Source organism: Bacillus sp. FSL K6-2841 (assembly GCF_037976435.1).
Classification (GTDB): domain Bacteria; phylum Bacillota; class Bacilli; order Bacillales; family Bacillaceae; genus Bacillus; species Bacillus pumilus.
Window position 1 is genome coordinate 2,356,153 of record NZ_CP150266.1, and the last position, 115,343, is coordinate 2,471,495.

Below are 115,343 nucleotides of genomic sequence, written 5' to 3' on the forward strand. Positions count from 1 at the left end.
TAAGTACCGTTCACTGCTGTCAGGAAAAATGGTGACGATGACTGTCCCAGGTGCTGCCTTCTTCGCTTCTTCTAAAGCGGCAAACAACGCTGCACCCGAAGAACTCCCGATGAGAACGCCTTCTTTTTCAGCAGCTTCTTTCACCATTTTAAAAGCATCATCATCACTGACGGTATATATCTCATCGAATAAAGCAGATTCCATATAATCTGGGATAAATTCAAGGCCGATTCCTTCCGTTCTATGCGGACCCGGATCTCCTCCATTTAAAATCGATCCTTCAGGTTCGACAACAACTGTTTTTAACGCCGGATGCTGCTCTTTTAAATAGGCAGCACACCCTTGAAAAGTTCCGCCAGAACCCGCTCCTGAAACGAATATATCGATGTTTCCTTGCAAATCGGACCATAACTCTGGACCAAGCGTTTTATAGTAAGTCAATGGATTTACTTGGTTTTTAAATTGTAAAACGCAATAGGCATTGCCAAGGCTTGCCTCTAGTTCAAGGGCTCGATCAATCGCACCCTTCATGCCCTCTTTTCTTGGTGTATGAATGATCTCTGCACCGAGCGCCTTCATGAGCTGTTGTTTTTCTTGACTAAAATGTTCTGGTACGCAAAAAATGGTACGCAATTGATGCTTTCTTGCACTGAGGGCAAGCCCAATGCCTGTGTTTCCAGCAGTTGCTTCAATGATGGTTCCGCCAGGGCGCAATTTACCAGATGCCAATGCTTCTCTTATGAGCATATCACCTAAACGATCTTTAATACTTCCACCCGGATTCATCATTTCAAGCTTTGCATATACCTCTACACCTTCCGGGATGCCAACCCCTGACAGTTTTAAAAGCGGTGTGCGGCCAATTAATTCTGTAATATCCTTTATGACAGCCATATGATTCCCTTCCTTTGTATGGAAAAGAAGGGGGAATCCCCTTCTTTTATTGAGTTTGCTTTATCATACGCAAGACAAGGTCGGTTGAGTGAATCGCTGCTTGCTCAAGAAATTGATCAAAGGAGACATTGGATTCTTTCCCTGCAATATCAGATAGCGCTCGAACAACAACAAATGGCGTTCCAAAGAGCTGGCAAACTTGTGCAACAGCTGCAGCTTCCATTTCCACCGCATATAACTCTGGAAACTTCTCTCTCACAAACGCTACACGATCCGGATCATTCATAAATGAATCTCCGGTTGCAATCGTTCCTTTTGCCACTTGAATATGATCGATCTCTAAAGCCGACTCCTCAGCCAGCTTCACAAGCTTTTCGTCTGCAGCAAAAGCAGCTGGCAACCCTGGTACTTGTCCGTATTCATAATCAAAAATCGTGACATCCACATCATGATGCCTAACATCAGTAGAGATGACAATATCCCCTACATTTAATGTGTGATGGAAACCGCCAGCTGATCCTGTATTGATCACATAATCCGGCTGAAAGCGGTCAAGCAGAAGTGTTGTGCTGACCGCTGCATTCACTTTTCCAATCCCTGATTTTAATAAAATCACTTCTTTATCTTCATAAACACCTGTTGTGAATTCACACCCAGCGATGTTTTCTTGTGTAGCATTCTTTAGTTGATCTCTTAATATCGTCACTTCTTCTTCCATTGCACCTATGACTGCGATTTTCAAATCAAAAACATCCTTTCATTCCCTTTTCTTCGCTTCTACGATCCAAACAAAATCATTCATTTGATGAAAGGACGTACTAAAACCTTCTTCTTCAAAGATTTGCTTTAGCACATCGATGGATGGATAATATTCCGTTTCTAAATCCTCAGCAAGCTGATCGAATCCTGCCGCTTTCGCTTTGTTGATTTCAGCTTGATGTGCTGCTTGATTTTGAAACATTGTATCAGCAAAGACTATTTTACCACCTGAGTGAAGGATGTTGCTATAGGTGTGAATGGCTTGTTTTTTTTCTTCGTCCGTTAAATGGTGGAAAGCATATGAACTGACAATTGTATCCGGCTCAAATGGCGGCGCTGGAAATGATAAAAAATCCCCATCATGAAACACATCGGGTATTCCCTTTTGAAGAGCCGCTTTCTTCATAGCGTCTGATGGTTCAACGCCAAATACGTTCTTATCAGCTGTGAGCAGTGCCGCTGTTAAATTCCCAGTGCCGCTTCCAAACTCAAGAACATCTTGACCTGCACGGCGAACTATTTCTTTTAAAATAACCGGATACCGGCGAAACACTTCTTCATACTGCTCATCATGACCACTTACCGTGTCATCATAAGAGTCAGCCCAATGATCAAATAAAGAAAGAAACTCACGTCCCATTTTCTTTCCCTCCACTTTATCTATTTATTCCTATGCGTATAGTATGCTTTAATCCGTCAAACAGTTCCTATCCTACCACATCTTCAGTTTCTTTCCTACTAAAAAATACTGGTAGGGGTAGAAAAATATTTGCTCTTTTAGAGGAGAGAGATTAAGATGAATGAAGAGTATGGTGAAGTGGATCAAATGGATTTTCAGTTGGATTTTCTAAAGGATAAAATTGAATTCTTTGAAGCATCGTCTTTAAAAGAACTTGAACAAAAGATCCAAAAACAAATTGAATATAATCAGGCAATTCTGCTGACCGTTCATTCTGTCAGTCATCAAACGACTGTGATCGATGACCGGATTTTGTATACAGCGGTTGTTCATTTTAAGGCGAATATCTAAAAAAAGATAGCATGACTGCTATCTTTTTTTCATGTTTATTTTAATTTCTCAACCTTTACAGGTTTCCAGCCTTTTTCATCTACCCATGTGATTTCCACGCGGTAGCGTTCGCCTGTTGATTTATCACGGATGGTTCCCTTTGCATCTTGAGGACCTCCGTTATTTCCTAACCAAAGAACTGTCATTTGATCTTCTGAAATTCCCGTCGCATAGGACATGGCTTTCATCATTTCTTTCCAGTCTTTTGAGTTAGAATCATAAGTTGCTGTATGTGAACCGGATTGCTCTGTTCCTACAGGCTCCCAGTCATCGCTTTCGTATGTTTTGTCTACGTCACTCGTTGAGCCACCATCTGTTTCTTTGGCGTCTTTTAACGCATCTTTATGAGGCTCTTTTTCATCATCTGACTTCTTCGTATCGTCGTCTTGATCAGATGAGTCATCTTTTTTTGCATCTGAATCATCGGATGTGTCTTTCTTTTGATCTTTCACATCTTCATCTGATTTTTGTTTATTTTCACTTGTTGCAGGCGCCGTTTTAGAAGGTGCATCCGCTACATCTGTGTCTTTCGGTTTATTAAAAATTAACAAACTCGTTGCGACCACCAAAATAAGCACCACAACGATACCAATTAATATGTTAAGCACCATATTCGCCTTTCTGCGCTTATCACGATGTTCAAATCGAGAATTTCTACTCAAAATCTCTGCACTCCTTTGCCTCTGTTCCCTAAGTCGTTACTATTCTAACATGACATGAAGGGATGTTCTATGTCTGTTTCTTTTCAATTTCGTTGACCTTTTTTACAATATCATAAAACGCATCATTTGTCTTAGCCTGGCCACTTGCCTCGTCAAGGTGAACAACGACTAGTGCGTATTTTGGTTTTTCCACCGGAAAGTATCCAGCAAACCATTTATGATAAAGCGGATTCCCCTTTTTATCTTTACTGCCGGTTTGGGCAGTGCCTGATTTCCCTGCCACATCGAATGGAAGGTCTTGAAACCTTCTTCCTGTTCCTTTGTCAGACGTCACCACCTGCCTTAAGTACTTTTGCAGCTTTTGAGCTGTATAGCGGTCAATACTGCCTCCTTCTGGTCGTTTGTTTTGAAAGGTTAGCATCGTTGTTCCGTTTTGATACAACACTTTTTCAGCGATTTTCACTTCTTTTCGTTCTCCGCCTCTTGCAATCGACGCCATCATATTGGCCATTTGCAAAGGAGTCGTTTTGACATTTTTTTGCCCTATTGCAGTTTGAGCAATGGCTTTTTTGACATGCTTGTCTCTTTTATCCCCCCACACATTGCCGGTTTCTTCACGATCAAACTGTTTGAAATGCTGCTTATGATAAACATCCCCTTCCCAGCCAGCTCGATCAATGAGTCCAAGCTTTGCAGCCGTCTTTTCGATGATTTGATCATCTGTTTGGATCAGCTTGCCAGCAAGTGTTGCAAAGGTATAATTACAGCTCTGCGAAAAGCTCTCAGACAGATTGAGCACTTCCTGCGTTCCTTCTGGCTCTCCATATAAATTCTTTCGACAGTCATACATCGTTTGTGGCTGGTCCAGGTTTTTTTCAATTGCTGCGGCAAGGACAGCGGTTTTAAAAACAGAGCCTGGTGCCATGGCAGTCAGCATGTAATTTCTTGCTTCATGCCGGTTTTTGCTTGTGACGTTTGGCGTACTTGCCATTGCCAGCACACTGCTGCTTTCAATGTCGAGCAGAACAGCCCCGCCCTTTTCGACGCCTTTGTCTTTCAAAACCTTCTCCATTTCAGCTTGCATGTTTTCATCAATTGTTGTTTGAACTTGAAGAGGATAAAACGAATGAGCCTCTGCTGTATATTTGACGTCCATCCCAAACAAAGGGTTTCCTCTTCCGTCCACATGATATAACAATTTTGTGTCTTGCTCAGGTAATAGAAATTCGTCAAAGGTGCTTTCCAGCCCAAAAGTACCGATTTCTGTACGGATGGAAAGCTCTTTTTTATCAGGATAACGCTTTCTGAGCAATTCTGGATTCTCACTCGTGAAGCCTAATGTGTGGAGGGCAAGTCTTTTTTTGTCCTTCTCTTTCATATATACGCCGTACACACCTGAATATTTCATATCATTGATGTCTTTCAGCTTTTTTTTCGTGATGTCATCTTTGAGAATCAGAGGTTTTTTGGTTTCTGTCAGCTGTTTTTTGAGTGCATCTTCTTCCATCTCAAGAATAGAGGCGGTTTGTTTTAAATGAGGAAGATCATATTGCAGGAAAGGAAATAAGATCACCGCAGGCTGTTCTTTTGTGAGAAGCGCCTCGCCGTTTCGATCTAAAAATTCACCGCGGCCATCTGAAATGACCACTTCTTCTGTACGCTGTTTGACACTTTCTTGTATTAAATTGATATCAAGCTTTGAAAAAGATTCTGTGAAAAACAGTTGAATTTCTGCCAGTCTCATGAGAAGACCGAGCAGCAGCATAAAAATAATAGCACCTGTCCATTGAATTCTACGTTTTTTGCGCATAAAAACACCTCGTCCCTATTGTGGACGAGGTGTTTATCGTATAAACGTTATTATGAAATTTTTACAATTTGGACGAACATTTCTCCGCCAGGTGTTTGAACGGTTACTTTGTCGTCTACTTGTTTGCCTAACAGGCTTTTTGCAATTGGTGAATCGTTTGAAATCTTTCCTTCAAACGGATCAGCTTCTGCACTTCCAACGATGGTGTAAGACTCTTCTTCTCCGTCTGGTAATTCAACGAAAGTGACTGTTTTACCAAGTGAGACAATATTTGAGTTTCCTTCATCTTCGATAATTTTGGCATTGCGAATCATATTATCAAGCGTAGTGATACGCCCTTCTACAAACGCTTGCTCTTCTTTAGCAGAATCATATTCCGAGTTCTCAGAGAGGTCTCCAAAGCTTCTCGCAATTTTAATACGCTCTACAACCTCTTTACGTTTAACCGTTTTCAAATATTCAAGCTCTTCTTCTAACTTAAGTTTTCCTTCTTCTGTCATTGGAAATACTTTCTCTTGTGCCATGAATCATTCACTCCTTCTATTAATCCTCATCATACATATTTTCTGCACGTGAGTGACGACTGAAATATACAAGAATGAGGACTTTTTCAGGCCCTCATTCCTTCTGTCCCATATTTGTAAAAGTCCATCTTACATGGCGTCCCTTTTAGATGCAACTATTATGCCTTTTTTTCAGACAGAACCATTATCAGTGGTCCAAAGATGATCTATCTCCATCGCACAAACTGTGGAAAGGCACAGGAAGCTCCTGTACCTCGTTCGCCATTTCGATCATATGTAGAAGAATAGCTTATCCATTCTCCATCTTCCAATACATAATATGGTCAGTGTACGATATGTCTATGCTATATTATTACAAAATTGCTTTTTGATCAAGAATTGTTTGAAAATTTGTGATGATTTGTTTGTCGTTTTTTTAATATACTTTTTTAACTTCATTCTTTCGCTATGTGGTAGTGATTTCTCCATCTCTTCTTTTCTTCATTGTTTTATTATCATATCAAACCCTTAAGATTCTTTCTGAGAATGCTGCTTTAATAAAAGTTCACACATAATCAACAAATATTAACAAGGAAATATTTGGTTTTTGTTGAATTCTATCAATGCAAGACCAAATACATGCTAGGGAGTGTTTTAAATGAACATGAAGAAAACAATTGTTTCTGTTCTATCCATCTCTACATTATCTTTTTCACTAATGGGCATGGCTTCGGCCAAAGAAACAGCGGATGTCACAGTCAATAGCAGTTCTTCTGGATTTCAAACTTTAGATGTGATTTCGATTCAAAATTACAGTTTACCTTTAAGAGTTGGTGAGCGCTACTCTGTCTATGATTCTGCAGCTACACGTTATTGGACAGATAACCAGAGTGTAGCTTCTGTTAGCTCTAGTGGACTAGTGACCGCTCATTCAACTGGTAAAGCCACTATCACTCTTTATAAAGGATCATCTGTCTTAGGACAAGTTTTCGTGACTGTTTATTAATATGATGTTGAAAAGACCTTTACAATGTAAAGGTCTTTTTCTTCTCCACCATTTACTCTGCTCGGTTTTGAAGAATCGTTTGAATTTTTGTCACCATTAAGTCGATCGCCACATGATTTTGGCCGCCTTCTGGGATGATGATATCGGCGTATCGCTTAGTCGGTTCAATGAATTGATTATGCATCGGTCTGACAACAGATACATACTGTTCAATGACAGAATCGATTGAACGGCCTCTTTCTTTCGTATCGCGTAAAATGCGGCGAATGATGCGCAGATCTGCATCTGTATCAACATACAGTTTAATATCCATTAAATCTCTTAGGCGTTCGTCTTCTAGTGCAAAGATGCCTTCTACGATGATAACATCCTTTGGTTCAACATGGACAGTCTCTTCTGAACGTGTGTTGAGCTTGAAATCATATATTGGTTTTTCAATGGATTCGTACCTTAAGAGCTGTTCCAAATGCTCAAACATCAGGTCATTGTCGAATGCGAGCGGATGATCATAGTTCGTAAGCAGGCGCTCTTCAAATGGCATATGACTTTGATTTTTGTAATATAAATCTTGCTGAAGCATGAGGATGGAATGTCCTTTAAATTTTTCATAAATTGAATTGGTGACGCTCGTTTTACCTGAACCCGAGCCGCCAGCAATTCCAATGACAACTGGTTTACTCCTCATGTGCCTGTTATTTCCCCTTTCTCATCATGTTGCTAGGGTATACTTTTTGATCGAGCTTGAATTTGACGATTTGCAGCGGATGACGAGCGGCATCTAGTTCATTTCCTTTTTCATCCCAAATCGTCTCAATTTTGCATGTGAAATTCTCAATTTCTGGCCCGAAAAATTCGACTTCGTCCCCTGCTTTAAAGAAGTTACGCTGCTGCAATGTGACGATTTGTTCTTTTTCATCATAATGAAGAACGAGACCTGCGAAATCAAAAGTCGTTTTCTTTCCATGAATGCCAAACATTTGCTCATCCGTTCCCGGTACACCTTCGAAAAAGGCTGGTGCTGTGTCACGGTTTGCACATTTATCTAATTCATCTAACCATTCCTGCTCAATGACAAAATTGTCCGGGTCCGCACAATAGGCGTCGATGACTTTGCGATACACACTCACGACAGTTGCTACGTAATGAATTGATTTCATTCGTCCTTCGATTTTCAAGCTGTCAATTCCCATTTCAATCATTTGAGGAATGGATTCGACAAGCTTTAAGTCTTTTGGACTCATCGCAAATGGTGCGTCTTCCTCTCCAAATAATGGCGCTTCCTCAGAACCTTCTAGTTTATAAAGATCATAATCCCAGCGGCAGGATTGGCAGCAGCCCCCGCGGTTAGAATCTCTTGCCGTCATATGGTTACTGAGCACGCAGCGGCCAGAGTAAGCAATACACATCGCACCGTGAATGAACGTCTCAATTTCAATATCGACCTTTTCTTTCATTTCTCTAATTTCCAGCGCACTTGTCTCGCGAGCAAGCACCACACGCTCAAGCCCTTCTTCTTTCCAAAACTGAACAGCCTTCCAGTTCGAAAGAGATTGCTGTGTGCTTAAATGAACTTCAAGCTTAGGTGCGACACGTTTACACGTTTCAATAATCAGCGGGTCAGCCACAATAATGCCCGCTACTCCAGCGCCTTCAATCCCTTGAAGGTATTCCTCCAGCCCGTCCATGTTTTCGTTGTGGGCAAAGATATTCGTTGTCACATAGATTCGTGTACCATATTTATTTGCAAATGCGACACCTTCAGCCATTTCTTCAATTGAAAAGTTATCGGCATTTGAACGAAGTCCAAATTCTTTTCCGCCTATAAAGACAGCGTCTGCTCCGTAATGTACAGCAATTTTCAGCTTTTCCAAATTTCCTGCTGGTGCAAGCAGTTCTGGTTTTTTTGTAATGACACGTTTCCCGTCAATCATTTCAGAAATACCATCTTTCAATAGTGCCATTTCCTCTGCCTCCTCTTATATTAATAAACCGTTTCTTTAAAGAAGAACCCTGTATCAATTGAACGATTCACTGGCTGAATCTCTTCAATCCGCTTCACCCAGTCCTCTTTCTGATCTTCATACGCGTCTTTGTCAGTCGCTAATAAATCAATTGCTTTTCTATATAAAGACGTCACCTCTGTCATATAAGAAAGTGACTTTAAAATTCCGTCAATTTTAAATGAGTCGATGCCTGCATCAACAAATTCCTCTAATTCGTCAATCATACACACATCATTTGGACTCATAATATGAGTGCCGTTTGCATCCTCGAAAATAGGGTATTTGTTTTGACGCTCTTGGTCATGAAGGAATAGTCCTTCCTCCATATTTCTGCCTTCGACGTCCATTTGTTTGCCCTGGTATTCAAAGTAGTTGCCAATGAGCGTACGTTTTGATTGGAACATACATGTCATGCCATGGACTTGAATTTCGATTTCCACCTCGGCATTTTCTTTGATGTCGATGACACTGTCCATGTTCAGTTCTTTGGCAAGAACAGCACGCGTTGCACCTTTTCTGCCCCAGTAGTTACAAGTGTAATAGTTTGTCCCAGTCGTTTCTGTACTCCAGTGGAGATTCAGGCTTACCCCTGTTTCTTTAGCGGCCATGATCACAGCTGGGTCTCCAAAGACGACGCCATCTACGTTTAATGCATCGAGAAAGGTTAAGTAATCTCCAAGCAGCTGCACACGATCATTATGAAAAATCGCATTCATCGCCACATACACTTTTTTGTGATGCTTATGTGCAAGCTCAACCGTCTGTTTCACATCTTCTCTTGAAAACTCGCCTGCAAGACGAATACCGTATGTTTGTTCGCCTATTAAGAATGCATCAGCTCCCGCCTCAATTAATGGCAGTACATCTGACACCTTGCTTGGCGTCACAAGCAATTCTGGTTTTTTCATGATTGGTCACCTCTTTTAGTACTAATGGCGATCCCGTCTCCAACTGGAATAATACACGTTTGGAAATCGGGGTTTGACATAAGCCATTGATTGTATCGATCAATTTTTCCAATTAATTGTTTTTTTCTTTTATCTTCTATTTCTTCTTCATAGTTCGTTGCCACTAAACCTTTAAATAATACGTTGTCTGTAATAATCATTCCGTCATGAGCAAGCATCGGTTCAAACAGCTCAAAAAAACGTTTGTACTGCCCTTTTGCGGCATCAATAAAGATCACATCATAGGGCGCCATCGTTTGGACTGTTTTAGCCGATTCTATGGCATCACCAAAGAACACGTGTATTCTTTCTTTTAACTTTAATTCCTCAATGTTCCGTGTCGCTTCTTCATAGCGTTTTGCATTTCGCTCAATCGTAAAAATTTCAGCATCTGGTAGAGCTGTCGCCATTCGAATGGCGGAGTAGCCTATCGCTGTCCCAACCTCAAGAATTTTCTTCGGCTTTTTCATCGACAGCAGCTGCAGTAAAAGTTCAATGCTCACCTTTTCCATAATTGGCACATGATGCTCTTTTGCATATGCCTCTAATTGAGCGATTGCATCAGGACTTGGGTGAATTAAATGTTCAATATAATCATTCATTTGATCATCTTCGATAGTCATTATTTGTCTAGCTCCTTCATGACCTGAAAAAGAAGAGTCCTGCCTGTTGCAGCTCTCTTTCTCGTCAATCTTTCGTTCATCTAAGTAAAACAACCCGATATATTTTACCACAAAGAAGTGGACATTGCGAACCTATAAAATGGATATTTCAACGAAAAAAACTGCAGGCAATCTTGAATTGTCTACAGTCTTTTTCGATTCACATGTACATTAATTGCTGCCTGTGATGTATTTGGCTTTCGCTTTGTTGTGCTCATTTAACGTTTTTGTAAAGACGACTTCTCCATTTTTCTTCGCAAGGAAGTACACATAATCCGTTTTATCTGGGTGCAGTGCGGCTTTCCATGAAGATTCGCCAGCATTTGCAATAGGTCCAGGCGGCAGCCCCTTGTTGTTATACGTATTATAAGGAGATTTCACCTTGAGATCTTTGTAATAAACACGGGATTTATGTTCACCCAGTGCATAAAGAACGGTTGGATCGGTTTGAAGCGGCATGTCCTTTTTCAACCGGTTATAAAAAACACTGGAGATTTTTGCGCGATCCGTCTTTTCCGTTGCTTCCATTTCAATCAGTGATGCCATCGTTAACACATCATGTATGGACATGTTTCTCTTTTTCATGTCTTTTTCATACGTTCTCACGTATTGATCTGTTTGTTTAATCATCGTTTCAATGATCGTTTCGAGTGATTCATCCTCACGATAAAATGGATACGTCGCAGGGAATAAATAACCTTCTAACGGATGTTTCACCTGTTTGCCATTTACCTGTGATGTCACCGTTTTCGGATATTTTTTCATTAGCGTTTGAATAAACGCAGGATCATCCAGCTTCGCTTGCACTTCTTTCGCTGAAAAATTCGTCTGGTTTGCAATCACTGCCGCAATATCAGACAGCTGTTTTCCTTCTGGAATCACAAGCTGAAAGGCATAGTCTGTCCCTCCAGATGTCAGCTTTTGAATCAGCGTGTCTGCGTCCATCGTTTGTTTCAAATGAAAGTATCCCGCTTTAAAGCCGGACGCATTTTTGTATTTTGCATAATAAGTGAAAATCGTGTCATTCGAAATGAGCCCATTTTCTTTTAAAATGCCCGCAATCTCACGGACAGATGTCCCATTAGGAATATGAATATTAATCGTTTGTTTGCTTTTTTGATCGACCGGTCCAAGTGCTGATTTAACATATAAAAAGCCTGATAATGCTGCAATGATGATGACAGCAAGGACAGATAACAGGACGATCCCCATTTTTCTTTTGAAAAATGGTCGTTTCTTTTGTTCTGAAAACATGCATGGCCCTCCTCACATCTAGCTTTTATAGTACATGATTCGACGGAGTTCGGCAATTACTTGCTCATGCATGTCTTGACAGAACTTGACATAATACGGCTAAACCAACGCCGCCACCACTCCCAATAGCAGCCATGACATAGCTTCCATTCGGTAAGGCGCGCGCTTCGTAAAACAGTCTCACCATCATCGCAGCCCCTGATGCGCTATATGGATGACCAAGACAGAGTGCACCGCCTCTTTTATTGATTCGGTCATAAGGAATATCCAGCGTACGAGCAATCAGCGCTATTTTCAGAGCAAAAGCTTCATTGATTTCAAACAGTGCAACATCCTCTGCCTTGATTTTCTCTTGATGTAGAAGTTTCTTCATCGCATCAATCGGTGCAGCAGCTGGAAAATTGGGATGCATCGCCGTCACAGCACTTCCGGCATATCGCAGCATTGGCTGAAACCCATTTGCCTCCGCTAGCGCTTTTTCCATCACAACGACCGCTGCTGCACCATCTGCTTCTTTGCAGCTATTGGCGGCAGTTACTGATCCATTCCCCGGTGAAAATACAGGCTTTGCCCGCTGGATCAGTTTTGCCATCGGTCTTATTTTAGCGGCCGCTTCATCTATACTCAGTCCGTCAATTGAAACGATCTCTTCTGAATATGTACCACGTTTGATTGCATCTATACTTCTTTCCCAGCTTAATTGCGCATAGTCATCTTGTTCTTTTCTTGTCACAGAGAATCTCGTAGCGGTCAGCTCTGCTGCTTCTCCCATAGCCGGATCTCCTATCCATTCCGGTGAAAAGCGGGCTCTTTCTTTCATTGGTGATCTTGAAATGCTCTCAGTCCCGCCAGCGATATACATTGAGCCTTCTCCTGATTGAACCATGGCGCAAGCTGTTCGGATTGCTTCTAGACCTGAGGCACACTGCCTATCAACCGTCATCCCGGGTACCAAGAAAGAAAGCCCTGCTTCTAATGAGGACAGACGGGCCATATTCCCGCCGCCTCCTACAACATTTCCTAATATGATGTCGTCCGGCGTCATCCCTTTAGACAAATACTGAATAAGAGGCGCGGCTAATTGCTCTGGACGATAATCCTTCAGCATCCCATTTTTATCACCGAAGGGTGTCCGTTTTGCTTGTACAATTACTGCTTGCATGACAATTGTCCCTCCGCCCACTTTTTCATACTGGCACGTGCTATTTTTCCTCCGGATGTTTCAATTATTTGATCCATGACAAGCCATTTTTTAGGCACCTTGTAGGCCGCCAGTTTTTCTTTGACAACTTGCCGAATCCTCTTTGTGTGCTGTCCTTGTTCAATAATAGCAACAGGGATTTCACCCCAATATGGGTCAGGAACGCCAACTACAACCGATCGCTTCACTTCTGGCAGTTCATTTAGCACACGCTCAATTTCCTCTGGGAAAATATTCAGCCCTCCATAGACGATCATGCCATTTTCACGGCCGCTCATATGCAAATAGCCGTCTTCATCCAGCCAGCCCATATCATAAACTGTCAGCCACTCCTTCGGCTGTTTCTCCTCATGTAAGTAGCCTGCAAAAGACATCGGGCTCTTCACATAAATTCTTCCTGTCTCATTTGGTCGGCAGACTGTTTGATCAGCTCGCCTCACTTCAATTTGAATGGGAGAAAAAGGCCGTCCGACAGATGAAGGCTTTTGCAAAAAGTCATTTGAAGATAAGTAGGAAACAAAGCTTAACTCTGATGTGCCGTAAAAATCAAAAAATGTCACATGCGGATAGTTGGTCACGAGTTGTTTCTTTGAAGGAGTGCCCCAATCTGCTCCAGATGATATGACAAGAAGCGGATTGTCTCTCTCAAAAGCGTCTATTTTCAGCAACGATTCTGTCATCGTAGGGACAGTATACATCACAGTAATGTCTCCTGCCTGTAAGGCTTTTTTCGCTTTCACTGGCGTAAATTTTTCTAAAATCGTCACTGTGCCGCCAAAGTATAATGTACAGATGGCACCATATAAAAAGTGAGAGGATAAGAGTGTACCAGCTATAAGAACATGATCTTGATGAGTGATTCCAAATGTATCGGCTGTTGTTTGAAAGCTTTTGATCCATGACTGCTGGCGCCTGATAAATGCTTTAGGTGAACCAGTTGATCCTGACGTAAATCCCATATAAAAGATAGGGTCGATCTCGCTGTCGCATTTGTTAGATGGACCTTGTGTGATGAGGCTCATTTTTTCCTTCCATTCAGATAAAGAAAGAACCTGCAAATCTTCGCTGTACTTTTCAAATCTATTTAAATATCGATCCTCGATAATGACGAGAGCTGCCTCACTTAACAAAAGCTTTTTAGCACATTCCTCACGGCTCCATCTCGGGTCAAGCGGGATAGCTGTCCACCCTGCACAAGCAGCGCCAGCAAATATTTGGAGAAAAGAAGCACCATTTGATAATAAAAAGGCAACTCTTTTTTGCTCATGAGCCGTTTGTTGTAACCATTGCGCTGATAGCCGGACACGCTCATACCAATCTTGATAAGTGATCCTTTCTTGTCCATCAATGATGGCGATATGATCTGGGTTCATTTCTGCATGTGATGCATAGCTTTCCGTTATTCTGTTCAAACTGCACGCCTCCCTTTATGCACATCCCTTTTTCGATATGACATAGCCGCAATGATTTTCACCGTGAGAACAGCACATATGCCCGCTTTGATGAGATCACCTGGAATATAAATCAGACTTAGGAGAGCAGCCTGAGTGACCTTGATATCCATCATCATCGCTTGAAAAGGAATGCCGCATAGATACAAAATTCCGATACTGCATACCGTAAAGATCATAAAAAGGTGCAAAGTGGTCACTTTTTTCAGACGGTTGATCCACAAACTAATCATGAGGGCAGCCACTGGATAAGCAAGTAAAAATCCACCGCTTGGTCCAAAAAAGACCCCTATTCCGCCTCTGCCACCTGACAAAAGAGGTGCGCCTGATGCCACAACCAAGAGAAACAGAAGTAAACTGATCAGTGCCTGTTTTGGCTTTAACAGCCCACCAGCAAGCAAAAGACCTGCCGTTTGCATTGTGATGGGTACAGGTGTAAATGTAAGTAAAATCGGCGGGATCAATCCTAACATCCCGATCACCGCAGTCATTAGCGCCATTTGCATCATATCTTGAATTTTCAATTTCCATACCCCTCACTCAATTCATTGTTAAAAATAGAGTAAAAGGTACAGCCTATTATGTCAACACGAAATAAAGTAAAGTTAACATATAAACCATAAAAAAAGACCTGTGAAGAAAGATCACGAAGATCCGTTCACAGGCCTTTTATTCGTTCTATTCTTCGTCTTCTTCTTGATCTAAGAACGTATTTAACGTTTCTTCAATCATGTCCCACTCTTCATCCGTTTCAATAGGCTCTAGCTCGCCATCTTCACCGTTTTCATTCGGTGTAAAGCTTGATGCATGAATTTCAATTTCTTCATTGTCTTGCTCAGAAATTGGGTAGTAAAGAACATATGATTTGTTAAAATGGTCGCTTTCAAAAGTAAATAGTACTTCGCAAAGCTGTTCATTTCCATTATCATCAACGATTGTAATTTGCTTTTCTCCGTGTTCCATTTGATTCACCTCATTTTAATTTAAGCTGTCTAAGTACCCTTGCAGGATCATAACAGCCGCCATTTTATCAATGACTTTTTTACGCTTTTGTCTGCTCACATCTGCAGAGATGAGCATTTTTTCCGCTGCCATTGTCGACAGGCGCTCGTCCCAAAGCACAACAGGAACATTGTACGTGTTTTCTAGCACTTTCGCAAATGATTGGCTGGCTTCACCTCTAGGACCGACCGTACCATTCATATTTTTTGGAAAACCAAGTACAATTTTATCCGTTCCATATTGCGAGACGATTTCAGACAGGCGGCTGAGACCGAAGTCTCCGCCTGCTTCATCAATTTTAATTGTTTCAATCCCCTGCGCTGTCCAGCCCATTTCATCACTGATCGCAACACCAAGGGTTTTCGTGCCTAAATCTAAGCCTAAAATTCTCATGTTTTACGCCTCTTTATGTGTCTCTAAGTACGATTTAACCAATTCCTCAATTAATTCGTCTCGTTCTATTTTACGAATTAGGTTGCGAGCATCCTGATGTCTTGGAATATAAGCAGGGTCGCCTGACAGCAAGTATCCGACAATTTGATTGATCGGGTTGTATCCTTTTTCTTGGAGTGCGTCATGTACTGTAATGAGCACTTCATTCACATTGGTTTCAGCTGAATCATCAGAGAAGTTAAACTTCATTGTCTTATCAAATGAACTCACTGCTTCTTGCACCTCTCTTCCAACATTCTACTAGCAAGCTTTTTTCTAAACGCTCATCTAATACCATTATTCTACACTACATCGCCTGATTATAAAACGGATTTAACAGATTCTTCGACAGTTGCCAGTGCTTCTTCTAGCTTTTCTGGTTGTTTTCCGCCTGCTTGTGCCATGTCTGGGCGTCCGCCTCCGCCTCCGCCGCAGATTTCAGCTGCCTGTTTCACAAGTTTCCCTGCATGCAGACCTTTTTCGATGACGTCTTTTGTCACTCCTGCTGAAATGTTTACTTTTCCGTTTTGAACGGCTCCGAGCACAATGACAGCTGAGCCTAATTTGGCTTTTAAGTCATCAACCATTGTTCTTAAATGGTTCATGTCTTTCGCGTTTACTTTTTCAGTTAACACTTTCACTCCGCCGATTTCTGTCACTTTCTCTAAAATAGAGCCTGCTTCAGCCTGGCTTAATTTTGCAAGAAGAGATTCGTTTTCTCTTTGAACCTCTTTTAAATCTGCCTGCAATGAAGCGATACGTTTTGGTACATCCTTCGTATTTGACTTCAGCTCACTCGCTGCCTGCTCTAAAATCGCCAGCTGGTCATTTAATTCTTCGTATGCCCCTTTACCAGTCACCGCCTCAATCCGGCGTGTTCCAGCACCAATACCCGATTCAGAGGCAATTTTAAACAACCCGATTTCCGCAGTATTTTGAACGTGACAGCCGCCGCATAGCTCGATGCTGTAATCGCCTACTTGGACAACTCGGACAATATCGCCATACTTCTCGCCGAAGAGCGCCATTGCACCCATTTCTTTTGCTTCCGCAATCGGCTTCAGGTCAATAGCAACAGAGATGCCTTCCCAGATCTTTTCGTTCACAATTTTTTCTATCTGAGACAATTCCTCTTTTGTGACTTGTCCAAAGTGAGAGAAGTCAAAGCGAAGTCTATTTTCATTCACCAATGATCCTGCTTGGTTCACATGGCTGCCCAAAACGTCTTTTAGCGCCTGGTGCAAAAGATGTGTCGCTGTGTGGTTTTTCACAATGCCTTTTCGAAGAGCTGATTCCACTTCCGCAGTGACTTCAAGTCCTTTTTTGGCTGTACCGCTTACGACGATACCCTCATGAACATGCTGACCATTTGGCGCCTTTTTCACGTCTTTGATGTCGATAATCACTTCAGCGCTTTTCAATGTCCCTTTATCAGCCACTTGTCCGCCGCTTTCCGCATAGAAAGGTGTTTCATCTAACAAAATTTGTACTGTATCGCCTTCATGTGCTTCTGTGACAATTTCACCATTTTGAAGCAATTCGACAATATGGGCATCTGCCGTTAGATTTTCGTAGCCAACAAATGTGCTTTCTACTTTAATATCTCCTAGAGCACCGCCTTGAACCTGCATACTGCCGACATCTTGTCTCGCATTTCTTGCACGTTCACGTTGCTTTTCCATCTCAGCCTGGAAGCCTTCTCGATCCACTGTCATGTTTTCATCTTCTGCGTATTCTTCTGTGAGCTCGACAGGGAATCCATACGTGTCATACAGCTTAAATACATCTTCACCTGAAATCTGTGTGCTGCCTTTGTCTCTTTCTTTTTTGATGACTTCTGACAAAATAGCTAAGCCTTCGTTCAGTGTTTCATGGAAGCGTTCTTCTTCATTCTTGATGACTTTTGCAATAAATTCTTCTTTCGCTTGTACATCTGGGTAGAAATCCTTCATGATTTCCGCCACTACTGGAACTAGGTCAAACATAAACGGGCGATGGATGTGAATGGTTTTTGCATAACGCACGGCACGGCGAAGCAAACGTCTTAGCACATACCCGCGCCCTTCATTGGAAGGAAGCGCTCCATCACTTACAGCAAAGGCAACCGTTCTAATGTGGTCAGCAATGACTTTGAATGCTGTATCTTTTTCCTTTGTCTCGCCATAGCTTTCTCCAGAAATGGTTTCAACGGCACGAATAATTGGCATGAATAGATCAGTATCAAAGTTCGTAGGCACGTTTTGAATGACAGATACCATTCGTTCAAGACCCATCCCTGTATCTATGTTTTTCTTCGGAAGCGGCGTGTATGACCCATCTGGATTATGGTTAAATTCAGAGAACACTAGGTTCCACACTTCTAGATATCGCTCATTTTCTCCGCCAGGATATAATTCTGGATCGTTCATATCGTTACCGTATGATTCACCGCGGTCATAGAAAATTTCTGTATTCGGTCCACTTGGGCCCTCTCCAATATCCCAGAAGTTCCCTTCAAGGCGAATAATACGTTCTTCAGGTACACCGATTTTATCTCTCCATAGAACATACGCTTCTTCGTCCTCTGGATGGACAGTAACAGATAACAAATTCGGGTCAAAGCCAATCCATTCGTCACTTGTGAGGAATTCCCACGCCCATTCGATCGCTTCTTCTTTAAAATAATCTCCAATCGAGAAGTTGCCGAGCATTTCAAAGAACGTATGATGACGTGCTGTTTTCCCTACGTTTTCAATATCATTTGTACGAATTGATTTTTGCGCGTTGCAAATACGTGGATTGTCAGGTACGACGCGGCCATCAAAGTATTTCTTTAATGTTGCCACGCCGCTGTTGATCCACAAAAGTGTCGGATCATCATGCGGTACGAGTGATGCACTCGGTTCTACAGCATGTCCTTTTTCTTTAAAAAAGTCTAAAAACATTTGGCGTACTTGAGCTGAAGTTAAAGTTTTCATTCAAAAATCCTCCCTTTTCATTCATCAATCTCCACACAAACGAAAAAACATCCCGCCCTATGCAAGCACAAAACGACTTACACAGGGACGAGATGTTCTCGCGGTACCACCCTGATTATAGACAAATTCGTCTATCACCTTCACATCCGATAACGCCGGAAGAGAGCGGCAGTGTTTATCTGCACTCGGGACTAGCTTCCGTTAAAGGTCTGATAAGGCTTTTCTCAGCAAAATAAAGCCTCTCTCTGAAACAGCTTTTTAACGTACTCGGGTCCGTCATTGAATTCAGTATGTAGTATGAATCGAAATTATTATAGACAACTCGACTCCTCTTGTCAATGAACGCTTCGCCTCATAAGGATATATTGCACAATGATCACCCTGATTATAGCGGCAGTTGGTACGGCTAAAATCATGCCTATTAAACCAAATAACTCTCCACCAGCAAGCAAGACTAGCATAATGACGACAGGATGCATATGAAGACTTCTCCCTACGATAATCGGGCTGAGGACGTTACTTTCTAAAAATTGCAGCACGGCAACTGTAATCAGCACAATAATAACCGATTTCACTGAGATGGTAAACGCAATAAAAACAGCGGGAATCGCGCCAATAATCGGTCCAAAATACGGAATAACATTCGTTGCGCCAATTAGCATACCAAGGACAAGCGGGTACGGGATATGAAACAGCCAGAGCACAATGGCTGCTGCACCCCCAATGAATGAACAGACAAGCAGCTGTCCTCTAATATAATTACCAAGTGATTCATCAACTGCCTTTACAAACGCATGTCCCCTCTTCCGAAATGAGGGCGGCGTCAAATACCATGCAGCCCGCTTCATCGTATTCATATCCTTCACCATATAAAAAACAAGAAAAGGGATGAGCGCTGCAACTAATGCGTAATCAAGTATTACTTTACAGCTAAGAATCATCCGCTCCGCGCCGTTCGCTGCATATGTCTCCGATTGAACAATTAAGCGGTCCAAGCGGTCGTGAAGTCCGTCTGGCCAATGGCTTGTATGATGATGAATATGTGATAAAGCGCCATTATACGTTTCCGCAAGCACAGGAATTTGTTCTGACAGCTCATTTAACTGCTTGATCATGACAGGCGCCCCTTTATAAACCGCAAGCCCAATCCCTCCAAAAAACAGGACATAAATCAATAAGAGACTTAGAGTCCTTGGTAAGCCCCTCGAGTGCAGTTTTTCCACTATCGGATAAAGCAGATAAGAAATAAAAATAGCAATGAGCAGCGGAATCAGAACTGCCTTTAACAACAAAAAAATAGGCATCCATAACTCGTCGAGCTGCAATAAAATGAGCAAGGATGCAAGGACAAGCAGAACCCCTGCAGCATATATCAGAAATTGGATCGGACGTTTCTTCACCTTTTTCACCTCTTTTCTTATTGTTTAACCATCTTCTGCAATTATCCATGTAAATAAAATTTGTCCTAACTTTGTTAAAAATGAATACACATGAAACATACAGCACCATCCAAAGTTACTAAAATGTCTCCACTGAATTCCACCATGTACAAGAGGAGGTTCTTCATGATCACATTCGAAGAAGTCAATAAGCATTATGGCCAGTTCCATGTACTGAAAGACATTAACCTACATATTCAAAAAGGTGAGGTCGTCGTGATCATCGGTCCTTCAGGATCAGGTAAAAGCACGATGCTCAGATGCATCAATCGTCTTGAAAGCATTGATGAGGGAAAGGTGCTTGTCAACGAAGTGCCTGTTCAGCATCCGAAAACCAATATCAATCTTGTCAGGCAAAATATCGGGATGGTATTTCAGCATTTTCATCTCTATCCGCATAAGACGGTGCTTGAAAACATTATGCTTGCGCCAATGAAGGTGAAAAAGGTGAGCAAGGAAGAAGCGAGGGAAACAGCCGAATTTTATTTACATAAAGTCGGTATTCCTGATAAAGCTGACGCCTACCCTTCAAAACTCTCAGGCGGACAGCAGCAGCGTGTTGCCATTGCAAGAGGGCTTGCGATGAAACCGGAGGTCATGCTGTTCGACGAACCGACATCAGCTCTTGACCCAGAGATGATCGGTGAGGTACTAGATGTGATGAAGCAGCTCGCACGAGAAGGAATGACCATGGTTGTCGTCACACATGAGATGGGATTTGCAAGAGAAGTGGCTGACCGTATTGTCTTTATTGATGAAGGCAGAGTTCTTGAAGAATCAACACCGGCTGCATTTTATGAGAAACCGCGTGAGAAACGCGCTCAGCTCTTTCTAAGCCGTATTTTAAATCACTAGGGGGAATGATTTTAATGAAAAAAATGAAACGCTTTGGCCTACTACTCTTTATGACTTGCTGTATTGGCGCATTAGCAGCTTGCGGATCTGCTGAAAAAGGCTCGACTGATGCAAAAAAAGGAAGCTCTTTAGAAACCATTCAGAAAGACAAAAAAATCATATTCGGGGTCAAGAATGATACACGTCTCTTCGGTCTAAAAAATCCTAGCAGCGGAGATATTGAGGGGTTTGATATCGATATTGCAAAAGCCATCGCAAAGGAAATGCTCGGTGATGAAGGAAAAGCAGAATTCAAAGAAGTGACATCAAAAACGAGAATTCCTCTACTGCAAAAAGGAGATATTCATGCAATCGTCGCAACCATGACGATTACCGAAGAGCGTAAAAAAGAAGTCAATTTCTCAGATGTTTATTTTGAAGCAGGACAATCACTGCTTGTGAAAAAAGGAAGCGACATTCAATCAATTGATGATTTGAAGAAAGGGACGAAAGTGCTTGCAGTGAAAGGGTCTACTTCTTCTCAAAATATCCGCGAAAAAGCACCTGAAGCGTCTGTATTAGAATTTGAGAACTATCAGGAAGCTTTTACAGCTTTAAAATCAAACCAAGGGCAAGTGCTGACAACTGATAATGCGATCTTATTTGGTATGGCAGATGAGGATTCAAATTACGAAGTCGTCGGCGGCACCTTTACAGATGAGCCTTATGGCATTGCTGTCAAGAAAGGGGATAAGGAATTAACAACGGCCATTAATAAAGCCCTAAAGACATTAAAAGACAATGGGGAGTATGACAAGATTCATCAAAAATGGATCAAAGAATAATGGGTTGACTTGTTAAGAATGATTTTCTCAGGGTGAGCCGCTCATTGGCTCCCCTGTTGATCAGGAAGGAAGTGAACTGATTGCTGCGGTTTTCCATTCTCACTGAAAACTTCAATCTTTATGTAGAAGGCTTTAAATATACCATTGGCGCAAGTGTCATCGCTTTGATTGGAAGCTTTTTGATCGGTACACTCATCGCCATTATGAGAATTGCGCCACTCAGGCCGCTCAACTGGTTAGGAACGGCTTACGTGGAATTTATTCGGAATATTCCGTTATTATTGATTACATTTGTCTTTTTCTTTGGGTTACCCGTGCTAGGTATTGTAGCAGATGGCTTCACCGCTGGCACAATTGCTCTTGCCATTTATACTTCTGCCTTTATTGCTGAAGCCATTCGCGCAGGGATACAAGCTGTACCGCTTGGACAAATGGAAGCAGCCCGTGCTTCAGGTCTATCCTATAGCGGGACAATGCGGTATATCATTCTGCCGCAAGCGATTAAAATTGTCATTCCCCCTCTTGGGAATCAATTTATTAACCTTGTCAAAAACTCCTCTATTTTAGGAGTCATTGCAGGGTTTGACCTCATGTATCAAGGAGACCTCATCGCTTCTAGAACATTTGTGACATTTGATGTCTACATCTTTGTTGCCATGTTCTATCTGCTATTAACGATTCCGCTCAGTTTAGGCGTTGGTTATTTGGAAAAAAGATTAGCAAGAAGCCACTGAAAGGAGGACACATTATGGATTTTCTTGGTGCCTACCAGCCTGATCATCTCGCCTTTTTACTTGAAGGATTTGCTGTCACCTTAAAAGTGGCTTTTATCTCCATCATTTTGAGCTTTCTCATTGGATTAGTCATTGGCACATTGCGGTTCGCTCAAATTCCGGTTTTATCAAAGATACTTGCAGTCGTCGTCGAAACCATTCGAAACTTGCCGCTCTTATTGATCATCTTTTTCACCTATTTTGCACTGCCCGAAATTGGCATTAAACTGAGCATTACAGCCTCGGCTATCGCAGCTTTAACCGTATTTGAATCAGCAATGCTGTCAGAAATTATTCGAAGCGGTTTAAAATCAATTGATAAAGGGCAGATTGAAGCAGCCAGATCTTCTGGTTTAACCTATATCCAAACGTTAAAAATGATTATTATGCCGCAGGCTTTACGCCGAATGGTGCCGCCAATTGTCAGTCAATTCATCTCTCTTTTAAAAGATACGTCACTAGCTGTTGTCATTGCTCTTCCAGAACTACTGCACCACGCTCAAATATTAAACGGTCAGAGCCAATCTTACTTACTGCCCATTTTCCTATTAGCGGCAATGATGTATTTTGTCGTCAATTTCAGCCTATCATTACTGGCGCGCCGATTAGAATATAGGCAGGCATAAAAAAGGACATCCGCTTTTGGCACTTAGCGGATGTCTTTTTGTTTACATCATTCTCATAACGCGTTTTCTTAGCTTTTTCATATCCCGCTTTGATGGCATATCATATCGGCTTGCAAAGTGATATGCGAGTGCGCCTGCACCAAGCGTTAATAGTGAAGAAGTCATTTTACCCATTCGAAATTCCCCCTTAACACTTATAGTTGAATTGAACGTTCATCATCACTAAACAGATCATCTAAGCTGCTTAGTGTTCCGTCTTCTTCCACTTGGTGTGTAGATATTTTGCCTTTTGACAGCGTCAATTCAATAAAACAGCCCCAGCAATAATATTGATTGACCCCAATTTTTCCGATGTCTTTACATTTGCAATTTGGGCAAATGAGCATAATCAGCACCTCTTTACGTTCGGTTTAGAACAAGTGCTTCCTTTTGAACGTTGATCAAGGTTCCGGCAGCCTGAAGCTGTTTTCGAATCCCTGATAGCTCTGTAAAGAAGCCGTCCGAGAGTTCATATGCTACGATTGTGCCCGAATTTGTGCAAAAGTATACATCTTCCAAAATGCCTAAATTTTCACCGTCAGGCGACTGCATCATTTTCTTTTTTAATTTCGAAAATAAGAGGGATGGGGCGGAGGAATCCATGCCTACTCCCTCATGGCAGCTCACATATAAGCCTTTGTCTGTCAGCTGATCCCCAGCCGAGAATGGAATGAGTGCACAGTCTTTCTTTTTCCCATCTAACACATATCCTCCGCAGCTGCCTCCGGCTAATAAGCAAATATCTTTTATGGAACCAAGTGAATGAGACGTTTCACCAGTATAGATTGACATTCCTTCAAGCTCTCGACATGTTCTCAAAATGTGCTCAACCACCTTTTGCGGAACAGTCTTATCGTGTGCGTTTGCTTCAAGACTCATACGAAGAAATGGCTTCCATGAACGAAATATGCGAATTTCTTTTCATGCTAAAAAAGGCTTCCATCTGGAAGCCTTTTATTCATGCATAAAATCAAATGGAGTGATTCCCTCCATACCGATATTTGCATCATGTACGCTAAACGGCAGTTCTTTTTGAAGTGCTGCAAGCTCCGCATCCATGACCTCTCCTGTTTGCACGAGCCGCATCGTTAAGGACGTTTGTCTGAGCGAATCCTCATTGTTTTTCACGCCCCACTCCAGTGCTGATTCCTCGCCGCACAGGATTAAAAACTTTTTACTTCGTGTAATGGCTGTGTACAGCAGATTTCGCCGAAGCATTCTGTAGTAGCTTCTCAAGACTGGCAGTACAACAATGGGAAATTCACTACCTTGTGATTTATGGATGGAGCAGCAATAGGCATGTGTAAATTGATGGAAATCCTTTTTAGTAAAAGTGATTTCATTCCCATCAAAGGAGATCACAGCCATATCTTCTTTTTCCGTGTTTTCTTTCGCATAAAAAATCGAGACAATTTCTCCAATATCACCGTTAAAAATATTGTTCTCCGGCTGATTCACAAGCTGAAGCACTTTATCACCGGTCCGGTACACCACATCACCAAACGGGATTTCTCTGCCCTTTGGTTTTTTAGGATTCAAAATGTGCTGCAGCATTTTATTGAGCTCATTAATGCCTGCTTTTCCTTTATACATGGGCGCAAGCACCTGAATGTCTTTAGCTGAATAGCCTTTTTGAGCAGCATTGCTGACGACTTTCTCAATGACTTCTTTCATTTGATCAGCTGAGCATTTTATGAAGGAACGATCCTTTGAACGTGCGGTAATATCCTTTGGCAGGACACCATTTTTCATATCATGTGCAAGTTCAACAATGCTGGAGCCGTCTGCCTGCCGGTAAATATCTGTGAGGGTAACAGCTGGTACGGCTTGTGATGCAATCAAGTCTCTTAACACTTGGCCTGGTCCGACAGACGGAAGCTGATGTTCATCTCCCACCATGATCACTTGGGTATGGTCAGGAATGGCCTTAAACAAGTGATTCGCAAGCCAAATATCTAGCATACTTGATTCATCAATGATGACAAGCTTTCCTTCAATCGGCTGTTCTTCATCATGCGAGAAGCCCTCAGATCCGTTCCAACCAAGCAGACGGTGAATCGTCACAGCTGGAAGCCCTGTTGATTCTGTCATTCGTTTAGCTGCTCGTCCAGTTGGCGCCGCAAGCACAAATGGAAAGGATTCATCTTTTTTGTAATCACTCGGATCAAGAGATACACCGTGAAGGTCGCTGTAAAGCTCAACAATCCCTTTAATGACAGTTGTTTTCCCAGTCCCAGGTCCGCCTGTTAAAAGCAGCATTGGGGACATGAGTGCCTTTTGAATCGCTTCCTTTTGTGTTGGCGCATACTGGACGCCCAGCCGTTCCTCGAGCTCACCAAGGGCTAGAAGGAATTCTGATTCAGGAAATTGATCTGCATATTCCGTTTGGGAGACGATTTTTTGTATACGTTTGGCGACACTTTGCTCGGCATAAAATAAGGACGGATGATAGCAGCGCTCATCTTCAATGATCATCTCTTTCCCTTCGCCAAGTGCAATGATCTGATTGGCGACGTCCATTTCCGTCACTTTGTACTCATTGCCTGTCTGATTGAGTAGCTTGCGGGTTTCGACGATCAAATCCTTTGTTTGTATGTACGTGTGACCGTCCTGAAGACTGGCTGTCTCCACTGTATAAAGCAAGGCTGCACGGATTCGCTCTGGGTCACTTCCTGAGATGCCAGTTCTAGCGCCAAGTTCATCTGCCTTAATAAAACCGATCCCTTCGACATCCTTGACAAGCTGATACGGGTTTTCTTCAATCTTCTGCAGCGTCTCACTCTCGTACACTTGATAAATCTTCATGCTGAGCTGCGGACCAAAGCCGTATTGATTGAGGCTGATCATAATTTGTTCCAATCCTTGATGCTCCTGAAGCGCTGCGGCCAGCTTATCTGCCTTCTTTTTTGATAAGCGCGGAACGTCATACAAAACCGCTGGGTCACGCATAATTTTATGAAGCGTCTGACTGCCAAGCTGTCCTACAATTTCTTCCGCCGTCTTTTTGCCTATCCCCTCAAATAAATCACTTGAGAGATAATGAATAATTCCTTGCTTTGTTGTCGGTACTTCTTTTTGAAAATGAGTTGCCTGAAACTGTTCACCAAACTTCGGGTGGCTTGTGACTTTGCCATAGAAGGTGTAAGTTTCTTCCTCATGAAGTGCTGGGAAGTAGCCTGTGACAGATGCTGTTTTTTCCTCTAAGTTTTCCGATGTTTCAATGACTTTCACCTTTAACACCGAGTATAAATTACTTTCATTATGGAAAATAACGGCTTGAACTGTCCCCTTTAAAAACGGTTCGTCCTCAAGCTTCATTTGATCTGGATGTTCCTGCACAGGTCTTCCCTCCTTCCGTCTATTCTGCTTCTTGAATCAACTTTTGCGCATGCAGTGCCAGCATATGGTCAGGCTGCACATCAATCGCTTTTCCTAACATCTCAAGTGCTTCGTCTTTTTTCTCTAAGTATGCATACGCAACCCCTAAATTATAAAAGGCATCTGCATGCTCCGGATCACGCGCAATCACCTCAGTAAAGGTTGTCACCGCTTCTTCCAGCAATTGTTCATTGGCTAAGCACATGCCAAATTGGAATCTTGCTTCATTATCATCTTCATTCAGTTCGATGGCACGCTGAAGATAAGGCATCGCAAGCTTCGGCTGCTCTAATTTGATGAGCGTCTGCCCCAGCATATAAAACAAATCACTATTTTCCATGCCCGCTTTTAGTGCTTTTTCAAAATAGTCTTTTGCTCTCATAAAGTCTTCTTTTAATGTGTATACATTTCCTGCCCCGTAATAGGCTGCAGCTGCAGCTTGATCAAGCTCAATTGCTTTTTGAAAGAAATTTAACGCACGTTCAATTTCATTGATGCTTGACAGCAAGTTCGCAAAGTTAATATATGGAACCGGGTCTTTCGGGCTTTCTTCAATGGCTTTCGTAAAAGCTTCCGCTGCTTTTTCGATGTTCCCCTGATTTAAGGCTTCTATGCCGATTTCATTATGATTCATTCGCTCTCTCATCCTTTCATTAAAAAACCTCAACAGCGACGTTGAGGTTTTGAAAACATGTTACACATACGACAGTTTTTGGCCGTCCTTAAAGACATCGTCAATTGTTCCGCCGCCCAGACATTCATCGCCATCATAAAAGACAACCGCTTGTCCTGGTGTCACAGCACGAACAGGTTCATCAAAGATGACCATCGCTTCTTGCTCACCTGTCATTTTAACCTTTACATGGTGATCTTCTTGACGATATCTGAATTTAGCTGTGCATGTTAATTCACCGTTTTCACCGACAATATGAGGACGAGTCCAGCTGATATTGACGGCTGAAATGCTTTCAGAATATAAAAGTGGATTGTGGAAACCTTGTTCGACAAACAGGATATTTTGTTCCAAGTCTTTTCCAACGACAAACCAAGGATCACCGCTGCCGCCAATGCCTAGACCTTGGCGCTGCCCGATCGTGTAATACATCAGTCCATCGTGCTCCCCTTTGACTTCTCCGTCCATCGTCTGCATCACGCCAGGCTGTGCAGGCAAATATTGACTGAGGAACGTTTTAAAGTTTCTTTCCCCAATAAAGCAAATACCCGTTGAATCTTTTTTCGTTGCTGTTGCGAGCTCTGCTTCTTTTGCCAATTCACGAACCCTTTTTTTCTCTAAATCACCGATTGGGAACATGACTTTATCAAGCTGTTCCTGAGTCAGCTGATTTAAGAAATACGTCTGGTCTTTGTTGGCATCAAGACCTCTTAGCATTTTGACTTCATCGCCAGTTCTGTCGACGCGCGCATAGTGCCCTGTTGCTAAATAATCCGCACCGAGTGACAATGCATGCTCAAGGAACGCTTTGAACTTAATTTCTTTGTTACACATGACATCTGGGTTTGGCGTTCTGCCGGCTTTATATTCATCAAGGAAGTATTGAAACACTTTGTCCCAATATTGCTTCTCGAAATTCACTGCATAATAAGGGATTCCAATTTGGTTACACACGCGGATGACATCCTCATAATCCTCCGTTGCTGTACATACACCATTTTCATCTGTGTCATCCCAGTTTTTCATAAATATGCCGATTACATCATAGCCTTGCTCTTTTAGCATAAGAGCGGCAACTGATGAATCGACTCCTCCGGACATACCGACCACAACTCTTGTGTCTTCTGGTCTTTTTGTCATCTTCATCAACTCCATTTTCAATGAAACAGCATGTGCGTTTCGTTCTTCAGGTGCTTGGCTGTTTCATTTTTCACACACGAACAAAAGAGGGACGTTTATTTGGCTAAGCGTTTGACAACAGCTGCTATCTTGCGCGCCGCCTGCTTCACATGATCCTCTTCATTCCCAAGACCGAAGCTTATTCTGACTGAGGACGTCAGCTTGTCTGCTTCTTCGCCATACATGGCGCTTAACACGTGCGAAGGAAGGACGGATCCAGCCGTACATGCAGATCCACTTGAAACAGCAATTCCTTCCATATCCAAATTCACAAGTAACGATTCGATGGAAACGCCCGGGAAATGAACATTTAAAATATGAGGCAATGTCTCTTTCGGGTGTCCATTGATAGAGAAAGTAAGTGATTCCTCTTCGAGTACTTGCAGCATGATTTCTTTGAGCTTACCATAATGCATGGCTTTTTCTCTTCTATTTTGCTTCGTTAATTGAACAGCTTCTGCAAGTCCCACGATCCCTGCCACATTCTCAGTGCCAGCACGGCGTTTTCTTTCTTGTTCTCCTCCGAAAATTTGCGGAGAAAGTTTCACGCCTTCGTTTACATATAAAAAGCCGGTTCCCATTGGACCATTTAGCTTATGGCCAGAAGCAGATAAAAGATCAATATGAAGGTCTGCTACATCGATCGGCATTGTTCCAAACGCCTGCACGGCGTCAGTATGAAAATGAGCAGTGTGATGGTGTAAAAGCTCGCCAATGTCTTTGATGGGCTGAATCACACCTGTTTCATTGTTGCCGTACATGATGGTGACAAGAATCGTATCATCTCTTAGTGCTTGCTTTAGTTGTTCAAGATGAATCAATCCCGTTTCATCCACATCTAAATATGTCACATCAAATCCTAGCTTCTCTAGGCGTTCACATGTATGCAGCACTGCATGATGCTCTGTTTTTGCTGTGATGATATGTTTTCCTTCATGCTGCCTTGCCATCGCCACACCTGTAATGGCCAAGTTGTCTGCCTCTGTTCCTCCGCTTGTGAGGATGATCTCCTGCGGCTTACAGTGTAATTCTCCTGCAATGACTTCCCTTGCTTCATCGAGCCACTTTCTTGCCTCGCGCCCGTATGAATGAATACTAGAGGGATTGCCAAATATCTCTGTAAAGTAAGGCATCATCTTGTCCACAATCCGCTGATCCATAGGCGTTGTCGCTGCATGATCTAAATAGATACGTTCCATTTCCGGTACACCTCTGATCTAAATATAGAACATATACGCCTCTTGATCCTCGTCACCTTTATAGCTTGCCAAGTCTTCAAGAGTTGTATTGTCTAGTACGTCTTTTACTGCATCACGAATACGAATCCAAAGTGCACGTTTTGCTGGTTCTTCGTTTTCGATGACTTCGACAGGACTAATCGGTCCTTCTAATACACGAATAATATCACCCGCTGTAATCTCGCTTGGCTCATGGGCAAGCACATAACCGCCATATGCTCCGCGGATACTTTTCACAAGACGAGCATTGCGAAGTGGTGATACAAGCTGCTCTAAATAATGCTCAGACAAATTATTGTTTTGAGCAATTGATTTTAATGATGTAGGGCCTTCGCCATGTTTTTTGGCTAATTCGATCATGATCGTCAGACCATATCTGCCTTTAGTAGAAATTTTCAAGTTAAACACCTCTGCGTTTTCTATTTCTATGTCATCAATTATTTTTCTGATTTCATATACGCTTATATAGACCAAAAGCAATTATATCATACTTTTAGCCAACTTTCATTTGCGGGTTCTAAGCTCAAAATGAGGACGCATCCCTTTTCTATTTGAAGAAATTTCGGTACTCTATACAAACAAGACATTGCTTTAGGAGAGATAATCATGAAACCTTTAGCGTACCGGATGCGCCCAAGTCATATTGAAGACATCATTGGGCAGGAGCATCTCGTTGGAGAAGGTCAAATTATTAGACGAATGGTCGAGGCAAAACATTTATCCTCGTTGATTTTATACGGACCGCCGGGCATCGGCAAAACATCGATTGCGACGGCGATCGCTGGCAGTACAAGCATTGCGTTTCGGACGTTGAATGCGGTCATTCATAACAAAAAGGATATGGAAGCTGTCGCCGCTGAAGCGAAAATGAGCGGCCAGGTCATCCTCATTTTAGACGAGGTTCACAGGCTTGATAAAGGAAAGCAGGATTTCCTTCTTCCTTATTTAGAAAATGGCATGATCATTTTAATTGGTGCAACGACGGCTAACCCCTATCATGCGATCAACCCCGCCATCCGAAGCCGAACACAAATATTTGAGCTGAAACCGCTTGAAACGGAGCAAATCAAAGCTGCGCTAACAAGAGCGTTACAGGATGAACATCGCGGACTTGGCGGTTATGAGGTGACAGTGGACGATGAAGCGATGAATCATTTTGCCAATGGATGCGGCGGAGACGTACGCTCTGCTTTAAATGCGTTAGAACTAGCTGTCTTATCGACAAAAGCAGATGGGGCTGGGCATATAATGATCACTCTTGCCGCAGCAGAAGAATGTTTACAAAAAAAGAGCTTCTCACATGATAAGAATGGTGATGCTCATTATGATGTCCTCTCGGCTTTTCAAAAATCCATTAGAGGATCTGACGCAGATGCGGCGCTGCATTACCTTGCCAGACTGATTGAAGCAGGAGACCTTGAAAGCATTTCAAGGAGATTACTCGTAATGGCTTACGAAGATATTGGCTTAGCTAGTCCGCAGGCAGGCCCTCGTGTGTTAAGTGCAGTTCAAACAGCAGAAAGAGTCGGCTTCCCGGAAGCACGAATTCCGCTGGCTAATGCAGTCATTGAACTGTGTCTTTCTCCTAAATCCAACTCAGCATATAAGGCGATCGATGCGGCACTAGGTGACATTCGTTCAGGGAAAATTGGTGAAATCCCTGTTCATTTAAAGGATGCTCACTATAAAGGAGCTACCGCTCTCGGCAGAGGTGTGGATTACTTATACCCTCACGATTATGAAAACGGCTGGGTGAAGCAGCAGTACTTACCTGATCCGCTGAAAAACAAGCAATACTATGAACCGAAGCAAACAGGTAAATTTGAAGGCGCACTAAAACAAGTATATGAGAATTTAAAACGCCAAAAATAAAAAAAGCCCCCTGCGTTATAGCAGGTGGGCTGTCAGATTGTTGACAAAGGGCTAAAATGATCTTGATTTTAGCCCTTTGTCTTCTTTTCAGCGTGATAGAAAACCTTTGCAGTCTAGGAAGGACGAGCATCGGAGCGGAGCGAATTTAACATTCGTGAGCACCGAAGCGCAGATCTGACACCGAATGCGAGGGTTTGTCTACACGCTGGCCCCTGCGTAATAGCAGGTGGGCTGTTTATTTATCCTTCACACGTGTAATTGGAATATCTTTCAAAAGCTGCATAATGACATGACCACCCATGATCAGTCCTGCAACAGACGGGACGAAGGCATTGGATGATGGCGGCATTTGTGCCTTGCGAATCTTCGCTTCATCATTTCCAACTTCTTTTCTAACATCTTCGCGAATCACAATCGGACTTTCATCAGAGAAAATGACTTCAATTCCTTTACGAATCCCTTCTTTGCGCAGACGCGTTCTTACGACTTTTGCAATTGGATCGGTATGTGTTTTTGAAATGTCATCAATTTTGAAGCGGGTCGGATCTGTTTTGTTTGCAGCTCCCATACTCGAAATGATGTTCACGTTGCGTTTTAGACACTCTTTCATTAAATGAATTTTATAGTGAATCGTATCTGACGCATCGATGACATAATCAAGTGGATATTCAAAAAATTGCTCATAGGTTTCCTCTGTATAAAATATCTTGAGCGCAACAACTTCACATTCTGGATTAATATCAGCGATTCTCGCCTGCATTAAGTCAACCTTTGGTTGTCCAACTGTTGAAAGCAATGCTGGCAGCTGACGGTTTACATTTGTAATATCAATATCATCTTTATCAACAAGAACAATACGGCCAACGCCTGAACGAGCGAGTGCCTCAACTGCAAATGAACCAACGCCGCCCACACCAAGCACTGCAACTGTACTGTTTTTTAATATATCTAAGCCTTCCTTGCCAATGGCAAGCTCGTTTCTTGAAAACTGATGTAACAAGTGCCTCACTCCACCTTTATTTAAAATGAATCGAAAGAATCATATCATATTCAACCTTCTTCGTCATCCTTCTGAAAAAGAAAAAAACACAAAAAAGTCCCGACAACGCCGCCAGCTTTTCCTTCGTTTTGAACCCCGCACCATGCAGGTGGGTGCTTTCTTCCTGACTTTATAAGTCCTCAAAAGAGGCATTTATGCAGAAAGGAAAGGCAAGCTCCCGTATAAAAAAATGTTCGGTCAAAACTAGGTAACCACCGTACGTATCAGGACTTTATTTATTGATTGAAGAAAGCATATCATAGGCATGCCGCTTTTTCAAGCGTTTACATGCCTATATCCATGCGTCTATTTTACTGTTTTACTTTTGTTTTAATGGCTAAACTTAACTCATCCAGCTGCGCCTCGCTCACATGACCTGGTGCATCTGTTAGCACGCAGCTCGCACTTGCTGTTTTCGGAAATGCAATCGTGTCTCTTAAGTTAGAGCGGCCGGCAAGCAGCATCACTAAGCGGTCAAGACCAAGTGCGATTCCGCCGTGCGGAGGAACACCATGCTCAAAAGCATCTAGAAGGAAGCCGAATTGTTCATAAGCCTCTTCTTTTGAAAACCCAAGTAAGCTAAACATTTTTTCTTGAATATCCTTTTCGAAAATACGAATCGAACCTCCGCCAAGCTCATAGCCATTTAGGACAAGATCGTAAGCCTGTGCTTTCATGTCTTCTGGGCTTGTCTCAATTAATTCAAGATCGTCGCGCACTGGCATTGTGAAAGGATGATGGGCAGCATAGAAGCGGCCTTCTTCTTCATCTTTTTCAAGCAGCGGCCAATCAACAACCCATAAGAAGTTGAAAAGAGACTCATCGATGAGCCCAAGCTCTTTACCGAGTTTTAGGCGAAGGGCACCAAGTGCGTCATGGACAACAGACGTCTTATCTGCAACAAAAAGTAGAAGGTCGCCTTCTTCAACTTGCAGCTCTTCTTTTAATTCTGCTTGCTTTGTTTCGTCAAAGAATTTAGCAATCGGTCCTTTTAATTCTGTCTCTTCTGCTTTAAGCCAAGCTAGACCTTTTGCACCGTAGTTCGCTGCAAATGCACCAAGGGCATCAATGTCTTTTCTTGAGTAGTTCGCTGCTGCTCCTTTGACATTGATGGCTTTCACAGCTCCACCATTTTTCACAGCTCCGCTAAAGACTTTGAAATCAGAGTCTTTTACCGTGTCTGAGATGTTAACAAGCTTCATCTCAAAACGTGTATCTGGTTTATCAGAACCATAAGAATTCATCGCTTCATCATATGTCATACGAGGTAATGGCAATGTCAGATCTACACCTTTGACATCTTTCATCACCTTTGCCATCATCTCTTCAGCAAGCGTCATAATGTCCTCTTGACTCATAAAGGACATTTCGATATCGACTTGTGTGAATTCCGGCTGACGGTCAGCACGCAAGTCTTCATCCCTAAAGCAGCGCGCAATTTGATAGTAACGATCCATTCCTGAGACCATTAGCAATTGTTTAAATAATTGCGGGGACTGAGGCAATGCATAGAACTCTCCTTCGTGTACACGGCTTGGAACAAGATAGTCACGTGCACCCTCTGGCGTACTTTTTGTTAAAATCGGTGTTTCAATATCTAGGAAGCCGTTATCATCTAGGAAATGGCGGAATGCTCTAGTGACTTCATGTCGCATTTTCATCGTTTCAAACATAGCAGGACGGCGAAGGTCTAAGTAACGGTATTTAAGGCGCACATCTTCTGATACCTCATCCGCTTGATCTGAAATCACAAAAGGAGGAGTCTTTGCTTCATTTAACACGCTGACCGTTTCGACTTGTATTTCAATTTTCCCTGTTTTTAAATTTGGATTGATTGTTGCTTCTTCTCTTGCCACAACCGTTCCTTTAATATCAAGGACATATTCATTACGAATCGATTCTGCTGTCTCAAGCGCCTCTTTTGAAAGGTCTGGATTGAAAACAGCTTGTACAATTCCTGTACGGTCACGCAGATCAATAAAGATTAATCCGCCAAGGTCACGTCTTTTTTGAACCCATCCTTTTAATACAACGGTTTGACCGATTTGGTCTTCTGTTACTTCTCCACAATAAAAAGTTCTACCAAACACAAACATTCCACTCCTTCTTTACGCCTTCTTGTGGGCCTTCATCATTTGAATCAGCTCATCAAGCTTCACTTCAATTTGTTCACCCGTTGTCGTATCTTTTACATTCACAATGTGCTGCGCGAGCTCATCTTCACCCAGGACAGCAATAAACTTGGCTTTTAATCGATCAGCCGCTTTAAATTGTCCTTTTAATTTCTTCCCTGTATAGTCCATTTCACTTGAAATGCCTTCTTTTCTCAGACGATTTAATAATGCAACAGCGTAATCTTTCGCATCATCACCGAGTGCAGCAATGTATAGATCAATGCCATCTTGCAGTGGAAGATCAATCCCTTCAGCATCGATTGCTGATAGGAAGCGCTCAATACTCATAGCAAAACCGATTCCTGGTGATTCAGGACCGCCAATTCCTTCAACAAGTCCATCATATCGGCCTCCGCCGGCTAATGTGGTAATTGCACCAAAGCCTTCAGCATTGCTCATGATCTCAAATGCTGTGTGATTGTAGTAATCAAGACCACGCACTAAGTTCGGATCGACGACATATTCAACGCCTATATCTGTTAAGTATTGTTTGACCTTTTCAAAATAAGTCCGTGATTCATCATTTAAGTAATCTTGAATGGATGGAGCTGTTGCCATCAATTCGTGGTCACGATCCTTTTTACAATCAAGAATTCGAAGCGGATTTTGATGTAAACGAGTTTGACAGTCATGACAGAATTCATCGATTCTTGGTTCAAAGTGCTTAACAAGTGCCTCGCGGTAGTCTGCACGGCTCTCTTTGTCACCAAGGCTGTTAATGACGAGCTTTAAGTTAGAAAGACCTGCTTTCTCATAAACACTCATCGCAAGGGATATCACTTCTGCATCAATGGCTGGATCCTTTGAACCGATCGCTTCAATTCCAAACTGATAAAATTGACGATATCTTCCCGTTTGCGGTCGTTCATAGCGGAACATCGGTCCGATGTAATACAGCTTTGTCGGCTGCGCCGGCTGTGCAAATAATTTATTTTCAACATAAGAACGTACGGTTGATGCCGTTCCCTCTGGACGAAGGGTGATGCTGCGTCCCTTTTTATCTTCAAATGTATACATCTCTTTTTGAACGATATCGGTTGATTCGCCTACTCCCCGTGCAAACAGCTCTGTATGCTCAAAAATCGGTGTGCGGATTTCTTTGTATTGAAAGGCTGCACATGTATCTCTTGCAATTTGTTCAACATACTGCCAGCGTTCTGACTCTCCAGGTAAAATATCCTGTGTGCCTCTTGGAATATTAAAACTCATTTTTCGTCCTCCTACGACCATCATTCATTTTTTATGTGGACATATAAAAAACCCCCGCCTCTACTATGTGTATAGTAGGGACGAGAGTTATACCCGTGGTGCCACCCTAGTTGGAACATAATCTAGCCATGTTCCCGCTCAAATCCTTAACGCAGATTCACGTTCTCCGCCTATTGACTCATTTTTAGAGCGTTCAGCAGGAAACCTACAGAGTGTTCTTTCGTGATAAATGCCATGCGGATTCGCTTTCAGCCTAAGGCGATTCCTCTCTGCTCACGCAATTTACCCTACTATTCTCTATCATCAGTTCCACATTTTAAATTTTCAAGTGTGTTGATTTATATTATAATAAGGTCGGTGCTGCCACTCTGTCAACCCTTGCCGTGCCTCTTTTTCTTTTCCAGCTCTTCTTTTGACGTACATCCGTATTCAGATGCGGTTTCTTCTAAGAAGCCTGGTTGATCCATTTCGTCGTGCTGCCAGCGATCGATATCACGATGTCCATTATATTGCACTCGTCCTAATTTTCTGCTTAATCTCATGTTTGTACATCCTTTTATCACGTTTTTATTTAGTATAAACAGATTGATTCATTTTTATTAGGAAACTGCAAGGAATTAGTCCATTACATAACGAATTTACATTCATCGGTTTTACAAGGGAGGGGAAAACACCGTTTTGAATCTAAAAAAACACAATCAAATCATGATGCTTCTTACCTGTTTTGTTCTCATCGCAAGTACTTTGCCTATGACACATGCTACAGCACAAACAGATCAAGCTGTGGTCGCTACAGATGAAATCAATGTGAGAACAGGTCCTGGCTTAAGCTATGGAATCGCAGCTGTTGTGAAGCGCGGAGAAAGCTATCCTATTCTCACGAAACAAGGAGAATGGGTGCAGATCGGGCTATCGAACGGCCAAAAAGGCTGGGTCGTCTCATGGCTGATTACAACATCATCTGGCGGCCAAAAGTCTGCTAAGCCAAAGACGCAAAATCAAAGCTCAGCAGAGAGCAGTTCCATTACATCGACAGCCTCTGATCTTCGCATACGGACAGGCCCTGGGACGTCCTATCAAGTCGTCGGAACTTTCCCGCAAGGCGCTTCCGCTAAAAAGCTGCAGACAAGCGGCGAATGGACAAAAATTTCGTATAAACAAGCAGTAGGCTGGGTTCACTCTGATTATGTGTCAGGCGGCCAAAAAGCTTCTCAATCAAGCGCTGGCGAGTCCTCTCGCTCTAAACAGACAGGCACAGTTGGCGTATCAAGCTTAAATGTAAGGCAATCGGCGGCACCTAATGCACAAGTCGTCGCTTCACTTGCCCGCAACACACAGATCACCATTTTGCGCGAGCAGAACGGCTGGTATGAAATTGAGGCAAAAGGCGTGAAAGGCTGGGCAGCAAGCTATTATATCGTCACAAGCAATGGAGCGAGTTCGGCGGGTGAAAAGAATTCATCTTCTTCGGCTTCCCAAAAGAAAGCGTACATTGTCTACGATGGCACCAACATTCGAAAAAGCGCTTCTACCTCTGCTCAGATTGCAGAAAGAGCCACAAAAGGCGCTGCCTATCAAATTGTTCGCACGCAAGGTGACTGGTACGAGGTGACATTATCAAACGGCGGAACTGGTTATGTGGCAAGCTGGGTCGTTCAAACGAATAAAAATAGCAGCGAGGCACCAAGACCACAGCAGGATTCATCGTCAGGAACTGGTTCTTTAAAAGGAAAAACGATTGTTCTTGATCCAGGTCATGGCGGAAAAGACAGCGGCACGATTGGCGCAGATGGAGCCTTTGAGAAGAACATTACCATCAAAACCGCCAATTTACTGGCAAGCAAATTAAGGGCTTCTGGAGCAAATGTTTATTTAACAAGAAGTGAAGATACTTTTATCAGCCTTCAATCGAGGGTCGCGACATCTCATTACAGAAATGCAGATGCATTTATTAGTCTTCATTATGATAGTTTTATGGACCCAAGCGTCAGAGGAAGTACAGCGTATTATTATCAAGCAGCAAAAGACCAGCAATTAGCGACAAATGTTCATACAGAAGTTGCTAAACGCTCTCAAATCCCTGATAAGGGTGTCAAATTCGGAGATTATTTTGTGTTAAGAGAAAACAAACGTCCTTCTCTTTTATATGAACTCGGCTATTTAAGCAATCCTCAGGAGGAAGCCATCATTTATAGCGCCTCTTACCAAGAACGAGTCACAGAAGGAATGACAGAAGGATTAAAACAATATTTCCGCTAAAAGAAAGAGGCCACTGTGCCTCTTTTTTGTTTGATTGCAAAAGAAAAAGACTCTAAACAAACTCCTGCAAGAGTCTATCTACAGTCTAAATTGAATCTATTCTTTACTATCCATCCAGATGGTGACAGGCCCTGAGTTGGTCAATGACACATCCATCATCGCGCCAAAGCGGCCAGTTTCTACATGAATACCTTTTTCTCTAAGGGCTTTATTGAAACATTCGTAAAGGGCGTTCGCAGCATCTGGCTTGGCTGCTTTCATAAAATTTGGCCTTCTGCCCTTTCTTGTATCACCATAAAGGGTAAACTGAGATACAGACAGCACGCTTCCTTTTACATCCAATAACGAATGATTCATTTTCCCGTTTTCATCTTCAAAAATACGTAAATGTGCAAGCTTATCAGCTAAATAATGCACATCTTCTTCTGTATCTTCGTGTGTGACACCAACAAGTACCATATATCCTTCATTGATGGCACCTGTGATCTCTTCTTCTACCTTCACAGATGCACTTGTCACACGCTGCACAACAAGCCTCATAGACGATATACTTCCTTTCTAATTCATGAATCGGCGAACAGAGTAAATGTCTTTGATTTGTTTAATGCGTTCTACCACTTTGTGCAAATGGTTAATATTTTGGATAAAGATCGCCATATGGATCGTCGCCACTTTGTTACGATCAGACTTACCAGAAACCGACGAGATGTTCGTTTTGGTTTCGTTGACTGCTTGAAGCACCTCATTAAGTAAGCCGCGTCTGTCATATCCTAATATTTCAATTTCCACATTGTATTCTTTACGGTTTCGAGCAGGCTGTTCATGCTCCCACTCAACCGGGATTAAACGTTCCTGCGCTTCTCCTGTCTTCACGTTCGGACAGTCATCACGGTGAACAGATACGCCTCGGCCTTTCGTAATAAAACCAACAATGCTATCACCTGGAACAGGATTACAGCACTTAGATAAGCGGACAAGCAGGTTATCTATCCCTTTGACTCTTACCCCTGCTTCTCGTTTCTTCCCGTGATATGTCTTTGGCTCTACAGTCACTTCTTGAACCGTTTTTTCTTGTTCTTCTTGATCTCTTTGTTTTCTTTCTTTTTCAGTTAAACGATTGGCGACTTGGAGTGCAGTAATTCCGTTATAACCAACCGCTGCATACATGTCCTCTTCGTTTGAAAAATTAAATTTGTCAGCCACTTTTTGCAAGTTTTCAGCTGTCAGAATGTCTTTGACATCAAACTCAAGATTTTTGATTTCTTTCTCCACGAGTTCTCGGCCTTTTTCGACATTTTCTTCACGGCGCTGTTTTTTGAAAAACTGTCTGATCTTGTGCTTCGCTTGGGAGGTTTGGGCAAGTTTGACCCAATCCTGACTTGGCCCATAGCTGTGCTTTGATGTCAGAATTTCAATAATGTCACCTGTTTTCAATTTATGATCGAGCGTGACCATCTTTCCGTTGACCTTCGCACCGATCGTTTTGTTCCCGATTTCCGAATGAATCCGGTAAGAAAAGTCAATCGGAACGGAACCCGATGGCAGTTCAATGACATCTCCTTTTGGTGTAAAGACAAACACCATATCAGAGAAGAGATCAATTTTTAACGATTCCATAAATTCTTCTGCATCTGTCGATTCATTTTGGAATTCAAGGATTTCTCTAAACCAAGAGAGCTTCTTCTGGAAAACAGCTTCCTCCGTTGATTCTGCTGACTCTTTTCCTTCTTTATATGCCCAGTGCGCAGCAATTCCGTACTCTGCGATTTCATGCATTTCCACTGTACGGATCTGAACTTCAAGCGGGTCACCTTTTGGTCCAATCACTGTTGTATGAAGCGATTGGTACATGTTCGGCTTTGGCATTGCAATATAATCCTTAAACCTGCCTGGCATCGGCTTCCAGCAAGTATGGATAATCCCAAGCACGGCATAGCAGTCTTTAATGCTGTCAACCAAAATACGGACGGCCAGCAGATCATAAATTTCATTAAACTGCTTATTTTGCAGGACCATTTTGCGATAAATACTATAAATATGCTTTGGTCTTCCGGAAAATTCAGCCTTGATGTTTACCTCTGACACACGATCTTTTACTTCATTGACAACCTCGTCCAAGTATTCCTCACGTTCCGCTCGTTTACGCTTCATGAGATTCACGATCCGGTAATATTGCTGCGGATTTAAGTAACGGAGCGCTGTATCTTCAAGCTCCCACTTAATCTTTGAAATCCCTAATCTGTGCGCAAGCGGTGCAAAGATTTCAAGGGTTTCATTTGAAATTCTACGCTGCTTTTCCTGCGGAAGGTGTTTGAGCGTTCTCATATTGTGCAGACGGTCTGCCAGTTTAATCAAGATGACGCGTATATCCTGCGCCATTGCCACAAACATTTTTCGATGGTTTTCGGCCTGCTGTTCTTCTTGTGATTTATATTTAATCTTCCCGAGCTTTGTTACACCATCAACAAGCATCGCAACTTCTTCGTTAAAATGCTCTTTTAAATCCTGTAATGTCACATCTGTATCCTCGACAACATCGTGCAGGAAACCGCCTGCAATGGTTGATGGGTCCATTTCAAGGTCAACAAGAATCCCCGCCACTTGAATTGGATGGATAATATAAGGCTCACCAGATTTCCGGTATTGCTCCTTATGTGCATTTTCAGCATATTCATATGCTCGCTCTATAAATTGAATATGTTCAGCGGACAGGTATTCTCTTGCCTTGTCAATGACCTGCTGCGCCGTTAAAACTTGTTCGTTCGCCATGGAATCACCTTTTTAAATGAAAACTGTATTGTAGTTTATTATCAAGAAAAATTCGATAGATGTAAAGAGAAGAAGTCCGCTAAAAGATTTTTGATAGGAAAAAAGCACCCTTCTTACCGAGTGCTTTTTGCGTAAAACTCCATTAGTATTGCATTAACGTCAAGATGTCGTAACCGTCAAGCTTCTTTCTGCCGTCCAGGTACGTTAGCTCAATCAAGAATGCAATTCCTGCCACAACGCCGCCCAATTCCTCTACAAGCTTGATGGACGCTTCGATTGTTCCACCAGTTGCAAGTAAGTCATCTGTAATCAATACACGCTGACCAGGACGAATCGCATCTTTATGAATCGTTAATACATCTTTCCCATATTCTAAGCCGTATTCGACTTTAACGACTTCACGAGGAAGCTTTCCTTCTTTACGAACCGGTGCAAAACCTACACCAAGTGCGTATGCTACAGGACAGCCAATAATGAATCCACGCGCTTCAGGTCCAACAATAAGATCAATGTCTCTTTCCTTCGCGTATTCAACGATTTGATCCGTTGCATAACGGTACACTTCGCCTTTATCCATTAACGTTGTAATATCTTTAAATTGTACACCTTCCTTTGGGTAGTCAGGTACAACTGTCACATATTGTTTTAAATCCATCTTTTCCTTTTCCTCCTCGTACGTCAAAGCACAGGTGAGACTTCGCTCATCATGCTATTCAGCCATTCCTTCAGCTCTTTGGCTGAGGAATATGTTAGTGTTTGATCGAGTTCCATCAATCGTTGTTTTGCTGTATAGGATGCTGATGCCGTTAAATCTTTTTTAGGGGCATCACGTACTATTGACAGCACACCATTCTCTATTTTAACAAAACCGAGTTCAAAAAACACCTTTGTCATAAAAATCATTGTATCTTTTGTCCAGCCTCTATGTTTCGCAAGCTCCATTCCTTGTTCCTTGAGAGGGAAACTTCCTCGTTTTAACAAGAATCCATAAAACCATTTGAATTGATCACGGCTAGGGAAAGAGGACATGAAATGATCTTCTTTTCTTTGGAAAACTGTATACACTCTAGCTGGCTTTTGATTTTCTAACAGCTGCCTTAGCAACTGTTCATCTGCAGGGACATCTGCAAAGACGACATACTTGCCTTCAACATCGAGTGTTGAAACATTTTCTGCATGGACATGATGAATCGGGATGCTGACTTCCTCTTTTGTTTCTTCGTCAAAACAGACCACCACATATTTTTCGGGGTCAAGCGTGGAGATTGTCTTTTCCCAATCCTTTTTGCCGCGCAAATCAAACAGCTGCCATTCATCTACTCGGGCATCTTTTAGCATGAGCTGTGGTTTCTTCCGGTTATTCCATTCATTGATGGACATTTCACCAATGACGGAAATCCGGCTACCTGTGACAATTTCTTCTTTCAATTGACCTTGATGAAAACCGACACAGTCAAGCAGTTTGTCTTCATCTTTCAGAGACATTTTGATATGATTTTGATTTGCTCCAATGGTTCGGATTTCTTCAAGTCTCGCATCTTCAATCATGATGAACGGCTTTGGATTCTGCATGCCAAATGGTGACAGCATCCCCACTTCTTCAATCGCTTCAACCGTCAATTCGTCTACCTTGCATACAGCATCGACCCGCTGAATCGGAATAAAGTCTTCCTCTGTCAACGTTTCATTCGCATATTGATTTAATCTTTCCCTTAGTAAAGGGACATCATCCGCTCGAAGTGTCATGCCCGCAGCCATCGGGTGCCCGCCGAAATGCGGCAGAATGTCGCGGCATTTGCTTAAATGGAAAAATAGATCGAAGCCGGGAATACTCCGTGCTGAACCTTTTGCCATTTGCGTCTCTTCATCTATTCCAAGCACAATTGCCGGACGAGAAAATGTATCCGTCAATTTAGAGGCAACAATTCCAACAACACCCGGATTCCAGCCAGCTTTCGCTACAACAATGGCAGACTGGTCATCACCTGTCTCTTCCACCATTTGAATGGCTTCTTCTGTGATCGTACTCACAATTTTTTGACGTTCTTTATTCAGTTCTTGTACAAAACGAGCGAGTTCTTCTGCTTCATCCTTCTCCTCTGTCATGAGAAGATGAACAGCTGGATCTGCCTGTTCAATTCGTCCTACAGCATTCAGCCTTGGCGCAATTTGAAAGCCGACCGTTTCCTCATTTGCTTCTTCAAGAGTAGCACCTGCTTCTTTCAATAACGCCTTCAGTCCCGGTCTATTCGACTGCCGAAGCTGCATAAGCCCTTTTTTAGCGAGCCATCTATTCTCATCATGAAGCGGCACAAGATCCGCTATTGTCCCAATTGCCGCAAGATCTAGCAGCTGAGCTGGCAGCTTACCAAGAAGAGCATGAGCCACTTTAAATGCTACGCCTACACCGGCAAGTTCTTTAAAGGGATACTCACAGCCTGGCTGCTTAGGATGGACAATCGCAAGTGCTTCAGGCAGCTCTTCGCTTGGTTCATGGTGATCTGTAATGATCAAGTCTAACCCTATTTCTTTTGCAATACGCGCTTCATTTACAGCTGCAATGCCTGTATCGACGGTGATGACAAGCGATGCGCCTTGCTCTTTGATATATCGAAAAGCCTGTTCATTAGGCCCGTAGCCTTCTTTAAATCGATCTGGAATATAAAAGTCTACTTTCGCAGACAACTCTTTTAATGTATGTAAAAGCACAGACGTACTTGTCACACCATCCGCATCATAGTCTCCGAAGATCACAATCGATTCCTGCTGTTCGATTGCTTTGTTGATGCGCTCTACTGCTTCTTTCATTCCTTTTAATAGAAATGGATCATGAAATTCGGCTTTTTGATCAAATAAAAAAGACCTCGCTTCTTCTACTTCTTCGAGTCCTCTTTTTACAAGAAGCGATGCAGTCAGCGCTGAAATATTCAGATTTTCAGAGAGTGATTTCACTTTTTCTTCGCTTGGATGTTCATATTCCCAGCGCATTTTGGATAATAACATAAATTCACCCCTCAACCACACTATTATACTAGAGTGGCCTGAGGGGTTTCAATTTTTATTTTATGAAATTGTGCTGGAAGATTATTTTTCCTTCCGATCAAATGATGCTGGCTGTTCTTTTAAAGGCGTCACATTCGGTTTCTTTTGAACGTCTTTGTCGATCTTTTTATTCGAAACAGCAGGTGCAGGTGCGGCTGCACGCTCAGCTTTTAAAGCCTTTAGTTCACGTTTTAGTTTCACAATTTGGAAAATCCCTGCAAAAGCCACAATGAGTCCGCCCATGAGCACAGAACCAATAATGACAAGGATGAGCGGCCATTCAGCCGATCCAAATAAGTAGTCAACTTGCACTGGCCGCACATTGATTACGGCAAATACTGAGACAATTAATACGAAAATAAATGCGAGTATGATGGTCCATTGTTGTTTGTTCATCTACATATCCCCCAAGCTTTTTCTTGTATTCTTCCCTTTTCATTGTCCTTTTTAAACCCAGAAAGAAAAAGCGGAAGAAAATCTATCAGCATGGGCATGAATTAGCTGCTGAGTTTTTCTTTAATGAGGTTCTTTATTTCTTGTCTTTCTCCAGAAATAACAAGGGTATCCCCTTCTTCAATGACCGTTTCAGGTCCTGGATTTAACATTTTCTCATGTGATTTCCTCACGATAGCGATGACTGTTACTTGATAGTTTTGGCGGACATTGAGGTCTCCGATGGTTTGCTGAATAGCTGGTGCATTCTTTTCAATCTTAAACCATTCAATCATCAGTTCATCAATGGCTACTTCAACAGTTTCAAGCGCTTTCGGCTTATATACCATGCCGCCTAAGATTGCTGCAATTTGTCTTGCTTCTTCATCGTTTAGCAAGATACCAGAAATAGATTCTTCATGATCGTCCTCTTGAAAATGATACATTTCTCTCCTGCCGTCATCGTGTGTAATGATGGCTAGCTTTTCATTATTTCTTGTGATCATTTCGACTTTGTGACCGATACCTGGCAGTTCAGTTTCCCGAACCTTCATAACAGCCCCTCCAATGAATAAAGCCAAATGCCTCAAACGGACACTTGCTTTCTATACTGATCTAAACGTATGTCATTATAGCAAAAGACTATTTCAAGATCAATGATACCCGAAATGTTTTTTTGAATCGACTTATTCTCGGGAAATCTATTGAAAAAAGACTGCCAAAAAGGCAGCCTTTCTCAATTAAATATCTTGCTCAGTATCAATCTTCGCCGGCTTTTTCAGCTCACGGCCTTTCCACATGAGCCAAATTTGCGCTGCGATATATAGAGATGAGTACACCCCTGTTAACAGACCGACAAGTAAGGCGAGGGAGAAGTTTGTAATCGATGCCGATCCGAAGATAAGCAGTGCGATCACAACAATTACGACAGTGAGTACCGTATTGATAGATCGTGTAAAGGTTTGCTGTAAACTCAAGTTAACGATGTAAGATAGATCTTCTACCGTTTTTGGTTTACGTTTCTTCATTTGCTCACGAACCCTATCGAACGTCACGATCGTGTCATTGATCGAATACCCGATCACCGTGAGGATCGCCGCAATGAAGGTCACATCTACCTCTAATCGTGTGATACTAAAGAATGCCACAATGAAGAATGCATCATATAAAAGGGAGGCAATCGCTGCAATGGCCATTTTATATTCAAAACGAATGGAAACATAAATAATGATCCCAATCGAAGCAATGATGATGGCATATATAGCATTACGTGCAAGTTCTTTTCCTACAGTAGGAGACACCGTGCTGACATTCGGTTCTGTTCCATACTTATCTTTAAAGTAATCTTTCACTTCTGCAATTTTTTCTTTATTTGGCACACCAACAAATCGTGCCGCTGCTTGATTTTCTTTTTGGCCAGATAACACAACACTATCTGTATCCAGATCTAATTTTTGAAAGTCTTGCTCGATTTGAGCAGTTGACAGCTTGTGGTCACTTTGAATGTCTACTCTTGTACCACTTGCAAAGTCAATACCCGCATTGAGTTTGAAAATCGAAAGGACGATAATCCCCGCAATGGTAATGGCTACTGAGAAAATCATGAAACCTTTTCGCTTGCTGACAAAATCCCATTTATCAAATAGTGTTTTTGGTTCCGTATTTTCTGTTGTTTCATGAATATCGATGATGTCTTTTTGACGAACACCAAACCAGCCTTTCTTGCGATCAAGCGCTCGGCTTTCCACAAGCAGACCAAGAAGGAATCTTGATAGGAATACAGCTGTAATAAAGCTTGTTAAAATGGAAAGGATCAGCATCGTCGCAAACCCTTTTACAGAACTTGTCCCGAAGAAGAAAAGGACGCCCCCTGCAATAATACTCGTTAAGTTTGCATCAAAGATGGTCGCAAATGATCGGCGGTTCCCTGACCTGAAAGCAGAGCGGACAGATTTACCGAGCTTAAGCTCCTCTTTGATTCGTTCATATGTGATGATGTTGGCATCAACCGCCATCCCTACTCCAAGAATCAGTGCCGCAATTCCAGGAAGTGTCAGAACAGCCCCCATCCAGTCAAACACCTGTAAGGTAATATAGATATACGTTGATAACGTAATGACAGCAATAAGACCAGGTATTCGGTAATAAAAAAGCATGAATAAGAAAATGAGGGCAATTCCCACAATCCCTGCAAAGACAGTTTCATTTAATGCCTGTTCACCGAATTGCGCACTCACTGATGTGGAGTACTTTTCAGTTAATTTCACTGGCAATGCCCCAGCATTTAAAATACTTGCAAGGTCTTTTGCCTCTTGGACAGTAAATTTCCCTTCAATTTGCACGTCACTGCTGTTAATTTCTTGATTCACATTCGGCGCAGAGACATACTTGTGGTTTGATTTTGAGACTTCTTTTTTGAAGGAATCTCCTTTGTGGTAATCAAGCCAAATGACAAGCTGGTTATTCGGCGCCATCGCCGCTACTTTTCTTGTGACGTCACCAAATTTTTTCGCATCCTTTAGTTTAACCGTCACAATTGGCTCATTCGTTTGACTGAATGTTTGTTTTGCACTGTTTTCGACTAGGTCAGCCCCGTTTAGGAGTTCTTTATCATTCGTATCTCTGAAGGATAGCTGTGCTTCAGTGGAAAGTATCTCCCTAGCTCTGTTTTGATCTTTTACCCCCGCAAGCTGCACACGGATACGATTGTTGCCTTCAATCGAGATGTTCGGCTCACTTACACCTAGCACATTGGCTCTTCGGTTTAAAGCCTCCACCGTACTGACGAGGACACTATTTGTAATCTTGTCCTCTTTTTTCACTGGATGTACATCATACAGGACTTCAAATCCACCCTGTAAATCCAGCCCTAGCGTCATATCTTTCGCAACAGGCTTTGTTAGTAAGCCTACGCCAGTTCCGATTAACAGAACCACTAAGAAAAACGCAAGAATGCGCCCTTTTTTCATTATGTATTTCCTCCTTAAACACCTGAATCCATTAAGATGGCTTATTTCAACAGTTCATCTAGCATATTCTTGCCATCTTCACTGTCCAAAAAAGCAGACGTTTTAAACGACTGAACGGTTGCATAGTTCATAAATTCGCCAATTTTCACAGATAAAATATCTGCAACCATTTCATGAATCGGATACTCTTGTTTTTTCTTCCACTTCTTATTCTCTAAGTATGACCATAATTCCTCTAAATCTACATCTTTATAGCCCAAAACGATGAATTCTTCAAGCTTACTGAACAGAAAAGGCTTTAAATGGTCTTTGTAAATTGCAGCCGGATGTTGTGTCAATGGGATGCTCCCCCTTTTCAGTTTTTATCGAGAGACTTGTCATGCTTGGACGATATACACGCATATCTTATTGTATATGATTCTATGTCGTTTGAGAAGGCAGGTGATCTTTGATTTGACGAAGCAAACGTTTTTAAAAGGCACGATTATTTTAATTTTAGCAGGTTTTATCACGAGAATATTGGGTTTTGTCAATCGAATTGTGATTGCAAGGTTCATTGGCGAAGAAGGAGTCGGGCTTTATATGATGGCTGCTCCTACCTTTTTTCTCGCTGTGACACTGACACAATTCGGACTGCCTGTCGCTATTAGCAAGCTTGTCGCAGAAGCAGAAGCCCGTGGAGACAAACAGAAAACAAAACGAATTCTTGTCATGTCTCTTGCGATAACAGGGACACTCAGTTTGATATTCACGCCGCTCTTTTTATGGTTTGCACCCATCATGGCAGAAAATATGCTGACAGATCCTAGAACAGTCTATCCACTGCTTGCCATTACGCCCGTTGTCCCAGTCATCGCCATTTCTAGTGTGCTGAGAGGATATTTTCAAGGCAGACAGCAAATGAGCCCACTTGCCATTTCTCAAGTGCTGGAACAGGTTGCAAGAATTTCTCTAGTAGCCGTATGTACAACAGCTTTTCTTCCTTATGGAATTGAATATGCGGCAGCAGGAGCGATGATTTCATCTGTCATTGGAGAGATGATTTCACTTGCTTATTTACTGATTGCCTTTCGTTATAAAAAGACCATTCGTATTCGAAAACGATTTTTCAAGGCGATTCATGACGGTAAGGACACGTTTAAGCAGCTGATGAGTATTGCCCTGCCAACAACAGGCAGCCGATTTATTGGCAATATTTCGTGGTTTTTAGAGCCGATAGTTGTCGCGCAGAGTCTTGCCATTGCTGGATATGCGGCTGTTGAGGCGACAAGACAGTACGGGGAATTGACTGGTCTTGCGCTGACTCTTTTGACACTGCCAAGCTTCATTACGTATTCACTCTCCACGGCATTAGTCCCGGCGATCAGTGAAGGAATGGAGCAGAACAAACGCAAAACGGTCGAATACCGGCTGAAGCAGGCAATGCGTCTTTGTCTACTCAGCGGAGGTATTTCCTGTATTATTCTTTTCGTTTACGCAGAAGATTTAACGCTCTTTATGTATGGTTCATCCCATGCGGCTATTTATGTGAAATTCATGGCACCATTTTTTCTTCTATATTATTTTCAAGGGCCGCTTCAAGCCGTCTTGCAAGCACTCAATTTGGCTGGTGCGGCGATGACGAATAGTCTGATAGGTGCTGTTGTGAAAACAGGAATGATCTTTGTTCTTGCTTCACAGCCGGGCTTTGGCATTATGGGGGCAGCACTTGCGATATTAATCGGCATCGTCCTTGTCACGCTGCTTCATGCGGCAACTGTCGGTAAAGTACTGCCTATTCATTTACCAATGAAGGAATATGGGATATGTGTTCTTGTGATCATCGGCACTGGGGTGGTGAGCCTTTGGCTGAAATCTCAAATGAACGGATTCTTTTCTGCCCCGATTGAGCTAGTCATGCTGATTTTTGTGACGTGCGCGCTGTATGTCATTCTATTAATCTGTCTTGGTCTAGTGAAGAAAGAAGAGCTGCGCCGCATCCCGTTTATTGGGAAGCTGCTCTAGCTCATCTTTTTTTGATCACTTCATCTTTCAAATCAATATAAAATGTCTTTTGATTAAAGCTGCAGTACGAAATCTGCTCTATATCATGATAGCCCCTTTTGGTCAGCTCATCTTTCAACCATTGTTCATTTTGATTAATTTGCTTCAGGTGATCATGCTGCACAACCCCATCTGCAATAAGTGGCAGCTCAAGCGCAGCATGTGTGCGCTTGTTTTCTTTTTCAACGACGGCGAGCTTTCCAGATGGCTCTAAAATGGCGTAAGAGACATCCTGAATGCTATCGATGTTGTTTTCTCTTAATTGTATGAGCAGGTCATCAAAATTGTATCGCTGTTTTCTCATCGCACCTTCGTCGATTTTCCCATTGATGATGAGCAGGACCGGTTTGCCATCAAGAAAGCGCCGGACACCTTGGAATTTCAATGAGAGGTAGGCAAGTGTAATTTGAATGAAGGTTAACAGCAGAATCGGCCATACCGTATGTAACATATGATCCTCGACTTCTTCTATAGCGAGAACCGCAATTTCTGCGATCATCATAAAAATGACAAGATCTAAAATGCTCAATTCGCCAATTTCTCTCTTGCCCATTAACCGAAAAATAAACCATATAAGAAAATATAAAATGATTGTTCTCATGGAGATAATCCAGATATCCTGCATGTGATGTAAACCCTCCTTCTCTCACATAGCTTGTGTCAAAACCCTTTATTTATGTAGAAAAGAAAGCCTCTGCTTTTATCGTGAGAAACATGTCTATTTTTTCTTCGCGTTGAATACATTTTAGTAAAAGACAAGCTTCGGTCAATTTGAGAGGAGACGAATCACATGCAGGAAACGAAACAAATTGGAAAAGGGATTTTATCCGGCTTAATGGCCATTTTTATCGTCATGATTGTCACAAGCTTACTTGTATCGCTCATGCTTACCTTCACAAGTATGCAGGAATCATCGTTTAAATGGATGATTATGATTTTGTCCTTTGTGGCACTTTTATTAGGAGGGATCATTTCTGGAGGAAAAGCAAAGGAACGCGGCTGGCTCATTGGTGCGATCACTTCGCTGATCTTTTCTCTCACTGTATTTTTGTTTCAATATTTAGGATTTGGAGCAACCTTTTCACCAGAGCAGTTCATCTATCATGGGGCATTTTTAGGAATTTGTATGCTCGGCGGGATGATTGGCGTCAATCTTCGAGGCAAATAAAAAAAGAGCGGATCTATATCGCTCTTTTTTTTATGGCTATGTATCGGAGGATTAGCCTTTGTCAGCTAATTCTCTAATAGCACGACGATCGAAAGTTAAACGGTTGTTCTCGCTAGTTTTGATGACCACTTTTGATTCATCAATGTAGTCGATTTCACCGTGTAAACCACCGATTGTGACGATTTTATCGCCTTTTGATAAAGATTGCTGCATCTGACGCACAGCTTTTTGTTGCTTTTGCTGTGGACGGATTAATAAGAAGTAAAGCACAGCAAACATGACAACAATCATAATGATTGAACCCATACCACCATCCATTCTATTTCACCCCTTTCTAATGCATTGTAAAGCCTTTTCGTTTATGCGTTAAAAGTTTTTCGCATTCGGTTCGTTAAAACCGTAACGCTCAAAAAACTCTTCTTTAAAATCACCTAAACGATCCTCACGGATAGCTTCTCTCACTTGCTCCATTAATTTTAACAGAAAATGAAGATTATGATAAGTTGTTAATCGAATTCCGAACGTTTCATTTGTTTTGATTAAATGTCTAATATAAGCACGTGTGTAGTTTTTACATGTGTAACAGTCACAATTTTCATCGATTGGTCTGAAATCACGCTCATATTTTGCATTTTTCACAACAAGACGTCCTTCGCTTGTCATGAGCGTACCGTTTCTGGCAATTCGCGTTGGCAGCACGCAGTCAAACATATCTACACCGCGAATGGCACCGTCAATTAAGGAATCTGGCGAGCCGACACCCATTAAGTACCTTGGTTTGTCTGCTGGTAACAATGGCGTTGTGAACTCAAGTACACGATTCATCACATCTTTTGGTTCCCCAACAGATAAGCCACCGATGGCGTAGCCTGGGAAATCAAGTGACACGAGATCTTTTGCACTTTGTTTACGAAGCTCTTCGTATTCTCCGCCTTGGATGATTCCAAACAGCCCTTGATCCTCTGGACGCTGATGCGCTTCTAGACAGCGTTCTGCCCATCTGCTTGTCCGCTCTACTGAACGTTTCATGTAATCGTATTCTGCTGGATATGGCGGGCATTCATCAAATGCCATCATAATATCAGAGCCAAGCGCATTTTGGATGTCCATAGCCTTCTCAGGAGAAAGGAACAGCTTATCTCCATTTAAGTGATTACGGAAGTGGACGCCTTCTTCTTCAATTTTTCTAAACTCACTCAAAGAGAATACTTGGAATCCGCCTGAATCGGTTAAAATCGCTCGATCCCAGTTCATAAATTTGTGCAGACCGCCTGCTTCTTTCACAATGTCATGCCCCGGGCGGAGCCATAGGTGGTACGTATTGCTTAAGATGATCCCTGCTTCCATTGCCTTTAATTCTTCAGGTGCCATCGTTTTGACTGTAGCCAGTGTACCTACCGGCATAAATACAGGTGTGTCAAAGGAGCCGTGCGGTGTATGAACGCGCCCCAGTCTTGCACCTGTTTGTTTGCATGATTTAATGAACTCATAACGTATCGGTAATTGCGACAAAATGAGCCCTCCTGTCTTTGTTGTATGATGTTATTGAATCAGCATGGCATCGCCAAAACTGAAGAATCGGTATTCCTCTTTTACAGCCTCATTGTACGCCTTTAAGACATGCTCTCGCCCAGCTAATGCGCTGACAAGCATGATTAACGAGGATTTGGGCAGATGGAAATTCGTGATCATGCCATCAATTGCCTTGAATGTATAGCCTGGGTAAATAAAGATTGACGTCCAGCCGCTTGACGCTTTGAATTCGCCATCATGCGCACTTGCAATGGTTTCTAGCGTTCTCGTTGACGTTGTCCCCACTGAAATAATCCGCCCGCCTTCCTTGCGAACGCGATTAAGCTCTGCCGCTGTTTCTTCATTCATTTCGTAAAATTCTGCGTGCATTTCGTGTTCTTCAATACGATCTGCACTGACCGGACGAAAAGTACCAAGCCCCACGTGCAGTGTAATGAATGCGATGTGCACTCCCTTTGCTTTCAGCGCATCCAGCAGCTCGTTTGTAAAGTGAAGACCAGCAGTTGGAGCAGCAGCGGAGCCGACTTCTTTCGAATACACGGTTTGATAGCGTTCACGATCGTCAAGCTGTTCTTTAATATAAGGAGGCAGCGGCATTTCACCAAGGGATTCAAGTACTTCATAAAAAATGCCGGTATACTGAAACTCAACTTTTCTTCCGCCATGTTCTAATTCTTCTGTACATACTGCTTGAAGCCGTCCATCACCAAATGTGATCACTGTTCCTTTTTTCACCCGTTTGGCTGGTTTTACAAGTGTTTCCCATTTGTCGCCTTCCTCTTGTTTTAAGAGAAGCAGTTCAACTTTTGCACCTGTATCCTCTTTCATTCCAAACAACCGTGCCGGCAGAACGCGTGTATTATTTAAAACGAGACAATCACCCGTTTGAAAATAATCGGTGATTTGTGAGAATGTATCGTGTGTCATCTCACCCGTTTGTTTGTTTAAGACCATCAATCTTGATGCGTCTCGTTTTTCAAGCGGTACTTGTGCGATCAATCTTTCTGGTAAATCAAAATCAAATAGTTCTAACTTCATTTCCTTCACCTATTCTGTAGTTAACTAGTTAACGTTATTTCATCCGTCCAAAGATATTCAGTAATATCGTGAGCACGATGCTAATGACAATGCATGTGATCACAGGGAAAAAGAACGTCACATTTCCTTTTTTCACAAAAATATCACCTGGAAGCTTACCAACCAATTGAAATACTAATCCTGCGGCAAAAAGGACACCACCTAAAATCATCAATATTTTAGGGAATTCAGTCACGAATCGGAACCTCCATTTGAAAATGTTCATACGCTTCTCTTGTGACGACCCGTCCTCTTGGTGTTCTTTGCAGGAAACCAATTTGCAGTAAATACGGTTCGTACACATCCTCAATCGTATGTGATTCTTCTCCAATTGTCGCTGAGATTGTATCAAGCCCAACAGGACCGCCTCTAAATTTTTCGATCATACTTAAAAGCAGCTTGTGATCGATATGATCAAGACCAAGCTTATCGACTTGAAGGCGCTCAAGGGCATCTTCCGCAATGTCCTCGGTAATCGCATGATTCCCAAGCACCTGCGCAAAATCTCTTACTCTTCTGAGCAGACGATTGGCAACCCTCGGCGTACCGCGGGAACGTCTTGCGATCTCTTCTGCTGAGCGAAGATCGATCCCAATCTCGAACAGCTCGGCTGTTCTTGAGACAATGTGAGCCAAATCTCTTTGCTCATAGTATTCCAATCTTGCATGTACCCCAAACCTGTCACGAAGCGGCGCTGTTAAAAGCCCGACACGGGTCGTGGCTCCTACAAGTGTAAATGGCGGTAAATCAAGCCGTACAGAGCGCGCTGTATCTCCTTTGCCAATGACGATATCTAAACAAAAATCCTCCATCGCCGGATAAAGCACTTCCTCAATTGAGCGCTGTAAGCGATGAATTTCATCTATAAACAGCACATCACCTGGCTCAAGGGACGTTAAAATAGCCGCCAAATCACCAGGACGTTCAATCGCTGGTCCAGATGTCGTACGCAGCTGAACATTCATTTCATTGGCAATAATCGACGCAAGCGTTGTTTTCCCGAGTCCGGGCGGTCCGTATAAAAGGACGTGATCGAGCGTTTCCTGCCTCATACGGGCAGCTTCAATAAACACGCTGAGGTTATCCTTTACTTTTTGCTGTCCGATATATTGGCTAAGTGTCTGAGGCCGCAGACTTTGCTCAATGGCTGATTCATGGTTGTCTGCTTCAGTTGAGACGAGCCGTTCATCCATGAGACATCACCCTATTTCAACATTTTTTGTAAAGCTTTTTTCACATATTGATCGGTTGTGAGATTCTTTTCTTCTTTTAACAACGGAAGAACCTTTTTAATTTCACGATCACCGTATCCGAGAACAGTTAAGGCTTCAAGCGCTTCGTCTAATGCCGTTTGCTGCGTTTCGACCTGAATATGGTCCTCGTGATTAAATAGATTGCCAATCATTTCCGGAACGACATCAGCCAGCTTTCCTTTTAGATCGAGAATGATTTGGCGAGCTGTCTTTTTGCCAACGCCAGGGAACTTAATCAGGAACGCTTCATCTTCACGTTCTATCGCTGAAATGACAGCGCCAGGATCACCGGAAGCAAGAATCGCTAGAGCCCCCTTCGGCCCAATCCCTGTGACATTTAACAGTTTTGTGAACAGCGCTTTTTCTTCTCGTGTTTGAAATCCATATAACGAAAAAGCGTCTTCCTTTATGTAATGATACGTATAAATCGTTTCTTGTTTATTGATTTGATAGATAAACGGGTTTGGGCTATAGACTTGATATCCTACTCCGCCGTTTTCTATGACAACATATTGCGGGCACACATAATCAATGGTCCCTTTTACAAACTCTATCACCGTTTTCACCTCTTTGACTGTTCTTCATTGTAACATAAATCGAGTAGAAAACCGCAATAAAAGTTAACATACGTTCGCTCAATCCATTTTTACGATGACACCACGAAAAACAGCTTGCGGCTTTCACACCAGCAAGCTGTTATACGCTTAAAAAGATATTTCATTTCGGTAAGGCTTCATGACTTCAAGCACATGCTCAAATTCATCCTTTGTTCGAAAAGGAATGCCTTGCTCAAGCTGCTCCTCCACATGACTTTCTAAACGGGACGTATCAATTTGAAAAAAGAGATGAATGGGCTCCGCCCAGCCGTCAGGCCTTCCATGAAACGTAGAAATGACACCGTCCTCTGATAATCCGATATATCCATTTGCTTTGCTTAATGGAGAGATATCATCAATTTGCTTTCTAAAAAGCGCAAAATCCTCTTTCTGTTCTACTAGCGTCCAGCCTTTATACTGCGACCAGAATGTGTCTTTGTCTTCTAATGATGCACGGTGTCTTTCAATACTCACATCTCCGTCTAGATAGACTTTTTCAAGCTGTACGGTGATCGAGTTTGACTGCTTTTGCAAGTGTTCTTTTCCTTCCATATCCGCAGCGAAAAAAAGCACACTTGTCATGATAAGTCCTGTAACGAAACATTTCATCTTCACTTTCACTATTTACACCTCTTTAAAACATGAGATCGATGCATGACATATGTAGTTTGACCCATTTTTCTAAACATTAACCAAATGGATGACATGAATATATGGGAAGAGTCTTTCGTTGTATCCTTCATTCGTAAATGGTATGTTTTATACAATCCATTGCTTTATCGAATGCTCGGTTTTTTCATCATTCGTTTTTCATCCGCATAAACTGAAACCAAAGAAGGTGAAGTCAATGTCAGAAGTCAAAAGATTAGCCGAATCGATTCAGTATCATGAGGATAAACGTCTTCATAAGCTTGCCTTTAAACCGGCAGAGCTTGAGCTGTGCGGCAAAGGAAGAAGTGCCTATGTCTTTTCATACAAAAAAAACGGCAAGAAAATGGCGTTAAAAGTCTTTTTCCCTTCTTATCAGCATATTGCCCGTAAAGAAGCCGCTATTTATGAAAAACTCTCTGGTTCGTCTTACTACCCTGAGATTTATGAATCTGGGGATCAGTATATTTTAATGGAATATATTAAAGGATATACATTCTATGAATGCCTCACAAAAGGGATTCCTATTAAAAAACAAATGATTGAACAAGTCGATGATGCGCTAGAAGAAGCACGCGAGAAAGGATTGAACCCTTCTGATATCCACCTAAGGAATCTAATCTTAACGAAGGAAGGACAGGTCAGGGTCATCGACGTTGCCCGTTTCACACAAACAAAAGCATGCCACCAATGGGATGACTTAAAAGCCGCTTACGCTTATTATCAAAAACCTTTCTTCCCGAAAAAAGCACCGCGTCTATGGCTTGAAGTGATTGCTTATTTATATAAAAAGAACTGGCTGTCCCGCGGTCAGCTTAATAATCGGAATGATTTTTCTGCATAATGAAAGCCGCTCTTACCGAGCGGCTTTTCTGTGTCAATCTGTTTCAACATGGATGCTATTCACATTTAATAAGTTAATGATTTCATTATTCAGCTTAAACCAATGATTGGCTTCTTCAATTTTCTTATACACATCATAGGTAGCTGGACGTTTTAGCTCGAAATCAAGCACTTCCCCATTGTTCATATGAAATGTTACCTTAAATACTTTCATCATAAGATCACCTTCCACTCTCTCTTGTTAGCTGGCCGAATAGATCGGCTCTTTTCATTCATTCTCTACTTAACTCGTTTCCCCTCCTTCTTTCCTTTCAAACACAAGAAGTTTAAATTTTGTTTAAATTCAAACAACATCTCTATCCCTCTTCTTTGCAAAGAAGTATATTGTTTTAAAAAGGAGGTTTTCTTTATGAAACGGAAAAAGAAACGAACATCTCCAGAAAAACAAACAGTCTTGTTTCATTTAACAGATGCCCTCATTCCGAGTCTGGACATGATAGGGGCTGCATTAAAGGCATTTTTCCACCTCTTAAGAAAAGCCTTTTCCGCGATCTGATAAAACCCCGCACAACATGCGTGCGAGGTTCTTTTTAGGATGAATATATTTGACTTCCTTGGCTGATAAACTCCTTCGCCTTCTTCTCCATCTCTTTTTTCACTTCTTCTGATTGATTGCGAATGTCATGGGAAATTTTCATGCTGCAAAACTTCGGTCCACACATCGAGCAAAAATGGGCAGTCTTAGCGCCTTCAGCAGGCAATGTTTCATCATGGAACGCCATCGCTCTTTCTGGATCAAGTGACAGGTTGAATTGATCCCGCCATCTAAATTCAAACCTTGCTTTCGATAAAGCATCATCGCGCTTTTGAGCAGCAGGATGTCCTTTTGCTAGATCAGCAGCATGTGCAGCAATTTTATAGGCAATCACACCTTCTCTTACATCTTCTTTGTTTGGCAGCCCTAAATGCTCTTTTGGCGTCACATAGCATAGCATCGCTGTTCCATACCAGCCGATCATAGCTGCGCCGATGGCAGATGTAATATGATCATATCCCGGAGCAATATCAGTTGTAAGAGGCCCTAATGTATAAAATGGTGCCTCTTTGCAAATCTCCATTTGCTTGTCCACATTTTCTTTGATTTTATCCATCGGAACATGTCCAGGTCCTTCAATCATCACCTGAACATCATGTTTCCAAGCGATCTCTGTCAATTCACCTAACGTTTCCAGCTCTGCAAACTGCGCTTCATCATTGGCATCAGCTATTGATCCTGGTCTAAGCCCATCTCCAAGTGAAAAGGCAATATCATACGTTTTCATAATCTCACAAATATCTTCGAAGTGGGTATAAAGGAAATTCTCTTGATGATGAGCAAGACACCACCTTGCCATAATGGCACCGCCTCTTGAAACAATACCAGTCACTCGATCGACTGTCAGCGGAATATACCTTAAACGCACACCCGCATGAATCGTGAAGTAGTCTACTCCTTGCTCTGCTTGTTCAATTAACGTGTCTCTGTACACGTCCCACGTCAAATCTTCTGCCACGCCATTCACTTTTTCAAGCGCCTGATAAATGGGAACAGTTCCTACTGGGACCGGGCAATTTCGTATGATCCATTCCCTCGTTGTATGAATGTCCTTTCCTGTAGACAGATCCATCATGGTGTCTGCCCCCCACCTGATCGCCCATGTCATTTTTTCAACTTCCTCATCAATGGAGGATGTCACAGCTGAATTGCCAATGTTCGCATTGATTTTGACATGAAAATGCCTTCCGATAATCATCGGTTCACTTTCAGGATGGTTAATATTCGCTGGAATGACGGCTCTTCCGCTCGCTACTTCCTCTCTCACGAACTCAGGGCTTAGCTCTTCTCTTAACGCGATGAACTCCATTTCAGGCGTTACAATACCTTTTTTTGCATAATGCATTTGCGTTACACAGGCACCTTTTTTTGCGCGAAGCGGCTCATGATGAAAATCAGTATGAACATGTTGATGAGACGCTTTCTCTTTGGAGCGATATCCGTTATCTTCAGGTTTCACATGACGTCCTTCATACCTTTCTATATCCCCTCTTTCTTCGATCCATGCTGCTCTCAGACGGTTAAGCCCCTTTGTCACATCGATATGGGCACGCTCATCGGTGTAAGGTCCACTCGTATCGTACACACGAATCGGTTCATTTTGAATGTTTCCCGCCTGCGTCACCGTTTGCGTGAGGGCAATTTCTCTTTTTGGCACTAAAATGTCAGGTCTTGACCCTTTCTCATACACCTTTCGGCTGCCATCAAAGCTTGATAATAACGATTGAGTTGTTGGAGTATTTTCCTTTTCTTTCATTTGCTGTTCTCTCCTTCTCTTCTTGTCACCGGACAGGATGGAATCAGCACCAGCAAAAAACCAGGCTCTATGAAAAGAACCTGGTTTCGTCGTTAGAAATAAACATGAATGTCATCCATAAATGACACATGTATCATCTTCAACTTCCCCACGCTGGTACGAGCCAGATCAGGTCCAAAGGGTTAAGAAGCTTATACTTCTCTCTCAGCCCAGCCGCGGGCACCCCTAGTCACATTTATTTATTTCCAAAACAGTGTAGCATAGAGATGCCATGAAAAAAAGAAGTTTTAGGAAAATAGTTCCTTTCCACTACAAAAGAGATACAGCGAGCTTAATATACAACTTTATATACATCATCCATCCCAAACATTTAAATAAAAACTGAAATAATCATTGATCCTTTTCTCCTATTATGTATAATTAATCTAAACGGAGAATTTTTATACAAACTTTTTAAAAGGAAGTTCTAGTCGATTGCAAACATTTCTCACATTTATCGTCGTAGGATTCTCAATTGCTCTGCCAGTTGGAGCGATCACGGTTGAAATGACAAAACAGGGATTAAAAAACGGCTTCTTTCATGGTTTAACTGTAGGAGCAGGCGGCATGACCATCGATCTCCTGCTTATTTTGGCTTTATATGCTGGATTTGCTCAGTTTTTATCACTGCCATTTGTCCAAATCCCGCTCTGGCTGATCGGAGCTATCTTCTTAATGATTCTCGCATACGATTCCATTAAGCATGCGGATCAAGACATCCATTTAGCTGGCGAAAAAGTCAATAAATCTTTCGCAAAAACGTACAGAAACGGCTTGCTTGTTGCGGTTTCTCCTGGAAACCTTGTGTTCTGGGTTTCTGTATTCGGAGTTGTACTGGCAGATGCATATACAAAAACAGATTCATCTGAATTTATGCTGGCATCAGGTGGTATTCTGGCAGGAATTCTCCTTCATGACATCAGTCTTCTCACCCTTGTATCCTTAACAAGAAAAGTGATGAATCGAACGATGATTAAATGGACATCCATTATTGCTGGTATTTTATTACTTGGGTTTGGCTGTTATTTCTTTTACGAATTTTATATAGGCATTAAGGTTTATTTTTTAAGAAAAGGCTAAAGTTCTTGAGGAACTTTAGCCTTTTTTATTCTCCAACCTATCGAGTCATGCCTGTTTGACCTGTTTCAAATTGTGTTCTTCTCATATCTCTAAAGCGTGTGAAAGCCCCCTCGTCTTTAATGACTTGGACAGCTCTTCCATCCGCATAACGAGTCGCTGCTTCTTCCACTTGTGATACGCCCTCTGATGTCAGACGTCCATCTGATTTAATGGCAATATACACATTTTCATCTGTTACCATCACCTGTGAGTCTGCAACGTGGTTCATTTTATTGACGCGATTGGCAATTTTTCTTGAACGCTGCACGTTCTCTTGTTTATCGTAGCCAGAGAACGACATTTGGTTATGATAGTTCATATCTCCATGACTGTAGCGTCCATCTCCACCTGCGAGAGGCGTTCGATCATCTGCTTGAGGACGGGTGCGATAATCAACATTCGTTGTATTCCCACCGTTCATTCCCTCCATGAGTTCAGAAACTGGCCCTTGATGATCTTGGTGATTGTCATCCGCTCGGTTATTCGAATGATATCCCACTGGCTGACCTGATTGATTATGACGTGTATCTACACCTGCATTGTCATTTGTACCACATGCCGTTAACCCAATAGGAAGAAGCACTAATGCGATCGTTTTTTGCCATTTTTGTCTCAAACGAAAAACCCCCTGTACAAATTCAATCTCATGAGCGCGAAACAGGCTCTGTTTTAGCATGTACAGTTTGGGGAAAAATCAAGCTGTCAGTTATAAACAAAAAAAGGAACGATTGAGATCGCTCCTTCTGTTATTACTCTTCTTCGTCTTCCTCTGGTCTTGCAAAAACAGATTGACCTGGATATGGCTGCATATAAGGCTGAGCTGGATAAGCTCCCATTTGGCCATAAGGTACAGGATTCGGGTAATGTCCTGGCCACGGCTGATGCTGCTTCATGCCATCATCACATCCGCAGTCTTCCTTGCCATAAGCTTCATTTGAAACATTTGGATAAAAGCCTTGATTCACGTTCGCATTGACGTTGGCGTTGGCATTGGCATTTGGATGCATATGGTGGTGCCAGTGATGCCCGTCGTTTGCATGATGTTCATAATGTTCTCCGTAATAAGCTGGCGCTTGATACGCAGGATAATACGGCTGCGCTGGGTACGGATATGGCATCATGTGATGGTGATAATATGGCTGGACAGGATAGCAAAGACCTGACCCTGGTAAAATTGGCGATGCTGGCACCATTTGCTGCGGATATGGATACATTGCCGGCATGTAATGCCCATGACCATAATAAGGATCATATGCGTCATGATGCTGGTGATGGTGATGATGTTCCTTATTCTCAGCCATTCCCCCTACCGCTGCGCCTCCTACATTCGGCATTTGCGGGAAATTAGGAAGGTTTGGGTAATTGCTGTGCTCCATATCTTTTCCCTCCTCCTTTTGATGCGGAATATGAATAAACGGATCATATCCCTTTGCCACTTCATCTTTTAAATGACCTTTATTTTCATGATGGAAATGGTCCTTGTTATCTTTATGCTCCTTATTCTCATGATGAACATGATGATCTTTATGATCCTTTTTGTCATGAACATGATCTTTCTTTTCATGAACGTGGTCTTTTTTCTCATGATGTTCTTTTTTAGGAGGAGGCGTGAATGGCTGGTAGAGATTGGTCTGATAATAGTTCACATCGACTTGCGGAAAAACTGGCTGCTCGATCTTTGGCACTGGCGGTACATAAGGTACAGGTTCGTTTGGCTTTTCTTTCGGCTTCGTATCTTGCACTTGCACGACATCTTTTGGCTTTTCTTTCACATACGGATGTTCTTTTGGTTTTGGCATTTCTTTTGGTTTTGGCATTTCTTTTGCTTTGTGATGATCTGTTTTTACAGGAACACCACTTGATGGAATCTTGATCTTCATACCCGGCATGATCAAATCTGGGTTACTGAGCTGTGAATTTAGTTTTTTCAATTCTTGAAAGTCGACTCCATATTTCTTTGAAATTTTCCAAAGGGAGTCTCCTTTTTGCACAATATGAATTTTCAACGTTTTCCCCTCCTATGCAAAACGTGAACGTAACGGTTATGTCAGAAGTACAATATGTTTCACCATAAATTTATGCCTATTTACAAGCCGATATGATAAAAACTTGTTTTCTGATAGGAGGGGCTGATTTATTATTTAATGGCGAGCATTTTATTCAGTGCAAGTAAAGCGTCTTTTGTTGTGTCTTCATTAACTTGAATCAAACCGACCGGATCACCTTTCTCTATGCTTTCTAGTGACCATAACAAATGAGGGAGATCGATCCGATTCATCGTCAAACATGGACACATATCCGGATTAAGGGATTCAATTTGTTTATCTGGATGCTGATCTATGATCCGCTTGACCAAATTCATCTCTGTTCCAATCGCCCACTTGCTTCCTGCTGGTGCTTCCTTGATCGTATCAATAATAAATTTCGTTGAACCTGCAAGATCAGAAGCCCTGACGACCTCATGGGTGCACTCTGGATGGACAAGGATTTGAATGTCGCGGTCTCTTTTTCTCGTTTCTTCAATATTCCGCAACGTAAATTTCTCATGGACAGAGCAGTGGCCTTTCCATAAAATCATCTTGATGCGGGATAGCGGCTGATCGGTGATGAGCCTTTCTTCTATTTGATCCCAGACAGCCATTTCTTCAAGTGAAATGCCTAAATCAAAGGCCGTATTACGCCCCAAATGCTGATCAGGGAGAAACAGAATCCGCTCTTTTTGTGTGAGCGCCCACTCCAGCATTTTCTTAGCGTTTGATGATGTCACAGTTGCTCCGCCATGTTTGCCAACAAATGCTTTAATATCAGCTGTTGAGTTGACATACGTAAGTGGAAGGATCGTCTCCCCAAACAGATCAGTCAGCTGCTCCCATGCTCTATCCGTTTGTTTCATGTTCGCCATATCTGCCATTGAACAGCCAGCTCTCATATCTGGCAAAAGAACCTTTTGATTTTTTTTTGATAGCATATCTGCTGTTTCAGCCATGAAGTGAACACCGCAGAACACAATGTACTCCGCTTCCTGATTGTCTGCAGCTATTTGTGCGAGCTGCAATGAATCTCCTGTTGCATCAGCAAATTGGATGACTTCATCCTTTTGATAATGATGCCCTGGTATAAAAAGCTTTGATCCAAAGGCGCGTTTAATGTCTACCACACGCTGCTCCATCTCATCAACTGACCGGTGTTTATATTCTTCTGGCATCATCGCTGCATGTTGATTCGCGAGTACATCAAGCAGTGACATGAGTGGTTCCCCCTTTATGACTGAATTCCATATTCATACTAAAATCAAATGCTGGGGCAGAATGTGTCAGAAAACCGAGCGAAATAAGGTCGACACCTGTCCCTCTGTAACTTGGCAATGTCTCTAGCGTGATGCCTCCTGAAGCCTCAGTCAGAATTGTCTCCGGCGTCATTTGTTTAAAACGTTTTACTTCGTCCGGAGAGCAGTTGTCAAACATGATGACATCGGCTTTTGCATCAATGGCTTCCTTTAGCTGCATTTCTGATTCAATTTCTACTTCAATTTTCACCATATGACCGGCATATGCTCTTGCTTTCTCTACAGCTTCACGAATAGAGCCGCATGCGGCAATATGATTATCTTTGATCATCACCCCATCTGATAAGCCAAAGCGATGATTCTTTCCCCCACCTGTTTTCACAGCGTATTTCTCTAACATACGCAAGCCGGGCGTCGTTTTTCTCGTATCACAAATTGTAATCGACGGGTCCGCTAATCGCTCCACTGCTTCATGTGTTAAAGTGGCGATACCTGTCATGCGCTGCAAGACATTTAAAATGACCCGTTCTCCTTTTAATAAGTCGCTGACTGGTCCCTTTATTTTCGCCAGCACTTCCCCTGAATGAATCCAATCACCTTCTTCAAAAAACAACTCAGCCTCAATCTGTTCATTCAGCAGGCGGTACCCTATGTCAATGACTTGAGAACCAGCCAATACACCCGATTGTTTTGCGATGATATAGGCTGTTCCTTTCTTTTCTCCAAAAATGCCATCAGCTGACACATCTCCAAAACCAATATCTTCTGCGAAAAAATGAGTCAGCATTTGTTTTAACTGTAAACGTTCCATTTAGCACCGATCCTTTCATTTTTCATCATGTGAATGTGACCTTTTTCATGGACAATTTGCACACCCCGCCATAATGCATCATTCCGCTTTGGACAATCCATTCGATAATGACCACCTCTGCTTTCTGTACGAAGTAATGCAGACTTCACAAGACAAATCGCTAATGTCCATTGATTGCTTAATTCGATCTGTTCACTTGTGATATCCTTCACATTCATTTGCTGATAAGGGACTTGCTGTAATGTTTGCAGTAAGGTCTTCAGCCCTTTTTCGTCTCTTACAATTGCGGCATATGTCGTCATCCATTGTCTCAACTGATCCTCTGAAATCGCTGGCACAGGCCATATTTCTTGAATTGAGAAAGAGGGGATTGTTTTTTTCTGTTTAGGTACTTGTTCAATTCTCCGTGCCGCTTTGTTTCCTAAAACGAGACCTTCCAAGAGAGAATTACTCGCCAATCGGTTCGCTCCGTGTAAGCCTGTACAGGCCGCTTCTCCGATAGCAAAAAGAGATGGAACCGTCGTTTCTCCATATTCATTCACGCAGATTCCGCCCATTAAAAAATGCATACCAGGGGAAACTGGGAGCCTGCCGCTTGCTATATCGACACCTGCCCGCTCACACATTCCAGCAATTGCTGGAAAACGAACTGAGAAATGTGAAATTTCGCTGATATTGAGATACAGCTCATGACCTAATTGCTGCTCATGAAAAATAGCTCTAGAGACGATATCTCTAGGCGCTAAATCACCTTGTGGGTGAATGCCTTTCATGATTCTCCTGCCTGTTTCATCTTCTAAATAGGCTCCCTCTCCTCGGACTGCCTCTGAAACGAGACCGACTGCTTTTCCAGCGATCGTCAAGAGGGTAGGATGAAATTGAACAAATTCGAGATCAGTTAATTGTGCACCGGCTCGATAAGCCATCATCAGTCCGTCTCCTGTTACAGAAGGGTCATTTGTGTTTGTTTCATAAAGGGAGCCGCAGCCGCCTGTCGATAAGACAACGGCATCTGCGGTCATGGTATGTACGTGACCTTTCTCATCTCTCCATACCACACCTATGCAGGTTCCTTCATGAACGAGTAAATCAATGACATGGTGATATTCATATAAATGAATATGTGAGCCAAGCTGATTTTTTAAATACTGAACGAGGGTTTTGCCTGTTTGATCTCCTCCTGCATGCAAAATGCGATGAGTCGCATGTGCCCCCTCTTTACCTAATTGCGGCACGCCTGTCTCCGTTTTATCAAATGGACAGCCTTCTTCTACGAGCTGCTCCACCATATGTTTTCCAAGACTGACGATCTCTTGTACCGCCATCTCATCATTGTGATCACAGCCGGCAGCTAATGTGTCTTGTACATGCTGATGAACAGAATCTTGTGCTGAAAAGGCAGCAGCGATCCCCCCTTGTGCAAGCATGGAATTGCTAGAGGAAAATTGTTTTTTTGTCATCATGATGACTTCGCAGCTTGCTGAAATGGTTTTTGCAAAGGAAAGTGCTGCAATACCTGATCCCACCACAATGATTTTTTTAATTGATGACACCATTGCCCCTCCTGTCATTTACACCTGTCTTGACACATATCATTACACAACACTACAATAAATACAAGAAAAAATTTTCACATAGGAGATGGATGGATTGGTTTATTTAGATTACGCAGCTTCTACACCTGTTTCGGAGGAGGCACTGCATGTTTTTCAGCAGCTAAGTAAAGATTGCTACGGGAATGCAAGCAGTCTTCATGATGCAGGCGGAAGAGCAAATGACATACTGACCTACAGCAGACAATCAATCGCTGCCATTCTTGAGGGCGAACCAGACGGCATCTACTTTACAAGCGGCGGAACGGAATCCAATCTTCTTGCGATTCAATCGATGGCAAATGGTCTGCCAACACACAAGCAGCATGTCATCACAACTTCTGTAGAGCATCCTTCTGTTCATCATGCGGTTAAAAGCTTAGAGCGTCTTGGTGTGAAGGTCACAATCATTGAACCGAATCAAGATGGGATCATCACTCAGGACATTCTCAAAAATGCATTATTACCTGAAACAGGACTAGTATCTATTCAGCATGCTAATTCAGAAACAGGAATTATCCAGCCGCTCGCTGAATTAGCACCCATTTTAAAAGAAAGGCACATTCTTTTTCATACAGATGCCGTGCAAACTTTCGGAAAAATTCGTGTGTCCATCATGGAGCTTGGGGTTGATGCTGTATCCATCTCTAGCCATAAAGTGTATGCACCTAAGGGCGCTGGTGCTGTCTATATGGGCACTCAAGTTCCTTGGAAGCCTTTATATTCAGGTGCAGTTCAGGAAAATGGCTTCCGCGTTGGAACAGTGAACGTTCCATGTATCGGTGCTTTTGCTACTGCGAGCGAGCAATTGATGCTTAAGCTAGATGAGCAAAAGCGGCAAAATGAGCAGCTTCGTGATTATTTTCTTCAGCAGCTGAAAATGAGACAGCTTCCTGTTCGTACACTTCACAACAATAGCAATCGCCTTATGCTGCCTCATATTATTGGTTGTTTTTTTGAAGGGTTTGAAGGACAATATGTAATGTTAGCATGTAACCGGCATGGGATTTGTATATCGACTGGAAGCGCATGTGCTTCTGGTTATCATCATCCTTCCCCGGCTGTGAAGGCATTGCACGTATCAGACCGTGATGCTCTTCAATTCATTCGACTATCATTTGGATCGAAGTCATCAAAAGAGGACATCAATCAGCTTTTGCATACATTTGAACAATTGCAAAAGGAGAAGAAAGGAGCATAAGACGTGGAGCAAGAGAGGAAACTCATTGGCGAAGAGAGAAGAAACGCCATTTTAGAGTGGCTGAAAGAAACAGATACACCACTCACCGGGAGCTTTTTGGCTAAAAAGGCGGCTGTCTCTCGACAAGTCATTGTACAAGATATCTCACTATTGAAAGCAAAAAACGAACCCATTATTGCCACAAGTCAAGGCTATGTGTATATGGCATCTCAGCATACGCCAGAAAGAGAAATTGAACAAATCATCGCCTGCAAGCATGATCCTGTTCGGACAGAAGAGGAACTGACTTTAATTGTAGATTTTGGGGTGACGGTAAAAGATGTGATCATAGAGCACCCTGTTTACGGTGAACTCACGGCCTCTATTCGCGTCAGCACTCGCAAGCAAGTAGCTGATTTCGTTCATCACATTTCTAACACGGGCGCCTCCTACTTGTCAGAACTAACAGACGGCGTGCATTTACATACACTCACTTCTTACAGTCAAAAGCAGCTTGACCAAGCCATCCAAGCGCTTGATGAAGCTGGCTTTTTAATTAAAGACTAAAAAAAATAGTGTCCTGTAAGGGACACTATTTCAGATTGTTGACAAAGGGCTAAAATATACTTGATTTTAGCCCTTTGTCTTCTTTTCAGCGTGATAGAAAACCTTTGAAGTCTAGGAAGGACGAGCACTGGCACGGAGCGAATTTGACATTCGTGAGTACCAGCGCGCAGGACTGACACCGAATGCGAGGGTTTGTCTACACGCTGAAATAGTGTCCTGTAAGGGACACTATTTTTCATTCGTTAGTTCATATGTTTGATAGCTGCCGAGCAATTTGACTTCACAGCCAATCGCTTCTAATTCCTGAATCGCACCAGGGACAAGGACTTCATCCATTTCTTTTTCTATATCTATAATAAACAAATAGTGTCCAAGACCCGTTTTTGTTGGACGAGATTCAATTTTTGACAAGTTGAGATTCCGCCAAGAAAAGGCAGATAACACGCGATGCAATGCACCTGATTGGTCATCCTTTGGCAGACTGACGACAATGGTCGTTTTTGGCTTCGATGAGAACCCAGCATTCATCGGGAACGATGCTTTAGGATCTTTATGTAAAATAACAAAGCGTGTATGATTGTGCGGATAATCATGAATATCTTTTTTTGCAATTGTTAAACCATACGTTTGTGCGGCAATTTCATTGGCAATCGCCCCAGCAGCCTCATCCGGATGCTCACTGATATACTTCGCTGCATAACCTGTTGATTCAACTGGACGATGCGGAATATCTGGGTACTGCTTTTTCAGAAATTGATGACACTGGGCAATTGCATGCGGATGTGATTGGATCACATCTAATGTCTCCCAGCTTTCCGCTCTTGATGGGTGGACAAGCAAATGCTGTCGAATCGGTGCTGTCATTTCACCAACAATGGACAGCGCTTCTTCATGAATTAAATAATCAATCGTTAAGTTCACAGATCCTTCGAGTGCATTTTCAAGTGGAACGACCGCCAAATCGACTTCGCCTTTTGATACAGCATCCATACATTGCGGAATCGTTGCATAGGCACGCTGCACTGCATCTGCTGGAAAGCAAGAGCATACGGCCAAATGAGTAAATGTTGCCTCTGGTCCAAAATAACCTACAGTTAATTGCTTCATCTGCTATGATCTCTCCTTTTACGCCCCAGAACCTAGAATTTCAACTTTTTCGACAAATTCAAGTTTTCTTAATTGATTCATGACTGTATTGATATCATCTGCCATACCAGCCGTGCTAATGGATAGGGTGACATTCGCTCTTCCTTGTAGCGGAATCGTTTGGTGAATGGATAGCACATTACAGCCAGAGTCAGCCACAATTTGCAGCAGTCTTGACAGAGCCCCAGACCGATCCTCAAGGTGGAAAAACAATGTGATGATCTGCTCTTTCACCATCGTATAAAATGGAAAAACAGCATCTCTGTATTTATAAAAAGCACTGCGGCTTAAATCCGCTTGTTGAACAGCATCGGCAACTGAATCCGCTTTTTTGCGATCGAGAAGCTTTTTGACTTCAAGCGTTTTCCGCATCGCATCTGGAAGGACATCCTCTCTTACTAAATAGAACGTTTCTTCTTTCACCTGTTTTCTCCCCTTTTAAAAACGGGAGAGCCCATGGACTGGACCCTCCTTTTGATCAATCAATAAATTCAAATTCAAATTCAAGCAGGCGAATGATGTCACCGTCTTGTGCACCACGCTCACGCAAGGCATCATCAACGCCCATTCCGCGCAGCTGTCTAGAGAATCGTTTCACGGACTCATCTCTTGAGAAATCTGTCATCTTAAACAGCCGCTCAAGTGCTTTACCCGTTATGACAAATGTACCGTCAGGATCTCTTGTGATCTCAAATGGTGCATCTCCCTCATCAAACCTGTACATCACGCGGTTATCAGACAGTTCCTCTTCATTATAAAGCGGGAATTCCGGTGTTGTTTCAAGCTGATTGGCGATTTCAAATAAAAGCTCACGAAGCCCTTCTCTTGTGATCGCACTAATTGGGAACACTTTATAGTCATCCGTTAATTTTTCTTTAAATGCCGCTAGATTGTCAGCTGCATCTGGCATGTCCATTTTGTTCGCTACAATGATTTGCGGACGCTCAGTCAATCTCATATTGTACTGCTCAAGCTCTTCATTAATCGTCACATAATCTTCGTACGGGTCACGTCCTTCAAGTGCTGACATATCAATGACATGGACAATGACACGTGTCCGCTCAATGTGGCGTAAAAATTGATGACCTAAGCCAACGCCTTCATGCGCGCCTTCGATCAGTCCTGGCAGATCCGCCATGACGAAGCTTCGATTATCATCTGTTTCGACAACTCCTAGATTCGGCACAAGCGTTGTGAAATGATAATCCGCAATTTTCGGTTTCGCTGAAGAGACAATTGAAAGTAGTGTCGATTTTCCAACACTTGGGAAACCAACAAGTCCAACATCTGCAAGTACTTTTAATTCTAAGATGACGTCACGTTCTTTACCTGGCTCGCCATTTTCAGAAAGCTGTGGTGCAGGGTTTGCCGGTGTTGCGAAACGTGAATTTCCACGTCCTCCACGTCCGCCTTTTGCGATGACAGCCCGCTGTCCATGCTCTGTTAAGTCAGCGAGTACTTGTTCCGTCTCTGCATCCGTCACAACCGTACCGGGCGGAACTTTGACAATCATTTCTTCCGCATTTCGGCCATGCTGGTTTTTACTCATTCCGTGCTCGCCGCGATCCGCCTTAAAATGACGCTTATAACGAAAGTCCATCAATGTTCTGAGTCCTTCGTCTACTTCAAATACCACATCTGCGCCATTTCCACCGTCGCCGCCAGCCGGCCCGCCTTTTGGCACATATTTTTCACGACGGAACGCCACCATACCGTTTCCGCCGTCACCGCCTTTAACATACACTTTAACCTGATCTACAAACATAACTTCCTCCGTTTCTCTGCATCACATATCTCATTCTTGCCTCAAACAAAGCTCAATCATCGACTCATGACTTGTCACATGAAATTGAACTACACTCATACATGGATAGTTTGCGTCATGAAACGCATTTAACGCATCCAAACTTGTTAATTTTCCTTTGAAATCAAAATATAAGACCACATCATTCTCTTCATGATCTGTTTGGAACGTGACCGTTAAATGATTTTCAGTTTTTTGGCAAACTGATTGATCGAATATCGAAAACAACTCCTGTGATACCGATAGCAGCTGCGATTCATATGCTGATAAGTCTCGGGTTTCACCAAGCACTTCATATTCTAGGGTGATAAAATGCGACTCCCAATTAAATGTTAGAAAGTAATAGGCCAATTGGGGAATTTTTAAATTTGAGAGTTTGGATTCATGCTGTGCTTCAATGACCATTTCTTCTATAATTTCAAACACACGGTCATATTTTTCTAATGTCAAGTTGCCCTTGATCAGCTGCAATTTATTCATCCAGTCATGTCTTGAACGACTGAGCAGATAGATCAATTCATTTGTTAATGCAACGTGAGTTAATTTTTCGTTTTGTTTACTTGATATCTCTTCCATTATCGCACTCCCAATCGTTTGGTCTCTCTTTTAGGAGTCTTATCATCACTATGTCTCCCTGAATTATAACAGAGAAGACAGCATAGAAAAACACTAGTTATGTGAGGAAAGGTTGTTTTTTCTGATCTATAGGAGAAAATGAGGCAAAGTCAGCAAACGTTCTTTGATATTGATGGAGTGCATCTTCTTTTTCATCTTCAATACTACTTGTAAAAAGTGAAAAAAACTCCAGTCAATGACCGGAGTTTTTAGCAATTATTGTGCCGCAGGATATACGCTCACTTTTTTACGGTCACGACCGAAACGTTCGAATTTAACTGTTCCGTCGATTTTAGCGAAAAGAGTGTCGTCGCCTCCGCGTCCAACGTTTTCACCTGGATAGATTTTCGTTCCACGTTGACGATAAAGGATAGAACCACCAGTTACGAATTGACCATCAGCACGTTTAGCGCCTAAACGTTTAGACTCAGAGTCACGTCCGTTCTTTGTAGAACCTACCCCTTTTTTAGATGCGAAAAATTGAAGATCTAATCTAAGCATGAAGTTCACCTCCTATTTTTTTGTAGATATTCTCACATAATCGTGATAATCTCGTTCAATTGTTTCTAAGGAAACGACCATGCCTTCTAAAAGCAACTGGGCTTTTTCAAAGGATACTGGATCTGTATCAGCTGGCAATTCAAAAGAGAAATAGCCACCTTCCTCACCAATATCGAGCAGAGGGTCCAATCCTGTCAGTGCAATAATTGAATTGACTGAGCCGAAAACAACAGCAGATACTCCTGCACAAACGAGATCCTGACCTTTTTCAGCAAACTCGGCATGTCCAGTCATCTGAAAAGACGTAATGCTTTCATCTGCTGCCGACCGAGTAATGGTTGCTTTGATCATATCACTCACACGCCTTAAGCCGCCTTAAGCGTTGATTTTTTCGATAACAACTTTAGTGTAAGGTTGACGATGACCTTGTTTCTTGTGGTTGTTTTTCTTCGGTTTGTACTTGAACACAGTAATTTTCTTACCGCGACCTTGTTTTTCAACTTTAGCCGTTACTGTTGCTCCAGCAACTGAAGGGTTACCCACTTTGACAGTGTCTCCGCCGACAAACAATACGTTTTCAAAAGTTACTGTTTCACCTGCTTCAGCAGCTAGTTTTTCAACATAAACAGTTTGACCTTCTTCAACTTTTACTTGTTTACCACCAGTTTCGATAATTGCGTACATCTCTGCACCTCCTAATAAACTCAGACTCGCCGAATACAGGGGGCCTTAGGCTCTTTACACCTGCTTCGCGCGGTTGTAGCACGGGTGCTACATATCCATAACATTAAAAAATATATCAAATTAGACGCAGAATGTCAACGTATTTTCATCACTAGTACGGCAAAAGAAGCTCTTCCATGGAGGAGGTGGTTCTTCGATCTGAAAAATACGCATGAAGCAGTTCATTTTCGTCAAGCTGGCTCATTTTCACGCCATCTCTTTCAATAATAATCGGATGCTTACAGCCTCTTTGGAATCGCGCCATGACTTCATATACTTTTTCCTCAGCGCTCGCTCTTAGCGGAATCAGCTTTTCTACCTTTTGCTCTTTTTTACCGTAATAGCGTTCTAGTAAAAAGCGGACCCTGACATAATGCCGCTGCCGGTGCTCCATCACGAGTGAATAGGCTAAAAAGGTGAGCAGCACCCAGCCGTTGAATTGTAGCGGCGCAAACAAAAGTAATCCGACTGTCAATAGAATGAAAAAGACAAGGGAGCCTTTTATGGTAAGGGCATGTGCTCGTTGGAAAGGGTAATATGCTGATAAGAGCAAAAAGAATAATTTTCCGCCATCTAGCGGCCAAATAGGCAAAAGATTCACAAGGAAAATTGCCATATTATAAAAAGTGAACATCGTAAAAATGTCGTGTGAAATAAAAGAAGCTTCCATGAAAAACCATGCCATAAGCTGGAGCGGTACATGCTGAAGCGGCCCGCATAAAATGACCGCCAGCTCTTCCTTTAGCGGGCGGTTCCCATGCTCTTCTACTTCTACCGCCCCGCCAAACGGGAGTAGAAAAATCCGCCGAATGCGCCAATGATAATAGCAAGCAGCCGCTGCATGTCCAAGCTCATGGACAAAGACGATAATGAGCAGACAAAGCAGCGGCTTGATTTGACCAGAGAGAATCGCAAACGCCATCACAATCCACAGCAGCGGATGAATGTGAATTTTCGTCAGCATGACCAGCCATCTATTCAAAGGTCATCACCTGAATAGGATCGATAAACTGTTCATTCTGCTTAATGGCAAAGTAATATGTGCCCTTTCCTTGATCATCGAGTGAGATCTGGCCAATTTTCTCACCCTTATCGACAAAATCGTATAAGGCCACATCGGCTTTCTTTAATTGACCGTACCAGCTATAGCTGTTATCTGCATGCTGCACGACCACTGTCAGACCTGTGTCACTTTTCTTTTTCACTTCTACTACATAGCCTTCCTTCATGCTGTCAATCGCTTCAGCCGCTGTTTCGACTTTGACACCTGCTCCGTTTTGTGTAAAGGATTCCTGAACTTTTCCAGAAGCAGGTACAGCCAGTTCTTGGTTCGCTTGTACATCTTTTTGGTCTTCCTTTTTGCCCGTTAAAAAGGCAAGGGGGTTTCCAACTGTTTTCTCAAACCAGCGATTAGCAGCAGCAAATTGAAAATCTTGCTCAAAGGTCTGCGTAATGATCGGCTTCAGCTGCTGAAACGGCCCTGCCTGACCTTTAAACGAAATGGCTGTAATCAACACAAGGGATGCAGATAATAAACATTTCAGCACAAAGGCATTGGGGTTAAATAGCGGATGTTGATATTTCTTCGGCTGATGAGACGACGATTCAAAGGAAGACGACCCTGAATGCTTTTCTTCCTCTGTCAGCATGACCCATGGAGGGATATCCTCTTTTTTCTTGAAAGTCGTCTTCTTAGATGGAGCAGCTGACTGCTTCGTTTTGCGGCGCTGCGCGATTTTCTTTCGGTACTCGTCCACACTTTTCATGAGATCACCCTTTACATACAAACAGTTTGTACATTTTATGTGGCGACCTCATCTGATATGCAACAAAAAGACCGATTCTGATCGAATCGGTCTTATCTTACCTGACTGCTTATTAAGCTCTTACACCAAAAAATGCTTTCAGCTTAGCAAACATTCCTTTGTTTTCATCTTCAAATGATTGAAGTGGAACAGATTCGCCTAGTACGCGGCGGGCAATATTACGATACGCAATCGAGACTTTATTTTTAGCATCCATGACAATCGGTTCCCCATTGTTTGAAGCCTTAATCACGTCATCATCATCAGCAACAATGCCAAGAAGATCAATCGATAAGTGATGGACAACTTCATCCACATCCATTGAATCGCCACTTTTCGCCATGTGTGTACGAATACGGTTGACGATCAAACGAGGTGGTTCGATATCTTCTTGTTCTAACAAGCCAATGATACGGTCGGCATCTCTTACAGCTGAGATCTCAGGCGTCGTCACGACAATTGCCTTATCTGCACCAGATACAGCATTTTTAAAGCCTTGCTCAATTCCAGCAGGGCAATCAATGACGACATAATCAAAGTCTTGTTTCAATGATTGAATTAATTCTTTGATCTGCTCTGGCTCTACAGCCGTTTTATCGCTTGTTTGAGCAGCGGGTAAAAGATATAAAAGATCCTCGAAACGCTTATCTTTTACAAGCGCTTGATGAATTTTACATCTTCCTTCTACTACATCGACTAGATCATAAATAATGCGGTTCTCAAGCCCCATCACGACATCTAAATTCCGAAGGCCAATATCGGTATCAACTAGACACACTTTTTTCCCTTGAATTGCTAGTGCTGTGCCTAAGTTTGCAGATGTTGTTGTTTTGCCAACGCCGCCTTTTCCTGAGGTAATCACAATAGCCTCGCCCAATTTCACATTCCTCCCTCAAGCCTTGTCAGATTAGGTCTTATATGAGCCAATTGCTGCAGGCGTTCAATGATCATGTTGCCATCTATATCTAAATAAGCACATTCCATTTCATTTCCATCTTCTTTTTGATCTGGTGCACGGTTAAACACTTGTGCGATGCGAAGCTGTGTTGGAATCATACGAGATGCCGCAATGACAGCTTGTTTATTCCCATTACATCCAGCATGTGCCACACCTTTTAAAGCGCCGAGCACAAAAATATTTCCCCCTGCACGAATCGTTCCGCCAGGATTAACATCTCCTATTAATAAGAGATCTCCTTCAACATACAGTACCTGTCCAGAGCGTACAATTTTCGCTACAGAGGTAATTTCGGCCTCTGCTTTTAATCGTCTCGCCTCTTCAGTAGACATGACGTCACTTTCAATAGAGTGAATGACGAGATGTTCATTTTCAGAGACTGCTTCAGTCAAACGCATTTCCTGATCCTCTGTTAAATACCGAAAACCAAGCTTAATATGCACATTAACCTTATGTCCTTCCCTTCCATCTGTATATTGCTCAAGTAAAAGAACCTCTCGCAAGCCAGAAAGAAGGTCATCAAACGAACAGTCATCATTTAACTGTAATGTTAATCCGTTTTTTGTACCTTTTATCGTCACATATTGCTGTTTTTGAGTTTTCAAGATGCTCACCTCAACAACATACTCATTTCGCCGTAATTGGACAAACTCCTGCTTTTATTCGTCGATCAGTCCTTGTTTCATATTGATGAAAAAGAGCCTAAGCGGCACAACAAGTATGAGAGACGCAGCAGTATTTAAAAGAATCGTTGGAATAAAGCGTTCGATGACATACGTATTAAACGGCATAATCCCTGGTTGAATCGTCGCTTGAACGCCGTACACATAAAACTCCATCACGGAAACAGCAATAATCGACAGAAAGACGACCACTAACATATTCGTTTGCAAAACTTTAAAGGCTTTCGCTAGCAAATAGCAGAGCGCTCCAAAGCCAAACATATGAACACCAAGTATGCCTGTATACGAAATATCATATAAAAGTCCAAAGATAAAACCGAAAATCACACCATATTTTTGATTCACAAAAGCCGTCATAAATACAAGTGCGAGTAAGATGAAATGAGGAGCTAAAATTTGATTGTCTGAAACAAATGGGAGCTTCACTAGATCGACAAAAATACTGTCAAATACGAAGATAAACAACATGACGAAAGCAAGAAGGACACGTCTCACGAGCCTTCCTCCTTCGTCAATTCAGATGCATCTCCCGTACTTGAGCTGCGATTCACCACAATCACACGGTCTAAATTGTTGAGTTCAGCCGCTGGTTCTACATAAATGATTTTTGTCAGGCCGTAATGATCTGGCTCGATTTCACTTACCTTACCAATCGTCAAGCCTTGAGGGAATACGCCCCCTGCCCCAGATGTTTCAACAAGATCTCCTTTTTTGACATCTCCATCTGCATCAGATTTCAGAATATTCATTGTCAGCATTTTTTTCTTACTGTCATAGCCGTTAATAATTCCGTTGAGTTCTTCTTTGCCCTTTTTCGCAAAAATTTTCGTTGAAATTCTATTATTTTGGTCAGTAGAGCTTAGCAACCTTACAGTCGAAGTAAAATTGTTGAGCTTATCACTTTCAATCTTCCCAATTAACGCACCACTCTCATTTGTGACCGCCATATCTTTGTCAACGCCTTGTTTTTTTCCTTTATCAATCATGACAAAGCTATCCCAAAGGGACGGGTTTCTCGCGATAACCGTTGATAGAATTGGCGTATAATCACGAATAGAGTTCACATATCCGAGCTGCTTGCGAAGCTTTTTGTTCTCATCTTCTAGTTCTTGAAGTTTCGCCTCATATTGGGTTTGTCCATCAAGTTTTTTTCGAAGACGTTCGTTTTCATCGTATGTGTTCTTTAAATCTTGAACATTTCCATAAATACCGGCAATAAATTGTGATGGTTTATGAAAGACACCTTGAAAAAAGCCTGTCGTATCCCCCACTAATTTTTCCGGCCATGAAGCACCTCTGCCGCTTTTCACTGAAAAACCAATCATGGCCACCAGTACGATGACACAGACAAGGAGCAACATTAATCTTTTATTCATAAAAAACTGCGGCATGTCTTACACCTCTTTATTTACGCCCGATTATCGATTATCTTTTGATTTTCCTTTGAACAAATGAATATGCTCTAACGCTTTGCCTGTTCCGATTGCCACACAGTCAAGCGGGTCTTCCGCAATAATGACTGGCATCTTCGTTTCATCACTAATGACTTTGTCAAGATTACGAAGCAATGCACCGCCGCCAGTTAAAACGATTCCGCGGTCCATAATATCTGCTGCCAGCTCAGGCGGAGTTTTTTCAAGTGTCATTTTCACCGCATCAACAATTGTTTCCACTGTATCGCGAAGCGCTTTTGCAATCTCATCTGCTGTAATCGAGATCGTTTTTGGCAGACCTGTTAAAAGGTCACGGCCGCGAATATCCATTTCGTCATGTACATCAGGCTGCGCAGAACCGATTTCCATTTTAATCGCTTCTGACGTACGATCACCGATCATCAGGTTATACGTTTTACGGATGTAGCTGCTGATCGCATCATCCATTTCATCTCCTGCCACGCGGATTGATTGTGATGTCACAATGCCGCCAAGAGAAATAATGGCTACCTCTGTTGTACCGCCGCCAATGTCTACAACCATACTTCCTGTTGGCTCCCATACAGGCAGGTTAGCACCGATCGCCGCAGCAAAAGGCTCTTCAATCGGGTATGCGTCACGTGCACCAGCTTGTCTTGTTGCATCAATGACTGCACGCTCTTCTACAGCTGTAATACCAGATGGTACACATACCATCACGTAAGGTTTACGAGCAAAAAGACCTTTGCCTTTTAATGCTTGATTAATGTAATATTTCATCATTGTTGCTGTCGTCTCGTAATCTGCAATGACTCCGTCTTTCATCGGGCGTAGTGCCACAACATTACCAGGTGTACGGCCAATCATATTTCTAGCATCATTTCCGACTGCCACTATAGACTTCGTATCAGTTTCCAAGGCTACGACCGAAGGTTCTCTTACAACAATGCCTTTTCCTTTAATAAAAACAAGCGTATTCGCTGTTCCAAGATCTATTCCAAGGTCTTTTGTACCAATTCCAAACATATGTATGTATCTTCCTTTCTTAAACCAAAATTCCCTTTAGGGAAAAACTCATAAACTCTATTATATCGTAAAACATTGAAAAAAAAAGTGTTACAAATACCCTTTTTCCTTCAAACTCACAAATTTTTGATCACCTATGACTAGATGATCAAGCAGCTGTATTCCAATCAGCTTTCCACATTCAAAAAGTCGCTGTGTCACTTCAATATCTTCCCTGCTGGGCGTCGGATCTCCAGATGGATGGTTGTGCACACATATAAATGAAGCGGCCGAACGTTTAAAGGCCTCTTTGAAAATTTCACGCGGGTGAACGATCGATGAATTCAGGCTTCCAATAAACACGGTATGTTTATGAAGAACTTGATTTTTTGTATTAAGATAAAGACAAACGAAATTTTCCTGTGTCAAAAACCTCATATCTTCCATCACAAAGTTCGCTCCGTCTTCTGGTGTGCGGATCACATAGCGGTTATCCGTCGTTTGATGGTGTAATCTAGTGCCGAGTTCTAAAGCAGCTAAAAGAGAAATCGCCTTCGCCTTTCCAACTCCTCGAATCTTCGACATTTCTTCAATTGAGGCTTCTTTTACAGAGCGAAGACCGCCAAATGTTTGCAAAAGTCTTGCGGAAATTTGGAGAACTGATTCTTTTTTCGTGCCTGTTCTTAGAAGGATCGCAACAAGTTCATGATTTGACAAACTGCTGGGCCCGTATTTGATAAATCGTTCTCTCGGTTTTTCATCATGAGGGAAATGCTTTAGCAGCATAGGGAAATCGTTCAGGATGACCACTCCTTTTAGAATTCCTTCCTGTCTTCAAAAAGGGGTGATTCCAAAGGTTTCAAGCACTCTGACTGTTTTCGCAATAGGTAGACCGACAACGGAAAAATAATCACCATCTATTTTTTGAACAAACAGTGCGCCTTTCCCTTGAATGCCATAGCTTCCCGCTTTATCAAGGGGTTCGCCCGTCTCGATATAGCGGTCAATTTCATTTTGAGTCAGCGTCCAAAATGTCACTTCTGTCTGTTCATAAAATGTTTCTTTTCTATTCTCTGACTGAACCGTGACACCCGTCAAGACTTGATGTGTCTTTCCTGATAATAATTGAAGCATAAAAGCCGCTTCTTTCTTGTCTTTTGGTTTCCCAAGACATTTGCCGTGAATTGCAACAATTGTATCTGCACCAATGACCACAGCTTTGGGGTTTAATCTTTGAATATCATTTGCTTTTTGTTCTGCCAACCATTGGACGTTCTCAGCAGGTGAAAGGTTTCGATTTATTTCTTCTTTTAAATGACTTGCTTGAATGTCATAAGAAAACCCTGCTAGATCAAGCAATTCTTTTCTTCTAGGTGATTGCGATGCGAGAATCAATTGGTTCATGTTTGTTCATCCTTTCAGGGTTTAGCCTAAGAAGTAAGATACCCATTCATCCTAGCAAATGTACATCTTACCGACAATTTACGAAAATTCATTTTTCATGTACCTTCATCATTATGTTGGATGCAAAAGAAAAAAACTAGTCATTTTTTGACTAGTTTCGTTTCTTAAAAAATGATTTTACGTATTTAATTGATCAAGCAATGCCTGCTGAGATTTCCAGCCGTTTTCAGCAGTTGGGTCATTTAATAGCTGCACAGCTTTCAGCAAACCGCTTTTAGCCGGTGCGTCCTCTGTTTTGGCACTTTCAAGCTCAGAAATTAGCTGCGTGACTTCTTTTTGATCTACTTCATCGCCTGCAATCACTTTGGATGATAGTACAGATGCCTTTTCTATTAAACTAGTCAGCTCATCTGGTACTTGAAATGAGAGCTCCTTTCCTCCCCATGCCTCAAAGTGCTGATCAATCAATTTCTTCCCTACAGCGCTTGTCATCCCCTGCTCTGTCGCAAGCCCGGCAATGACATAATATCCATCATCCATGGAAACCTTTTTCCCTGCATACCCTGCATCTTTTAAACTGCCAACTAAGTCATCTGCTCCTTTTTCAGAAGAAAATTTCCCAGCCTGTACAACAAAGGTTGATAAACTGCCAGAGGCACTTTTTTCATCTTTGTTCTCTTTTGATTCATCTGTAGTGCCTGCATTCGGCTCATCCCCGCCGGCTTTCATCGATGATTGATTTCCAGAACCAGATGCCGAGACACTGATATCTCCACCTGAAGGATTTGATGTACCATCTTGACTTAAACTAAGCGCAAATACCCCAAGGCCTGTCCCAAGAACGACCGCAAACACAATCGTTGTCATCACTCTCTTAAACGGACCGCGATTTTTACCGAACTTCTGATCAAAGGAGCTTTTTTTCTTTTGATAAGGTGTGACGACTTTTGGATCAGAATGATAAATATGATCAGCAGCATCATCCCACTGGAAATCTTCTTCTTTCGGTTTAGACGAATCTTCCTGAGAAGCTGCTGTCTCCTGTTCCGAATGTCTCTTTTCTTCCCAATTCGAAAACGTCACTTGATCTTCTTGCTGTTTTGGCGGCTGATGATCATCTTCATGTACGATTTCTTCCTTGCCATTAATATTGACCTTTAGCCCTTGTTTTTTTGCCTGCCTCTTTTTCACTGTCATTCCCCGCTTTCTGACATGTTTGTAAGAAAGACCTTTCTGTCCAATGAATCAGTGCGAATTTAACCCGTCCTTCTTTCTGTTTCACACTTTAACATAGCAGGAAAAAAAAAGAACAAGACTTTTGTCGGCAGGGCAAAAAAGTGTTCGCCAATTTTTTCACCCCTTCGACTAGCCAAATAGAAACAAGACAGGGGCACCACAGAGATACAGCAGAAATGAAAAAGCGATCGAAGGAACAAAAGGGAATGGCTCGTTTAATCGAAAGGAAAAGACCTTTGCATAAACCATTCCAGCAATACATGAGAGAAAAAGCATGAGAAGGAACGGCTTGAAGCCAAAGCAAAACGCAAGCACACTGAACAGCTTCATATCAGCTCCGCCCATACTATTTGGCTTAAAATAATCTAGACTAGAAAACAAAAGAATGCAAAAAATGAGAGAAGCCGCCCCTTCCCACCAGATCAGAAGCGGTTCCAGCGTGCGGTATATGACGAAAAGAGGGAAAAAGAAGAGAAACAGCTCGTTCGGCACCCTCATATAGAGAAGATCACTCACGACAGCAATCACGAATAAACTACAAAGAATCACAAGAAAAAGACCTTCAAACGAAAAACCTGTGATGCTATAAACAAATAAAAAAAGACCGCCTGACAGCAGTTCAACCATTGGGTATAACCAAGATAGACGAATGCCGCAATGTTTACAAGACCCCTTCCATACAGCATAAGAAACGAGCGGGATCATGTCGTGCAGGGATAGCGGCTGTTTACAGGCTGTGCAGTGAGAACGTGGGAAGAGAATAGACCGCTTCACCGGCAGCCTTTCGCCTACGAGATGAAAGAACGAACCCATCGTGATACCTGCAAGAAACAAAAAAATCTCAATCATATGTGGAACTCCTTCCGGGAATAAGATAGACCGGATTTTACCATGACCCTATCCACTAAAGCATCTAGTGAAAATATGATTTTCCCCCTCTTCTACATATAAAAAGAAAAAGACGCAGGAGGCATCAAAGCCATTTGCGTCTTTTCGTTACCCGATCATACGATTTCGTATATCTGAAATAAAATAAAGGGAGCCTGTCACAAGGATCACCGCTAAAGGATCATCACTTTTTTTCTGAATGAACTCAAGCACTGCACGAGGGTCATCGTCATACGATTTTGCCTCTAACTGACTGCACGCATAAAGCTTTTCCGCTGATTCAGCTCTTGGAAAATCAAATGAAACAAAATGGATAGAGGAACTAACGGCTTCAAGTTTTTGAATCATTTGCTTGTACGGCTTATCTTTTAAAGCACTAAAACAGACATGCACTTGTTTACTAGAAAAATGAGCTTGTACCGTTTCAATTAAACGGTCGATCCCTTCTTCATTATGAGCGCCGTCTAAATAAACTGGTGGATGATCTTTAACCTTTTCAAATCTTCCAGCCCAAACTGCATACCGAATACCTTCATATATCTGCTCTTTTGCCACGCTAATATAACCTTCTTGCTCCAGCCATTCAATGAGTAGAACAGCAAGGGAAGCATTTTGCCGTTGATGCGTTCCGATTAACCCTGTTTCAAGCTGCGGATACTGCCTTTTTGGTGTGCTTAACGTAAACTGTTCGCCTGTTTCTGTTGGCTGCTGATGACTGAAGGTACAAATATCCTGTAATGAAATACATTCCGCCTTCTTTTCTTTTGCGATGTTTTGAATGACCGCAAGTGCTTCCGGTTGATGAACAGCAGTAATCATCGGAATACCCTCTTTGATAATGCCCGCTTTTTCAGATGCAATTTGTTCAAGTGTGTCACCTAAAATCGCCATATGATCATGACCGATCGACGTAATCGCTGTTAAGATAGGGACGGCAACATTTGTTGAATCAAGTCTTCCGCCAAGGCCTGTCTCTAGTAGTACAAAGTCTACTTGCTGCACATCGGCAAAATAAGTAAATGCACATGCGGTAATGATTTCAAACTCTGTTGCTGCGCCAAGCTCTGTTTGATCTAACTCATCAACAAAAGGCTTGATTTTATTGACCAAACTCAGCCATTCTTCATCCTGTATAGGTGCTCCATTCACGCTGATTCGTTCATTGAAAGTTAAAATAAACGGGGAGGTGAAGGTGCCGACTGAATAGCCTGCTGCCTGTAAAACGGAACGAGTAAACGCAATCGTTGAACCTTTTCCGTTTGTACCTGCAACATGTACTGCTTTTATACGTTGTTCCGGATGGCTTAGTTTGTTCATCAGCCACTTCATTCTTTCAAGACCCGGTTTTACACCAAAGGCCAATCTACTGTGAATCCACTCAATGGCTTCATGATAGGTTGTAAACAATGTCATCTCTCATTTCATCCGAAATTTTCAAAAAAGACGACTCCATTTTGTTAGGAGCCGTCTTTTCAACCTTATGCTTTCAGCTCTTCAATACGCTTTTGAACAGCTTCGCGTTTTGCGACATAGTCACGTTCTTTCGCACGCTCTTCTTCTACGACACTTTCAGGTGCTTTTTTCATAAAGCCTTCGTTGCCTAGCTTTTTCTGGACGCGCTCAACTTCTTTTGTCAGCTTATCCAGTTCTTTTTGCAGACGAGCGATTTCCTCATCTAAGTTGATTAAGCCTTCAAGTGGCAGAATGAGCTCTGCTCCAGAAATAACAGCCGTCATCGCTTTATCACTAGCTGGGACGTTTGTGCCAATTTCAAGTACACTTGGGTTCGTAAAGCGCTCGATATATGAACGGTTTTTCTCTAAGCGTTCCTGCACATCAGATGTAGAGGCTTTAATGTAAAGCTCTACCTGTTTGCTCATTGGCGTATTCACTTCACTGCGGATGTTACGAACAGAACGGATGAGCTCCACAAGCAGTTTCATATCAGCAGACGCTTGTTCGTTTGAAAGCTCCGGTTTCACCTCAGGCCAAGCCGCTACAGTAATCGATTCACCTTCGTGCGGAAGATGCTGCCAGATTTCTTCTGTTAAGAATGGCATGAACGGATGAAGAAGTCTCATCGTCTGATCTAATACGTACGCAAGGATGGAACGAGTCGTTTTCTTCGCTTCTTCATCTTCTCCATAAAGCGGAAGCTTCGCCATCTCAATGTACCAGTCACAGAAGTCATCCCAAATGAAGTTGTATAAATGTCTGCCCACTTCACCAAATTCATACTTGTCAGCTAGCTGTGTAACACTTTCAATCGTTTCATTTAAGCGGGTTAAAATCCATTGGTCAGCCACTGATTTTTCTCCAGTCAAATCAAGCTCATCATACGTTAAGCCATCCATGTTCATTAAAGCAAAACGCGATGCGTTCCAAATTTTGTTCGCGAAGTTCCAAGTGGATTCAACCTTTTCAAAGCTAAAGCGAAGATCCTGACCTGGTGAGCTTCCAGTTGCTAAGAAATATCTTAATGAATCTGCTCCGTACTTGTCGATGACTTCCATTGGATCAATTCCGTTTCCTAGCGACTTACTCATTTTACGTCCTTGCTCGTCACGGATCAGCCCATGAATAAGAACGTCTTTAAACGGTTTTTCTCCTGTGAATTCAAGACCTTGGAAGATCATGCGAGAGACCCAGAAGAAAATGATGTCATAGCCTGTAACAAGCAGGTTTGTTGGATAGTAGCGCTTGAAGTCTTCACTATCTGCATCCGGCCAGCCCATTGTAGAGAAAGGCCAAAGCGCTGAACTAAACCATGTATCAAGCACATCGTTATCCTGTTCCCAGTTCTCTATATCTTTTGGTGCTTCCAGTCCAACATATACTTCTTTCGTTTCTTTATGATACCAAGCTGGAATGCGGTGTCCCCACCATAGCTGACGAGAAATACACCAGTCACGGATATTTTCCATCCAGTGTAAATACGTCTTTTCAAAGCGGTCTGGAACAAATTGAACTTGGTCATCTCCATTTTGAAGGTTGATGGCTTCGTCTGCCAGCGGCTGCATTTTTACAAACCATTGTGTTGATAAATAAGGTTCAACGACAGCTCCGCTTCGCTCACTATGACCAACTGAATGCATATGGTCCTCAATTTTGAATAAAATCCCCTCTTCTTGCAAGTCTTTAACAAGCTGTTTACGGCATTCAAAGCGGTCCATTCCTTTGTATTGCAGTGCATTTGCATTCATTGTGCCATCTTCATTCATGACAAGAATACGCTCTAAGTTATGGCGGTTTCCAAGTTCAAAGTCATTCGGGTCATGAGCAGGTGTAATTTTCACAGCTCCTGAACCAAACTCCATATCGACATAGTCATCAGCAACGATTGGAATCTCGCGTCCTGTAATTGGCAAGACCACTGTTTTTCCAATCAAATGCTGATAACGTTCGTCATCAGGATGCACAGCAACGGCTGTATCTCCGAGCATTGTTTCAGGTCTTGTCGTCGCAATTTCAATTGAACCTGTGCCATCTGAAAGTGGGTATCTTAAGTGATAAAACGCGCCTTGAACATCTTTATAAATGACTTCAATATCAGAAAGTGCCGTTTTCGTCGCTGGGTCCCAGTTAATGATATACTCTCCGCGATAGATCAGCCCTTTTTCATACAACTGGACAAACACTTGGCGTACCGCTTTATTCAGACCCTCATCTAATGTAAAACGTTCACGCGAGTAATCAAGACCAAGTCCCATTTTCGCCCACTGGCTGCGAATAAAGTCCGCATATTCTTCTTTCCACTTCCACGTTTCTTCCACAAATTTCTCCCGGCCAAGGTCATAACGGCTTACGCCTTCTTCGCGAAGCTTTGCCTCGACCTTTGCTTGTGTCGCAATACCGGCATGATCCATTCCTGGAAGCCATAGAACGTCATAGCCCTGCATCCGTTTCATACGTGTCACGATGTCTTGAAGGGTCGAATCCCATGCATGCCCAAGGTGCAGTTTTCCTGTCACGTTTGGTGGAGGAATGACGACTGTATATGGATCTTTCGTTTTGTCATTTTGTGCTTCGAAGAATTTCCCTTCAAGCCAGTACGTATAGCGGTCTTTTTCTATCGCATTTGGGTCGTACTTTGTTGGCATTTCTTGATTATTTGTTTCCATTTATGTAACCTCCACATTTTTTCGGCTGATGAAACATAAAAAAAGCCTTTTCATCCTTATAAAAGGACGAAAAAGCTTTTTCGCGGTACCACCTTTTTTCATGGAACACATAGACGTGTCCCATACACTCTAAAGGATAACGGGGTTCTCCCGAATTTCTCTACTTGTTCATTCAAGAAATTAAGCTCACAGGCGACCTTCCAAACAAGTACATCCTAGGAAACCTTTCAGCACATGGTCTCCCTCTCTTTAGGGTCTTGCTCGTACTCTTCCTGATCCACGCTTACGATATATCACGTTCATCAGCACATACTCATCTTTTATTTATATTACTAAATGCCTTTTGTTTTCGTCAATCATCTTTTCCGCTTTTCTTCTTCTTTATACAAATTAGGCAAGCACCCTTTGCCTCTTTGCCCATATGATAATAACAAAATGAAGAAGGAGGGCGTTTGCTTTGAAAAAGATCAATCCTTACACACTTCCCCCCTGGCTGAGACAAATTCGGGCAGTGGCCTCCCAAGTCGTTCTCCCGATTGCGATATTTCAAGGGTTTCGTACGATCATTTTCCCCACAACATTTGACGTCCTCATCTTAGGTATTCTCATTTTTCTCGCCTGCGCCTTTCACCTTGATTGGTTTTAAACACTCGCGCTTATGTACCAGCCAATATGAACACAAAATAACCTCGTCATTCCGCTGATGACGAGGCACTTTGTTCTTCTTCAAGCCGTCTAGCCTGCTCAATCTCGTGTATCTTCATGACGGTCGGCTCTGAATTTTTCATCTGCCAATACGCTCTTAACAGCTGTTGACAGCTTTCCATCTCATCCTGCCCGCCTGCTTCATAGGTTTTAACTGTATCAAACAGACCTTGCGGATAAGCAAGGTAACTAAGGAACAGATGAAGCTCTTCCTCCCGAAGAGGATTTCCTTTTTGGTACGTATAAAACAAGGAAGTGCATTCAGGACAAGACGTGGGATAGGTTTTGAATGTCCGAAAGTAAAAGGTCAGAAGATCATAAATGGGGGCGGCTTTTTTAGACCGCTCAAAATTGGTGAAATGTCCTGTGCCTACATCATTATACAAAAAGTGATGAATCGACAGCTGCCCATGATTTAAGACAACACGTGTTGTTTCTTTATCTTTCATTTCTTCATGCCAATCTTCTAATCGTTCGAGGGCAAATTCGCTGGCAGACATCGCCTCTGAAAAATACATCGCAGCAGTCAGTTCAAATGGCGACATATACCAAGTCTGCTCTGCCCGCTCTATGAATCGTTCATACATGTCTTTCTCTGTTTCCCATTTGGTCTTGATTTGTGTGTAGTGCGCTTCGATCTCTTGCTCTGTGATATCCATCATCACTTCAGTCCGCTGATGAAGTCTTGCAATCTCTTGAAACAAATATTCATGTTTATCGTCCTGCTCTTCTCTCTTTTCATTCGTCAGCCAAGGCATGAGATAGTATGCGTACTGACTTTCACGATGACTTGAGAAAAAAGAACCGCTCTTCGTCCGATAAATCGGCACAAAAGAGCGATAGCCCTTTGATTCTAGTTCAAGCATTTGCTCTGTAAACTGCATATGTCGACTGGCTTTTACTCGCTTTAAGGCAAACACGCCCTGCTTTGTATATACTTTGACGACAGCAGGACTGACAGGTTCAACGTATTCCGCCTCAAGCCCGTATTCGTATAGGACAGATTGGATCTCATCCACGTTCACTCACCACATTTTCTCGATCGGTCATCTCTTGTTATGCATTGCTTTTTTGATATTCAGGAATATAAAGAATCTGCCCTTCTTCAAGCTCCGCATCCACCGATAATGAATTTGTGCGAAGAAGCTGCTGCACATTCAACTGATATCGCTCACAAATACGATCGACCGTATCTTCTTGCTGAACTATACATATTTTCATGCGAGAAAAATCTTCCTCCTCCTGCTTAGCAAACAGCTTTGTTAAATAAAGAGAGTTCTCACTGCCCGACGTTTCTCTCACGTCTTCTTCAAATGCCTCTTCTTCTTGAGCTGACTCATATACTTTTGGTGCTTCTCGTTCATATAACCGTCCAAGCTGGTACGTGTCATCCCGCGCCTCTTCCTCTTCCACGTGATAAGCGGGTGATTCAAATACTGGATACGGCTGAACCTTTTCTTCCTGCTCTTCGGTTATTTCCGGATCTTTTCTCACTTCTACTTCAAAAAACGTGTCCTGCCGTTCTTCTTCATCTAAGAGCTTAGGCGGTTCAAAAAATGATGGTTCTTGCACCTGAGCTTCAGGCAAGGATCGATAACCAAGCACCACTTCTTCTTGGCTCTCCGTTTCCTCCTGTTCTTCCAGTTCTTCGGTTTCTTCTTCCCTACTCACCAGCTCTATCTCAATTTCTTCTTCCTGTTCCTCTTCTTCGGCGCGCGTGTCATGCTGTAATACAGCCTGATCCTCTTCAATCTCATGTTCATAGTCTTGCAGCTCTTCTTCCTCTTCATCTTCTGGCTGCAGCTGATAATCGTAGGTGACGTCGCCATATTCTTCTTCAGAACGATGAACAAATTCATACGGCTCCTCTACAGACGCTTGAGGCGTTTCCTCGTCTAAAAGACCCTCAATCGCTAGATCAGCTTGAATGGTGAGCAAACGATTTTCTGTCAGTTGGTAATCAAACGCATCAATAAACACAAACACATCATTTAAATGACTGATTTTGTTTTTAGGAATCGTGATATCGACTGGGAATTGATGCAGAAGCTCCGCCGTCCCGTCTTCTCTGACCTTCACCTCATCAGCTTCTCTGTATGATGCATAGGAACTCAATTCACCCAATAGCTCCTCTTGATTTATGTTGTATTCTCCTGTTAGCTCGAGTGAACCTCTAATCGAAACATAATCATTCACTTCTTGAACGAGAATGTCAGGATCGAGAGAAATAGACAGCAGCTCACTGACTTCCTGTCCGCTTTTGAAATAGATGGATTCTTCTACTGAAAACTGTAATCGATTATTTTGAGACAAGTCGGTGTCCTCCTTTCATCTAATCCTTCAAAATAAAATTAGATGTCAATACAGATGTATGTGAGCGGCGGTGAAAATATGATTGGTTTTCAGCAACACAAAAAAGCCGATATATCTCCATATCGGCTTTCGTTTATTAACGTAGTTTTTGAAATACTTTTTCCACTGTCTCAATCGTATATTCGATGTCTTCATCTGTGTGGGCTGTTGATAGGAACAATCCTTCGAATTGAGAAGGTGGAAGGAAGATGCCGTGATCGGCCATTTCCTTATAAAATTCAGCAAATAAAGCGAGATCAGCATTTTTAGCTTTGTCATAATTGACCACTTCTTCATCTGTAAAGAAGAATCCAATCATCGAACCTGCACGATTAAACGTTAATGGAATTCCGTGTGCTTTTGCTGCATTTGAAATGCCTTCTTCCAGCCGGTCTCCTTTTCGTCTAAACTCTTCATAAGACTCAGGTGTCAGCTGTTTTAAGGTTTCCAGGCCTGCTGTCATCGCAAGTGGGTTACCAGATAACGTTCCTGCTTGATAAATTGGGCCGCTTGGCGCAATTTGTCTCATAATATCCGCTCTTCCGCCATACGCACCGACTGGGAGACCACCTCCAATCACTTTACCAAGACACGTCAGATCAGGTGTGATGCCAAAGTAGCCTTGTGCGCAGTGATAATCCACACGGAAGCCTGTCATGACCTCATCAAAAATGAGTAAAGCTCCGTATTGCTCCGTGATATCTCTCAGCCCTTGTAAGAAACCGTCTTGCGGAGGGACAACGCCCATATTTCCTGCAACTGGCTCGACAATGACACCTGCAATATCGTCTCCAAACTCCTGAAAAGCAACTTGAATGCTTTCTAAATCATTGTACGGCACTGTGATCGTATTGCTTGCAGTCCCTTCAGGTACCCCTGGGCTATCTGGAAGTCCTAGCGTTGCAACACCTGAACCTGCTTTAATAAGCAAAGAGTCGCCATGGCCATGATAGCAGCCTTCAAATTTCACAATTTTATTTCTGCCTGTAAAGCCTCGAGCTAGACGAAGCGCACTCATGGTTGCCTCTGTACCAGAGCTGACCATACGAATGACTTCGATAGAAGGAACCCGCTCAGATACAAGCTTAGCTAATTCATTTTCAACTAATGTCGAAGCACCAAAGCTTGTCCCCTTTTCTGCAACTCGCTGAATGCTTTCAACCACACGGTCATTCGTATGCCCTAAAATAAGCGGTCCCCATGATAAGACATAATCGATGTATTCATTTCCATCAATATCATAGATCTTGGCGCCTTTGCCTCGTTCCATAAAAATCGGATCTGTGTTCACTGATTTAAATGCACGTACAGGGCTGTTGACACCACCAGGCATTAAATGCTGCGCTTCTTCAAATGCTTGCTTTGATTTTTCATAGCTACGTCCCATTTCAACGTCCTCCTGTCTATCCGTTCTTTATTCTGAGAGCCATTTTGCTGCATCTTTTGCATGATACGTAATGATAAGTTCTGCTCCTGCACGTTTCATGCTTGTCAGCATTTCAAGAACAAGCTCTTTTTCAGAAATCCACCCATTTTGAGCAGCGGCTTTGACCATTGCATATTCTCCGCTCACATTGTAAGCAACAACAGGCAGTGTAAATTCATTTTTGACATCACGCATAATATCTAAATAAGAAAGGGATGGTTTCACAATGAGGAAGTCAGCTCCCTCTTCTACGTCAGATTGCGCTTCTCTTAATGCTTCTAAACGGTTTGCAGGGTCCATTTGGTATGTTTTACGATCTCCAAACTGCGGTGTGCTATGCGCCGCATCACGAAACGGACCGTAAAACGCACTTGCATATTTCACAGCATATGACATGACAGGTACATGAATAAAGCCAGCTTCATCAAGCGCCTCACGAATGGCAACCACAAATCCATCCATCATATTTGAAGGCGCAATGATATCTGCACCTGCGCGCGCTTGACTAACAGCAGTTTTCGCTAATAGCTGAAGAGATTCATCATTTAAAATTTCACCATCTTCAACGATTCCGCAATGTCCATGATCTGTATATTGGCATAAGCAAGTGTCTGCAATGACCACAAGCTCTGGGAAATGCTTTTTGATCTCAAGCGTTGCTCTTTGCACAATGCCATGGTCGTGATATGCTTCACTGCCCACATGGTCTTTATGATCTGGAACACCAAATACGATAATTGATTTGATGCCTAGATCGACAAGCTCTTGGACTTCTTCTTTTACAAGGTCCACTGAAATGTGATAAACACCCGGCATTGAAGGGACTTCTTTTCGGACATTTTCGCCCTCTACAAAAAAGATCGGATAAATGAAATCAGATGGTCTTAAAAAGGTTTCTCTGACTAATTCTCTCATTCCTGCGCTTGTCCGCAGTCTGCGGTGTCTGTTAAATTTCATCATTGATTCAACTTCCTTTCAGATAAACGGCACATCAATTCAAGCATTCCGTCTATCGTATAAGTATCTGGGGTTTCAGAAGAAATCCCGTATTGAAGCAGTGCCTCTTTTGTCAGAGGACCGATCGTCACAAAACAGGTGTCAGAAGCAGCCAGCTTCGCTGCATCTGCCTCCATGGCATGCATAAATGAATGGACAGTCGATGAGCTCGTAAATGTAATAAAATCAAATGATTGCTTCGTCATTGCCGTTTTAAGAGCGGCAATCCCTTCCTCATCCTTAACCGTTTCATATAAAATCCATTCCTTTACTTCTATGCCAAGTGGCACAAGCGTTTTCTTCACGACATCTCGAGACAGGTGTCCTTTTGCTACAAACACACGCTCTCCCGGATGCACATGGTCAAGCAGCGCATCTGCGAGCTCTTCCGCTATGAATCGTTCTGGTACTACGTCCACCTTCAAGCCGTGCTGCTCAAGATAGGCAGAGGTTTTCTCACCTACCGCAGCCACTTTCAAATGGGATAAACTTTTATGTAAATGATGGTCCTCTATGTAGCTCAGAAAAAAAGACGCACCATTTACACTCGTGAAAACAAGCCATTGGCTATTTTCTAAGTCCTTTAAAAAGGCCTGCGCTTTTTCATTTGTGAGCGTAGGTTCAAACCGTATAAGAGAGGTTAAAACAGCATGGCCGTTCAGCTCTTCAATCTTCTGCTGAAACACACCCGCTTGACGTTCATTTCGAGTGACAAGCACCGTCTGTCCGTGAAGCGATTGGCCTATGGTCATTGGGAGGACAGATCCTTTTTCACCTTGTCGATTAAATCCTTTGCTCCCTTATCAGCCATCTGCTTCGCACATGCTGTTCCAATTGCCTCAGGGTCAGTGCCTGATACAGTTTCTCGAATAATCGTGTGTCCATCAGCAGATGCCACAAGACCCGTCAGTTCAATTTCATCACGCTCATTCATCGTTGCATAGCCAGCAATCGGCACCTGACAGCTGCCATCCATTTGTTTGAGGAAGGCTCGTTCAGCGAGAACCGTTTTCTTCGTGTATTCATTCGTAAATTGAGCGAGGAGCTGCAATAGCTCTTCATCATCTCCGCGGCACTCAATTGACAAAGCGCCTTGGCCAACTGCGGGCAGGCAAGTCTCAGGAGATAAAAATTCAGACACGACCTCTTTGCTCCAGCCCATTCTGGACAGACCGGCAGCCGCTAGAATAATGGCATCATATTCTTCATTTTTGAGCTTTTCCAATCGTGTATCAATGTTTCCTCGAATCCATTTAATGTTCAGATCTGGTCTTTCTTGAAGAAGCTGGGCACTGCGCCGCAAGCTGCTTGTTCCCACAATAGCACCATTCGGCAGCTCGTGAAGACGCAGATGATCCTTCGAAATAAGAGCATCCCTTACATCTTCACGCTCAGGAATACAGCCAATGACTAACCCTTCAGGAAGAGCAGCCGGCATATCCTTCATACTGTGAACGGCCATATCGATGTCGTGATTCAGCATCGCCTGTTCAATTTCTTTGACAAACAGTCCTTTTCCGCCAACCTTTGATAAGGTTACATCTAAAATTTTATCACCCTTTGTCACAATCTCTTTTATTTCAAAAGAATAAGAAGGGTTTAGTTCAGACAGCTTTTGAATGACCCATTTTGTTTGTGTAATTGCAAGCTTACTTCTTCTAGAACCTACTTTAATTGTACGCAATTCGTCTTCCTCCCGACAATGCCCTTAAGACTCATCATTATTTATTGAAACCAATGAAAGGTTGATAAGCTACCAAGCAGAAAATAATTGATCATCAGCACAAGGAATGAACCGACATTCCACAGTGCCACGACTTTGCCCTGCATATTTCTCACCAATCTGATATATAAGTAAACACCATATAAAAACAGCATAATAAACGAACCAAGCACCTTTGCATCTGTCCAGTACAACGTATCATACGAAATATACGCCCAAATGATGCCAAGAATCAAACTAAGTAAGAGCATCGGCACGCCAATAATGTTTAATACGTATGCCATATGATCAAGCTTCGATAAATCTTCAATTCTTAGAAGCCATTTTCCCCATTTTTTCTTTTTCAGCAAACGATATTGAAAGAGATAGAGAAGAGAGAAAGCAAATGAAAGTGAAAAGGCACCGTATGATAAAATCGCCATCGTAATATGAATCACAAGCAACTCACTCGTCAGCTTCCCCGTTAGTTCTGCTGAGTGAAGATCAGATGGTGTAAAGGTGTGAATTGCCATCAAGGAAAAACCGATGACATTTGTAAAAAAGACGATAAATTCAACACGCAAGACCTTTGTGAGAACAAGTGAAAGTGTCACAAGCACCCACGTATAAAAATATAACCCCTCTGCTACATTCAACACAGGGAATCGGTCTGTTTCCATCATAATATAGAACATGTAGACTGTTTGCAGCAGCCAGACAATAGAAAGCAACCAGAAAGCTATTTTTCCAGCCTTCCGGTTGTGTTGAAGAAAATCTATGAAATAGAACAAGACACTTAGTGCATAGATCAAGGTCGTCGCTTCGCCTAGTCTCGCTACAATGGATTCCATCATCGCTTAATCACTCACTAGCAACTGTAGCAAGGCCTTGTGCCATATTTGGTTTAAACAGCTGAAATGACCCTTGCTCCACCTGCACAAGCTCCACCTTTTGCTCTTCATCTTCAACCTGTAAATCAAAGATTTCTTTGAAAAGTAAAAGTTTTTCCTCTGCATTCGGCTCTGCGGCAATTTCTTTTGCCTTTAAGATAGGATCTTTCAGCATTTGATTGATAATGCTTTTCGTATGTTTATTTAATAGCTTCATTTCACGGTGTGTGAGATTCGGAAGCTTTCGCTCAATACTCTGCATCGTATCCGCTTGAATCGTCAGCGCCTTTTCTCTAAGTGCAGAAATGACAGGAACCACACCAAGCGTATTCAGCCATTGCTTAAATTCCACAATTTCTGCTTCAATGAGGAGCTCAACCTGCTCAGCCACCGCACGGCGTTCTTTTAAGTTAGCTGCCACGATGCCCTCAAGGTCATCAATGTCATACAAAAAAGCACCTTCTACTTCAGAAATGGCTGGATCTAAATCACGGGGCACAGCAATATCCACCATAAATAGTGGTCTGCCTTTCCGCTTTTTATTCGCACCTTCGACCATTTCTTTTGTAATGACAAATTGTTTCGCACCAGTGGAGCTAATTAAAATGTCCGCTTCAGATAATGTTTTTTCCAATTGGTTTAAGCTTTTAGGCTCTCCTGAAAAACGGCCTGCCAATTCTTTTGCTTTCTCATATGTTCGATTGATAACCGTTACTTGACCAATCCCTTGACCTTGAAGGTTTTGAGCCGCTAGTTCGCCCATTTTACCCGCACCAAGAATCAGGACATGTTTATCAGAAAGACGTCCAAAGATTTTTTTCGCAAGCTCGACAGCTGCATAGCTGACAGACACGGCATTAGACGCAATGTCTGTTTCCGCATGAGAGCGTTTTGCAACGGTGACCGCCTGTTTGAATAAATAATTGAAAACGGTACCAATGGTCTTCTCCTCTTGAGCTACTTTAAAGCTAGAGCGCACTTGACCAAGTATTTGTGTTTCGCCAATCACCATGGAATCAAGTCCACAGGCCACACGGAATAAATGCTCGACCGCTCCATCATTTTCATAGAACTTCAAATAAGGCGAGACATCTTCCTTTTCTAAACCGAACCAATCAGCTAAAAATCTTTTTATATAAAACCGTCCAGTATGAAGCTGATCTACCACTGCGTAGATCTCTGTTCGATTACATGTTGAGATGACGATATTCTCTAGAATGCTTTTTTCTTCTTTAAGCTTGGACATCGCTGTTCCGAGCTCGCTCGGTTCAAAGCTCAGCTGTTCCCGTATCTCAACAGGGGCTGTTTTATAATCTAAACCCACAACAAGAATATGCATAACTTCAGCTTGCACCCCCAACGCCCTGTCTAATTTATAATAATTACAATATAGAATTTATTATTTATAATGATTATAACATATATTCATTTTTAGCTGGATGAAAATTGTGAACAGATTTCAAAAATGTTGTGATATAGTAGAAAAATGTTCGACACCCATTATGCCATATCATCACTTCAAGCAATTTACCAGATTTGGCGCGTGCGGACAAATGATCTGCTTAAAAGAAGGTGACATCTTTGAAGAAGAAATCCATTTTGCTGCCGCTCACTTTGCTGGCTGTAGCGCTATATGCCATTCTCTCAGGAGGTCAATTTGACATTTGGAAGGATCAAGAGAAATGGTATACACTCGTACTGCTTTTTGGCCTTGCTTTCTTATATCAAGGAAAGAAGGAGCAAGAAAGCGCTCATGTGTTTATCGGTATGCTGATGACGGGCCTCTCGCTACACTTTATTCTCCAGCCAAAATTGGACTACTGGCCAGACACATTTACGATGATCGTATTCATCGTTGGACTTGCTCTTTTTGTGAAATCATCTCAGAAAAAAGAATATCGTATTGAAAGTGTTGTTCTCATTGCACTCGGTTTGTTCCTTTATTTCTTTCAGCAAATTACAAAGCAGCTAAGTTCCTTTTCGATCCCTACTTCCGGTTTTGAATTGTACTGGCCTTATGTACTGATTGCTGTCAGTCTCCTCTTATTATTTTTAAAAAGGAAATAACTTATACAACAAAAAGGCATCTGCTCATGACAGATGCCTTTTTTTAGTTATTAATCTTCGCAAGAATGGCATTCCAGGCTTCGTCTTTTCCCTTTTTTGTTTCAGAAGAGAATAGGACTAGTTCATCAGATGGGGCAATATCAAGCGTCTGTTTGACGACTTTCGCATGTTTTTCCCATTTGCCTTTTGGAATTTTGTCCGCCTTTGTTGCGATGACGATCACAGGAACTCCGTAATATTTCAGGAATTCATACATGTTTACATCATCTACTGATGGCTTATGACGCAGGTCCACAATTTGGACGACTGCTTTTAATTCTTCACGCATTGTAATATACGTTTCGATCATTCTACCCCAGGCTTCACGCTCTGTTTTTGACACTTTAGCAAAGCCGTAGCCTGGAACGTCCACAAAATGGAGCATATCATTGATGATGTAGAAATTAAGCGTTTGAGTCTTACCTGGTTTAGAAGACGTACGCGCTAAATTTTTACGATTAATCAATGAGTTGATGAACGAGGACTTCCCAACATTTGATCGTCCAGCAAGAGCGATTTCAGGCAGTCCCCCGCTTGGGTACTGCTCTGGTTTTACCGCACTAATGACGATATCTGATTTTGTTACTTTCATCTTCCCTCTCCTACCAACGCTTTCTCAAGCACCTCATCTAAATGCGAGACCGGAATAAAGGTTAGTCCTTCTCTCACACTTTCAGGAATATCATCAATATCCTTCTCATTGTCCTTTGGAAGAATAATGGTTTTCAGTCCTGCACGATGTGCGCCTAATGCTTTTTCTTTTAGTCCGCCAATTGGAAGCACTCTTCCTCTTAACGTAATCTCTCCTGTCATACCTACCTCTTTTGACACAGGTCGTCCTGTGAGGGCTGATACAAGAGCCGTCGCAATGGTGATACCAGCTGATGGCCCGTCCTTAGGAACCGCACCCTCTGGAACATGGATATGAATATCATGCTTTTCATTAAAATTAGGATCAATGTTCAGTTCATCTGCCTTCGAACGAATATAACTGAATGCCGCCTGTGCAGATTCTCTCATGACATCACCAAGCTTACCTGTTAACAACAGCTTGCCTTTACCCGGAGAAAGTGATACCTCAATTGACAAGGTATCTCCGCCAACAGTGGTATACGCAAGTCCTGTGACAACTCCCACTTGGTCTGTCGTTTCAGCCTGACCATAACGGTAAAGTCTTTTTCCAAGAAATTCAGATAAGTTCTTTTCCGTCACCGTGATACGTTTGCGGTCTTCAGCCACAATTGCTCTTGCTACTTTACGGCATATCGCCGCAAGCTGACGCTCTAATCCACGAACACCCGCTTCTCTTGTGTAATAGCGAATCGTATCATAAATCGCTGCTTCACGAAGCTGCAAGTTCCCTTTCTTTAATCCGTGCTCCTTTAGCTGCTTCGGCAGAAGATGATCTTTCACAATTTCTGCTTTTTCAACCTCTGTATACCCTGCAATCGTGATAATCTCCATTCTATCACGAAGTGGACCTGGAATGGTTGCTAAATTGTTGGCAGTAGCAATAAATAACACTTGAGACAAATCAAATGTTTCTTCAATATAGTGATCGCTAAAGTTATGATTTTGCTCTGGGTCTAAGACTTCGAGCATCGCAGAAGATGGATCACCTCTAAAATCAGAGGACATCTTATCGATTTCATCTAAAAGGAAGACTGGATTCATCGTTCCTGCCTTGCTCATTCCGCGAATAATACGGCCTGGCATCGCACCTACATACGTTCTTCTATGTCCACGAATCTCAGACTCATCGCGCACACCGCCAAGGGAAACACGAATAAACTTTCGGTCAAGTGATTTGGCAATCGATTTAGCAAGTGACGTTTTCCCTACTCCAGGAGGTCCTGCTAAACAAAGAATCGGTCCTTTTAGTGAATTGGTCAGCTTCTGTACAGCAAGATATTCAAGCACCCGTTCTTTGACCTTTTCCAGCCCGTGATGCTCATCATCTAAAATTTCACTTGCAAGCTTTAAATCGAGACGATCTTCTGTATAGATGCCCCACGGAAGGCCGATCAGCCAATCAATATAATTTCGAATCACAGAGCTCTCAGCAGAGCTTGAAGGAATTTTTTCATAACGATTCAATTCTTTGAGCGCCGTTTCACGAACAGAATCTGGCATGCTCGACTCTTCAATTTTAGACATTAAAGAACTGACTTCCCCAGTTTTCCCTTCTTTGTCTCCAAGCTCTTTTTGAATAGCTTTCATTTGTTCACGTAAATAATATTCTTTTTGCGTCCGTTCCATTGAACGTTTCACGCGCTGCCCGATTTTCTTTTCAATCTCGAGTACTTCTTTTTCATTGTGAATTAAGCTGATGACCCGGTTCAGCCGTTTTTTGACATCCACTGTTTCCAGCACTTCTTGTTTGTCCTTTAATTTGAGCGGCAGGTGGGAAGCAACGATATCTGCCATTCTCCCAGGTTCTTCAATATCTGTCACTGTTGCATATGTTTCAGCTGAGATTTTCTTAGAAATTTTTATGTATTGATCAAAGTGATCTAACAATGTACGCATGAGTGCTTCTGCTTCTGCGTCCTTTAATTCTTCTTCTGCCAATTCTTTAATGTCGACAGACGTATAGTCCTCAAGCTCCACATATGATTCGATCTGCGCTCGATTTAAGCCTTCAACGAGTACACGAATCGTTCCATTTGGCAGCTTCAGCATTTGTTTAATTTTTGTGTAGGTGCCGACTTTGAAAATTTCCTCTTCACCTGGTTCATCTATTGAAATTTCCCGCTGTGTTGCTAGAAAAATCATATGATCGTTCATCATCGCCTGTTCTAATGCTTGAACAGACTTTTCGCGTCCAACGTCCAAATGCAAGACCATTGTTGGATAAACAAGCAAACCTCGCAATGGAAGGAGCGGAACATTCTTTTTGATTTCATCTGCCATGTTGATTGACACCTCCGTCACTAGTATGAATCATTATAATATACCTGTTTCAGTCTTGTACAATGTAAAAGACTTGAGAAATGTTGATCTTACCGTAGTATACCCTTTCTTTTTATCTTGAAAAAGAAAAAAAGATCTATTTCACTAAAAAATCCCCATATATGATGGGGATTAAACAGATTTTCTTTTCATTTCGTCTTCTAGTCCATCTTTCTTCTCGTCTGGCGGGTTGACCAGACACTGATCCAGCACCTCTTGGAAGTGCTTCACAGGCACAATAGTGACCCCTTCAATCTCTTTTAAGATCGACTGCTGGTTGTCATAAGGAATAATGACAGTTGTGGCACCAGCCTGCTTCGCTGCCTTAATCTTCGGTATCACACCACCGATCGGCTTCACCTGACCTTGCAATCCGATTTCACCCGTCATGGCTGTCAAATGATCAATCGGAATTTGATGTATGGCTGAAAAGATTGCGGTCGCCATGGCAATTCCAGCAGACGGTCCATCAATTGGGGCACCGCCTGGAAAATTAATATGGATGTCATATTCATTTGTCCGAATGCCTAAATTTCGAAGCACCGTTAATACATTTTCAACTGACCCTTTGGCCATACTTTTTCGTCTAATGGATTTCGATTGATTGCCAATGCTTTCTTCTTCTGCAATCCCTGTAATATTGATACTGCCTTTTTCAAGCGCCTTACAGATATTCACTTCAATCTCAAGCAGGGCACCGCTGTTTGGTCCATACACAGCCAGTCCATTGACTACTCCGACTTTTGGCTTTTCCGGTACTTTTTGTTCATATCTTGGTGTCAGCTGGCTTGAATGAATGACCCATTCGACATCTTCAATCGTAATGTCATTCCGGTTTTCTGTGACCGCCATACCCGCGGCAATCTGCACCATGTTGACCGCTTCACGTCCATTTTTCACATAGGAGGTTAACAGGTTGAGCCCTTCGTCACTTAATTCTTTTTGAATTTTTTGGACAGCCTTTGCAGCGACGATTTTCAGTTCATGCTGGTCAAGGTCTTTAAAGAAAATCTCCAGACATCTTGACCGGATCGCTGGTGGAATTTCGTCAGGTGTTCTTGTCGTGGCACCAATCAATCGAAAATCGGCCGGAAGTCCATTTTGGAAAATATCATGAATGTGATTCGGGATTTGGGTATTTTCTTCACTGTAGTAGGCACTGTCTAAAAAGACTTTCCGATCTTCCAGCACTTTGAGCATTTTGTTCATTTGGATCGGATGCAGCTCGCCAATTTCATCGATAAATAAAACACCGCCATGAGCATGTGTGACGGCTCCTTGTTTTGGCTGCGGAATGCCTGCCTGCCCCATTGCTCCAGCCCCTTGGTAAATGGGGTCATGCACAGAACCAATAAGCGGATCTGCAATGCCTCGTTCATCGAATCTCGCGGTTGTGGCATCGAGCTCTACAAAGACCGCATCTTTTTTAAACGGAGAATCAGCGTGACGCTTCGCTTCTTCCATCACAAGACGGGCAGCGGCTGTTTTACCGACTCCCGGTGGTCCGTAGACGATGACATGCTGTGGGTTCGGCCCGCATAGTGCCGCTTTTAGTGCACGAATGCCGTCTTCCTGCCCCACAATATCTTGAAACCCCTTTGGCCGGACTCTCTCTGATAAAGGTTCACTCAGCTTGATTGACCGCATCTTTCTGAGTGCTTCCATTTCTTTCTTTGACTCCTTGTCTATCGTCACCTTTTGTGTGCGCTGATTTCGCAGTAAGTTCCAAAAGTACAGCCCGATGACGATACCAAAGAACAGTTGTATGAATAATACGATTCCTGTCCAGCTCAATCGGTGCTCCCTCCTTCATCTATCGTATGTATTGGTTTCTGTCTGCTAGTATTTCCTAGAGCTGGACGGAATAAACACAACTTCCCACGATAAATAAAAAACTCCTGAATCAAAAAGATTCAGGAGTGAGACTACTCTTATGCAGATGTTTTCGTATCTTTATTGACGACTGTGCCGTCCTTTAACACAAGGCGCGGCGACTCACCATCAGCAACCGTTGCACCAGTGATGACACATTTTTCAATATCGTCACGTGATGGAAGGTCAAACATCACATCAAGCATGATGCCTTCAATAATTGAACGTAGACCACGAGCTCCTGTTTTACGCTCAATTGCTTTTTTCGCAATTTCGCTAAGAGCATCTTCTTCAAATTCCAGCTCTACATCATCAAGCTCAAGCATTTTTGTATACTGCTTAACGAGTGCATTTTTAGGCTTCGTCAAGATCTCTACAAGCGCTTCTTCATCTAAAGGCTCTAGGCTTGCAATAACCGGCAAGCGGCCGATGAATTCTGGGATTAAACCGAAGCGAAGCAAGTCTTCTGGGAGTACTTTTGATAAAAGAACTTCTTTTTCAAGATCTTCGATTTTATTTTCTGCGCCGAATCCAATGACTTTTTGTCCTAGGCGGCGTTTGATGATTTGCTCAATACCGTCAAAGGCTCCACCACAAATAAAGAGGATATTTGTCGTATCGATTTGAATGAATTCTTGATGAGGATGCTTACGTCCACCTTGAGGCGGTACACTAGCGACAGTTCCTTCAAGAATTTTCAATAGTGCTTGCTGAACACCTTCCCCAGATACATCACGAGTGATAGAAGGGTTTTCTGATTTTCTTGCTACTTTATCGATTTCATCGATGTAGATAATGCCTTTTTCCGCTTTTTCTACATCATAATCGGCTGCTTGGATCAGCTTTAGTAAAATATTCTCTACGTCTTCACCAACATAACCTGCTTCAGTTAGTGATGTTGCATCTGCAATCGCAAATGGCACATTTAAAATACGAGCAAGCGTTTGAGCAAGTAATGTTTTACCGCTTCCTGTTGGCCCAATCATAGAGATATTACTTTTCGAAAGCTCAACGTCATCAATCTTGCTGTTGGAATTGATCCGTTTGTAGTGATTATAAACCGCCACAGCTAAGGATTTCTTCGCATTTTCTTGACCGATGACATATTCATCAAGAATCTCCCGAATTTCATGAGGCTTCGGAACATCCTTGAATTCAACTTCTTCCTCAGTGCCGAGCTCTTCTTCAACTATTTCCGTGCAAAGCTCGATACATTCATCACATATATATACGCCAGGTCCTGCGACCAGTTTACGCACTTGATCTTGCGTTTTTCCGCAAAACGAGCATTTTAATTGACCTTTTTCCTCGTTGAATTTAAACATTCTTTCACCCCTTATTCTTCTTCACTTGCCTGTAGCTAACAGTCAGCTACCTTTCTGGGTCCAGTATGTATGCATTTTACCATACTTTCCTAAAAGACGGTAATGATGTGTTTCTAACACTGCACATTGAGATATGTATAACAGAAAGATGTGACTTACACTATCGTTTCCAAAAGAAGCGATGATAAGTCAAAAATTGTACAAAACAAGGCACGAGTCACTCGCGCCCTGTTTTATTATTATGCACCATATTAACGGTTTTCTACAAGAAAATCAATTGCTTTACGAACTTTTAGATCTTCTTTCATTGCGTCAGTAGATCCGATCGCTTGTTTGATATTTTCAATTGGCATGTTGTATGCTTCAGCCATTTTTGAAAGCTCTTCTTCTACTTCTTCATCAGACACTTGTAAGTTTTCTGCAGCAGCAATTGCTTCAAGTGTTAGGTTAGATTTCACGCGTTTAGCAGCATCTTCTTTCATTTGCTCTTTCAGCGCATTTTCATCTTGTCCTGAGAATTGGAAGTAAAGCTCAAGGTTCATTCCTTGCATTTGAAGGCGTTGTTCGAATTCTTTCATCATACGGTCTAGCTCTGTGTCAACCATCGCTTGTGGGATGTCAACTTCCGCATTTTCAGAAGCTTTCTCAACTAGCTCTTCACGAAGTTTACCTTCTGCTTCGTTTTCTTTCGCTTCTTCAAGACGTTTCTTTGTTTTTTCAGTTAGTTCAGCAAGAGTTTCTACTTCTTCATCAACATCTTTCGCGAACTCATCGTCAAGTGCTGGAAGTTCTTTTGCTTTGATTTCGTGAATTTTCACTTTGAATACAGCTGGTTTACCTGCAAGGTCTTCAGCGTGGTATTCTTCTGGGAAAGTGACTTCTACGTCTTTTTCAGCGCCTGCTTCAAGACCAACTAACTGCTCTTCGAAACCAGGGATGAATGAACCAGAACCTACTTCAAGAGAGTAGTTCTCAGCTTTTCCGCCTTCGAATGCTTCTCCATCAACGAATCCTTCGAAATCAAGAACAACTGTATCGCCGTTTTCAATTGCGCCTTCTTCTTTGACAACAAGCTCAGCTTGACGGTTTTGCATGCCTTTTAACTCTTCTTGTACATCTTCATCAGTGACAGTAGCGTCGTCTTTTTCTACGTTAAGACCTTTGTAGTCACCAAGTTTCACTTCAGGCTTCACTGTTACTTTTGCAGTGAAGATTAAGCTTTCGCCTTTTTCGATTTTCTCAACATCGATTTCAGGGCGATCAACTGGCTCAATACCAGCTTCGTCGATTGCTTTTGGATACTCAACTGGAAGAAGAATATCTAATGCATCTTGATAAAGAGATTCTACACCAAAACGCTGTTCGAAAAGACCACGTGGTACTTTCCCTTTACGGAATCCAGGGATCGATACTTGCTTAACAACTTTCTTAAACGCATCATCAAGTGCTTTGTTAAATGTTTCAGCATCAACTTCTACAGTTAAGACGCCTTCGTTACCTTCTTGTTTTTCCCATTTTACTGACATGTGTGTTTCCCTCCAAAAATCTATTCAGATTGTGCGTTGTTACATTCTAAAGCATCATAAAGACTTCGTCCAATTAAAAACCACGCACGCCGCTAAAGAAGCGGTATTATGTATACAACATTTGACTTGATTATACATATCGTCTTTCAACCATTGGAATCGACAACTGCACGATATATGCACAAATACAACCATTATATTATAACATAACAAGTCCGTCTTTCAACTAAATCGACAAATTACAAATAAGAAATTTCTTCAATATCTTTCAGCATTGTGCAAGCTTCTCTCAGCTCTCGTTCATCAAATTCATACAATAGATGCAATTCTTCGAGTTCAATCTCGATCCCATGCATTTCATAGCCGACTTTATGAAGTGCTGCTGCCCAGAGATTCGGATCTGTGTATTTAGGAAGAAATGGATATAGGACAAATAAGTGCCGGCGCCATAACTCTTCCACGCCTTGGTAAAGGGTTGGGTTCTCATTGCCGAGTGTGTCATCGAGCTTACGAAGGACTTGCTGAAGCAGCGGCATTTGCTCTGGTTTAACAGCCTCAGAAGGAACAAGCGTTAACGAATCACCGAACTTCGTCACATGAACCGGCTTTGCCACATCATGATCTGACAGAAGCTGCAGGATCAATGATTTGACCAAAGGATTTCCATCAGGCTTTTGTAGGATCGTATTTAATAGACCCATATGCGGCGTAATGTTTCGATCTTTCAGCGAATGGATGAACTGCACCTGCTCCTCTGGCCGCTCGAGCATATCATCTATATTGATTTCGTCGCCGTCCTCTTCATCTTCATCTAAAATCTGTTCAGGCGATTCGATCATTTTTCTACTAAATTCGAGCAGCTTGTAAAAATGCTCTGCGCTTTCTGCTGGAAGATGGTTTTCCTCAAGTACCGCCTCAATTGTCTGCTTCACTTCTTCATATTCTTTCAGCTGAATCAAGATTGTCATATACACTTGAAGCACGGTGAAGTAATGACCATATCCCTCATGCAGCATCTTTTCACACACACGCTTTGCATCCTGCAGCTCGCCCAGCTCCAGAAAACAAATCGCCATACCGAGATGAATATCGGATTCTTCATCGTCATCATAAGATTTTGCTTCTGAAAACAAGTGAAGCGCCTCTTGATACTGTTTATCTTTTAATGCTGCCATTCCTTTTTCAATCAGTCTTTCTTTCAGACCAGGAAACAAAATGACATTATCTTTCTTCTTGTCATGTTTCATGCTTACGTTCCTTTCGGGCGCATATTTTTTATCAGTTTACCAACGAAGGTTAGTAAACACAAGTAACGAGAGGTTTTCATGCAAAAAAGAAGCCGTCACACCTCGGGCGGACGGCTTCTTGTTGTTTACGCACGCAGCCAGCTGCTGCGCTTATCTTCAAATGCTTGAATGTCATCTTCTAGTAGTAAAGTTAATGAGATCTCATCATAGCCATTCAGGAGCATTTCTCTCCAGTGAGGATCCACATCAAAAGGAGTGATATTCCCTTCGTGATCTTCTATTTGCTGTTTTTCAAGATCAACCGTCATCTCATACCCTTTGTTCTCATATGACGCAGCGAATGTTTTCCACACATCATAATCAAGACGAATCGGAAGCATCCCATTTTTAAAGCAGTTTTGGTGAAAAATATCTGCGAATGATGGTGCGATGACAATTTTGAAACCATAATCATCAAGTGCCCAAGGGGCATGTTCCCTTGATGATCCGCAGCCAAAGTTTTCTCCTGCGATCAAAATGGATGCTCCTTCATAAATCGGCTGATTCAGTTCGAAATCAGGATTAGGGCTGCCATCGGCTAAGTACCGCCAGTCGAAAAAGGCAAACCGGCCATATCCTGTTCGTTCAATTCTTTTCAAAAATTGCTTCGGAATAATTTGATCTGTATCTACGTTGATACGGTTAAGCACAGCGGCTTTTCCTTTGTGTGTGACTAAAGGCTCCATCTATGACAACTCCTTACACGACTGTTTTCTCTTGATTAAACTTCCTGACATCGACAAACCGGCCATGTATTGCAGCCATTGCAGCCATTGCCGGGCTGACAAGATGCGTTCTCGCACCTTTTCCTTGACGCCCCTCAAAGTTACGGTTTGATGTAGATGCGCAGCGTTCTCCTTCTGGTACCACATCGTTATTCATGCTGAGACACATACTGCAGCCAGATTCTCTCCATTCAAATCCTGCTTCAAGGAAGATTTCATGAAGACCTTCTTCTTCTGCCTGCAATTTGACGCTTTGAGAGCCAGGCACGACAATCGCTCTGACATGATCAGCTACCTTTTGTCCTTCTATCATAGAAGCTGCTTGGCGTAAATCAGTCATTCTTGAGTTCGTACATGAGCCAATAAACACATGCTCAATCGTAATATCTTCAATACGCTGATGAGGGTGAACACCCATGTATTCGTACGCACGAATCGCTTCTTTTTGATCATCTTCTTGCGCAAAATCTTCAGGTCCTGGGATGGATGCATCTACAGGCAGCACCATTCCTGGGTTAATTCCCCATGTGACCATTGGTGAAATCTCATTCCCATCTAAAACAATCGTTTTATCATAGGTTGCACCCGGATCTGTTTTAAGTTCTTCCCATTCTTTAATCGCTGCTTCGAAGCCTTCTCCCTGCGGTGCATATTTGCGTCCGCGGCAATATTCAAAGGTGACTTCATCAGGTGCAATCAATCCTGCTCTTGCGCCTGCTTCAATCGACATATTACAAACGGTCATACGTTCATCCATCGTCATGTTTCTGAATACTTCCCCAGTGTATTCAATGACATAACCTGATCCAAACTTCACGCCATGCGCACCAATGACTGCTAAAATGACATCTTTGGCCGTTACCCCTTTTTGCAGCTTTCCGTCTACTCTAATTTCTAATGTTTTCGGACGCTGCTGCCAAAGTGTTTGTGTGGAAAGTACATGTTCGACCTCACTTGTACCGATTCCAAAAGCAAGTGCGCCAAATGCGCCATGAGTGGATGTATGACTATCTCCGCAAACGATTGTTTTCCCCGGAAGTGTCAAACCAAGCTCTGGTCCAACGACGTGGACAATTCCTTGGTCTACACTGTGTAGGTCAGCTAGGCGGACACCAAATTCAGCACAGTTACGCTCTAGAGCACTCACTTGTTTTTTAGCAATCTCATCTTTGATCACAAATCGATTCACAGTCGGGATGTTGTGATCCATCGTCGCAAACGTATTTTGAGGTCTTCCCACCTTGCGCCCTTTTTGTCTTAATCCTTCAAACGCTTGAGGCGATGTCACTTCATGCACCAAGTGCAGATCAATATATAAAAGGTCTGGTTTCCCCTCGCCGCTTTTGACAACGTGCTGATCCCATATTTTTTCGATGATTGTTCGAGGCATAACCCTTTTCCTCCCTCTACCTAATTCCACAAGATTCTATTTATACAATTGTTTTCACGCGCTGCTTAAGTGCGTCTACAACTGCGTGAGTGATGTCTTCAGTTGTTTGATACGTTCCCTCTTTTGCCGATAAATCCTTTGTTCTTTTGCCTGAGGCAAGAACAGTTTCTACAGCTTCTTCTATAGCAGCCGCTTCTTCTTCTAACGCAAAGGAAGTTCTAAGCAAGCTTGCTGCCGATAAAATAGTTGCCAGAGGGTTTGCGACGTTTTGCCCCGCAATATCGGGTGCTGATCCATGAATCGGTTCATATAAATGAAGGCCGGTGCTTGATAGACTAGCAGATGGCAGCATACCGAGTGATCCAGTAATCATTGAAGCCTCATCACTTAAAATGTCACCAAACATATTCTCTGTCACAATGACATCAAATTGTGCAGGCTTATAAATCAGCTGCATGGCGGCATTATCAACGAGCATATGCTCAAATTCAACGTCTGGATATTGAGAAGCCACTTCTTCTACCGCATCCCGCCATAGTTTACTAGAAGCCAGAACGTTCGCTTTATCCACAGACGTTACTTTTTTCCGTCTCGTTAACGCCATGTCGAATGCTTCTTTTACTACACGGACAATCTCTTCCTTTGTATAAAGAAGCGTATCAACCGCAGCTTCTTTTCCTTCTTCATCTGTATAGCGCTCACTTGGTTCACCAAAATAGAGACCGCCTGTTAATTCACGAACGATGACAAAATCGACTCCGTTAATGTGATCCTGTTTTAACGGTGACGCCTCGCTTAAGCTATCGAACACTTTGACAGGACGAATGTTAGCAAATAAGTCCAATTGTTTACGAATGGCGAGTAAGCCTTTTTCCGGACGAAGCTCTGGTGGGTTTTGATCCCATTTGGGTCCGCCGACTGCTCCTAATAAAATCGCATCAGCGCTCTTGCATACATCAACCGTTTCTTTTGGGAGCGGATTGTTTTTTTCATCTATTGCGATACCGCCAATGAGCGCCGTTTCGAATTCGAATTCGTGCCTAAATTGAGCCGCTGTCTCTTTGAGGACAGCGACAGCTGATGTCACAACTTCCGGTCCGATTCCATCGCCGGGCAAAAGTGCAATTTTCTTTTTCATGAGGACCTACCTCCTTTCCTATGAGATCGCGTGATGTTTCTCAATTTCAATGAGATTTGATTTAAAGATTAAATGCCTGTTTACTGCATTGACGTAGGCTTTCGCCGATGCTTCCAGCACATCTTGCGCTACACCGCGTCCTGCTGTTTCTTTTCCTTCTATTGAAACAGTGACATATACTTCGGCTAGTGCATCTCTGCCTTTTCCATTTGATTGAATACGGTAGTCTAGCAAATGAATTCTTTCCTCCATACAGCGCTCCAGCGTGTTGTACACAGCTTCTACACTGCCTGCGCCTGTAGCTGCTTCTTGAATGACTTCTTGCGTTTCTTGATTTTTCAGAGAGACCGTGGCTGTCGGCATCTGTTCTGTTCCATAATGCACTTGAAGACTTTCAAATTCGTAGCCAATTTTTCGGTCTGCTACTTTTTCTTCTAATATAATAGAGATCAAATCATCATCTGTAATTTCTTTTTTCTTCTCCGTCAAGTTCTTGAAAGTCTCAAAGAACTTATTGATTTCTTCTTCTGTTAGTTTAAATCCTAGAGTTTTCATGCGGTCTTTAAACGCATGTCTTCCGGAGTGTTTCCCGAGGACAAGTACATCTGTTGTCACGCCGACAAGCTCTGGAGAAATAATTTCATAGGTTGTTTTTTCTTTGAGGAAACCATCTTGGTGAATACCTGATTCATGTGCAAATGCGTTGTTTCCAACGACTGCTTTATTACGCGGCACAATCATGCCTGAGTATTTGCTCACTACATCACTTGTACGCTTAATTTCATTCAATTGAATCGTTGATTCGACCTGATAGAAGTCTTTTCGAATGTGAAGAGCGACTGCAATTTCTTCTAAAGCAGCATTTCCAGCGCGTTCGCCAATTCCGTTGACAGCCGTTTCAATTTGATCTGCTCCATTTTCAATGGCTGCAAGTGAGTTTGCTACAGCCATCCCTAGATCATCATGACAGTGAGCGGACAAGTTGACACGGTCGATATTTGGAACGTGTTCCTTCATATATTTAAAGATATTACCGTATTCTTTTGGCGCTAGGTACCCAACTGTATCTGGCAAGTTAATGACACTTGCTCCAGCGTCAATGACCTTTTCTACAATTTCTGCCAAGAAAGCAAGATCTGTACGGCACGCATCTTCTGCTGACCATTGAACAACTGGAAAACGTTCTTTCGCATATTTCACCATGGAGACAGCTTGTTCTACGACTTCTTCACGTGTTTTCTTTAGTTTATGCTTCAGGTGAATGTCAGAAGTGGCAATAAAGACATGAAGCCTTGGCTCCACTCCATCTTTTAATGCTTCCCATGCAGCATCAATGTCACCTTTCACACATCGTGCAAGACCAGCAACAGAACAGTTTTTAATCGTTCTTGCTATTTCTTGTACGCCTAAGAAATCCCCTCGGGATGAAGCGGGAAAACCCGCTTCAATGATATTAACCCCAAGGCGCTCAAGCTGCTTTGCAATGATTAGCTTTTCTTGTGCATTTAAGTTCACTCCGGGTGATTGCTCTCCATCTCGAAGTGTTGTGTCAAAAAAATTAATTTTTCGCACCGACGCTCACCGCTTCCTTTTTCTTTCCTTGTTTGACGAAAGGCATCATTTCACGAAGCTTTCTTCCAACAACTTCAATTTGATGCTCATTTTCATTAGCATTGATCGCATTGAAACGTGGACGATTCACTTGGTTTTCAACAATCCATTCTTTTGCAAATGTTCCGTTTTGGATATCAGTCAAGACTGCTTTCATCGATTCTTTTACGTTTGCATCCACAACGCGTGGTCCTGATACGAAGTCTCCCCATTGTGCTGTATCAGAGATTGAATATCTCATGCCTTCTAATCCTTCTTCGTACATAAGGTCAACGATCAATTTTAATTCATGCAGACACTCGAAGTATGCTAGCTCTGGCTGATAACCAGCTTCTGTTAATGTTTCAAATCCTGCTTTTACTAGTGAAGTAAGACCTCCGCAAAGGACTGCCTGCTCACCGAATAGATCCGTTTCCGTTTCTTCTTTAAATGTTGTTTCAAGAACGCCCGCTCTTGCTCCGCCGATTGCTTTTGCATAAGCAAGCGCTTTGTCTTTCGCTTGACCAGATACATCTTGATAGATAGCAAATAGTGCAGGTACACCAGCGCCTTGCTCATATGTTCTTCTCACAAGATGTCCTGGACCTTTTGGCGCTACAAGATACACATCTACGTCACTTGGAGGAACAATTTGATGGAAGTGAACGTTGAATCCGTGTGCGAAAACAAGTGAGTTGCCAGCTTCTAATTGATCTTTGATTTCTTCGTCATATACTTTCTTTTGCTGCTCATCTGGTAGTAATACCATCACGACATCTGCTTGTGCTGCCGCTTCTTTTACTGGGAATACTTGATGGCCGTCTTCTTGTGCTTTTGTATAGGATCCGCCTTTTCTCACGCCGACGATGACATCTACGCCGCTTTCTTTTAAGTTCAATGCATGTGCATGACCTTGTGATCCATATCCAATGACGGCAACCTTTTGACCGTTTAATACGTTTTCTTGAATATCACCGTTATAATATACTTTTACCATTTGACTCTCTCCTTTTGTTTAGACAATTGAAATTGTTTTATTTTGTTGCGGCTTTTGCTGATTATCTCTCGCAAAGGCCGTGGTGCCAGTTCTGGCGACTTCTTTAATGCCGTATGGCTTAAGTAATTCAATGAGTGCTTCAATTTTTGAAGACTCACCTGTCACCTGAATGACGACACTCTCTCTGCTCACATCTACAATAGAAGCTCTAAACGGTTCAATGACCCCTGTGATCTCCATTCTAGATGCTGGTGCAGAAACGACTTTTATCAAAGCCAGCTCTCGCTGGACGATTGATTGGTTTGTAATGTCTGTTACTTTGAGAACATCAATTTGTTTGTTCAGCTGTTTTGTCAGCTGTTCGATGTCTTTCTCTTGGTCTACATGGACGACGAACGTGATGCGTGATACATCTTGAATCTCAGAATGGCCGACCGTAATGCTTTCAATGTTGTAGTGTCGTTTAGTAAAAAGGCCAGTGATTCGGTTCAGTACGCCTGATCGATTTAATACAGTCAACACAATAATTCTTTTCAAGGTTTCACCCCCACCATCTCATGAAGTCCTTTCCCCGGTGCTACCATCGGGAATACTTTTTCATCTCTCGCTACATTGACATCGATGAAAACAGGCTCTCTAGAGGTTAGCGCTTCTTCAAGCTTTTCTTTCGCCTCTTCGTCTGATGAGATTCTGATTCCTTTAATGCCATAAGCTTCAGATAATTTAACGAAGTCCGGCTGCTCTGAAAATTTAGAATATGAGTAGCGTTCTTCGTAGAAAATTTCTTGCCATTGTCTTACCATTCCAAGGCTGTGATTATTTAGAACAATCACTTTCACTGGAAGGTTCAGCTCACGGATAACGGCAAGTTCTTGCAGGGTCATTTGGAAACCTCCGTCTCCTAAAATCGCCACAACCGTTGCCTCTTGATCAGCTAACTGAGCGCCAATGGCTGCCGGTAAACCGAAGCCCATCGTCCCAAGGCCGCCAGATGTGACCCATTTATCTGCATTTTCAAATGGATAGAACTGTGCTGCCCACATTTGATGCTGTCCAACATCTGTTGCCACAATGGCTTCACCTTTTGTGAATTGATGAATGTATTCAATCAGCTTTTGAGGTTTAAAGCCCTCTGCTTCGTTTTCAACGTACCAGAGTGGATATTCTTCCTTCCACTGATCTAGTTGGTTTTTCCACTCGTCTGACTCTCCTTGCTTCCCGTCTTGCTTAATCAGCTCTTCAAGGACTAACTTACTGTCTCCAACAACCGGGATATGCGTATGAATGTTCTTACCAATTTCAGCTGGGTCGATATCAATATGTGCTACTTTTGCATGTTTTGCAAAGTGATTGAGATTGCCAGTTACCCTGTCATCGAATCTCGCACCGATTGAAATGAGCAAGTCACATTGATGTAGAGCCATGTTCGCCGCATATGTGCCATGCATACCAGCCATTCCTAGGAACAGAGGATGCTTTGCTGGGAAGCCGCCAAGTCCTAGCAGTGTATGAGCGACTGGGATTTGCTGCTGCTCTACATACTGCCTTAATTCTTCAGATGCTTTGCCATGAAGAACGCCAGCTCCTGCTAGAATGACCGGTTTCTTCGCTCTGCTGACAGCTTCTACTAATTTGCGAATTTGCAAATAGTTCGGCTCCACTTTTGGCTGATAACCAGGTAAATCAATTGGCTGATCGTATTCAAACGTTCCTTCAATACCTGCCACATCTTTTGGAATATCAATCAAGACTGGACCAGGTCTTCCTGTCGTTGCAATGTGGAACGCTTCTTTAATGACGCCCGGTAATTCCTCTGGATTTCTCACCTGATAGCTGTGCTTTGTGATAGGCATTGTGATGCCGAGCACGTCTGCTTCCTGGAAAGCGTCTGATCCAATGACTGAGGTTGCCACCTGTCCTGTGAAGACAACAAGAGGAAGTGAATCAATCATTGCATCTGCAATTCCTGTGACTAGGTTTGTCGCTCCTGGTCCTGATGTTGCAATGACAACACCAGGTTTACCAGATACTCTAGCGTATCCTTCCGCTGCATGAATCGCTCCCTGTTCATGTCTTGGCAGGACATGGAATAACCCAGAATCATAAATTTTATCGTAGATCGGTAAAACCGCTCCGCCTGGATATCCGAAAATGACTTCTACTTTTTCTCTTTTAAGTGCTTCAATTAGCATGAGTGCACCGTTCATCGTTTGTGGTGCTTTAGATGTTTCCGTCTCCACTTGTACATTTGTCCCCATTTGATTTCCTCCTCTTTGTCTTGCTTCAGTCAAGTCTTTTCACCCTTTTCTATTCAAGATTGAGATTTTAGACCATATAAAAAAGCCTTCTCACCCCACAATGACACTACTTTTCACTAGGTCAAAGGGGCGAAAAAGCTTTGTTTTTCGCGGTACCACCCTTGTTCACGGCAAATTCAGCTGCCGTCTCATGGACATCTTTCATCCATTTTGGTAACGAGTGAGCAATGTCACTCGGTCTGCCCTACTATCATTTCAAGCAGACACTCAGAGGTGAGTTCACTTTAGAAAGTAACACCGGTTTCCAGCTACCACCGGCTCTCTGTAGATACTGACTCTAAAGCTACTAGTCCTCTTCAACGTTTATCGATATCTATTTAGCTTGCGTGAATGTTTTCATCTGTAAAAACGACTTTTTCTCCTTCTTCAACCACTCGCTTGCGGAATTGTTCAAGAAGTTTGTTAGTGTGAATCCCAGGTTTCCCTTCACCTATTGTACGGCCGTCAACTTTTACAACGGCGATCACTTCAGCTGCAGTTCCTGTTAGAAAGACTTCTTCTGCTGTATACACATCGTGCCTTGTGAATGGTTCTTCTTTCACTTCGTAGCCTAAGTCCTCTGCAATCTCCATGATGGCATTTCTTGTGATGCCTTCAAGAGCGCCGATATAACCTGGCGGTGTATAGAGCTTACCTTTTTTATAAATAAACACATTGTCTGCAGAACCTTCTGCCACGTACCCTTGATCGTTCAGCATCAGCGCTTCACTCACACCGGCCATATGGGCTTCGATTCGGACAAGGATGTTATTCAAATAATTTAATGATTTCACTTTTGGACTTAGTACATCGGGACGATTTCGTCTCGTCGGCACCGTCACAATATCAATACCTGTTTCATATAGGTGCTTTGGAAAGATGGCCAGCGGCTCTACAATGATCACTGTGTTGGCTCTCCCGCAGTTGTTTGGATCTAAACCAAGATCACCAGCTCCTCTTGAGACAACAAGGCGGATATAGGCATCCTTCAGTCCGTTCCTTTCAACTGTATGAATCATTTTTTCCGTGAGTTCCTCAAGTGAATATGGAATGTTCAGCATAATCGATCTGGCGGAATCATACAGGCGGTCTAAATGTTCTTTCATTCGAAAGATATTTCCGTTATACACGCGTATCCCTTCGAACACTCCGTCACCGTATAAGAAGCCATGATCATAAACTGAAATTTTCGCATCCTCTTTTTTCACGAGTTCATCGTTTAAAAAGATCCACTGTTCCTTTTGGTCTTCCATTTTCAGTGAGCACCCTCTCTTTCAAACAAAAAGTAGTTGAATTTTCAGACACTTTATAATGAAGTGTCTCACGCTTGCTCTTTCGTGTTTGTTTAGCTTTTGTTGAACCCATCTTACGCCGCTTTCCATACAGTGTCAACAGCATTTTTAAAATTATTAGACAATTTAGACTAATCAAAATTAAATGTATACGCTTACACCTTTGCTAGACAAGGAATGAAAAAACTTAAAATTTTTTGTATTTTTTCTTCAATTTATTTACTTTACCTGAACTCTTTTCATTTGAGAAACCGTTTGTCATATTTTTTCACATTGTTTTGAATGAATACTGGTAGATTCCAACGCTTTTGATTTTCTTTCGGTATGCCTTTCTAAAGCGTTTTCCTATGAATTTATGATAGAATGAGAGCATCTTATAGAAGGAGGGCAATACATGGCTAACATCAGAGGTTATATCGGAACGTATACAAAGGGAGACAGTAAAGGCATTTATACTTTTACATTAAATACGGACAAGCAGCAGATTGAGCAAGTAGAAGTAGCTGCTGAACTTGAAAATCCTACATATTTAACCGTCTCAGATTCTCAAAAATTTGTGTATGCTGTGGTAAAAGAAGGATCACAGGGCGGCGTGGCTGCTTATCAAATCGATGCAGAAACCGGCACACTTCGTTTCATCAACCAAGAACTTGCCGAAGGCGCTTCTCCTTGTCACGTGAGCGTGGACAGTCAAACAAAAACAGCTTTTACAGCAAACTATCATAAAGGAACAGCAGAGATGTATGAAATCGATGCTGAAAATGGCTCAGTGATCCGCACGCTGTCCCAGGCGCAGCATGAAGGTACTGGCCCTAACGAAGATCGTCAGGAAAAACCGCACACTCACTTTATGGGTCTGACACCAGATGAACAATTTGCAGTCGCTGTTGACCTTGGGACAGATGGCATTTATACGTATAAGAAAGAAAACGGCAAACTCGAGCTTGCTCATACATTTGAAACAAAAC

The 115,343-nt window shown here is 42.4% G+C and carries 114 protein-coding genes, 1 other RNA gene, 1 riboswitch and 5 other annotated features (2 of these 121 only partly in view); of the genes, 18 read left to right on the forward strand and 97 right to left on the reverse strand.

Going from position 1 to position 115,343, the window contains the following annotated elements:
- The 3 genes in view from MHH68_RS12010 to MHH68_RS12020 are tightly spaced (at most 46 nt apart) and all read right to left on the reverse strand, a layout consistent with a single transcriptional unit that may run on beyond the window.
- Window positions 1–894, reverse strand: the 5' portion of a protein-coding gene (locus MHH68_RS12010; protein ID WP_058014587.1) for a cysteine synthase family protein. It extends 30 nt beyond the left edge of the window; only the first 894 of its 924 coding nucleotides appear in the window; it begins with the start codon at window positions 892–894; its stop codon lies off the left edge, out of view.
- A 46-nt stretch (window positions 895–940) separates the two neighbouring features.
- Window positions 941–1,636 carry a 5'-methylthioadenosine/S-adenosylhomocysteine nucleosidase gene (gene mtnN / locus MHH68_RS12015; protein WP_034661478.1) on the reverse strand — a complete coding sequence of 232 codons (696 nt, stop codon included), beginning with the start codon at window positions 1,634–1,636 and terminating at the stop codon, window positions 941–943.
- Window positions 1,637–1,651: 15 nt separating this feature from the next.
- Window positions 1,652–2,293 (reverse strand): class I SAM-dependent methyltransferase, encoded by a 642-nt coding sequence (locus MHH68_RS12020; protein ID WP_058014586.1) that lies wholly within the window; start codon window positions 2,291–2,293, stop codon window positions 1,652–1,654.
- Window positions 2,294–2,479: 186 nt separating this feature from the next.
- On the opposite strand from MHH68_RS12020, the gene MHH68_RS12025 reads away from it, so the two are divergent.
- Window positions 2,480–2,683, forward strand: a complete 204-nt coding sequence (locus MHH68_RS12025; protein ID WP_339165796.1) for a YrzA family protein — start codon at window positions 2,480–2,482, stop codon at window positions 2,681–2,683.
- 35 nt (window positions 2,684–2,718) lie between these two features.
- Here MHH68_RS12025 and MHH68_RS12030 read toward each other — a convergent pair whose 3' ends face one another.
- From MHH68_RS12030 to greA, 3 genes are all read right to left on the reverse strand, one after another.
- Window positions 2,719–3,384 carry a YrrS family protein gene (locus MHH68_RS12030; protein ID WP_061408737.1) on the reverse strand — a complete coding sequence of 222 codons (666 nt, stop codon included), beginning with the start codon at window positions 3,382–3,384 and terminating at the stop codon, window positions 2,719–2,721.
- A 67-nt stretch (window positions 3,385–3,451) separates the two neighbouring features.
- A complete protein-coding gene (locus MHH68_RS12035) occupies window positions 3,452–5,194 on the reverse strand; it encodes a penicillin-binding protein 2 (RefSeq protein WP_339163270.1) in 1,743 nt (580 codons plus the stop codon).
- A gap of 50 nt (window positions 5,195–5,244) precedes the next feature.
- The gene (gene greA / locus MHH68_RS12040) at window positions 5,245–5,718 is read right to left on the reverse strand and encodes a transcription elongation factor GreA (RefSeq protein ID WP_012010706.1); all 474 of its coding nucleotides are present in this window, start codon (window positions 5,716–5,718) and stop codon (window positions 5,245–5,247) included.
- Window positions 5,719–6,355: 637 nt separating this feature from the next.
- Here greA and MHH68_RS12045 point away from each other — a divergent pair.
- Entirely contained in the window at window positions 6,356–6,703 is a 348-nt protein-coding gene (locus tag MHH68_RS12045; protein WP_058014583.1) for an Ig-like domain-containing protein, read from the forward strand.
- 52 nt (window positions 6,704–6,755) lie between these two features.
- Here the strand turns inward: MHH68_RS12045 and udk are convergent, their stop codons facing one another.
- From udk to MHH68_RS12110, 13 genes are all read right to left on the reverse strand, one after another.
- Complete coding sequence (udk, locus tag MHH68_RS12050) at window positions 6,756–7,388, reverse strand: uridine kinase (RefSeq protein ID WP_024423106.1); 633 nt, start codon at window positions 7,386–7,388, stop codon at window positions 6,756–6,758.
- Between the two features lie 7 nt (window positions 7,389–7,395).
- The gene (locus tag MHH68_RS12055; protein WP_339163274.1) at window positions 7,396–8,664 is read right to left on the reverse strand and encodes a U32 family peptidase; all 1,269 of its coding nucleotides are present in this window, start codon (window positions 8,662–8,664) and stop codon (window positions 7,396–7,398) included.
- A 20-nt stretch (window positions 8,665–8,684) separates the two neighbouring features.
- On the reverse strand, window positions 8,685–9,614 hold the full coding sequence (locus MHH68_RS12060) for a peptidase U32 family protein (protein ID WP_180310455.1): 930 nt from the start codon (window positions 9,612–9,614) through the stop codon (window positions 8,685–8,687).
- Window positions 9,611–10,276 (reverse strand): O-methyltransferase, encoded by a 666-nt coding sequence (locus MHH68_RS12065; RefSeq protein ID WP_058014580.1) that lies wholly within the window; start codon window positions 10,274–10,276, stop codon window positions 9,611–9,613. The genes MHH68_RS12060 and MHH68_RS12065 overlap by 4 nt, the downstream gene beginning before the upstream one ends.
- Before the next feature lie 210 nt (window positions 10,277–10,486).
- Entirely contained in the window at window positions 10,487–11,569 is a 1,083-nt protein-coding gene (mltG, locus tag MHH68_RS12070; RefSeq protein WP_058014579.1) for an endolytic transglycosylase MltG, read from the reverse strand.
- A 64-nt stretch (window positions 11,570–11,633) separates the two neighbouring features.
- Window positions 11,634–12,731, reverse strand: a complete 1,098-nt coding sequence (locus tag MHH68_RS12075) for an acetyl-CoA C-acyltransferase (RefSeq protein WP_339163278.1) — start codon at window positions 12,729–12,731, stop codon at window positions 11,634–11,636.
- Window positions 12,719–14,182 (reverse strand): acyl-CoA synthetase, encoded by a 1,464-nt coding sequence (locus tag MHH68_RS12080; RefSeq protein ID WP_339163280.1) that lies wholly within the window; start codon window positions 14,180–14,182, stop codon window positions 12,719–12,721. Before MHH68_RS12080 ends, MHH68_RS12075 begins: the two co-directional genes overlap by 13 nt.
- A complete protein-coding gene (locus MHH68_RS12085) occupies window positions 14,179–14,745 on the reverse strand; it encodes a biotin transporter BioY (RefSeq protein ID WP_058014577.1) in 567 nt (188 codons plus the stop codon). Before MHH68_RS12085 ends, MHH68_RS12080 begins: the two co-directional genes overlap by 4 nt.
- A gap of 154 nt (window positions 14,746–14,899) precedes the next feature.
- Window positions 14,900–15,184, reverse strand: a complete 285-nt coding sequence (locus MHH68_RS12090; protein ID WP_003216483.1) for a DUF1292 domain-containing protein — start codon at window positions 15,182–15,184, stop codon at window positions 14,900–14,902.
- Window positions 15,185–15,199: 15 nt separating this feature from the next.
- The gene (ruvX, locus tag MHH68_RS12095) at window positions 15,200–15,616 is read right to left on the reverse strand and encodes a Holliday junction resolvase RuvX (protein ID WP_003216519.1); all 417 of its coding nucleotides are present in this window, start codon (window positions 15,614–15,616) and stop codon (window positions 15,200–15,202) included.
- A 3-nt stretch (window positions 15,617–15,619) separates the two neighbouring features.
- Window positions 15,620–15,886 carry an IreB family regulatory phosphoprotein gene (locus tag MHH68_RS12100; protein WP_058014945.1) on the reverse strand — a complete coding sequence of 89 codons (267 nt, stop codon included), beginning with the start codon at window positions 15,884–15,886 and terminating at the stop codon, window positions 15,620–15,622.
- Window positions 15,887–15,975: 89 nt separating this feature from the next.
- Window positions 15,976–18,612, reverse strand: a complete 2,637-nt coding sequence (alaS, locus tag MHH68_RS12105; protein ID WP_058014576.1) for an alanine--tRNA ligase — start codon at window positions 18,610–18,612, stop codon at window positions 15,976–15,978.
- A gap of 80 nt (window positions 18,613–18,692) precedes the next feature.
- Window positions 18,693–18,901: a binding site (T-box leader), on the reverse strand.
- A gap of 46 nt (window positions 18,902–18,947) precedes the next feature.
- A complete protein-coding gene (locus MHH68_RS12110; RefSeq protein ID WP_058014575.1) occupies window positions 18,948–20,012 on the reverse strand; it encodes an AI-2E family transporter in 1,065 nt (354 codons plus the stop codon).
- Window positions 20,013–20,177: 165 nt separating this feature from the next.
- Between MHH68_RS12110 and MHH68_RS12115 the strand changes: the two genes are divergently transcribed.
- The 4 genes from MHH68_RS12115 to MHH68_RS12130 all read left to right on the forward strand — a co-directional run bounded on the left by MHH68_RS12115 (window position 20,178) and on the right by MHH68_RS12130 (window position 23,129).
- A complete protein-coding gene (locus MHH68_RS12115; protein WP_058014574.1) occupies window positions 20,178–20,906 on the forward strand; it encodes an amino acid ABC transporter ATP-binding protein in 729 nt (242 codons plus the stop codon).
- A gap of 14 nt (window positions 20,907–20,920) precedes the next feature.
- Complete coding sequence (locus MHH68_RS12120; RefSeq protein WP_339163284.1) at window positions 20,921–21,730, forward strand: transporter substrate-binding domain-containing protein; 810 nt, start codon at window positions 20,921–20,923, stop codon at window positions 21,728–21,730.
- 80 nt (window positions 21,731–21,810) lie between these two features.
- A complete protein-coding gene (locus MHH68_RS12125; protein ID WP_058014572.1) occupies window positions 21,811–22,464 on the forward strand; it encodes an amino acid ABC transporter permease in 654 nt (217 codons plus the stop codon).
- A 14-nt stretch (window positions 22,465–22,478) separates the two neighbouring features.
- Window positions 22,479–23,129, forward strand: a complete 651-nt coding sequence (locus MHH68_RS12130; RefSeq protein WP_003216394.1) for an amino acid ABC transporter permease — start codon at window positions 22,479–22,481, stop codon at window positions 23,127–23,129.
- A gap of 42 nt (window positions 23,130–23,171) precedes the next feature.
- Here MHH68_RS12130 and MHH68_RS12135 read toward each other — a convergent pair whose 3' ends face one another.
- From MHH68_RS12135 to MHH68_RS12170, 8 genes are all read right to left on the reverse strand, one after another.
- Complete coding sequence (locus MHH68_RS12135) at window positions 23,172–23,303, reverse strand: YrzQ family protein (RefSeq protein ID WP_003216198.1); 132 nt, start codon at window positions 23,301–23,303, stop codon at window positions 23,172–23,174.
- 20 nt (window positions 23,304–23,323) lie between these two features.
- Window positions 23,324–23,515 carry a hypothetical protein gene (locus tag MHH68_RS12140; RefSeq protein WP_003216308.1) on the reverse strand — a complete coding sequence of 64 codons (192 nt, stop codon included), beginning with the start codon at window positions 23,513–23,515 and terminating at the stop codon, window positions 23,324–23,326.
- A 13-nt stretch (window positions 23,516–23,528) separates the two neighbouring features.
- Window positions 23,529–23,987 (reverse strand): prc-barrel domain-containing protein, encoded by a 459-nt coding sequence (locus MHH68_RS12145; RefSeq protein WP_244270752.1) that lies wholly within the window; start codon window positions 23,985–23,987, stop codon window positions 23,529–23,531.
- A 135-nt stretch (window positions 23,988–24,122) separates the two neighbouring features.
- The gene (locus MHH68_RS12150; protein WP_339163288.1) at window positions 24,123–26,507 is read right to left on the reverse strand and encodes an ATP-dependent RecD-like DNA helicase; all 2,385 of its coding nucleotides are present in this window, start codon (window positions 26,505–26,507) and stop codon (window positions 24,123–24,125) included.
- Between the two features lie 19 nt (window positions 26,508–26,526).
- Window positions 26,527–27,180 carry a tetratricopeptide repeat protein gene (locus tag MHH68_RS12155; protein WP_339163290.1) on the reverse strand — a complete coding sequence of 218 codons (654 nt, stop codon included), beginning with the start codon at window positions 27,178–27,180 and terminating at the stop codon, window positions 26,527–26,529.
- Between the two features lie 60 nt (window positions 27,181–27,240).
- Window positions 27,241–28,359: a tRNA 2-thiouridine(34) synthase MnmA gene (gene mnmA / locus MHH68_RS12160; RefSeq protein ID WP_003216305.1), complete on the reverse strand. Its 1,119-nt coding sequence runs from the start codon at window positions 28,357–28,359 to the stop codon at window positions 27,241–27,243.
- Between the two features lie 95 nt (window positions 28,360–28,454).
- On the reverse strand, window positions 28,455–29,597 hold the full coding sequence (locus tag MHH68_RS12165; RefSeq protein ID WP_058014568.1) for a cysteine desulfurase family protein: 1,143 nt from the start codon (window positions 29,595–29,597) through the stop codon (window positions 28,455–28,457).
- 18 nt (window positions 29,598–29,615) lie between these two features.
- Window positions 29,616–30,035: an Rrf2 family transcriptional regulator gene (locus MHH68_RS12170; protein WP_058014567.1), complete on the reverse strand. Its 420-nt coding sequence runs from the start codon at window positions 30,033–30,035 to the stop codon at window positions 29,616–29,618.
- A gap of 207 nt (window positions 30,036–30,242) precedes the next feature.
- Between MHH68_RS12170 and MHH68_RS12175 the strand changes: the two genes are divergently transcribed.
- Entirely contained in the window at window positions 30,243–31,508 is a 1,266-nt protein-coding gene (locus tag MHH68_RS12175) for a replication-associated recombination protein A (protein ID WP_339163294.1), read from the forward strand.
- A gap of 235 nt (window positions 31,509–31,743) precedes the next feature.
- On the opposite strand, the gene MHH68_RS12180 is transcribed toward MHH68_RS12175, so the two are convergent.
- From MHH68_RS12180 to MHH68_RS12200, 5 genes are all read right to left on the reverse strand, one after another.
- Window positions 31,744–32,508 (reverse strand): tRNA threonylcarbamoyladenosine dehydratase, encoded by a 765-nt coding sequence (locus tag MHH68_RS12180; protein WP_058014565.1) that lies wholly within the window; start codon window positions 32,506–32,508, stop codon window positions 31,744–31,746.
- A 92-nt stretch (window positions 32,509–32,600) separates the two neighbouring features.
- A non-coding RNA gene (ssrS, locus tag MHH68_RS12185) (6S RNA) lies at window positions 32,601–32,781 on the reverse strand.
- Window positions 32,782–32,858: 77 nt separating this feature from the next.
- On the reverse strand, window positions 32,859–34,637 hold the full coding sequence (gene aspS, locus MHH68_RS12190; protein ID WP_144462678.1) for an aspartate--tRNA ligase: 1,779 nt from the start codon (window positions 34,635–34,637) through the stop codon (window positions 32,859–32,861).
- An 18-nt stretch (window positions 34,638–34,655) separates the two neighbouring features.
- Window positions 34,656–35,930 carry a histidine--tRNA ligase gene (gene hisS, locus MHH68_RS12195; RefSeq protein WP_058014563.1) on the reverse strand — a complete coding sequence of 425 codons (1,275 nt, stop codon included), beginning with the start codon at window positions 35,928–35,930 and terminating at the stop codon, window positions 34,656–34,658.
- A gap of 73 nt (window positions 35,931–36,003) precedes the next feature.
- Window positions 36,004–36,243: a binding site (T-box leader), on the reverse strand.
- A gap of 58 nt (window positions 36,244–36,301) precedes the next feature.
- The gene (locus MHH68_RS12200; protein WP_003216250.1) at window positions 36,302–36,472 is read right to left on the reverse strand and encodes a YrzK family protein; all 171 of its coding nucleotides are present in this window, start codon (window positions 36,470–36,472) and stop codon (window positions 36,302–36,304) included.
- Window positions 36,473–36,608: 136 nt separating this feature from the next.
- Here MHH68_RS12200 and MHH68_RS12205 point away from each other — a divergent pair, with 136 nt between their 5' ends.
- Window positions 36,609–38,189, forward strand: a complete 1,581-nt coding sequence (locus MHH68_RS12205) for an N-acetylmuramoyl-L-alanine amidase (RefSeq protein WP_268496789.1) — start codon at window positions 36,609–36,611, stop codon at window positions 38,187–38,189.
- A 96-nt stretch (window positions 38,190–38,285) separates the two neighbouring features.
- Here the strand turns inward: MHH68_RS12205 and dtd are convergent, their stop codons facing one another.
- The 8 genes from dtd to MHH68_RS12245 form a co-directional block, all read right to left on the reverse strand.
- Complete coding sequence (gene dtd / locus MHH68_RS12210) at window positions 38,286–38,729, reverse strand: D-aminoacyl-tRNA deacylase (RefSeq protein WP_003216527.1); 444 nt, start codon at window positions 38,727–38,729, stop codon at window positions 38,286–38,288.
- Window positions 38,730–38,747: 18 nt separating this feature from the next.
- The gene (locus MHH68_RS12215; RefSeq protein ID WP_012010732.1) at window positions 38,748–40,958 is read right to left on the reverse strand and encodes a bifunctional (p)ppGpp synthetase/guanosine-3',5'-bis(diphosphate) 3'-pyrophosphohydrolase; all 2,211 of its coding nucleotides are present in this window, start codon (window positions 40,956–40,958) and stop codon (window positions 38,748–38,750) included.
- Between the two features lie 142 nt (window positions 40,959–41,100).
- Window positions 41,101–41,613 carry an adenine phosphoribosyltransferase gene (locus tag MHH68_RS12220; protein WP_003216770.1) on the reverse strand — a complete coding sequence of 171 codons (513 nt, stop codon included), beginning with the start codon at window positions 41,611–41,613 and terminating at the stop codon, window positions 41,101–41,103.
- A gap of 23 nt (window positions 41,614–41,636) precedes the next feature.
- Entirely contained in the window at window positions 41,637–43,961 is a 2,325-nt protein-coding gene (gene recJ / locus MHH68_RS12225; protein WP_058014560.1) for a single-stranded-DNA-specific exonuclease RecJ, read from the reverse strand.
- A gap of 81 nt (window positions 43,962–44,042) precedes the next feature.
- The gene (locus MHH68_RS12230) at window positions 44,043–44,396 is read right to left on the reverse strand and encodes a lipopolysaccharide assembly LapA domain-containing protein (RefSeq protein WP_058014559.1); all 354 of its coding nucleotides are present in this window, start codon (window positions 44,394–44,396) and stop codon (window positions 44,043–44,045) included.
- Between the two features lie 101 nt (window positions 44,397–44,497).
- Entirely contained in the window at window positions 44,498–44,986 is a 489-nt protein-coding gene (locus MHH68_RS12235) for a cation:proton antiporter regulatory subunit (RefSeq protein ID WP_058014558.1), read from the reverse strand.
- A gap of 186 nt (window positions 44,987–45,172) precedes the next feature.
- Window positions 45,173–47,401, reverse strand: coding sequence for a protein translocase subunit SecDF (gene secDF / locus MHH68_RS12240; RefSeq protein WP_058014557.1), 2,229 nt, complete (start codon window positions 47,399–47,401; stop codon window positions 45,173–45,175).
- A 41-nt stretch (window positions 47,402–47,442) separates the two neighbouring features.
- Window positions 47,443–47,739 carry a post-transcriptional regulator gene (locus MHH68_RS12245; protein WP_003216788.1) on the reverse strand — a complete coding sequence of 99 codons (297 nt, stop codon included), beginning with the start codon at window positions 47,737–47,739 and terminating at the stop codon, window positions 47,443–47,445.
- Between the two features lie 115 nt (window positions 47,740–47,854).
- On the opposite strand from MHH68_RS12245, the gene spoVB reads away from it, so the two are divergent.
- Window positions 47,855–49,405: a stage V sporulation protein B gene (gene spoVB, locus MHH68_RS12250; protein WP_058014556.1), complete on the forward strand. Its 1,551-nt coding sequence runs from the start codon at window positions 47,855–47,857 to the stop codon at window positions 49,403–49,405.
- A 1-nt stretch (window position 49,406) separates the two neighbouring features.
- On the opposite strand, the gene MHH68_RS12255 is transcribed toward spoVB, so the two are convergent.
- Window positions 49,407–50,069 (reverse strand): DUF421 domain-containing protein, encoded by a 663-nt coding sequence (locus MHH68_RS12255; protein WP_058014555.1) that lies wholly within the window; start codon window positions 50,067–50,069, stop codon window positions 49,407–49,409.
- A 165-nt stretch (window positions 50,070–50,234) separates the two neighbouring features.
- Between MHH68_RS12255 and MHH68_RS12260 the strand changes: the two genes are divergently transcribed.
- Window positions 50,235–50,612 carry a TIGR04086 family membrane protein gene (locus MHH68_RS12260; protein WP_058014554.1) on the forward strand — a complete coding sequence of 126 codons (378 nt, stop codon included), beginning with the start codon at window positions 50,235–50,237 and terminating at the stop codon, window positions 50,610–50,612.
- Between the two features lie 51 nt (window positions 50,613–50,663).
- Here the strand turns inward: MHH68_RS12260 and yajC are convergent, their stop codons facing one another.
- The 7 genes from yajC to MHH68_RS12295 form a co-directional block, all read right to left on the reverse strand.
- A complete protein-coding gene (gene yajC, locus MHH68_RS12265) occupies window positions 50,664–50,930 on the reverse strand; it encodes a preprotein translocase subunit YajC (RefSeq protein WP_003216659.1) in 267 nt (88 codons plus the stop codon).
- Window positions 50,931–50,978: 48 nt separating this feature from the next.
- Entirely contained in the window at window positions 50,979–52,124 is a 1,146-nt protein-coding gene (gene tgt / locus MHH68_RS12270; protein WP_003216540.1) for a tRNA guanosine(34) transglycosylase Tgt, read from the reverse strand.
- A 30-nt stretch (window positions 52,125–52,154) separates the two neighbouring features.
- Window positions 52,155–53,183, reverse strand: coding sequence for a tRNA preQ1(34) S-adenosylmethionine ribosyltransferase-isomerase QueA (queA, locus tag MHH68_RS12275; RefSeq protein WP_268496786.1), 1,029 nt, complete (start codon window positions 53,181–53,183; stop codon window positions 52,155–52,157).
- A 34-nt stretch (window positions 53,184–53,217) separates the two neighbouring features.
- On the reverse strand, window positions 53,218–53,418 hold the full coding sequence (locus MHH68_RS12280; RefSeq protein ID WP_012010741.1) for a DUF2905 domain-containing protein: 201 nt from the start codon (window positions 53,416–53,418) through the stop codon (window positions 53,218–53,220).
- Window positions 53,411–54,415, reverse strand: coding sequence for a Holliday junction branch migration DNA helicase RuvB (gene ruvB / locus MHH68_RS12285; RefSeq protein WP_050943663.1), 1,005 nt, complete (start codon window positions 54,413–54,415; stop codon window positions 53,411–53,413). Before ruvB ends, MHH68_RS12280 begins: the two co-directional genes overlap by 8 nt.
- 11 nt (window positions 54,416–54,426) lie before the next feature.
- Window positions 54,427–55,032: a Holliday junction branch migration protein RuvA gene (gene ruvA / locus MHH68_RS12290; protein ID WP_058014551.1), complete on the reverse strand. Its 606-nt coding sequence runs from the start codon at window positions 55,030–55,032 to the stop codon at window positions 54,427–54,429.
- A gap of 147 nt (window positions 55,033–55,179) precedes the next feature.
- On the reverse strand, window positions 55,180–55,680 hold the full coding sequence (locus MHH68_RS12295; RefSeq protein WP_176372696.1) for an intercompartmental signaling factor BofC: 501 nt from the start codon (window positions 55,678–55,680) through the stop codon (window positions 55,180–55,182).
- A 238-nt stretch (window positions 55,681–55,918) separates the two neighbouring features.
- Between MHH68_RS12295 and MHH68_RS12300 the strand changes: the two genes are divergently transcribed.
- Window positions 55,919–56,563 (forward strand): serine/threonine protein kinase, encoded by a 645-nt coding sequence (locus tag MHH68_RS12300; protein WP_050943662.1) that lies wholly within the window; start codon window positions 55,919–55,921, stop codon window positions 56,561–56,563.
- Between the two features lie 33 nt (window positions 56,564–56,596).
- On the opposite strand, the gene MHH68_RS12305 is transcribed toward MHH68_RS12300, so the two are convergent.
- Window positions 56,597–56,776 (reverse strand): hypothetical protein, encoded by a 180-nt coding sequence (locus MHH68_RS12305; protein WP_034620653.1) that lies wholly within the window; start codon window positions 56,774–56,776, stop codon window positions 56,597–56,599.
- A gap of 195 nt (window positions 56,777–56,971) precedes the next feature.
- Here MHH68_RS12305 and MHH68_RS12310 point away from each other — a divergent pair, with 195 nt between their 5' ends.
- The gene (locus MHH68_RS12310; RefSeq protein ID WP_167550609.1) at window positions 56,972–57,118 is read left to right on the forward strand and encodes a hypothetical protein; all 147 of its coding nucleotides are present in this window, start codon (window positions 56,972–56,974) and stop codon (window positions 57,116–57,118) included.
- A gap of 34 nt (window positions 57,119–57,152) precedes the next feature.
- Here the strand turns inward: MHH68_RS12310 and thiC are convergent, their stop codons facing one another.
- Window positions 57,153–58,913: a phosphomethylpyrimidine synthase ThiC gene (gene thiC, locus MHH68_RS12315; protein WP_061408803.1), complete on the reverse strand. Its 1,761-nt coding sequence runs from the start codon at window positions 58,911–58,913 to the stop codon at window positions 57,153–57,155.
- A gap of 128 nt (window positions 58,914–59,041) precedes the next feature.
- Window positions 59,042–59,150, reverse strand: a riboswitch (TPP riboswitch).
- Window positions 59,151–59,387: 237 nt separating this feature from the next.
- Between thiC and MHH68_RS12320 the strand changes: the two genes are divergently transcribed.
- The gene (locus MHH68_RS12320; protein WP_339163311.1) at window positions 59,388–60,032 is read left to right on the forward strand and encodes a LysE family transporter; all 645 of its coding nucleotides are present in this window, start codon (window positions 59,388–59,390) and stop codon (window positions 60,030–60,032) included.
- A 37-nt stretch (window positions 60,033–60,069) separates the two neighbouring features.
- On the opposite strand, the gene MHH68_RS12325 is transcribed toward MHH68_RS12320, so the two are convergent.
- The 5 genes from MHH68_RS12325 to nadB all read right to left on the reverse strand — a co-directional run bounded on the left by MHH68_RS12325 (window position 60,070) and on the right by nadB (window position 65,724).
- Window positions 60,070–60,687: a YhcN/YlaJ family sporulation lipoprotein gene (locus MHH68_RS12325; RefSeq protein WP_058014548.1), complete on the reverse strand. Its 618-nt coding sequence runs from the start codon at window positions 60,685–60,687 to the stop codon at window positions 60,070–60,072.
- A gap of 133 nt (window positions 60,688–60,820) precedes the next feature.
- Window positions 60,821–62,077: a SafA/ExsA family spore coat assembly protein gene (gene safA / locus MHH68_RS12330; protein WP_339163315.1), complete on the reverse strand. Its 1,257-nt coding sequence runs from the start codon at window positions 62,075–62,077 to the stop codon at window positions 60,821–60,823.
- 131 nt (window positions 62,078–62,208) lie between these two features.
- Window positions 62,209–63,318 (reverse strand): quinolinate synthase NadA, encoded by a 1,110-nt coding sequence (nadA, locus tag MHH68_RS12335; RefSeq protein WP_058014546.1) that lies wholly within the window; start codon window positions 63,316–63,318, stop codon window positions 62,209–62,211.
- Complete coding sequence (gene nadC, locus MHH68_RS12340; protein ID WP_058014545.1) at window positions 63,305–64,168, reverse strand: carboxylating nicotinate-nucleotide diphosphorylase; 864 nt, start codon at window positions 64,166–64,168, stop codon at window positions 63,305–63,307. The genes nadA and nadC overlap by 14 nt, the downstream gene beginning before the upstream one ends.
- Complete coding sequence (gene nadB, locus MHH68_RS12345; RefSeq protein WP_339163320.1) at window positions 64,150–65,724, reverse strand: L-aspartate oxidase; 1,575 nt, start codon at window positions 65,722–65,724, stop codon at window positions 64,150–64,152. The genes nadC and nadB overlap by 19 nt, the downstream gene beginning before the upstream one ends.
- Window positions 65,725–65,809: 85 nt before the next feature.
- Here nadB and MHH68_RS12350 point away from each other — a divergent pair, with 85 nt between their 5' ends.
- Window positions 65,810–66,961 carry an IscS subfamily cysteine desulfurase gene (locus MHH68_RS12350; protein ID WP_339163322.1) on the forward strand — a complete coding sequence of 384 codons (1,152 nt, stop codon included), beginning with the start codon at window positions 65,810–65,812 and terminating at the stop codon, window positions 66,959–66,961.
- Window positions 66,962–66,964: 3 nt separating this feature from the next.
- Window positions 66,965–67,507: a transcription repressor NadR gene (locus MHH68_RS12355; protein ID WP_058014543.1), complete on the forward strand. Its 543-nt coding sequence runs from the start codon at window positions 66,965–66,967 to the stop codon at window positions 67,505–67,507.
- Window positions 67,508–67,735: 228 nt separating this feature from the next.
- Here MHH68_RS12355 and pheA read toward each other — a convergent pair whose 3' ends face one another.
- From pheA to MHH68_RS12455, 20 genes are all read right to left on the reverse strand, one after another.
- Complete coding sequence (pheA, locus tag MHH68_RS12360) at window positions 67,736–68,614, reverse strand: prephenate dehydratase (protein ID WP_169056878.1); 879 nt, start codon at window positions 68,612–68,614, stop codon at window positions 67,736–67,738.
- An 18-nt stretch (window positions 68,615–68,632) separates the two neighbouring features.
- Window positions 68,633–69,076 carry an ACT domain-containing protein gene (locus tag MHH68_RS12365; protein ID WP_003216269.1) on the reverse strand — a complete coding sequence of 148 codons (444 nt, stop codon included), beginning with the start codon at window positions 69,074–69,076 and terminating at the stop codon, window positions 68,633–68,635.
- Between the two features lie 55 nt (window positions 69,077–69,131).
- A complete protein-coding gene (obgE, locus tag MHH68_RS12370; RefSeq protein ID WP_012010757.1) occupies window positions 69,132–70,418 on the reverse strand; it encodes a GTPase ObgE in 1,287 nt (428 codons plus the stop codon).
- Window positions 70,419–70,448: 30 nt separating this feature from the next.
- Window positions 70,449–71,033: a sporulation initiation phosphotransferase B gene (locus MHH68_RS12375; protein ID WP_058014541.1), complete on the reverse strand. Its 585-nt coding sequence runs from the start codon at window positions 71,031–71,033 to the stop codon at window positions 70,449–70,451.
- 255 nt (window positions 71,034–71,288) lie between these two features.
- On the reverse strand, window positions 71,289–71,573 hold the full coding sequence (gene rpmA / locus MHH68_RS12380) for a 50S ribosomal protein L27 (RefSeq protein WP_003216586.1): 285 nt from the start codon (window positions 71,571–71,573) through the stop codon (window positions 71,289–71,291).
- 12 nt (window positions 71,574–71,585) lie between these two features.
- The gene (locus MHH68_RS12385) at window positions 71,586–71,924 is read right to left on the reverse strand and encodes a ribosomal-processing cysteine protease Prp (RefSeq protein ID WP_003216478.1); all 339 of its coding nucleotides are present in this window, start codon (window positions 71,922–71,924) and stop codon (window positions 71,586–71,588) included.
- Window positions 71,925–71,948: 24 nt separating this feature from the next.
- The gene (rplU, locus tag MHH68_RS12390) at window positions 71,949–72,257 is read right to left on the reverse strand and encodes a 50S ribosomal protein L21 (protein WP_003216781.1); all 309 of its coding nucleotides are present in this window, start codon (window positions 72,255–72,257) and stop codon (window positions 71,949–71,951) included.
- A 12-nt stretch (window positions 72,258–72,269) separates the two neighbouring features.
- Window positions 72,270–72,342: a sequence feature (ribosomal protein L21 leader region), on the reverse strand.
- Between the two features lie 66 nt (window positions 72,343–72,408).
- Entirely contained in the window at window positions 72,409–73,278 is an 870-nt protein-coding gene (locus MHH68_RS12395) for a M50 family metallopeptidase (RefSeq protein ID WP_339163330.1), read from the reverse strand.
- On the reverse strand, window positions 73,271–74,062 hold the full coding sequence (locus MHH68_RS12400; RefSeq protein WP_058014538.1) for a M23 family metallopeptidase: 792 nt from the start codon (window positions 74,060–74,062) through the stop codon (window positions 73,271–73,273). Before MHH68_RS12400 ends, MHH68_RS12395 begins: the two co-directional genes overlap by 8 nt.
- Before the next feature lie 112 nt (window positions 74,063–74,174).
- Window positions 74,175–74,978, reverse strand: coding sequence for a septum site-determining protein MinD (minD, locus tag MHH68_RS12405; RefSeq protein ID WP_003216504.1), 804 nt, complete (start codon window positions 74,976–74,978; stop codon window positions 74,175–74,177).
- A 2-nt stretch (window positions 74,979–74,980) separates the two neighbouring features.
- Complete coding sequence (gene minC, locus MHH68_RS12410) at window positions 74,981–75,664, reverse strand: septum site-determining protein MinC (protein ID WP_034661644.1); 684 nt, start codon at window positions 75,662–75,664, stop codon at window positions 74,981–74,983.
- A 54-nt stretch (window positions 75,665–75,718) separates the two neighbouring features.
- Window positions 75,719–76,237: a rod shape-determining protein MreD gene (mreD, locus tag MHH68_RS12415; RefSeq protein ID WP_034661648.1), complete on the reverse strand. Its 519-nt coding sequence runs from the start codon at window positions 76,235–76,237 to the stop codon at window positions 75,719–75,721.
- Entirely contained in the window at window positions 76,234–77,133 is a 900-nt protein-coding gene (gene mreC / locus MHH68_RS12420; RefSeq protein ID WP_058014537.1) for a rod shape-determining protein MreC, read from the reverse strand. The genes mreD and mreC overlap by 4 nt, the downstream gene beginning before the upstream one ends.
- Window positions 77,134–77,160: 27 nt before the next feature.
- Complete coding sequence (locus MHH68_RS12425) at window positions 77,161–78,180, reverse strand: rod shape-determining protein (protein WP_012010766.1); 1,020 nt, start codon at window positions 78,178–78,180, stop codon at window positions 77,161–77,163.
- Between the two features lie 90 nt (window positions 78,181–78,270).
- The gene (gene radC, locus MHH68_RS12430; protein WP_034662037.1) at window positions 78,271–78,945 is read right to left on the reverse strand and encodes a DNA repair protein RadC; all 675 of its coding nucleotides are present in this window, start codon (window positions 78,943–78,945) and stop codon (window positions 78,271–78,273) included.
- 48 nt (window positions 78,946–78,993) lie between these two features.
- Window positions 78,994–79,563 carry a Maf family protein gene (locus MHH68_RS12435; RefSeq protein ID WP_058014536.1) on the reverse strand — a complete coding sequence of 190 codons (570 nt, stop codon included), beginning with the start codon at window positions 79,561–79,563 and terminating at the stop codon, window positions 78,994–78,996.
- A 177-nt stretch (window positions 79,564–79,740) separates the two neighbouring features.
- Window positions 79,741–80,760 (reverse strand): SPOR domain-containing protein, encoded by a 1,020-nt coding sequence (locus tag MHH68_RS12440; protein ID WP_061408827.1) that lies wholly within the window; start codon window positions 80,758–80,760, stop codon window positions 79,741–79,743.
- A 168-nt stretch (window positions 80,761–80,928) separates the two neighbouring features.
- Window positions 80,929–81,648: a prepilin peptidase gene (locus tag MHH68_RS12445; protein ID WP_339163337.1), complete on the reverse strand. Its 720-nt coding sequence runs from the start codon at window positions 81,646–81,648 to the stop codon at window positions 80,929–80,931.
- A gap of 147 nt (window positions 81,649–81,795) precedes the next feature.
- Window positions 81,796–83,100 (reverse strand): folylpolyglutamate synthase/dihydrofolate synthase family protein, encoded by a 1,305-nt coding sequence (locus tag MHH68_RS12450; protein ID WP_058014533.1) that lies wholly within the window; start codon window positions 83,098–83,100, stop codon window positions 81,796–81,798.
- A gap of 65 nt (window positions 83,101–83,165) precedes the next feature.
- Entirely contained in the window at window positions 83,166–85,808 is a 2,643-nt protein-coding gene (locus MHH68_RS12455) for a valine--tRNA ligase (RefSeq protein WP_339163340.1), read from the reverse strand.
- A gap of 59 nt (window positions 85,809–85,867) precedes the next feature.
- Window positions 85,868–86,097, reverse strand: a binding site (T-box leader).
- Window positions 86,098–86,265: 168 nt separating this feature from the next.
- Here MHH68_RS12455 and MHH68_RS12460 point away from each other — a divergent pair.
- Window positions 86,266–86,454 carry a hypothetical protein gene (locus MHH68_RS12460; protein ID WP_003216497.1) on the forward strand — a complete coding sequence of 63 codons (189 nt, stop codon included), beginning with the start codon at window positions 86,266–86,268 and terminating at the stop codon, window positions 86,452–86,454.
- Between the two features lie 46 nt (window positions 86,455–86,500).
- Here MHH68_RS12460 and ysxE read toward each other — a convergent pair whose 3' ends face one another.
- The 8 genes from ysxE to hemA all read right to left on the reverse strand — a co-directional run bounded on the left by ysxE (window position 86,501) and on the right by hemA (window position 95,218).
- Window positions 86,501–87,532, reverse strand: a complete 1,032-nt coding sequence (gene ysxE, locus MHH68_RS12465) for a spore coat protein YsxE (protein WP_058014531.1) — start codon at window positions 87,530–87,532, stop codon at window positions 86,501–86,503.
- 37 nt (window positions 87,533–87,569) lie between these two features.
- Complete coding sequence (locus MHH68_RS12470; RefSeq protein ID WP_339163343.1) at window positions 87,570–88,826, reverse strand: LysM peptidoglycan-binding domain-containing protein; 1,257 nt, start codon at window positions 88,824–88,826, stop codon at window positions 87,570–87,572.
- A 136-nt stretch (window positions 88,827–88,962) separates the two neighbouring features.
- Window positions 88,963–90,252, reverse strand: coding sequence for a glutamate-1-semialdehyde 2,1-aminomutase (hemL, locus tag MHH68_RS12475; protein WP_061408838.1), 1,290 nt, complete (start codon window positions 90,250–90,252; stop codon window positions 88,963–88,965).
- 27 nt (window positions 90,253–90,279) lie between these two features.
- A complete protein-coding gene (hemB, locus tag MHH68_RS12480) occupies window positions 90,280–91,251 on the reverse strand; it encodes a porphobilinogen synthase (RefSeq protein ID WP_034661673.1) in 972 nt (323 codons plus the stop codon).
- Window positions 91,248–92,039, reverse strand: coding sequence for a uroporphyrinogen-III synthase (locus MHH68_RS12485; protein ID WP_268496775.1), 792 nt, complete (start codon window positions 92,037–92,039; stop codon window positions 91,248–91,250). Before MHH68_RS12485 ends, hemB begins: the two co-directional genes overlap by 4 nt.
- Window positions 92,036–92,971 carry a hydroxymethylbilane synthase gene (gene hemC, locus MHH68_RS12490; protein WP_058014527.1) on the reverse strand — a complete coding sequence of 312 codons (936 nt, stop codon included), beginning with the start codon at window positions 92,969–92,971 and terminating at the stop codon, window positions 92,036–92,038. The genes MHH68_RS12485 and hemC overlap by 4 nt, the downstream gene beginning before the upstream one ends.
- A 41-nt stretch (window positions 92,972–93,012) precedes the next feature.
- Window positions 93,013–93,843 (reverse strand): cytochrome c biogenesis protein, encoded by an 831-nt coding sequence (locus tag MHH68_RS12495; RefSeq protein WP_058014526.1) that lies wholly within the window; start codon window positions 93,841–93,843, stop codon window positions 93,013–93,015.
- A 7-nt stretch (window positions 93,844–93,850) separates the two neighbouring features.
- The gene (hemA, locus tag MHH68_RS12500; RefSeq protein ID WP_339165797.1) at window positions 93,851–95,218 is read right to left on the reverse strand and encodes a glutamyl-tRNA reductase; all 1,368 of its coding nucleotides are present in this window, start codon (window positions 95,216–95,218) and stop codon (window positions 93,851–93,853) included.
- A 242-nt stretch (window positions 95,219–95,460) separates the two neighbouring features.
- Between hemA and MHH68_RS12505 the strand changes: the two genes are divergently transcribed.
- Window positions 95,461–95,946, forward strand: a complete 486-nt coding sequence (locus MHH68_RS12505) for a hypothetical protein (protein WP_058014524.1) — start codon at window positions 95,461–95,463, stop codon at window positions 95,944–95,946.
- A 43-nt stretch (window positions 95,947–95,989) separates the two neighbouring features.
- Here the strand turns inward: MHH68_RS12505 and yihA are convergent, their stop codons facing one another.
- From yihA to ilvE, 14 genes are all read right to left on the reverse strand, one after another.
- The gene (gene yihA / locus MHH68_RS12510) at window positions 95,990–96,577 is read right to left on the reverse strand and encodes a ribosome biogenesis GTP-binding protein YihA/YsxC (protein WP_003216344.1); all 588 of its coding nucleotides are present in this window, start codon (window positions 96,575–96,577) and stop codon (window positions 95,990–95,992) included.
- Window positions 96,574–98,898, reverse strand: coding sequence for an endopeptidase La (gene lon, locus MHH68_RS12515; protein ID WP_058014523.1), 2,325 nt, complete (start codon window positions 98,896–98,898; stop codon window positions 96,574–96,576). Before lon ends, yihA begins: the two co-directional genes overlap by 4 nt.
- A 171-nt stretch (window positions 98,899–99,069) precedes the next feature.
- Complete coding sequence (lonB, locus tag MHH68_RS12520) at window positions 99,070–100,731, reverse strand: ATP-dependent protease LonB (protein WP_339163349.1); 1,662 nt, start codon at window positions 100,729–100,731, stop codon at window positions 99,070–99,072.
- Between the two features lie 137 nt (window positions 100,732–100,868).
- Window positions 100,869–102,134 carry an ATP-dependent protease ATP-binding subunit ClpX gene (gene clpX, locus MHH68_RS12525; RefSeq protein ID WP_058014522.1) on the reverse strand — a complete coding sequence of 422 codons (1,266 nt, stop codon included), beginning with the start codon at window positions 102,132–102,134 and terminating at the stop codon, window positions 100,869–100,871.
- A 251-nt stretch (window positions 102,135–102,385) separates the two neighbouring features.
- A complete protein-coding gene (gene tig, locus MHH68_RS12530) occupies window positions 102,386–103,660 on the reverse strand; it encodes a trigger factor (RefSeq protein ID WP_034661695.1) in 1,275 nt (424 codons plus the stop codon).
- A 239-nt stretch (window positions 103,661–103,899) separates the two neighbouring features.
- A complete protein-coding gene (ddcA, locus tag MHH68_RS12535; RefSeq protein ID WP_339163352.1) occupies window positions 103,900–104,907 on the reverse strand; it encodes a DNA damage checkpoint antagonist DdcA in 1,008 nt (335 codons plus the stop codon).
- Between the two features lie 125 nt (window positions 104,908–105,032).
- The gene (gene leuD / locus MHH68_RS12540) at window positions 105,033–105,632 is read right to left on the reverse strand and encodes a 3-isopropylmalate dehydratase small subunit (RefSeq protein ID WP_060596899.1); all 600 of its coding nucleotides are present in this window, start codon (window positions 105,630–105,632) and stop codon (window positions 105,033–105,035) included.
- Between the two features lie 13 nt (window positions 105,633–105,645).
- Window positions 105,646–107,061, reverse strand: a complete 1,416-nt coding sequence (leuC, locus tag MHH68_RS12545; RefSeq protein WP_339163353.1) for a 3-isopropylmalate dehydratase large subunit — start codon at window positions 107,059–107,061, stop codon at window positions 105,646–105,648.
- Between the two features lie 40 nt (window positions 107,062–107,101).
- Complete coding sequence (gene leuB, locus MHH68_RS12550; RefSeq protein WP_339163355.1) at window positions 107,102–108,199, reverse strand: 3-isopropylmalate dehydrogenase; 1,098 nt, start codon at window positions 108,197–108,199, stop codon at window positions 107,102–107,104.
- Between the two features lie 18 nt (window positions 108,200–108,217).
- Window positions 108,218–109,771 (reverse strand): 2-isopropylmalate synthase, encoded by a 1,554-nt coding sequence (locus MHH68_RS12555; protein WP_058014518.1) that lies wholly within the window; start codon window positions 109,769–109,771, stop codon window positions 108,218–108,220.
- Window positions 109,758–110,786, reverse strand: a complete 1,029-nt coding sequence (ilvC, locus tag MHH68_RS12560) for a ketol-acid reductoisomerase (RefSeq protein ID WP_339163358.1) — start codon at window positions 110,784–110,786, stop codon at window positions 109,758–109,760. Before ilvC ends, MHH68_RS12555 begins: the two co-directional genes overlap by 14 nt.
- 18 nt (window positions 110,787–110,804) lie before the next feature.
- The gene (ilvN, locus tag MHH68_RS12565; protein ID WP_003216637.1) at window positions 110,805–111,323 is read right to left on the reverse strand and encodes an acetolactate synthase small subunit; all 519 of its coding nucleotides are present in this window, start codon (window positions 111,321–111,323) and stop codon (window positions 110,805–110,807) included.
- Window positions 111,320–113,044, reverse strand: coding sequence for an acetolactate synthase large subunit (gene ilvB / locus MHH68_RS12570; RefSeq protein ID WP_044139976.1), 1,725 nt, complete (start codon window positions 113,042–113,044; stop codon window positions 111,320–111,322). The genes ilvN and ilvB overlap by 4 nt, the downstream gene beginning before the upstream one ends.
- Window positions 113,045–113,166: 122 nt before the next feature.
- Window positions 113,167–113,413 (reverse strand) — a binding site (T-box leader).
- Window positions 113,414–113,421: 8 nt separating this feature from the next.
- Window positions 113,422–114,336: a branched-chain-amino-acid transaminase gene (gene ilvE / locus MHH68_RS12575; RefSeq protein WP_058014516.1), complete on the reverse strand. Its 915-nt coding sequence runs from the start codon at window positions 114,334–114,336 to the stop codon at window positions 113,422–113,424.
- A 433-nt stretch (window positions 114,337–114,769) separates the two neighbouring features.
- Between ilvE and MHH68_RS12580 the strand changes: the two genes are divergently transcribed.
- Window positions 114,770–115,343, forward strand: partial view of a lactonase family protein gene (locus tag MHH68_RS12580; protein ID WP_339163361.1) — the 5' portion only. It continues 470 nt past the right edge of the window; only the first 574 of its 1,044 coding nucleotides appear in the window; it begins with the start codon at window positions 114,770–114,772; its stop codon lies beyond the right edge, outside the window.

Coding starts and splice junctions, on each gene's coding strand:
- radC (WP_034662037.1), bottom strand. CDS start 78,945: ATGCTGCTAAAGCATTTCCCTCATGATGAAAAACCGAGAGAACGATTT.
- recJ (WP_058014560.1), bottom strand. CDS start 43,961: ATGTTATTATCCAAAATGCGCTGGGAATATGAACATCCAAGCGAAGAA.
- rplU (WP_003216781.1), bottom strand. CDS start 72,257: ATGTACGCAATTATCGAAACTGGTGGTAAACAAGTAAAAGTTGAAGAA.
- udk (WP_024423106.1), bottom strand. CDS start 7,388: ATGAGGAGTAAACCAGTTGTCATTGGAATTGCTGGCGGCTCGGGTTCA.
- MHH68_RS12485 (WP_268496775.1), bottom strand. CDS start 92,039: ATGACCATAGGCCAATCGCTTCACGGACAGACGGTGCTTGTCACTCGA.
- MHH68_RS12230 (WP_058014559.1), bottom strand. CDS start 44,396: ATGAACAAACAACAATGGACCATCATACTCGCATTTATTTTCGTATTA.
- yihA (WP_003216344.1), bottom strand. CDS start 96,577: ATGAAAGTAACAAAATCAGATATCGTCATTAGTGCGGTAAAACCAGAG.
- MHH68_RS12385 (WP_003216478.1), bottom strand. CDS start 71,924: ATGATCAAAGCAACCATTACTCGGTCGGCAGCAGATGAAAGCATTACG.
- MHH68_RS12090 (WP_003216483.1), bottom strand. CDS start 15,184: ATGGAACACGGAGAAAAGCAAATTACAATCGTTGATGATAATGGAAAT.
- MHH68_RS12350 (WP_339163322.1), top strand. CDS start 65,810: ATGGATGGATTGGTTTATTTAGATTACGCAGCTTCTACACCTGTTTCG.
- MHH68_RS12135 (WP_003216198.1), bottom strand. CDS start 23,303: ATGGGTAAAATGACTTCTTCACTATTAACGCTTGGTGCAGGCGCACTC.
- MHH68_RS12440 (WP_061408827.1), bottom strand. CDS start 80,760: ATGACAGTGAAAAAGAGGCAGGCAAAAAAACAAGGGCTAAAGGTCAAT.
- MHH68_RS12120 (WP_339163284.1), top strand. CDS start 20,921: ATGAAAAAAATGAAACGCTTTGGCCTACTACTCTTTATGACTTGCTGT.
- nadB (WP_339163320.1), bottom strand. CDS start 65,724: ATGGTGTCATCAATTAAAAAAATCATTGTGGTGGGATCAGGTATTGCA.
- thiC (WP_061408803.1), bottom strand. CDS start 58,913: ATGAAAGAAAAGGAAAATACTCCAACAACTCAATCGTTATTATCAAGC.
- ddcA (WP_339163352.1), bottom strand. CDS start 104,907: ATGAAACATGACAAGAAGAAAGATAATGTCATTTTGTTTCCTGGTCTG.
- queA (WP_268496786.1), bottom strand. CDS start 53,183: ATGAAGTTAGAACTATTTGATTTTGATTTACCAGAAAGATTGATCGCA.
- dtd (WP_003216527.1), bottom strand. CDS start 38,729: ATGAGGCTTGTTGTGCAGCGTGTGACAAGTGCATCTGTGAAGGTAGAA.
- MHH68_RS12220 (WP_003216770.1), bottom strand. CDS start 41,613: ATGGATTTAAAACAATATGTGACAGTTGTACCTGACTACCCAAAGGAA.
- lon (WP_058014523.1), bottom strand. CDS start 98,898: ATGGCAGATGAAATCAAAAAGAATGTTCCGCTCCTTCCATTGCGAGGT.
- ilvB (WP_044139976.1), bottom strand. CDS start 113,044: ATGGGGACAAATGTACAAGTGGAGACGGAAACATCTAAAGCACCACAA.
- MHH68_RS12450 (WP_058014533.1), bottom strand. CDS start 83,100: ATGACATTGTTTACAACCTATCATGAAGCCATTGAGTGGATTCACAGT.
- greA (WP_012010706.1), bottom strand. CDS start 5,718: ATGGCACAAGAGAAAGTATTTCCAATGACAGAAGAAGGAAAACTTAAG.
- MHH68_RS12065 (WP_058014580.1), bottom strand. CDS start 10,276: ATGACTATCGAAGATGATCAAATGAATGATTATATTGAACATTTAATT.
- MHH68_RS12155 (WP_339163290.1), bottom strand. CDS start 27,180: ATGAATCATAATGAAATCGGCATAGAAGCCTTAAATCAGGGGAACATC.
- MHH68_RS12495 (WP_058014526.1), bottom strand. CDS start 93,843: ATGATGGAATCCATTGTAGCGAGACTAGGCGAAGCGACGACCTTGATC.
- MHH68_RS12130 (WP_003216394.1), top strand. CDS start 22,479: ATGGATTTTCTTGGTGCCTACCAGCCTGATCATCTCGCCTTTTTACTT.
- tig (WP_034661695.1), bottom strand. CDS start 103,660: ATGTCAGTAAAATGGGAAAAACAAGAAGGTAACGAAGGCGTCTTAACT.
- MHH68_RS12445 (WP_339163337.1), bottom strand. CDS start 81,648: ATGATTGAGATTTTTTTGTTTCTTGCAGGTATCACGATGGGTTCGTTC.
- MHH68_RS12310 (WP_167550609.1), top strand. CDS start 56,972: ATGAAACGGAAAAAGAAACGAACATCTCCAGAAAAACAAACAGTCTTG.
- ruvB (WP_050943663.1), bottom strand. CDS start 54,415: ATGGATGAACGGCTCGTCTCAACTGAAGCAGACAACCATGAATCAGCC.
- hemB (WP_034661673.1), bottom strand. CDS start 91,251: ATGATGAAATTTAACAGACACCGCAGACTGCGGACAAGCGCAGGAATG.
- MHH68_RS12200 (WP_003216250.1), bottom strand. CDS start 36,472: ATGAGATTAAGCAGAAAATTAGGACGAGTGCAATATAATGGACATCGT.
- leuC (WP_339163353.1), bottom strand. CDS start 107,061: ATGCCTCGAACAATCATCGAAAAAATATGGGATCAGCACGTTGTCAAA.
- nadC (WP_058014545.1), bottom strand. CDS start 64,168: ATGGAACGTTTACAGTTAAAACAAATGCTGACTCATTTTTTCGCAGAA.
- MHH68_RS12260 (WP_058014554.1), top strand. CDS start 50,235: ATGCAGGAAACGAAACAAATTGGAAAAGGGATTTTATCCGGCTTAATG.
- leuB (WP_339163355.1), bottom strand. CDS start 108,199: ATGAAAAAGAAAATTGCACTTTTGCCCGGCGATGGAATCGGACCGGAA.
- MHH68_RS12020 (WP_058014586.1), bottom strand. CDS start 2,293: ATGGGACGTGAGTTTCTTTCTTTATTTGATCATTGGGCTGACTCTTAT.
- secDF (WP_058014557.1), bottom strand. CDS start 47,401: ATGAAAAAAGGGCGCATTCTTGCGTTTTTCTTAGTGGTTCTGTTAATC.
- yajC (WP_003216659.1), bottom strand. CDS start 50,930: ATGGATGGTGGTATGGGTTCAATCATTATGATTGTTGTCATGTTTGCT.
- MHH68_RS12235 (WP_058014558.1), bottom strand. CDS start 44,986: ATGAAGGTTCGGGAAACTGAACTGCCAGGTATCGGTCACAAAGTCGAA.
- MHH68_RS12255 (WP_058014555.1), bottom strand. CDS start 50,069: ATGCAGGATATCTGGATTATCTCCATGAGAACAATCATTTTATATTTT.
- pheA (WP_169056878.1), bottom strand. CDS start 68,614: ATGAAGCAATTAACTGTAGGTTATTTTGGACCAGAGGCAACATTTACT.
- mltG (WP_058014579.1), bottom strand. CDS start 11,569: ATGTTTTCAGAACAAAAGAAACGACCATTTTTCAAAAGAAAAATGGGG.
- MHH68_RS12215 (WP_012010732.1), bottom strand. CDS start 40,958: ATGGCGAACGAACAAGTTTTAACGGCGCAGCAGGTCATTGACAAGGCA.
- hemL (WP_061408838.1), bottom strand. CDS start 90,252: ATGGGACGTAGCTATGAAAAATCAAAGCAAGCATTTGAAGAAGCGCAG.
- MHH68_RS12175 (WP_339163294.1), top strand. CDS start 30,243: ATGAAACCTTTAGCGTACCGGATGCGCCCAAGTCATATTGAAGACATC.
- MHH68_RS12295 (WP_176372696.1), bottom strand. CDS start 55,680: ATGAAATGTTTCGTTACAGGACTTATCATGACAAGTGTGCTTTTTTTC.
- alaS (WP_058014576.1), bottom strand. CDS start 18,612: ATGAAAACTTTAACTTCAGCTCAAGTACGCCAAATGTTTTTAGACTTT.
- MHH68_RS12165 (WP_058014568.1), bottom strand. CDS start 29,597: ATGGAACGTATCTATTTAGATCATGCAGCGACAACGCCTATGGATCAG.
- MHH68_RS12300 (WP_050943662.1), top strand. CDS start 55,919: ATGTCAGAAGTCAAAAGATTAGCCGAATCGATTCAGTATCATGAGGAT.
- MHH68_RS12305 (WP_034620653.1), bottom strand. CDS start 56,776: ATGAAAGTATTTAAGGTAACATTTCATATGAACAATGGGGAAGTGCTT.
- mreC (WP_058014537.1), bottom strand. CDS start 77,133: ATGCCGCAGTTTTTTATGAATAAAAGATTAATGTTGCTCCTTGTCTGT.
- MHH68_RS12075 (WP_339163278.1), bottom strand. CDS start 12,731: ATGCAAGCAGTAATTGTACAAGCAAAACGGACACCCTTCGGTGATAAA.
- MHH68_RS12045 (WP_058014583.1), top strand. CDS start 6,356: ATGAACATGAAGAAAACAATTGTTTCTGTTCTATCCATCTCTACATTA.
- clpX (WP_058014522.1), bottom strand. CDS start 102,134: ATGTTTAAATTCAACGAGGAAAAAGGTCAATTAAAATGCTCGTTTTGC.
- MHH68_RS12435 (WP_058014536.1), bottom strand. CDS start 79,563: ATGAACCAATTGATTCTCGCATCGCAATCACCTAGAAGAAAAGAATTG.
- MHH68_RS12035 (WP_339163270.1), bottom strand. CDS start 5,194: ATGCGCAAAAAACGTAGAATTCAATGGACAGGTGCTATTATTTTTATG.
- MHH68_RS12115 (WP_058014574.1), top strand. CDS start 20,178: ATGATCACATTCGAAGAAGTCAATAAGCATTATGGCCAGTTCCATGTA.
- MHH68_RS12055 (WP_339163274.1), bottom strand. CDS start 8,664: ATGGCACTATTGAAAGATGGTATTTCTGAAATGATTGACGGGAAACGT.
- obgE (WP_012010757.1), bottom strand. CDS start 70,418: ATGTTTGTAGATCAGGTTAAAGTGTATGTTAAAGGCGGTGACGGCGGA.
- hemA (WP_339165797.1), bottom strand. CDS start 95,218: ATGCATATTCTTGTTGTGGGTTTAGATTATAAAACAGCCCCTGTTGAG.
- MHH68_RS12425 (WP_012010766.1), bottom strand. CDS start 78,180: ATGTTTGGAATTGGTACAAAAGACCTTGGAATAGATCTTGGAACAGCG.
- MHH68_RS12375 (WP_058014541.1), bottom strand. CDS start 71,033: ATGGAAGAGATATCAAGTAAACAAAACGAAAAATTAACTCACGTTGCA.
- MHH68_RS12025 (WP_339165796.1), top strand. CDS start 2,480: ATGGATTTTCAGTTGGATTTTCTAAAGGATAAAATTGAATTCTTTGAA.
- mnmA (WP_003216305.1), bottom strand. CDS start 28,359: ATGACAAAAAGACCAGAAGACACAAGAGTTGTGGTCGGTATGTCCGGA.
- rpmA (WP_003216586.1), bottom strand. CDS start 71,573: ATGCTTAGATTAGATCTTCAATTTTTCGCATCTAAAAAAGGGGTAGGT.
- leuD (WP_060596899.1), bottom strand. CDS start 105,632: ATGGAGCCTTTAGTCACACACAAAGGAAAAGCCGCTGTGCTTAACCGT.
- MHH68_RS12140 (WP_003216308.1), bottom strand. CDS start 23,515: ATGCTCATTTGCCCAAATTGCAAATGTAAAGACATCGGAAAAATTGGG.
- ilvC (WP_339163358.1), bottom strand. CDS start 110,786: ATGGTAAAAGTATATTATAACGGTGATATTCAAGAAAACGTATTAAAC.
- MHH68_RS12455 (WP_339163340.1), bottom strand. CDS start 85,808: ATGGAAACAAATAATCAAGAAATGCCAACAAAGTACGACCCAAATGCG.
- hisS (WP_058014563.1), bottom strand. CDS start 35,930: ATGAGTTTTAATATTCCAAGAGGCACACAGGATATTTTACCTGGAGAG.
- nadA (WP_058014546.1), bottom strand. CDS start 63,318: ATGTCACTGCTTGATGTACTCGCGAATCAACATGCAGCGATGATGCCA.
- MHH68_RS12060 (WP_180310455.1), bottom strand. CDS start 9,614: ATGAAAAAACCAGAATTGCTTGTGACGCCAAGCAAGGTGTCAGATGTA.
- MHH68_RS12400 (WP_058014538.1), bottom strand. CDS start 74,062: ATGAAAAGTGTGGACGAGTACCGAAAGAAAATCGCGCAGCGCCGCAAA.
- ilvE (WP_058014516.1), bottom strand. CDS start 114,336: ATGGAAGACCAAAAGGAACAGTGGATCTTTTTAAACGATGAACTCGTG.
- ruvX (WP_003216519.1), bottom strand. CDS start 15,616: ATGAGAATTTTAGGCTTAGATTTAGGCACGAAAACCCTTGGTGTTGCG.